This window comes from Pseudomonas sp. UBA6699, assembly GCF_002454615.1.
GTDB classification, from domain to species: domain Bacteria; phylum Pseudomonadota; class Gammaproteobacteria; order Pseudomonadales; family Pseudomonadaceae; genus Aquipseudomonas; species Aquipseudomonas juntendi.
Genome location: NZ_DKJF01000058.1, coordinates 1 through 98,268, shown reverse-complemented (window position 1 = coordinate 98,268; position 98,268 = coordinate 1). Strand labels below are relative to the sequence as shown.

Annotated in this window: 98 protein-coding genes, 2 tRNA genes, 1 other RNA gene and 4 pseudogenes; 31 read left to right on the top strand and 74 right to left on the bottom strand. The window is 60.1% G+C overall.

What is annotated here, in order from left to right; translation table 11 throughout:
- From B3361_RS11675 to rlmE, 15 genes and pseudogenes are all read right to left on the bottom strand, one after another.
- Nucleotides 1–319, bottom strand: a pseudogene (locus B3361_RS11675) (polynucleotide phosphorylase/polyadenylase); the annotation flags it as partial.
- 250 nt (nucleotides 320–569) lie between these two features.
- Nucleotides 570–839 carry a 30S ribosomal protein S15 gene (gene rpsO / locus B3361_RS11670; RefSeq protein WP_009685353.1) on the bottom strand — a complete coding sequence of 90 codons (270 nt, stop codon included), beginning with the start codon at nucleotides 837–839 and terminating at the stop codon, nucleotides 570–572.
- 147 nt (nucleotides 840–986) lie between these two features.
- The gene (truB, locus tag B3361_RS11665) at nucleotides 987–1,904 is read right to left on the bottom strand and encodes a tRNA pseudouridine(55) synthase TruB (RefSeq protein WP_009685352.1); all 918 of its coding nucleotides are present in this window, start codon (nucleotides 1,902–1,904) and stop codon (nucleotides 987–989) included.
- A gap of 3 nt (nucleotides 1,905–1,907) precedes the next feature.
- Nucleotides 1,908–2,306 (bottom strand): 30S ribosome-binding factor RbfA, encoded by a 399-nt coding sequence (rbfA, locus tag B3361_RS11660; RefSeq protein ID WP_009685351.1) that lies wholly within the window; start codon nucleotides 2,304–2,306, stop codon nucleotides 1,908–1,910.
- A 116-nt stretch (nucleotides 2,307–2,422) separates the two neighbouring features.
- Entirely contained in the window at nucleotides 2,423–4,951 is a 2,529-nt protein-coding gene (infB, locus tag B3361_RS11655; protein ID WP_286920228.1) for a translation initiation factor IF-2, read from the bottom strand.
- 27 nt (nucleotides 4,952–4,978) lie between these two features.
- The gene (gene nusA / locus B3361_RS11650) at nucleotides 4,979–6,460 is read right to left on the bottom strand and encodes a transcription termination factor NusA (RefSeq protein WP_009685349.1); all 1,482 of its coding nucleotides are present in this window, start codon (nucleotides 6,458–6,460) and stop codon (nucleotides 4,979–4,981) included.
- Between the two features lie 59 nt (nucleotides 6,461–6,519).
- On the bottom strand, nucleotides 6,520–6,978 hold the full coding sequence (gene rimP, locus B3361_RS11645) for a ribosome maturation factor RimP (RefSeq protein WP_009685348.1): 459 nt from the start codon (nucleotides 6,976–6,978) through the stop codon (nucleotides 6,520–6,522).
- A gap of 129 nt (nucleotides 6,979–7,107) precedes the next feature.
- Nucleotides 7,108–7,184: transfer RNA gene (locus tag B3361_RS11640), tRNA-Met, on the bottom strand.
- 100 nt (nucleotides 7,185–7,284) lie between these two features.
- Nucleotides 7,285–7,370, bottom strand: a tRNA-Leu gene (locus B3361_RS11635).
- A 21-nt stretch (nucleotides 7,371–7,391) separates the two neighbouring features.
- Nucleotides 7,392–7,793, bottom strand: a complete 402-nt coding sequence (gene secG, locus B3361_RS11630; protein WP_009685347.1) for a preprotein translocase subunit SecG — start codon at nucleotides 7,791–7,793, stop codon at nucleotides 7,392–7,394.
- 4 nt (nucleotides 7,794–7,797) lie between these two features.
- Nucleotides 7,798–8,553, bottom strand: a complete 756-nt coding sequence (gene tpiA / locus B3361_RS11625) for a triose-phosphate isomerase (RefSeq protein WP_054904423.1) — start codon at nucleotides 8,551–8,553, stop codon at nucleotides 7,798–7,800.
- 65 nt (nucleotides 8,554–8,618) lie between these two features.
- Complete coding sequence (glmM, locus tag B3361_RS11620; protein ID WP_009685345.1) at nucleotides 8,619–9,959, bottom strand: phosphoglucosamine mutase; 1,341 nt, start codon at nucleotides 9,957–9,959, stop codon at nucleotides 8,619–8,621.
- A gap of 16 nt (nucleotides 9,960–9,975) precedes the next feature.
- Nucleotides 9,976–10,827: a dihydropteroate synthase gene (gene folP, locus B3361_RS11615; protein WP_029885742.1), complete on the bottom strand. Its 852-nt coding sequence runs from the start codon at nucleotides 10,825–10,827 to the stop codon at nucleotides 9,976–9,978.
- 8 nt (nucleotides 10,828–10,835) lie between these two features.
- Nucleotides 10,836–12,740: an ATP-dependent zinc metalloprotease FtsH gene (ftsH, locus tag B3361_RS11610; protein ID WP_009685343.1), complete on the bottom strand. Its 1,905-nt coding sequence runs from the start codon at nucleotides 12,738–12,740 to the stop codon at nucleotides 10,836–10,838.
- A 203-nt stretch (nucleotides 12,741–12,943) separates the two neighbouring features.
- Nucleotides 12,944–13,570 carry a 23S rRNA (uridine(2552)-2'-O)-methyltransferase RlmE gene (gene rlmE, locus B3361_RS11605; RefSeq protein ID WP_009685342.1) on the bottom strand — a complete coding sequence of 209 codons (627 nt, stop codon included), beginning with the start codon at nucleotides 13,568–13,570 and terminating at the stop codon, nucleotides 12,944–12,946.
- A gap of 102 nt (nucleotides 13,571–13,672) precedes the next feature.
- On the opposite strand from rlmE, the gene yhbY reads away from it, so the two are divergent.
- Nucleotides 13,673–13,981: a ribosome assembly RNA-binding protein YhbY gene (yhbY, locus tag B3361_RS11600; RefSeq protein ID WP_009685341.1), complete on the top strand. Its 309-nt coding sequence runs from the start codon at nucleotides 13,673–13,675 to the stop codon at nucleotides 13,979–13,981.
- Between the two features lie 159 nt (nucleotides 13,982–14,140).
- Here yhbY and B3361_RS11595 read toward each other — a convergent pair whose 3' ends face one another.
- The 8 genes from B3361_RS11595 to grpE form a co-directional block, all read right to left on the bottom strand.
- Nucleotides 14,141–14,581: an MFS transporter gene (locus B3361_RS11595; protein ID WP_080709202.1), complete on the bottom strand. Its 441-nt coding sequence runs from the start codon at nucleotides 14,579–14,581 to the stop codon at nucleotides 14,141–14,143.
- A complete protein-coding gene (greA, locus tag B3361_RS11590; RefSeq protein WP_029885744.1) occupies nucleotides 14,559–15,041 on the bottom strand; it encodes a transcription elongation factor GreA in 483 nt (160 codons plus the stop codon). Before greA ends, B3361_RS11595 begins: the two co-directional genes overlap by 23 nt.
- Complete coding sequence (gene carB / locus B3361_RS11585) at nucleotides 15,038–18,259, bottom strand: carbamoyl-phosphate synthase large subunit (protein ID WP_029885745.1); 3,222 nt, start codon at nucleotides 18,257–18,259, stop codon at nucleotides 15,038–15,040. Before carB ends, greA begins: the two co-directional genes overlap by 4 nt.
- A 105-nt stretch (nucleotides 18,260–18,364) precedes the next feature.
- Entirely contained in the window at nucleotides 18,365–19,501 is a 1,137-nt protein-coding gene (gene carA / locus B3361_RS11580; protein WP_003249935.1) for a glutamine-hydrolyzing carbamoyl-phosphate synthase small subunit, read from the bottom strand.
- A gap of 265 nt (nucleotides 19,502–19,766) precedes the next feature.
- Nucleotides 19,767–20,570: a 4-hydroxy-tetrahydrodipicolinate reductase gene (gene dapB / locus B3361_RS11575; protein ID WP_009685336.1), complete on the bottom strand. Its 804-nt coding sequence runs from the start codon at nucleotides 20,568–20,570 to the stop codon at nucleotides 19,767–19,769.
- A 13-nt stretch (nucleotides 20,571–20,583) separates the two neighbouring features.
- A complete protein-coding gene (gene dnaJ, locus B3361_RS11570) occupies nucleotides 20,584–21,708 on the bottom strand; it encodes a molecular chaperone DnaJ (RefSeq protein ID WP_009685335.1) in 1,125 nt (374 codons plus the stop codon).
- A 196-nt stretch (nucleotides 21,709–21,904) separates the two neighbouring features.
- Complete coding sequence (gene dnaK, locus B3361_RS11565) at nucleotides 21,905–23,830, bottom strand: molecular chaperone DnaK (RefSeq protein WP_009685334.1); 1,926 nt, start codon at nucleotides 23,828–23,830, stop codon at nucleotides 21,905–21,907.
- 101 nt (nucleotides 23,831–23,931) lie between these two features.
- Nucleotides 23,932–24,489: a nucleotide exchange factor GrpE gene (gene grpE / locus B3361_RS11560; RefSeq protein ID WP_009685333.1), complete on the bottom strand. Its 558-nt coding sequence runs from the start codon at nucleotides 24,487–24,489 to the stop codon at nucleotides 23,932–23,934.
- Between the two features lie 193 nt (nucleotides 24,490–24,682).
- Between grpE and recN the strand changes: the two genes are divergently transcribed.
- Nucleotides 24,683–26,356 (top strand): DNA repair protein RecN, encoded by a 1,674-nt coding sequence (gene recN, locus B3361_RS11555; protein ID WP_029887492.1) that lies wholly within the window; start codon nucleotides 24,683–24,685, stop codon nucleotides 26,354–26,356.
- Between the two features lie 125 nt (nucleotides 26,357–26,481).
- Here the strand turns inward: recN and fur are convergent, their stop codons facing one another.
- Nucleotides 26,482–26,886, bottom strand: a complete 405-nt coding sequence (gene fur / locus B3361_RS11550; protein ID WP_009685331.1) for a ferric iron uptake transcriptional regulator — start codon at nucleotides 26,884–26,886, stop codon at nucleotides 26,482–26,484.
- 97 nt (nucleotides 26,887–26,983) lie between these two features.
- On the opposite strand from fur, the gene B3361_RS11545 reads away from it, so the two are divergent.
- A complete protein-coding gene (locus B3361_RS11545) occupies nucleotides 26,984–27,520 on the top strand; it encodes an outer membrane protein assembly factor BamE (protein WP_009685330.1) in 537 nt (178 codons plus the stop codon).
- Nucleotides 27,521–27,577: 57 nt separating this feature from the next.
- On the opposite strand, the gene B3361_RS11540 is transcribed toward B3361_RS11545, so the two are convergent.
- Entirely contained in the window at nucleotides 27,578–28,012 is a 435-nt protein-coding gene (locus B3361_RS11540; RefSeq protein ID WP_009685329.1) for a type II toxin-antitoxin system RatA family toxin, read from the bottom strand.
- Between the two features lie 163 nt (nucleotides 28,013–28,175).
- Here B3361_RS11540 and smpB point away from each other — a divergent pair, with 163 nt between their 5' ends.
- Nucleotides 28,176–28,658 carry an SsrA-binding protein SmpB gene (gene smpB / locus B3361_RS11535; RefSeq protein WP_029887491.1) on the top strand — a complete coding sequence of 161 codons (483 nt, stop codon included), beginning with the start codon at nucleotides 28,176–28,178 and terminating at the stop codon, nucleotides 28,656–28,658.
- 169 nt (nucleotides 28,659–28,827) lie between these two features.
- Here smpB and B3361_RS11530 read toward each other — a convergent pair whose 3' ends face one another.
- Nucleotides 28,828–29,595: a GntR family transcriptional regulator gene (locus B3361_RS11530; protein WP_054881451.1), complete on the bottom strand. Its 768-nt coding sequence runs from the start codon at nucleotides 29,593–29,595 to the stop codon at nucleotides 28,828–28,830.
- Between the two features lie 255 nt (nucleotides 29,596–29,850).
- On the opposite strand from B3361_RS11530, the gene B3361_RS11525 reads away from it, so the two are divergent.
- The 7 genes from B3361_RS11525 (at nucleotide 29,851) to B3361_RS11495 (ending at nucleotide 37,926) form a co-directional block, all read left to right on the top strand.
- Nucleotides 29,851–31,521, top strand: a complete 1,671-nt coding sequence (locus tag B3361_RS11525; protein WP_009685324.1) for a lactate permease LctP family transporter — start codon at nucleotides 29,851–29,853, stop codon at nucleotides 31,519–31,521.
- Nucleotides 31,522–31,584: 63 nt separating this feature from the next.
- Nucleotides 31,585–32,730 carry an FMN-dependent L-lactate dehydrogenase LldD gene (gene lldD, locus B3361_RS11520; RefSeq protein ID WP_054904421.1) on the top strand — a complete coding sequence of 382 codons (1,146 nt, stop codon included), beginning with the start codon at nucleotides 31,585–31,587 and terminating at the stop codon, nucleotides 32,728–32,730.
- A gap of 75 nt (nucleotides 32,731–32,805) precedes the next feature.
- The gene (locus B3361_RS11515; protein WP_286920227.1) at nucleotides 32,806–35,616 is read left to right on the top strand and encodes an FAD-binding and (Fe-S)-binding domain-containing protein; all 2,811 of its coding nucleotides are present in this window, start codon (nucleotides 32,806–32,808) and stop codon (nucleotides 35,614–35,616) included.
- A gap of 275 nt (nucleotides 35,617–35,891) precedes the next feature.
- On the top strand, nucleotides 35,892–36,182 hold the full coding sequence (locus B3361_RS11510) for a hypothetical protein (RefSeq protein ID WP_054904419.1): 291 nt from the start codon (nucleotides 35,892–35,894) through the stop codon (nucleotides 36,180–36,182).
- A 99-nt stretch (nucleotides 36,183–36,281) separates the two neighbouring features.
- Nucleotides 36,282–36,680: a transfer-messenger RNA gene (gene ssrA, locus B3361_RS11505) on the top strand.
- 290 nt (nucleotides 36,681–36,970) lie between these two features.
- On the top strand, nucleotides 36,971–37,456 hold the full coding sequence (locus B3361_RS11500; protein ID WP_009685319.1) for an ImmA/IrrE family metallo-endopeptidase: 486 nt from the start codon (nucleotides 36,971–36,973) through the stop codon (nucleotides 37,454–37,456).
- The gene (locus B3361_RS11495; protein WP_009685318.1) at nucleotides 37,453–37,926 is read left to right on the top strand and encodes a hypothetical protein; all 474 of its coding nucleotides are present in this window, start codon (nucleotides 37,453–37,455) and stop codon (nucleotides 37,924–37,926) included. The genes B3361_RS11500 and B3361_RS11495 overlap by 4 nt, the downstream gene beginning before the upstream one ends.
- 142 nt (nucleotides 37,927–38,068) lie before the next feature.
- Here B3361_RS11495 and B3361_RS11490 read toward each other — a convergent pair whose 3' ends face one another.
- The 28 genes from B3361_RS11490 to B3361_RS11360 all read right to left on the bottom strand — a co-directional run bounded on the left by B3361_RS11490 (nucleotide 38,069) and on the right by B3361_RS11360 (nucleotide 63,492).
- Complete coding sequence (locus B3361_RS11490; protein ID WP_009685317.1) at nucleotides 38,069–38,293, bottom strand: hypothetical protein; 225 nt, start codon at nucleotides 38,291–38,293, stop codon at nucleotides 38,069–38,071.
- 13 nt (nucleotides 38,294–38,306) lie between these two features.
- Nucleotides 38,307–38,801, bottom strand: a complete 495-nt coding sequence (locus B3361_RS11485; protein WP_084728174.1) for a DUF2514 domain-containing protein — start codon at nucleotides 38,799–38,801, stop codon at nucleotides 38,307–38,309.
- Nucleotides 38,798–39,244, bottom strand: a complete 447-nt coding sequence (locus tag B3361_RS11480; RefSeq protein WP_009685315.1) for a hypothetical protein — start codon at nucleotides 39,242–39,244, stop codon at nucleotides 38,798–38,800. Before B3361_RS11480 ends, B3361_RS11485 begins: the two co-directional genes overlap by 4 nt.
- A gap of 63 nt (nucleotides 39,245–39,307) precedes the next feature.
- On the bottom strand, nucleotides 39,308–39,532 hold the full coding sequence (locus B3361_RS11475) for a hypothetical protein (protein ID WP_009685314.1): 225 nt from the start codon (nucleotides 39,530–39,532) through the stop codon (nucleotides 39,308–39,310).
- A gap of 60 nt (nucleotides 39,533–39,592) precedes the next feature.
- Complete coding sequence (locus B3361_RS11470; RefSeq protein ID WP_009685313.1) at nucleotides 39,593–39,763, bottom strand: hypothetical protein; 171 nt, start codon at nucleotides 39,761–39,763, stop codon at nucleotides 39,593–39,595.
- A complete protein-coding gene (locus B3361_RS11465; RefSeq protein ID WP_009685312.1) occupies nucleotides 39,747–40,127 on the bottom strand; it encodes a hypothetical protein in 381 nt (126 codons plus the stop codon). The genes B3361_RS11470 and B3361_RS11465 overlap by 17 nt, the downstream gene beginning before the upstream one ends.
- Complete coding sequence (locus B3361_RS11460; protein WP_414708865.1) at nucleotides 40,124–48,703, bottom strand: phage tail tip fiber protein; 8,580 nt, start codon at nucleotides 48,701–48,703, stop codon at nucleotides 40,124–40,126. The genes B3361_RS11465 and B3361_RS11460 overlap by 4 nt, the downstream gene beginning before the upstream one ends.
- A 104-nt stretch (nucleotides 48,704–48,807) precedes the next feature.
- On the bottom strand, nucleotides 48,808–49,206 hold the full coding sequence (locus B3361_RS11455) for a DUF6950 family protein (RefSeq protein WP_009685309.1): 399 nt from the start codon (nucleotides 49,204–49,206) through the stop codon (nucleotides 48,808–48,810).
- Nucleotides 49,207–49,211: 5 nt separating this feature from the next.
- A complete protein-coding gene (locus B3361_RS11450; RefSeq protein ID WP_009685308.1) occupies nucleotides 49,212–49,808 on the bottom strand; it encodes a hypothetical protein in 597 nt (198 codons plus the stop codon).
- Nucleotides 49,808–50,392 (bottom strand): hypothetical protein, encoded by a 585-nt coding sequence (locus B3361_RS11445; RefSeq protein WP_009685307.1) that lies wholly within the window; start codon nucleotides 50,390–50,392, stop codon nucleotides 49,808–49,810. Before B3361_RS11445 ends, B3361_RS11450 begins: the two co-directional genes overlap by 1 nt.
- 9 nt (nucleotides 50,393–50,401) lie before the next feature.
- Complete coding sequence (locus B3361_RS11440; RefSeq protein ID WP_182336567.1) at nucleotides 50,402–53,065, bottom strand: phage tail tape measure C-terminal domain-containing protein; 2,664 nt, start codon at nucleotides 53,063–53,065, stop codon at nucleotides 50,402–50,404.
- A gap of 45 nt (nucleotides 53,066–53,110) precedes the next feature.
- Nucleotides 53,111–53,434, bottom strand: coding sequence for a superinfection immunity protein (locus B3361_RS11435; RefSeq protein WP_009685305.1), 324 nt, complete (start codon nucleotides 53,432–53,434; stop codon nucleotides 53,111–53,113).
- Nucleotides 53,435–53,494: 60 nt separating this feature from the next.
- The gene (locus B3361_RS24185) at nucleotides 53,495–53,722 is read right to left on the bottom strand and encodes a phage tail assembly protein T (RefSeq protein WP_419722511.1); all 228 of its coding nucleotides are present in this window, start codon (nucleotides 53,720–53,722) and stop codon (nucleotides 53,495–53,497) included.
- On the bottom strand, nucleotides 53,719–54,189 hold the full coding sequence (locus B3361_RS11430; protein WP_009685303.1) for a phage tail assembly chaperone family protein, TAC: 471 nt from the start codon (nucleotides 54,187–54,189) through the stop codon (nucleotides 53,719–53,721). Before B3361_RS11430 ends, B3361_RS24185 begins: the two co-directional genes overlap by 4 nt.
- The gene (locus B3361_RS11425) at nucleotides 54,186–54,686 is read right to left on the bottom strand and encodes a phage tail tube protein (protein ID WP_009685302.1); all 501 of its coding nucleotides are present in this window, start codon (nucleotides 54,684–54,686) and stop codon (nucleotides 54,186–54,188) included. Before B3361_RS11425 ends, B3361_RS11430 begins: the two co-directional genes overlap by 4 nt.
- A gap of 62 nt (nucleotides 54,687–54,748) precedes the next feature.
- A complete protein-coding gene (locus B3361_RS11420) occupies nucleotides 54,749–55,117 on the bottom strand; it encodes a DUF3168 domain-containing protein (protein WP_009685301.1) in 369 nt (122 codons plus the stop codon).
- Nucleotides 55,114–55,599, bottom strand: coding sequence for an HK97-gp10 family putative phage morphogenesis protein (locus B3361_RS11415; protein WP_009685300.1), 486 nt, complete (start codon nucleotides 55,597–55,599; stop codon nucleotides 55,114–55,116). Before B3361_RS11415 ends, B3361_RS11420 begins: the two co-directional genes overlap by 4 nt.
- Nucleotides 55,592–55,933, bottom strand: coding sequence for a phage head closure protein (locus B3361_RS11410; RefSeq protein WP_009685299.1), 342 nt, complete (start codon nucleotides 55,931–55,933; stop codon nucleotides 55,592–55,594). The genes B3361_RS11415 and B3361_RS11410 overlap by 8 nt, the downstream gene beginning before the upstream one ends.
- Nucleotides 55,933–56,409 (bottom strand): head-tail connector protein, encoded by a 477-nt coding sequence (locus B3361_RS11405; protein ID WP_009685298.1) that lies wholly within the window; start codon nucleotides 56,407–56,409, stop codon nucleotides 55,933–55,935. The genes B3361_RS11410 and B3361_RS11405 overlap by 1 nt, the downstream gene beginning before the upstream one ends.
- Before the next feature lie 3 nt (nucleotides 56,410–56,412).
- Nucleotides 56,413–56,802: a hypothetical protein gene (locus B3361_RS11400; RefSeq protein ID WP_009685297.1), complete on the bottom strand. Its 390-nt coding sequence runs from the start codon at nucleotides 56,800–56,802 to the stop codon at nucleotides 56,413–56,415.
- A 43-nt stretch (nucleotides 56,803–56,845) separates the two neighbouring features.
- The gene (locus B3361_RS11395; RefSeq protein WP_154211889.1) at nucleotides 56,846–58,060 is read right to left on the bottom strand and encodes a phage major capsid protein; all 1,215 of its coding nucleotides are present in this window, start codon (nucleotides 58,058–58,060) and stop codon (nucleotides 56,846–56,848) included.
- Between the two features lie 14 nt (nucleotides 58,061–58,074).
- Entirely contained in the window at nucleotides 58,075–58,950 is an 876-nt protein-coding gene (locus B3361_RS11390) for a head maturation protease, ClpP-related (RefSeq protein WP_154211888.1), read from the bottom strand.
- Nucleotides 58,951–58,963: 13 nt separating this feature from the next.
- Nucleotides 58,964–60,361 carry a phage portal protein gene (locus B3361_RS11385; protein ID WP_232961670.1) on the bottom strand — a complete coding sequence of 466 codons (1,398 nt, stop codon included), beginning with the start codon at nucleotides 60,359–60,361 and terminating at the stop codon, nucleotides 58,964–58,966.
- Nucleotides 60,361–62,058: a terminase large subunit gene (locus B3361_RS11380; RefSeq protein ID WP_009685293.1), complete on the bottom strand. Its 1,698-nt coding sequence runs from the start codon at nucleotides 62,056–62,058 to the stop codon at nucleotides 60,361–60,363. Before B3361_RS11380 ends, B3361_RS11385 begins: the two co-directional genes overlap by 1 nt.
- On the bottom strand, nucleotides 62,055–62,528 hold the full coding sequence (locus tag B3361_RS11375) for a terminase small subunit (protein WP_009685292.1): 474 nt from the start codon (nucleotides 62,526–62,528) through the stop codon (nucleotides 62,055–62,057). Before B3361_RS11375 ends, B3361_RS11380 begins: the two co-directional genes overlap by 4 nt.
- 148 nt (nucleotides 62,529–62,676) lie before the next feature.
- A complete protein-coding gene (locus tag B3361_RS11370) occupies nucleotides 62,677–63,015 on the bottom strand; it encodes an HNH endonuclease (RefSeq protein WP_009685291.1) in 339 nt (112 codons plus the stop codon).
- Entirely contained in the window at nucleotides 63,015–63,203 is a 189-nt protein-coding gene (locus B3361_RS11365) for a hypothetical protein (protein WP_009685290.1), read from the bottom strand. Before B3361_RS11365 ends, B3361_RS11370 begins: the two co-directional genes overlap by 1 nt.
- Nucleotides 63,204–63,267: 64 nt before the next feature.
- The gene (locus B3361_RS11360; protein ID WP_009685289.1) at nucleotides 63,268–63,492 is read right to left on the bottom strand and encodes a hypothetical protein; all 225 of its coding nucleotides are present in this window, start codon (nucleotides 63,490–63,492) and stop codon (nucleotides 63,268–63,270) included.
- Between the two features lie 102 nt (nucleotides 63,493–63,594).
- Here B3361_RS11360 and B3361_RS11355 point away from each other — a divergent pair, with 102 nt between their 5' ends.
- Nucleotides 63,595–63,825, top strand: a complete 231-nt coding sequence (locus tag B3361_RS11355) for a hypothetical protein (RefSeq protein ID WP_009685288.1) — start codon at nucleotides 63,595–63,597, stop codon at nucleotides 63,823–63,825.
- A 65-nt stretch (nucleotides 63,826–63,890) separates the two neighbouring features.
- Here B3361_RS11355 and B3361_RS11350 read toward each other — a convergent pair whose 3' ends face one another.
- Together B3361_RS11350 and B3361_RS11345 are read right to left on the bottom strand one after the other, a co-directional pair.
- Nucleotides 63,891–64,208: a hypothetical protein gene (locus B3361_RS11350; protein WP_009685287.1), complete on the bottom strand. Its 318-nt coding sequence runs from the start codon at nucleotides 64,206–64,208 to the stop codon at nucleotides 63,891–63,893.
- Nucleotides 64,208–64,579: a chemotaxis protein gene (locus B3361_RS11345; RefSeq protein WP_009685286.1), complete on the bottom strand. Its 372-nt coding sequence runs from the start codon at nucleotides 64,577–64,579 to the stop codon at nucleotides 64,208–64,210. The genes B3361_RS11350 and B3361_RS11345 overlap by 1 nt, the downstream gene beginning before the upstream one ends.
- Before the next feature lie 121 nt (nucleotides 64,580–64,700).
- Between B3361_RS11345 and B3361_RS11340 the strand changes: the two genes are divergently transcribed.
- Both B3361_RS11340 and B3361_RS11335 read left to right on the top strand, forming a co-directional pair.
- Nucleotides 64,701–64,934, top strand: coding sequence for a DUF6555 family protein (locus B3361_RS11340; RefSeq protein WP_009685285.1), 234 nt, complete (start codon nucleotides 64,701–64,703; stop codon nucleotides 64,932–64,934).
- Nucleotides 64,935–65,350: 416 nt separating this feature from the next.
- Entirely contained in the window at nucleotides 65,351–65,539 is a 189-nt protein-coding gene (locus B3361_RS11335) for an ECs_2282 family putative zinc-binding protein (protein ID WP_009685283.1), read from the top strand.
- A gap of 316 nt (nucleotides 65,540–65,855) precedes the next feature.
- Here the strand turns inward: B3361_RS11335 and B3361_RS11330 are convergent, their stop codons facing one another.
- The 13 genes from B3361_RS11330 to B3361_RS11270 all read right to left on the bottom strand — a co-directional run bounded on the left by B3361_RS11330 (nucleotide 65,856) and on the right by B3361_RS11270 (nucleotide 74,224).
- Complete coding sequence (locus B3361_RS11330; protein WP_009685282.1) at nucleotides 65,856–66,365, bottom strand: acyloxyacyl hydrolase; 510 nt, start codon at nucleotides 66,363–66,365, stop codon at nucleotides 65,856–65,858.
- 225 nt (nucleotides 66,366–66,590) lie between these two features.
- Entirely contained in the window at nucleotides 66,591–66,980 is a 390-nt protein-coding gene (locus B3361_RS11325; RefSeq protein WP_286920224.1) for an antiterminator Q family protein, read from the bottom strand.
- The gene (locus B3361_RS11320) at nucleotides 66,977–67,264 is read right to left on the bottom strand and encodes a hypothetical protein (RefSeq protein ID WP_009685280.1); all 288 of its coding nucleotides are present in this window, start codon (nucleotides 67,262–67,264) and stop codon (nucleotides 66,977–66,979) included. Before B3361_RS11320 ends, B3361_RS11325 begins: the two co-directional genes overlap by 4 nt.
- Nucleotides 67,257–68,591: a tyrosine-type recombinase/integrase gene (locus B3361_RS11315; RefSeq protein WP_009685279.1), complete on the bottom strand. Its 1,335-nt coding sequence runs from the start codon at nucleotides 68,589–68,591 to the stop codon at nucleotides 67,257–67,259. Before B3361_RS11315 ends, B3361_RS11320 begins: the two co-directional genes overlap by 8 nt.
- The gene (locus B3361_RS11310; RefSeq protein WP_009685278.1) at nucleotides 68,588–68,932 is read right to left on the bottom strand and encodes a Lar family restriction alleviation protein; all 345 of its coding nucleotides are present in this window, start codon (nucleotides 68,930–68,932) and stop codon (nucleotides 68,588–68,590) included. Before B3361_RS11310 ends, B3361_RS11315 begins: the two co-directional genes overlap by 4 nt.
- Complete coding sequence (locus B3361_RS11305) at nucleotides 68,929–70,311, bottom strand: replicative DNA helicase (protein WP_009685277.1); 1,383 nt, start codon at nucleotides 70,309–70,311, stop codon at nucleotides 68,929–68,931. Before B3361_RS11305 ends, B3361_RS11310 begins: the two co-directional genes overlap by 4 nt.
- Nucleotides 70,308–71,108: an ATP-binding protein gene (locus tag B3361_RS11300; protein WP_047149534.1), complete on the bottom strand. Its 801-nt coding sequence runs from the start codon at nucleotides 71,106–71,108 to the stop codon at nucleotides 70,308–70,310. Before B3361_RS11300 ends, B3361_RS11305 begins: the two co-directional genes overlap by 4 nt.
- Nucleotides 71,089–71,823 carry a helix-turn-helix domain-containing protein gene (locus tag B3361_RS11295; protein WP_009685274.1) on the bottom strand — a complete coding sequence of 245 codons (735 nt, stop codon included), beginning with the start codon at nucleotides 71,821–71,823 and terminating at the stop codon, nucleotides 71,089–71,091. The genes B3361_RS11300 and B3361_RS11295 overlap by 20 nt, the downstream gene beginning before the upstream one ends.
- 3 nt (nucleotides 71,824–71,826) lie before the next feature.
- The gene (locus B3361_RS11290; protein WP_286920223.1) at nucleotides 71,827–72,351 is read right to left on the bottom strand and encodes a hypothetical protein; all 525 of its coding nucleotides are present in this window, start codon (nucleotides 72,349–72,351) and stop codon (nucleotides 71,827–71,829) included.
- Nucleotides 72,348–73,097 carry a hypothetical protein gene (locus B3361_RS11285; protein WP_009685272.1) on the bottom strand — a complete coding sequence of 250 codons (750 nt, stop codon included), beginning with the start codon at nucleotides 73,095–73,097 and terminating at the stop codon, nucleotides 72,348–72,350. The genes B3361_RS11290 and B3361_RS11285 overlap by 4 nt, the downstream gene beginning before the upstream one ends.
- Nucleotides 73,094–73,390, bottom strand: coding sequence for a hypothetical protein (locus tag B3361_RS11280; protein WP_009685271.1), 297 nt, complete (start codon nucleotides 73,388–73,390; stop codon nucleotides 73,094–73,096). Before B3361_RS11280 ends, B3361_RS11285 begins: the two co-directional genes overlap by 4 nt.
- Nucleotides 73,384–73,986 carry a hypothetical protein gene (locus B3361_RS11275; RefSeq protein WP_157050325.1) on the bottom strand — a complete coding sequence of 201 codons (603 nt, stop codon included), beginning with the start codon at nucleotides 73,984–73,986 and terminating at the stop codon, nucleotides 73,384–73,386. The genes B3361_RS11280 and B3361_RS11275 overlap by 7 nt, the downstream gene beginning before the upstream one ends.
- Nucleotides 73,928–74,224: a Cro/CI family transcriptional regulator gene (locus tag B3361_RS11270; protein ID WP_084728172.1), complete on the bottom strand. Its 297-nt coding sequence runs from the start codon at nucleotides 74,222–74,224 to the stop codon at nucleotides 73,928–73,930. The genes B3361_RS11275 and B3361_RS11270 overlap by 59 nt, the downstream gene beginning before the upstream one ends.
- Before the next feature lie 106 nt (nucleotides 74,225–74,330).
- On the opposite strand from B3361_RS11270, the gene B3361_RS11265 reads away from it, so the two are divergent.
- From B3361_RS11265 to B3361_RS11220, 10 genes and pseudogenes are all read left to right on the top strand, one after another.
- Nucleotides 74,331–75,059 (top strand): LexA family protein, encoded by a 729-nt coding sequence (locus B3361_RS11265; protein WP_009685268.1) that lies wholly within the window; start codon nucleotides 74,331–74,333, stop codon nucleotides 75,057–75,059.
- A 138-nt stretch (nucleotides 75,060–75,197) separates the two neighbouring features.
- On the top strand, nucleotides 75,198–75,593 hold the full coding sequence (locus tag B3361_RS11260) for a LuxR C-terminal-related transcriptional regulator (RefSeq protein ID WP_033690898.1): 396 nt from the start codon (nucleotides 75,198–75,200) through the stop codon (nucleotides 75,591–75,593).
- A gap of 100 nt (nucleotides 75,594–75,693) precedes the next feature.
- Complete coding sequence (locus B3361_RS11255; RefSeq protein ID WP_009685266.1) at nucleotides 75,694–76,131, top strand: tellurite resistance TerB family protein; 438 nt, start codon at nucleotides 75,694–75,696, stop codon at nucleotides 76,129–76,131.
- A 246-nt stretch (nucleotides 76,132–76,377) separates the two neighbouring features.
- Nucleotides 76,378–76,557, top strand: a pseudogene (gene csrA, locus B3361_RS11250) (carbon storage regulator CsrA); the annotation flags it as partial.
- 181 nt (nucleotides 76,558–76,738) lie between these two features.
- Nucleotides 76,739–77,074, top strand: a complete 336-nt coding sequence (locus B3361_RS11245) for a hypothetical protein (RefSeq protein WP_009685264.1) — start codon at nucleotides 76,739–76,741, stop codon at nucleotides 77,072–77,074.
- Nucleotides 77,071–77,214 carry a hypothetical protein gene (locus tag B3361_RS11240; RefSeq protein ID WP_009685263.1) on the top strand — a complete coding sequence of 48 codons (144 nt, stop codon included), beginning with the start codon at nucleotides 77,071–77,073 and terminating at the stop codon, nucleotides 77,212–77,214. Before B3361_RS11245 ends, B3361_RS11240 begins: the two co-directional genes overlap by 4 nt.
- Complete coding sequence (locus tag B3361_RS11235; RefSeq protein ID WP_009685262.1) at nucleotides 77,211–77,987, top strand: hypothetical protein; 777 nt, start codon at nucleotides 77,211–77,213, stop codon at nucleotides 77,985–77,987. Before B3361_RS11240 ends, B3361_RS11235 begins: the two co-directional genes overlap by 4 nt.
- A 159-nt stretch (nucleotides 77,988–78,146) precedes the next feature.
- Nucleotides 78,147–79,340, top strand: coding sequence for an Arm DNA-binding domain-containing protein (locus B3361_RS11230; RefSeq protein ID WP_009685261.1), 1,194 nt, complete (start codon nucleotides 78,147–78,149; stop codon nucleotides 79,338–79,340).
- A complete protein-coding gene (locus tag B3361_RS11225) occupies nucleotides 79,315–79,956 on the top strand; it encodes a hypothetical protein (protein WP_009685260.1) in 642 nt (213 codons plus the stop codon). Before B3361_RS11230 ends, B3361_RS11225 begins: the two co-directional genes overlap by 26 nt.
- Before the next feature lie 263 nt (nucleotides 79,957–80,219).
- Nucleotides 80,220–81,476, top strand: a complete 1,257-nt coding sequence (locus B3361_RS11220) for an integrase domain-containing protein (protein ID WP_154211934.1) — start codon at nucleotides 80,220–80,222, stop codon at nucleotides 81,474–81,476.
- 156 nt (nucleotides 81,477–81,632) lie between these two features.
- Here B3361_RS11220 and B3361_RS11215 read toward each other — a convergent pair whose 3' ends face one another.
- The 5 genes from B3361_RS11215 to B3361_RS11195 all read right to left on the bottom strand — a co-directional run bounded on the left by B3361_RS11215 (nucleotide 81,633) and on the right by B3361_RS11195 (nucleotide 91,813).
- Nucleotides 81,633–86,138 (bottom strand): sacsin N-terminal ATP-binding-like domain-containing protein, encoded by a 4,506-nt coding sequence (locus B3361_RS11215; RefSeq protein ID WP_182408829.1) that lies wholly within the window; start codon nucleotides 86,136–86,138, stop codon nucleotides 81,633–81,635.
- Nucleotides 86,139–86,285: 147 nt separating this feature from the next.
- Nucleotides 86,286–89,390, bottom strand: coding sequence for a DEAD/DEAH box helicase (locus B3361_RS11210; protein ID WP_286920222.1), 3,105 nt, complete (start codon nucleotides 89,388–89,390; stop codon nucleotides 86,286–86,288).
- 3 nt (nucleotides 89,391–89,393) lie between these two features.
- Complete coding sequence (locus tag B3361_RS11205; RefSeq protein ID WP_058152405.1) at nucleotides 89,394–89,888, bottom strand: hypothetical protein; 495 nt, start codon at nucleotides 89,886–89,888, stop codon at nucleotides 89,394–89,396.
- A 14-nt stretch (nucleotides 89,889–89,902) separates the two neighbouring features.
- A complete protein-coding gene (locus B3361_RS11200; protein ID WP_286920221.1) occupies nucleotides 89,903–90,403 on the bottom strand; it encodes a hypothetical protein in 501 nt (166 codons plus the stop codon).
- Between the two features lie 12 nt (nucleotides 90,404–90,415).
- Nucleotides 90,416–91,813, bottom strand: coding sequence for a hypothetical protein (locus B3361_RS11195; RefSeq protein WP_286920220.1), 1,398 nt, complete (start codon nucleotides 91,811–91,813; stop codon nucleotides 90,416–90,418).
- A gap of 780 nt (nucleotides 91,814–92,593) precedes the next feature.
- Between B3361_RS11195 and B3361_RS11190 the strand changes: the two genes are divergently transcribed.
- The 7 genes and pseudogenes from B3361_RS11190 to B3361_RS11160 all read left to right on the top strand — a co-directional run bounded on the left by B3361_RS11190 (nucleotide 92,594) and on the right by B3361_RS11160 (nucleotide 97,128).
- Nucleotides 92,594–92,923 (top strand): hypothetical protein, encoded by a 330-nt coding sequence (locus B3361_RS11190; RefSeq protein WP_286920219.1) that lies wholly within the window; start codon nucleotides 92,594–92,596, stop codon nucleotides 92,921–92,923.
- A gap of 75 nt (nucleotides 92,924–92,998) precedes the next feature.
- On the top strand, nucleotides 92,999–93,967 hold the full coding sequence (locus B3361_RS11185; protein ID WP_286920218.1) for a DUF932 domain-containing protein: 969 nt from the start codon (nucleotides 92,999–93,001) through the stop codon (nucleotides 93,965–93,967).
- A 122-nt stretch (nucleotides 93,968–94,089) separates the two neighbouring features.
- Nucleotides 94,090–95,042, top strand: a pseudogene (locus B3361_RS11180) (YqaJ viral recombinase family protein).
- 81 nt (nucleotides 95,043–95,123) lie between these two features.
- Nucleotides 95,124–96,038, top strand: a pseudogene (locus B3361_RS11175) (hydrolase or metal-binding protein).
- 7 nt (nucleotides 96,039–96,045) lie between these two features.
- The gene (locus B3361_RS11170; protein WP_286920217.1) at nucleotides 96,046–96,540 is read left to right on the top strand and encodes a JAB domain-containing protein; all 495 of its coding nucleotides are present in this window, start codon (nucleotides 96,046–96,048) and stop codon (nucleotides 96,538–96,540) included.
- 12 nt (nucleotides 96,541–96,552) lie between these two features.
- A complete protein-coding gene (locus B3361_RS11165; RefSeq protein ID WP_286920216.1) occupies nucleotides 96,553–96,723 on the top strand; it encodes a hypothetical protein in 171 nt (56 codons plus the stop codon).
- Between the two features lie 141 nt (nucleotides 96,724–96,864).
- Complete coding sequence (locus B3361_RS11160; protein WP_414708864.1) at nucleotides 96,865–97,128, top strand: hypothetical protein; 264 nt, start codon at nucleotides 96,865–96,867, stop codon at nucleotides 97,126–97,128.
- Nucleotides 97,129–98,268: the final 1,140 nt, after the last annotated feature.

Sequence of the window (98,268 nt, the reverse complement as noted above, 5' to 3'; positions counted from 1 at the left end):
AGCCTTCCGGGAACAGCGGGCGGATCGGACGGTCGATCAGGCGCGAGGTCAGCGTCTCTTTCTCGGAAGGACGGCCTTCACGCTTGAAGAAGCCACCTGGGATCTTGCCGGCGGCGTAGGTCTTTTCCTGGTAGTGAACCGACAGCGGGAAGAAGCCCTTGCCTGGATCAGCCTGTTTGGCGCCTACCACAGTCACCAGCACGGTGACGTCGTTATCGACAGTAACCAGCACGGCGCCGGTTGCCTGACGGGCAATACGGCCCGTTTCGAGAGTGACGGTCGATTGACCGAACTGGAAAGTCTTGATTACCGGGTTCACGGTTTCCTACCTTTTTCAGTGGCTCTTGGGGGAACTGGTTTCTTGCGAATTCTTGGGCAGAACGGGGAATCGGCCCCATTGACCGTCCAGATACAACACGAGGCTGGGAGCCTGGCCGCTGCGCGGTAAACCGCTCAGCTGAACCAGGCTGCCAACCTCGGAGATACGCGTGGCGTGCCCGACGACCCTGCTGCGAAACAGCAAAGCCGAAGCCTGCGACACGCCATGCACACCACTGACCAGGCCGCTATTAGCGACGCAGGCCCAGGCGACCGATCAGGGCGCTGTAACGAGTGGTGTCTTTGCCCTTCAGGTAGTCCAGCAGCTTACGACGCTGGTTAACCATACGGATCAGACCACGACGGGAGTGGTGGTCTTTATCGTTGGCCTTGAAGTGGCCTTGCAGCTTGTTGATGTTGTGGGTCAGCAGAGCAACCTGCACTTCCGGGCTACCGGTATCGCCGGCGGCTTGCTGATATTCGGCAACGATCTTAGCTTTTTCTTCAACGCTGAGGGCCATTTGGCTTCTCCTGATAACGGATCCCGCACGCGGGGTCCAATAGGCCAGGGACAAATCCCTGTATTAATAAAAAAGGTGTGACCGTGCCTACTGACAGCCACCCTTGCTGCCGTGGGGTTCGGCAATTGCCTGGCCCCGCGGTTTCGGTCATTCCGACCGAATAAGCCGACGTGGCGCGATGCGCCCGTCTTCGCTCACTTCACCGATACCGATGAAGCGCGCATTATGATCCTGTACCCGGACCATGCCAAATTGTGGCGCGTCCGGCGCGCGTACCGCCTGCCCATGCAGCCAGTAGAACGCACTGTGTTCGGACAGGCTGACCATTGGCCAGTCCTGCAGGCCGCTGTCCGAGGGCATCAGGAAGCGGTCCAGCGCTTCGTTGCCGCCTTCGGCGTGAGCCTGTTCGAGCGCTTCGAGGGTCACCGTCTGTGCCAGCGCGAAGGGCCCGGCCTGGGTCCTGCGCAGCTCGGCAACATAGGCGCCGCAGCCCAGGGCCTCGCCAATATCCTCCACCAGGGTGCGGATATAGGTGCCTTTGCTGCAACCTACGCTCAACCGTGCACGGGTGCCTTCGCACTCGAGCAACTCCAAGCGGCCAATAGTAACAGAACGCGCCTCGCGCTCCACTACCTCTCCTGCACGTGCCAGCTTGTACAGCGGCTGGCCATCACGCTTGAGTGCCGAGTACATCGGCGGTATCTGGCTGATGGGGCCGCGAAAACGCGGCAGCACCGCCTCGATATCGGCGCGACCAACGGTCACCTCGCGGGTCTGCAGAACCTCACCTTCGGCGTCGCCGGTGTTGGTAGTCTGCCCCAGCTGCATGACCGTTTCGTAGCCCTTGTCGGAGTCGAGCAGGTACTGCGAAAACTTGGTCGCCTCGCCAAAGCACAACGGCAGCACGCCGGTTGCCAGCGGGTCGAGGCTACCGGTGTGGCCGGCCTTTTCCGCATTCAGCAGCCAGCGTACTTTCTGCAGGGCGGCATTGGAGGTGAAGCCCAGCGGCTTGTCCAGCAGGATGATGCCGCTGACGTTGCGGCGGATACGTTTGACCTGGGCCACCGCTTACTCCTTGGTGTCCGGCTCGTCGGCTTCCTTGTGCATGCGGTCTTCGGCCACTGCACGCTCGATCAGCGCCGACAGGTGCACACCGCGGCTGACACTTTCATCGAAGTGGAAGTGCAGTTGCGGCACGCTGCGCAGCTGCATCGAACGCCCCAGGTGCAGGCGCAGGAAGCTGGCGGCGCTGTTGAGTGCCTTGAGCGACTGCTGCACAGCGTCCGGGGTTTCTTCGCCCATGACGGTGATGAACACCTTGGCATGGCCCAGGTCGCGGCTCACGTCCACGGCGGTGATGGTCACCAGGCCGACACGCGGGTCTTTGACTTCGCGACGGATCAGCTCGGCCAGCTCGCGCTGCATCTGATCGCCAATACGTTGGGTACGGCTATATTCTTTGGCCATTCTTGCTACCTGTAACTTAAAGCGGCAAACGCCCGGGCAGACCTGAGCCTGACCGGGCGCTACCTGAAGAGGTACCGCAAGCCGCCCTGCAAGGGGCGCTTGCGGCTCGCTCGCCCTTAAAGGGTACGAGCCACCTGGACTTTCTCGAAGACTTCGATCTTGTCGCCGACCTTGACGTCGTTGTAGCTCTTGACGCCAATACCGCACTCCATGCCCGAACGCACTTCGGAGGCGTCGTCCTTGAAGCGACGCAGCGATTCCAGCTCGCCTTCGAAGATCACAACGTCGTCGCGCAGTACGCGGATCGGACGGTTGCGGTACACGGTACCCTCGATGACCATACAGCCAGCGATGGCGCCGAACTTCGGCGAACGGAACACGTCACGCACTTCGGCAACACCCAGGATGTTCTCGCGAACATCGCTGCCGAGCATGCCGGTCAGGGCCTTCTTGACGTCTTCGATGATGTCGTAGATCACGTTGTAGTAACGCATATCCAGACCTTCCTGCTCGACGATCTTGCGCGCACCGGCATCGGCACGCACGTTGAAGCCGAACAGTACAGCGTTCGAAGCCAGCGCCAGGTTGGCATCGCTCTCGGTGATACCACCGACGCCACCACCAATCACGCGCACTTGCACTTCGTCGTTGCCCAGGCCGCCAAGCGAACCCTGCAGCGCCTCGAGAGAACCACGCACATCGGTCTTGAGCACGATGTTGAGGGTTTTCTTCTCTTCCTGACCCATGGTCTCGAAGATGTTCTCCAGCTTGCCGGCGTGAGCGCGGGCCAGCTTGACCTCGCGGTACTTGCCTTGACGGAACATGGCAACTTCGCGGGCTTTCTTCTCGTCGGCAACCACGGACAGCTCGTCACCGGCTTCCGGGGTACCGTCCAGGCCAAGGATCTCGACCGGGATCGACGGGCCGGCTTCTTTCACAGGCTTGCCGTTCTCGTCGAGCATGGCACGCACGCGGCCATAGTTGGAACCGCACAGCACCATGTCGCCCTGACGCAGCGTACCGTCCTGAACCAGGATGGTCGCGACCGGGCCGCGGCCCTTGTCCAGGCGCGATTCGACGACCACGCCACGACCAGGTGCAGTCGGGGTAGCAGTCAGCTCGAGGATCTCGGCCTGCAGCAGCACGGCTTCGAGCAGCTCGTCGACACCGGTACCCATCTTCGCCGATACCTTGACGAATGGCGTGTCACCACCCCAGTCCTCGGAGGTAACGCCTTCGACGGCCAGTTCGTTACGGATACGATCGAGGTCAGCACCCGGCTTGTCGATCTTGTTCACTGCAACCACCAGCGGAACGCCAGCTGCCTTGGCATGCTGAACCGCTTCGCGGGTTTGCGGCATTACGCCGTCGTCCGCCGCCACCACCAGGATGACGATGTCGGTCGCCTTGGCACCACGGGCACGCATCTGGGTGAACGCAGCGTGGCCCGGGGTATCGAGGAAGGTGACCATGCCGCGGTCGGTTTCCACGTGGTAGGCACCGATGTGCTGGGTAATGCCACCGGCTTCGCCAGCAGCAACCTTGGCACGACGGATGTAGTCGAGCAGCGAGGTCTTGCCATGGTCAACGTGACCCATGACGGTAACCACCGGCGCGCGGGACTCGGCCTGGCCTTCGAACTTCAGCGATTCGGCCAGGGAATCTTCCAGCGCGGTGTCGCTGATCAGCGTGACCTTGTGGCCCAGCTCTTCAGCGATCAGCTGGGCAGTTTCCTGGTCGAGCACCTGGTTGATGGTGACCGGGGTACCCATCTTGAACATGAACTTGACCACTTCAGCGGCCTTGACCGACATCTGCTGGGCCAGTTCGGAGACGGTGATGGTCTCGCCGATGGTCACGTCACGGATGACTGGACCGGTCGGGTTCTGGAAGCCGTGCTGGTTACGCTTCTTCAGCTTGCTCTTGCCACCACGACCACGACGGGCGCCGTCGCTCTCTTCATCGGTGGTACGCGGAGCGGCACGTGGCGTTGGAGCCTTTTCCTTCTCCTTGACCTTGACCTTGATCGACACACGAGGGGCTTCGCCACGACGACGGTCGTCATCACGGGTACGGCTCTCGTTGCGACGGGTCTCGTCCTTCTTGCGCTCGGCAGCACGGGCTGCAGCGTCTTCGGAGGCTGGCGCGTCGGCGACGACCGGGGCCGGGGCCGCGGCAGGCGCCGGCTCTGGCTTGGCGGCAGGCGCCGGGGCTGCTGCTGCGGTATAGGCAGCCTGACGGCGTGCCTGTTCTTCGTTGCGCTGGCGAACTTCGGCCTCGACCTTGTCGCGCGCGGCGTTTTCGGCCGCACGGCGCTCTTCCAGCTCACGCTTCTGCTCAGCCTGGATTTCTTCCGGGCTGCGCTGCACGAAAACTTTCTTCTTGCGTACTTCTACGCTGATGCTCTTGCTACCGGCGACACGCAGGGTGCTGGTGGTTTTGCGCTGCAAGGTAATCTTGCGCGGCTCTTCCGCCTTGCTCTTGTGGCTGCTCTTCAAATGAGTCAGCAGGGTCTGCTTCTCATTGTCGGTCACTACCTGACCGGCGTCGGTGTGCGGCAGACCTGCCTCACGCATCTGCTGCAGCAGGCGCTCTACCGGTGCCTCGACCTCTTGGGCCAGTTCTTTCACCGTGACTTGCGTCATGCACTTCTCTCCTCAGGCCGCGCCTAATTACTCGAACCAGTGGGCTCGGGCGGCCATGATCAACTTGCCGGCACGCTCTTCGTCGATGCCGTCGATGTCGAGCAGATCGTCGATCGACTGCTCGGCCAGGTCTTCGCGGTTAACCACGCCGCGCACCGCCAGTTCAGCCGCCAGGTCCTTGTCCATGCCCTCAAGGGAGAGCAGGTCTTCGGCCGGGTGGGCGTCTGCCAGTTTTTCTTCGGTAGCGATGGCCTTGGTCAACAAACGGTCCTTGGCTCGAGCGCGGAGCTCATTGACGATATCTTCGTCAAAGCCATCGATGTTGAGCATTTCTTCCAACGGTACGTAGGCAATTTCTTCGAGGCTGGTGAAGCCTTCGTCGACCAGCACTTGGGCCAGCTCCTCGTCGACTTCCAGTTCATCGATGAAATTGCGCAGGATGTCACCGGTTTCGGCCTGTTGCTTGGCCTGGATGTCCTTCTCGGTCATCACGTTCAAGGTCCAGCCGGTCAACTGACTGGCAAGACGAACGTTCTGACCGCCACGGCCAATGGCCTGGGCCAGGTTGTCCTCGGCGACGGCGATGTCCATGGCATGGGCATCTTCATCAACGATGATCGCCGCGACTTCAGCCGGCGACATGGCGTTGATGACGAACTGCGCCGGGTTATCGTCCCACAGGACGATATCCACACGCTCACCACCCAGCTCCCCGGATACAGCCTGGACGCGCGAACCACGCATGCCGATACAGGCACCTTGCGGGTCGATACGCTTGTCCTTGGAGCGGACGGCGATCTTGGCTCGCGAACCCGGGTCACGGGAAGCAGCCATGACTTCGATCAGGCCCTCGGCGATTTCCGGCACTTCAATGCGGAAAAGCTCGATCAGCATCTGCGGCGCGGTGCGCGACAGGATCAGCTGAGGGCCACGGTTTTCAGTGCGAATTTCCTTCAGCAGCGCACGCAGGCGCACGCCAACACGGAAGGTTTCGCGGGGAATGATGTCTTCACGGGCCAACAGGGCCTCGGCGTTGTTGCCCAGGTCAACGATGACGTTGTCGCGGGTAACCTTTTTAACGGTACCGGAGATGATTTCGCCAACGCGTTCGCGGTAGGCATCGACCACCTGGGCACGCTCGGCCTCACGGACCTTCTGCACGATGACCTGCTTGGCGGTCTGGGCGGCGATGCGACCAAATTCGATGGACTCGATCTTCTCTTCGATCACGTCACCTACCTTGGCTTCAGGGTGGGTGTCCTTGATCTTGTCCAGCCAGGTCTCGATCGCCGGATCGTCCAGATCGGCTTCATCTACCACGGTCCAGCGACGGAAGGTCTCGTAGCTACCGGTGTGGCGGTTGATTTCCACACGCAGATCGACTTCGTCTTCAAAACGTTTTTTGGTTGCAGTGGCCAGGGCCACCTCCAGCGCTTCGAAAATGACGCCGGGCGGTACACCTTTTTCGTTGGATACCGATTCAACAACCAGCAGTACTTCTTTGCTCATCGTACGCCTCGCCTTGCGCAAGCCATTGGGCCCGGATAGTCCGCCGGGCCCGGCACGTCTCAGTCAAAACTGGGAATAATATTGGCCTTGTCGATCGAATCGATCGGCAGAAGGAATTCCTGGTTGTCCACCTGGACCACCACGTCCTGCTCCTCCACACCGCGGAGAAGGCCCTGGAAGTTACGACGACCCTCGAAGGGTGAGCGCAGCTTGATCTTCACTTGTTCGCCGGCATGCGAGGCAAACTGTTCCAGAGTGAACAGTGGGCGATCCATGCCTGGAGAAGACACCTCTAGGGTGTATTCACTGCTGATTGGATCTTCCACATCGAGGATTGCGCTGGCCTGACGGCTGACTGCTTCGCAATCGTCCACCAGAATACCGCCTTCCTTGTCGATGTAGATGCGCAATACCGAATGCTTACCCTGGGAAACGAACTCGATCCCCCAGCATTGATAGCCCAGACCCTCGACAACCGGGGCCAACAAGGCCTGCAACTGTTCTAGCTTGCTCGACACCTGAACCCCCTCGTGCATGCTGTGCAAATAAAAAATGGGCAAAGCGCCCATCCCTGAAAGCGCCGTTGGACAACGACGCCGAAACTGTTCGGTTAGCAAAAAGCCCCTGAAAAGGGGCTCCGCTGAAGCTGGTTGCGGGGGCTGGATTTGAACCAACGACCTTCGGGTTATGAGCCCGACGAGCTACCAAGCTGCTCCACCCCGCGACAAAGCTGGGGCGAAAGTATAAGACCGAACCCTGCTGAGGGTCAAATCCAAACCTTCACCTGCAAGAAAGCCCGCTAAAGCGGGCTCTCAAGCTTCAATTGGTACCGAGAAGGGGACTCGAACCCCTACACCCTATGGGCACAACCACCTCAAGGTTGCGTGTCTACCAATTCCACCACCTCGGCAATACTACTACTTGAAACCCGTTACTTCTGCTCTTCTGCCGGAGGAGGTACATCACCCGTATTAGGAGTGGCTTCGCTCTTCTGCTGCTGTTGGAGCACCGGTACATCATCATTGACTGCCGGTTTTTGCGGCTCTTTCACTTCCAGCACTGCTGGATCTGGAAGACCTGCTTGGCTAAGCTGGTGAGCTTGTTGCTTCGCGAAGTATCCTAACCCAAGTGCTGTCAAAAAGAAAGTGGCAGCGAGTATAGCAGTTAATTTACTTAGGAACGTTGCAGAGCCTTGGCTCCCGAACACGGTATTAGAAGCACCCGCGCCGAAAGATGCACCTGCTTCAGCACCTTTACCCTGTTGCAACAGTACCAGCACTACTAGCGAAAGCGCTGCCAACAGATGAAAAACAACGATGACTGTTTCCAGCATTTGTTCAGTTTCCTGCGGCGCGACAAATTGCACCGAATTCGTCTGCGTTCAGGGACGCCCCACCAATGAGCCCCCCATCGATATCCGGCATGCCGAACAGTTCGGCCGCATTGGCCGCCTTCACGCTGCCGCCGTAGAGCAACTGCACCTTCGCAGCCACTTCAGCATCTTCTGCCGCCAGCTGGCCGCGGATGGCGGCGTGCACATCCTGGGCCTGCTGTGGCGTGGCCGTAAGGCCAGTGCCGATGGCCCATACAGGCTCATAGGCAATTACTGCATTGGCAAAAGCCTTAACACCGAATGCTTCGATGATACTGCTTAGTTGACGCCCGACAACTTCGAGCGTTTTGCCTGCCTCGCGCTCTTCCAGGGTTTCCCCTATGCAAAGCACTGGCTTCAAACCTTTGGCCTGGGCCGCTGCAAACTTGCGATTCAGCACTTCTTCGGTTTCGCCAATGATCTGGCGACGCTCGGAATGGCCAATCAACACCAACTTGCAACCTGCTTCAACCAGCTGCTCGGGAGCAACTTCCCCGGTCAGCGCACCCTGTTCGGGTTGTACAGCAGAATTCTGTGCACCGACAGTAATTTCTTTACCCGCCAGGCCATCGATCACTTGATTGATGAACAAGGCCGGTGGAAATACTGCGACTTCCACTCCGCTCGGCAAGGCGAGATTGCTCAAGCCTTCGGTCAGCTCAGCGACGCTAGCGCGGGTACCGTGCATCTTCCAGTTACCAGCTACCATAGGGCGACGCATGCTTTACCTCGTCGGTCAAAGTGGGCGCAGATCTTACCCAACCAGATCTGCGCTGGCAAGCGCCTTCAGACACAAACTTCGCCAACCAGTTTGGCCAGGGCTTCGGCATGGCCACGCACCTGCGCTTCGTCCTCGCCTTCAACCATTACCCGCACCAGCGGCTCGGTACCGGACTTGCGCAACAGCACACGCCCGCGCCCCGCCAGCGCCTCGGTGACCTTGGCGCTGGCTTCCTGCACGGCCGGGTGCTGCAGCGGGTCGACCTTGCTGCCGCCAAAGCGCACATTGATCAGCACCTGCGGGCATTTGCGCAGGGCCTGGCGGGCCTGGGCCAGGCCCTCGCCGCGGCGCTTGAGCGCCATCAGCACCTGCAACGCGGCAATGATCGCATCACCGGTAGTGGTGTAGTTGCAGCACACCACGTGGCCCGAGTTTTCGCCGCCCACCAGCCACTCACGCTCAAGCAGCTCGGCCATCACATAACGGTCACCGACCTTGGCCCGCACGAAGGGGATATCCAGGTCCTTGAGCGCCAGCTCCAGGCCCAGGTTGCTCATCAGCGTACCCACTACCCCGCCCTGGAGCTTGCCCCGCTCCTGCAGGTCGCGGGCAATGATGAACAGCAACTCGTCGCCATCGACGATCGCGCCGGTGTGGTCAACCATCAGTACGCGGTCACCGTCACCGTCGAAGGCAATGCCGAGATCGGCATGCCCGACCAGCACCGCAGCCTGCAGCGATTCGATATGGGTCGAGCCGCAGTTTTCGTTGATGTTCAACCCGTCGGGCTGGGCATGCAGCACAGTGACATCGGCACCCAGCTCGCGGAACACGCTTGGCGCAACCTTGTAGGTGGCACCATGAGCGCAATCGACCACCAGCTTGAGGCCTGCGAAACTGGTGCTGCTCGGTACGCTGCTTTTGCAAAACTCGATATAGCGGCCAGCAGCATCGTTGATACGCGACACCTTGCCCAGCTTGCTCGACTCGACCACGGTCATCGGCTGATCGAGCAGTTCCTCGATCATCAGTTCGACGTCGTCCGGCAGTTTGGTGCCCTGGCCCGAGAAGAACTTGATGCCGTTGTCGTCATGCGGGTTGTGCGAGGCACTGATGACGATACCGGCTTCGGCGTGGAAGGTACGTGTAAGGTAGGCGATGGCCGGTGTCGGCATCGGCCCCAGCAGCATCACGTCGGCGCCTGCCGCCGACAGGCCGGCTTCGAGGGCAGACTCGAACATGTAGCCGGAGATACGCGTGTCCTTGCCCACCAGCACCCGGCAGTGGCCGAGCTTGCGGAAGGCCATGCCGGCCGCCCAACCCAGCTTCAGCATGAAGTCCGGGGTGATCGGGTATTCGCCGACGCGGCCACGAATGCCGTCGGTACCAAAGTATTTTCTGCTCATAGGGACTCCAATGTTCTTATTCGGCGCCTTGTACCGCAGCGATCATGCGCACCACATCGACCGTTTCGGCCACGTCGTGGACACGCAGGATGCTCGCACCCTTGGTCATGGCCAGGGCCGCCAGTGCGAGGCTGCCGTACAGGCGCTCGTCGACCGGACGTTCCAGCGTCAGGCCGATCATGCTCTTTCGCGAGACCCCCACCAGCAGTGGGCGCCCAAGACGATGGAGCGTTTCCATGTGTTTGAACAGGCTCAGGTTGTGCGCCAGCGTTTTGGCGAAACCAAAGCCCGGATCAAGGATGATGCGTTGTTCATCAATACCGGCCGATGCGCAGGCCGCCATGCGCTGCTGCAGATACCGGGCAACATCGGCAGTCACGTTCTCGTAGTGCGGGTCGTCCTGCATGTTGCCAGGCTCGCCACGCATGTGCATCAGGCACACCGGCAGGCCGGTGGCGGCAGCGGCATCCAGGGCGCCGTCGCGCTCCAGGCCACGCACGTCGTTGATCAACCCGGCGCCAAGGCGCGCAGACTCACGCATGACGGCCGGGGTTGAGGTATCGACGGAGATGACCACGTCCAGGCGACTGTTGATGGCCTCGACCATCGGCGCCACACGCTCGAGCTCCTCGGTGACCGAAACGGCGCGCGCCCCAGGCCGGGTGGACTCACCACCGATGTCGATCAGCGTGGCACCGGCAGCAACCATGGCTTCGGCATGGCGCAAGGCCTCGTCACGCTGGTTGAAGCGCCCGCCATCGGAGAAGGAATCGGGGGTGATATTGAGAATACCCATGACATGGGTACGTGACAAATCAAGAACCCGGTTGCCGCAAGGCAACCGGGTCGGGTACTGCACTGAGCTCATAGATGCCCTTAGTGTTGAGCTGCCGGGCCGCCAATCGGCGATTCCGGACGATCGTTCTGGGCAGCTGGCGTGCCCGAATCCGTATCATCGTCCCAGTCACGCGGCTCGCGCGGCGTACGCCCAGCCATGATGTCGTCGATCTGATCGGCATCAATGGTCTCATACTTCATCAGCGCTTCGGTCATTGCTTCGAGCTTGTCGCGGTTCTCGACCAGCAACTGCTTGGCCGTGGCGTAGCACTGGTCGATGATGCTGCGCACCTCGGAGTCGATCAGCTTGGCGGTTTCGCCGGAAACGCTGGCGTGCTGGCTGGCAGCGCTGCGGCCCAGGAACACCTCGCCGTCTTCTTCGGCATACATCAAAGGACCGAGTTTTTCGGACAGGCCCCACTTGGTCACCATGTTTCGTGCGATCTGGCTGGCACGCATGATGTCGTTGGAAGCGCCGGTGGTAACCCCGTCGAAGCCCAGGGTCATCTCTTCGGCAATACGACCGCCGTACAGCGAGCAGATCTGGCTGATCAAGGCACGCTTGGACAGACTGTAACGGTCCTCTTCCGGCAGGAACATGGTCACACCCAGGGCACGACCACGCGGGATGATCGAAACCTTGTAGACCGGGTCGTGCTCAGGCACCAGGCGGCCGACGATGGCGTGGCCCGCCTCGTGGTAGGCAGTGTTACGTTTTTCTTTCTCGGACATGACCATGGTCTTGCGCTCGGCGCCCATCATGATCTTGTCCTTGGCCAGCTCGAACTCCTTCATCTCCACCAGGCGCTTGTTGGAGCGGGCGGCAAACAGGGAAGCTTCGTTGACCAGGTTGGCAAGGTCGGCACCGGAGAAGCCCGGCGTACCCCGCGCGATAACGGCCGGGTTGACGTTCTCGCTGACCGGCACCTTGCGCATGTGCACCTTCAGGATCTGCTCGCGGCCGCGGATGTCCGGCAGGCCGACCACCACCTGGCGGTCGAAACGGCCGGGGCGCAGCAGCGCCGGGTCGAGTACGTCCGGGCGGTTGGTGGCGGCGATGACGATGATGCCATCGTTCATCTCGAAGCCGTCCATTTCCACCAGCAGCTGGTTCAGGGTTTGCTCACGCTCGTCGTGACCACCGCCCATGCCGGCACCACGGTGGCGACCCACGGCGTCGATCTCGTCGATGAAGATGATGCACGGTGCATGCTTCTTGGCCTGTTCGAACATGTCGCGCACACGGCTGGCACCGACACCGACGAACATTTCAACGAAGTCCGAACCGGAAATGGTGAAGAACGGGACTTTTGCCTCACCGGCAATGGCCTTGGCCAGCAGGGTTTTACCGGTACCAGGCGGGCCTACCATCAGCACGCCACGCGGAATACGGCCGCCCAGGCGCTGGAACTTGCCCGGGTCACGCAGGAATTCGACCAGCTCGCCAACTTCTTCCTTGGCCTCGTCGCAACCGGCGACGTCGGCCAGGGTCGTCTTGACCTGGTCTTCGGACAGCAGGCGCGCCTTGCTCTTGCCAAAGCTCATGGGCCCGCCTTTACCGCCGGCACCGCCCTGCATCTGGCGCATGAAGAACATGAACACGGCGATGATCACCAGGATCGGGAAGCTTGCTACCAACAGCTGCGTCCAGATGCTCTGCTGCTCAGGCTGCTTGCCTTCGACCACTACGTGGTTGTCGACGAGGTCGCCGATCAGGCCGTTATCGGTGATGGCCGGGCGCACGGTCTTGAAGCTGTCGCCATCGGAGCGCTTGCCGGTAATGATGTAGCCGTCGACGGTCACACGCTCGACCTTGCCATCCTTGACCTGCTGGATGAAGTCGGAGTAGTTGAGGGTCTGCGGCTCGTTAGGGCTGGAGAAGTTGTTCATCACTGTCACCAGGACAGCTGCGATGATCAACCACAGGATCAGATTCTTTGCCATGTCGTTCAATTCGCTACCCTCTGAGGCCGGCGCACGACGCAGCCGTGCCTCGCATGATATTCATCGCCCTAACTTACTACATTACCTACGCAGCCGCAGGCACCGTCTGTAACCCTTTGTGAAAGCTAGACTACACGAAGTTCGGACGATCCTGACGCCGCGGCCGATTGGAAATAACTATCGGCCGCCGCGCTTCACGCCTTTCAAGCGCCTTTGAAACCTTTGCCCAACAGGTACTGTTCACGCGAGCGGTCCCGCGATGAAGAAGGCTTGCGCATCTGCACCTTGTCGAACTTGGTGCGCACGTCCTTCAGGTACATGTCGAAGCCTTCGCCCTGGAAAATCTTGATCAGGAAATCCCCGCCGGGCTTGAGCACGCGGGTTGCCAGGTCCAGGGCCAGCTCGCAGAGGAACATGGCACGTGGCATGTCCACTTCGGGCGTACCACTCATATTGGGGGCCATGTCGGAAATCACAAGGTCCACGTGCGAATCACCGACCGCGTCGAGGATTTGCTGGAGCACGGCGTCTTCGGTGAAATCGCCCTGGATGAAGGTAACGTCTGGGATCGAGTCCATTTCCAGGATATCCGAAGCGATGAGCCGGCCCTGGCCGCCAATCAGACGACTGGTCACCTGCGACCACCCGCCCGGGGCCGCACCCAGGTCGATTACGCTCATGCCGGGGCGGATCAGGCGGTCCTTTTCCTGGATCTCCAGCAGTTTGTAGCTCGCACGCGAGCGGTAGCCGTCCTTCTGTGCCTGTTTCACAAAAGGATCGTTGAAATGCTCTCGCAGCCAGTTTGCGCTGCTTTTGGAACGTTGTACCACGGGGCACCTCGATGATATGCGTCGTGATTGACTGGGCGGAGCCGGTGGCCCTCGGGTAAAATGCCGGTCAATTTTACAGAATCAGACGGAAAGGGTCAGATTATGCCGCTCAATAACGAGCAGAAGAAGCAATACAAGTCCATTGGTCATGACCTGAAGCCGGTCCTGATCGTTGCTGGCAACGGTTTGAATGAAGGCGTGGTCGCCGAGCTGGAACGCGCACTGGTCGATCATGAACTGATCAAGGTCGAGATTCGCTCGGAAGACCGCGAAGAACGCGCCGAGACCATCGCTGAGCTGTGCAAGGCCGGCCGCGCCGAACTGGTGCAGACCATCGGCAAGAAAGCCCTGATCTACCGCAAGAACCCACAACCGAACAAGCAGCTGTCCAACATTCACCGTTACAAGTAACGGAAAGGATAGCGCGCCGCCTGTGTAGGAGCGGCCTCGTGTCGCGATGGGCTGCGAAGCGGCCCCCTGCAATATCTGTGGTTAAGCTGATATCTGGGGGCTGCTTCGCAGCCCATCGCGACACAAGGCCGCTCCTACCAGGGACTGCAACCGCCTGGGCTAGCGCCGGGCTTTGACCGGCACCGGCTGGGCCACCAGCACGATGCCGGAGAAGCCCAGCACCAGGAAGCAGAACATCTGCCAGCGCTCGCCAACGGAAATGCCGTAACGCAGGGTGTAGTACCCCACACACGCACCGAAGCCGAGCAACAGCATCTGGCCGCGAAACTGCCGCCACCAGGCCGCCAGGCCTTCCACCCTTGCCAGCACAGCCAGCTGGGTCAACAAGCCAAGCAACGCCACGCCGATCAACCAGCGGTCGATCTGCCCGGCGATATCCTGCACCAGCAGCGGCGCCAGGCCGCTGACCTTGAGCGCAGGCACCAGCCCCACATGGAACACCCACAGGCCACCGACCCAGAACACCTGGGCCAGTTGCCAGAGAATCCCCTCGAGGGATGGCGCCCGCAGGCGCCGGTCAGATGTGTTTGACTTCGACAATCTCGTACTCGACCGTACCGTTAGGCGTCTTGACGACAACGGTATCCCCTTCTTCCTTGCCAATGATGGCACGGGCAATCGGGGCGCTGTTCGACAGCTTGCCTTTCTTCACATCGGCTTCATCTTCGCCAACGATCTGATAGGTCACTTCTTCATCGGTTTCGGTGTTGGCCAGCACCACGGTGGTGCCGAAAATCACCTTGCCGGTGTGAGCGATGGTGGTGACGTCGATCACCACCGAGTTCTGCAGGCGGCCTTCGATATCACGGATACGCGCCTCGACCATGCCCTGCTCTTCACGCGCGGCATGGTATTCGGCGTTTTCCTTGAGGTCGCCCAGCTCACGCGCTTCACCAATGGCTTGGCTCAGGCGCGGGCGCTCGGTCTTGCTCAGGAAGGTCAGCTCCTCTTCCAGGGCGCGAGCGCCCTGGACGGTCATCGGGTATTTGGTAATGCTCATGCTTTGAGTCCTGCATGCAGATCCTGCAGGCGACGAACAGTCTTCTCGGGACCGAATTTCAACGCCTCGCAGATGGCTTCACCAGCCGCAATGGTAGTGGTGCAGTAAATCTTGTGCTGCAGCGCATTGCGACGAATCGAGTAGGAGTCGGCGATCGACTGGCGGCCTTCGGTGGTGTTGATGATCAGCGACACTTCGTCGTTCTTGATCATGTCGACCACGTGCGGGCGGCCTTCGGTCACCTTGTTCACGCGGCGCACTTTCAGGCCAGCCGCCTCGATAACCTTGGCGGTGCCGGCAGTAGCAACCACTTCGAAGCCCAGGGCGATCAGGTCACGGGCAACGCCAGCCACTTGTGGCTTGTCGTCGTCACGCACGCTGATGAACGCGGTGCCGCCAGTAGGCAGCACTTCGCTGGCACCCATCTGGGCCTTGGCGAAGGCTTCACCGAAGCTGTCACCAACACCCATGACCTCACCGGTCGATTTCATCTCAGGGCCGAGGATCGGGTCAACCCCTGGGAACTTGGCGAACGGGAAGACGGCTTCCTTGACGCTGTAGAAGTTCGGGATGATTTCCTGGGTGAAGCCCAGCTCTTTCAGGGTTTTGCCAGCCATGACCCGGGCGGCGATCATGGCCAGGGAAGTGCCGATGCACTTGGACACGAACGGCACGGTACGCGATGCACGCGGGTTGACTTCGATCACGTAGATCTTGTCGCCCTGCAGGGCCAGCTGCACGTTCATCAGGCCGACCACGCCCAGCTCCAGGGCCATTTTCTTGACCTGTTCGCGCACTTCGTCCTGCACGCCCTTGCTCAGGGAGTAAGGTGGCAGCGAGCATGCCGAGTCACCGGAGTGAACGCCGGCCTGTTCGATGTGCTGCATGATCGCGCCGATGACCACGTCGGTACCGTCGCACACCGCATCCACGTCCATTTCGATGGCGCAGTTGAGGAAGTGGTCGAGCAGTACCGGGCTGTCGTTGGAAACCTGAACAGCCTCACGCAGGTAGCGCTTGAGCTCGTCCAGTTCGTAGACGATCTCCATGGCACGGCCACCCAGTACATAGGATGGGCGCACGACCAGCGGGTAGCCGATGCTGCCGGCGGCACGAATGGCCTCTTCTTCGCTGCGCACGGTCGCGTTTGGCGGCTGCAGCAGGTTCAGGCGCTGGACCATCTGCTGGAAGCGCTCGCGGTCTTCGGCGCGGTCGATGGCGTCCGGGCTGGTACCGATGATCGGCACACCGGCCTCTTCCAGGGCGCGCGCCAGTTTCAGCGGGGTCTGGCCGCCGTAGTGCACGATCACGCCTTTGGGCTTCTCGACGCGGCACACTTCCAGCACGTCTTCCAGGGTCAGCGGCTCGAAGTACAGGCGGTCGGAGGTGTCGTAGTCGGTGGAAACGGTTTCCGGGTTGCAGTTGACCATGATGGTCTCGTAACCGTCGTCACGCAGCGCCAGAGCGGCGTGTACGCAGCAGTAGTCGAACTCGATACCTTGGCCGATACGGTTCGGGCCACCACCCAGGATCATGATCTTGTCACGGGTCGACGGGTTGGCCTCGCACTCTTCCTCGTAGGTGGAGTACAGGTAGGCGGTGTCGGTGGCGAACTCGGCGGCGCAGGTGTCGACGCGCTTGTACACCGGGAACACTTCGAGCTTGTGGCGGTGGCGGCGCAGGTTCTTGTCGGTGATACCCAACAGCTTGGCCAGGCGCTGGTCAGAGAAGCCCTTGCGCTTGAGGCGCAGCATGTAGTCCTTGTCGATGGCCGACAGGGCCAGGGTCTTGACCTTCTCTTCTTCTTTGATCAGGTCTTCCATCTGCACCAGGAACCACATGTCGATGCCGGTCAGATTGAAGATTTCTTCGCAGGTCATGCCCGAACGCATGGCGTCGGCGACATACCAGATACGCTCGGCACCCGGCACGGTCAGCTCGCGCTTGAGGATGCTGGCAGCTTCCGGGCTGGCCAGGTCGACTTTCGGGTCGAGGCCGCAAGCGCCCACTTCCAAGCCACGCAGGGCTTTCTGCAGGGACTCCTGGAAGGTACGGCCGATGGCCATGACTTCACCCACGGACTTCATCTGGGTGGTCAGGCGGGCGTCGGCCTTGGGGAATTTCTCGAAGGCGAAGCGCGGCAGCTTGGTGACCACGTAGTCGATCGACGGCTCGAAGGAGGCCGGGGTACGGCCGCCGGTGATGTCGTTCTGCAGCTCGTCGAGGGTGTAGCCGATGGCCAGCTTGGCGGCGATCTTGGCGATCGGGAAGCCGGTAGCCTTGGAGGCCAGTGCCGAGGAACGCGAAACGCGCGGGTTCATCTCGATCACGACCATGCGGCCGGTGTTCGGGCAGATACCGAACTGCACGTTGGAACCGCCGGTTTCCACACCAATTTCACGCAGCACCGCCAGCGAGGCGTTGCGCATGATCTGGTATTCCTTGTCGGTCAGGGTCTGCGCCGGGGCAACCGTGATCGAGTCACCGGTGTGCACGCCCATCGGGTCGAAGTTCTCGATGGAGCAGACGATGATGCAGTTGTCCTTTTTGTCGCGGACCACTTCCATCTCGTACTCTTTCCAACCGATCAGCGATTCGTCGATCAGCAGTTCCTTGGTTGGCGACAGGTCCAGGCCACGGGTGCAGATTTCTTCGAATTCTTCACGGTTGTAGGCAATACCGCCGCCAGTGCCGCCCATGGTGAACGACGGGCGGATGATGCAAGGGAAGCCCAGCTTCTCCAGCACCGCATTGGCCTCTTCCATGCTGTGGGCGATACCCGAACGCGGGCACTCCAGGCCGATGTCCTTCATGGCCTTGTCGAAGCGCGAGCGGTCTTCGGCCTTGTCGATGGTGTCGGCGTTGGCACCGATCATCTCTACGCCGAACTTTTCCAGAACGCCGTGGCGCTCCAGGTCCAGGGCGCAGTTCAGTGCAGTCTGGCCACCCATGGTCGGCAGCACGGCGTCTGGGCGCTCTTTCTCGATGATCTTGGCCACCGACTGCCACTTGATCGGCTCGATGTAGGTGGCGTCGGCCATGGCCGGGTCGGTCATGATGGTGGCTGGGTTGGAGTTCACCAGGATGACGCGGAAACCTTCCTCGCGCAGGGCTTTGCAAGCCTGGGCGCCGGAGTAGTCGAATTCACAGGCCTGGCCGATCACGATCGGGCCAGCGCCGAGAATCAGGATGCTTTTGATGTCTGTACGTTTTGGCATGGTGGTCACTCAAATCCGGGGTCAGTCGGCAAGCCGCTTTGAACAATCTGGGTCAGGCGCTGCCGGGCGCGGCGTGTGCCGGCCCGGGGCCTTGAAGCAGGATGCTCAGCGGCGCTTGGCCATGGCATCGGTGAAACGATCGAACAGTGGCGCGACGTCGGTCGGGCCTGGGCTCGCTTCAGGGTGGCCCTGGAAGCTGAACGCGCTCTTGTCGGTACGCTCGATACCCTGCAGGGTGCCGTCGAACAGCGACTTGTGGATGGCGCGGACATTGCCCGGCAGGGTGGCTTCGTCAACGGCAAAGCCGTGGTTCTGGCTGGTGATCATGACCACGCCGGTGTCCAGGTCTTGCACCGGGTGGTTGGCACCGTGGTGGCCATGGCCCATTTTCACGGTCTTAGCACCGGAGGCCAGCGCCAGCAACTGGTGGCCCAGGCAGATGCCGAATACCGGAATCTCGGTTTCGAGGATTTCCTTGATGGCCTGGATGGCGTAGTCGCACGGCTCGGGGTCGCCAGGGCCGTTGGACAGGAACACGCCGTCCGGGTTGAGCGCCAGCACTTCGCTGGCCGGGGTCTGGGCCGGCACCACGGTCACGCGGCAGCCACGGGCAACCAGCATGCGCAGGATGTTCAGCTTGACGCCGTAGTCGAAGGCCACCACGTGGTAGGGCAGGTCGGCCGCGTCGATGGTCGGGTGGCTGTCGGTTTTCAGCTCCCACACGCTGGAGCGCCACTCGTAGCGTTCCTTGGTGGAAACCACCTTGGCCAGGTCCATGCCCTTGAGGCCCGGGAAGCCACGGGCAGCGGCGATGGCCGCCTCTTCGCTGATGTTGTCACCCGCCAGGATGCAGCCGTTCTGGGCGCCCTTCTCACGCAGGATGCGGGTGAGGCGACGGGTGTCGATGCCGGCGATGGCAACCACGTTGTTGGCCTTGAGGTACTCCGGCAGCGACTGGGTGTTGCGCCAGTTGCTGGCCAGCAGCGGCAGGTCACGGATGACCAGGCCGGCGGACCACACGCGGTTGGACTCGGCGTCTTCCGGGGTGGTACCGGTGTTGCCGATGTGCGGGTAGGTCAGGGTGACGATTTGCTGCGCGTAGGAAGGGTCTGTAAGGATTTCCTGGTAGCCGGTCATAGCGGTGTTGAATACCACCTCACCAACGGTCTGACCGTCGGCACCAATGGCTTCACCGCGAAAAATACTGCCGTCGGCAAGGGCGAGTATGGCTGGCTTTGTCAAGAAGACCTCCCGTAAATCAAGCATGAAAGGGCGATCGCAGGTTGCAAAAAAGCGGAGTGACGTATGGACACGTCACCCCGCTTTCATGTGCTGAATTCAATTCGCTGCGCGCTTTTAGTGGACACACTAAAGCTGTAGCTTACAGAAAAGTGCGTTTTCGGTCTACCGCATATGTGCCTCTAAAACACATCGATGCGACAGGCCGACTATTGTGTTGGGTTCTTCGCGGGCTTGCCCGCGAATGACCCAACACAGCCCTCACTGCTTAACGCAGATCAAGCACATCCTGCATGTCGTACAGGCCAGGCTCACGCCCGTCGAGCCACAGCGCCGCACGCACCGCGCCCTTGGCGAAGGTCATGCGGCTGGAGGCCTTGTGGGTGATCTCCAGGCGCTCGCCTTCTGCAGCGAACAGCACGGTGTGATCACCGACCACGTCGCCGGCACGTACGGTGGCAAAGCCGATCGTCTTGCGGTCGCGCGCGCCGGTCTGCCCTTCACGGCCATACACGGCCACTTCCTGCAGGTCGCGGCCCAGCGCGTTGGCAACCACTTCACCCATGCGCAACGCCGTACCCGAAGGGGCATCGACCTTGTGGCGGTGGTGCGCCTCGATGATTTCGATATCCACATCATCGCCCAGCACGCGTGCCGCCATGTCGAGCAACTTCAGGCTCAGGTTGACGCCAACGCTGAAGTTGGCAGCGAACACGATTGGAATGTCCTTGCCCGCCTCGGCCAGCAACTGCTTTTCTTCGACGGTGAAACCGGTGGTACCGATGACCATGGCCTTGCCGTGCTTGCGGCAGAACGCCAGGTTCTTCAGGGTGACCGACGGGTGGGTGAAATCGATCAGCACGTCGAACTCGTCCACCACCTTGGCCAGGTCGTCGGACAGCAGCACACCAATGCGCCCCAGGGCCGCCAGTTCACCGGCATCGGCGCCGACCAGCGAGCTGTCCGGGCGGTCGACCGCCGCCGTCAGCCCGGCGCCGGGTTGCTGCTGCACGGCCTCGATGAGGGTCTTGCCCATACGCCCTGCCGCGCCCATCACTGCAATACGTCGCATAGCCTTTTCCTTGTCAGAGATCGCCGAAGAAGCGCTTCACGCCATCGAACCAGCCACTGGCCTTGGGCGAGTGCGAGCTGTCGCCTTCCAGCGAATCACGCAGCTCTTCGAGCAGTTCGCGCTGACGGCGGCTGAGGTTGACCGGGGTTTCCACCGCCACACGGCACAGCAGGTCACCGGCACCACCACCGCGCACCGGCGCCACACCCTTGCCACGCAAGCGGAACTGCTTGCCGGTCTGGGTGCCTTCCGGAATACGCAGCTTCACGCGGCCATCGAGGGTCGGCACTTCCAGCTCGCCGCCCAGGGCAGCATCGGTGTAGCTGATCGGCACTTCGCAGTACAGGTGCTTGCCGTCACGCTGGAAGATCTCGTGCTCACGCACACTGATCACCACATACAGGTCGCCGGTCGGGCCACCATGGGTGCCGGCCTCGCCTTCACCCGACAGGCGGATGCGGTCACCGGTATCGACACCGGCCGGCACCTTGACCGACAGGGTCTTGTATTCCTCGACGCGGCCTTCGCCGTGGCACGAGGTGCAAGGGTCGGTGATGATCTTGCCCTGGCCATGGCAACGCGGGCAGGTTTGCTGCACCGAGAAGAAGCCCTGCTGCATGCGGACCTGGCCGATGCCACCACAGGTGGGGCAGGTCGACGGGGTGGAGCCCTTCTTGGCGCCGGAGCCATCGCACGGCTGGCAGTTGACCAGGGTCGGCACGCGGATGCTGACCGTAGTACCGCGCACCGCTTCTTCCAGGTTCAGTTCCAGGGTGTAACGCAGGTCGCTGCCACGCTGGGCGCCACCGCGTCCGCCACCGCGGCCGCCGCCGAAGAAGTCGCTGAACACATCGCCGAAGATGTCGGAGAAGTTGGCGCCACCGAAACCAGGGCCGCCGCCACCCATGCTCGGGTCGACACCGGCATGGCCATACTGGTCGAACGCCGCGCGCTTGCTGGCATCAGACAGCACTTCGTAGGCCTCGTTGGCCTCTTTGAACTTGTCTTCGGACTCTTTATCGCCCGGGTTGCGGTCCGGGTGGTATTTCATCGCCAGACGGCGATAAGCCTTTTTGAGGTCTGCCTCGGTGGCGCCGCGCTCGACACCCAGAACCTCATAATAATCACGCTTGGACATAGGTCATTTGCACCTTGTTGGGCGTGTGGCATCTGCGCCACGCCATCAGCACCTGCGCTCGCCCAGCGGGGCCGCTGACAGATGCTGTAAAAATTCTCGAATTCCAGATACGCCAACGCGGGAGCAAGCCCCCGCGCGGCGACATCCTACCAGTTCACCGACAAACCACGGTGAACTGGCCGACAACATGCAACGATTACTTCTTGTCGTCGCCTTTGACTTCTTCGAACTCGGCGTCAACCACGTCATCGTGCTTGGCTTCCGGCTCGGCCTGCTGCGCGCCACCCTGAGGCTGTTCGGCCGACTGCTCGGCGTACATCTTCTGGGCAACCGGGGCAGAGACCTTGGACAGCTCTTCGACCTTGGCGTCGATGGCGGCCTTGTCGTCGCCTTTGACAGCGGCTTCCAGGGCAACCACGGCAGCCTCGATGGCGGTTTTCTCTTCAGCGGTAACCTTGTCACCGGCGTCAGCGACCATCTTGCGGGTCGAGTGAACCAGCGCATCACCCTGGTTACGGGCAGCAGCCAGCTCTTCGAACTTGCGGTCTTCCTCGGCGTTGGCCTCGGCGTCACGCACCATGCGCTCGATTTCTTCGTCCGACAGGCCGGAGTTGGCCTTGATCACGATCGACTGCGACTTGCCGGTGGCCTTGTCTTTGGCGCTGACGTGCAGGATGCCGTTGGCGTCGATGTCGAAGGTCACTTCGATTTGCGGCACACCGCGTGGCGCTGGCGGAATGTCGGCCAGGTCGAACTTGCCCAGCGACTTGTTCTGCGCAGCCTGCTTACGCTCACCCTGCAGCACGTGAATGGTCACAGCGCCCTGGTTGTCGTCGGCAGTCGAGAACACCTGCGACTTCTTGGTCGGGATGGTGGTGTTCTTCTCGATCAGCGAAGTCATCACGCCGCCCATGGTTTCGATACCCAGGGTCAGCGGGCTGACGTCCAGCAGCAGCACGTCTTTCACGTCACCTGCCAGTACCGCGCCCTGAATGGCAGCACCCATGGCCACGGCTTCGTCCGGGTTGACGTCCTTGCGGGCTTCTTTGCCGAAGAAGTCAGCAACGGCCTTCTGCACCAGCGGCATACGGGTCTGGCCACCGACCAGGATCACGTCGTCGATCTTGCTGGCGTCGATGCCGGCGTCTTTCAGCGCTACGCGGCATGGCTCGATGGTACGGGTAACCAGGTCTTCGACCAGCGACTCCAGCTTGGCGCGGGAGATTTTCACGTTCAGGTGCTTCGGACCGGTGGCGTCTGCAGTGATGTACGGCAGATTGACGTCGGTCGACTGAGCGGACGACAGCTCGATCTTGGCTTTTTCAGCAGCTTCTTTCAGACGCTGCAGGGCCAGTGGATCGTTCTTCAGGTCCATGCCCGACTCTTTCTTGAACTCGTCGACGAGGTAGTCGATCAGGCGCATGTCGAAGTCTTCGCCACCCAGGAAGGTGTCGCCGTTGGTAGCCAGTACTTCGAACTGGTGCTCGCCGTCGACTTCGGCAATTTCAATGACCGACACGTCGAAGGTACCACCACCCAGGTCATAGACGATGACGGTGTGGTCGCCCTTGGCCTTGTCCATGCCGTAGGCCAGTGCAGCGGCAGTCGGCTCGTTGATGATACGTTTTACGTCCAGGCCCGCGATGCGGCCGGCGTCTTTGGTAGCCTGGCGCTGGCTGTCGTTGAAGTAGGCCGGCACGGTGATTACCGCTTCGGTCACGGCCTCGCCGAGGTAGTCTTCGGCGGTTTTCTTCATTTTCTTCAGCACTTCAGCGCTGATTTGCGGCGGTGCCATGTCTTTGCCGCCCGCTTGTACCCAAGCGTCGCCATTGCTGGCCTTGACGATTTTGTAGGGCACCAGCTTGATGTCTTTCTGCACGACGTCTTCTTCGAAGCGGCGGCCGATCAGGCGCTTCACGGCGAACAGGGTGTTGTGCGGGTTGGTGACGGCCTGGCGCTTGGCCGACTGGCCAACCAGGATTTCGCCATCGTTGGCGTAGGCCACGATCGAAGGGGTAGTACGCGCACCCTCGGCGTTTTCGATGACTTTGACGTTACCGTTTTCCAGAATAGAGACGCACGAGTTGGTGGTCCCCAGGTCGATACCGATGATCTTGCCCATGTTAACTCTCCCGAAACTTGAATTTGGTAGCAGCGACTAATTTGGCCAACTGCGGTAATACTTGAAGGCTTGACACCTAGATGGGGATGCCCCGACGGATTTCAAGCCTTTTCATTGATCGAGGGTTGCGCCGCGCTCGGCGCCTTGCTGACCACCACCATGGCGGGGCGCAGCAGGCGGCCGTTGAGCAGGTAGCCCTTCTGGAACACGTTCAACACGCTGTTAGGCTCTACGTCAGCGCTTTCCTGCATGGCCATGGCCTGGTGGTGCTCAGGGTTGAACGGCTGGCCATGCGGGTCGACCGCTTCGAGGTTGTAGCGCTTGAGGGTGTCCTGGAACATTTTCAGGGTCAGCTCCACGCCTTCGCGGATCTGCTTGACGTTTTCATCCTCGGCGCTGGAGTGGGCCAGGGCCAGTTCCAGGCTGTCGATCACCGGCAGCAGGTCGCTGGAGAATTTCTCCAGGGCGAACTTGTGGGCTTTCTCGACATCCTGCTCGGCGCGGCGGCGCACGTTCTGCAAGTCGGCCACGGCGCGCAGCGATTGGTCCTTGGCGGCGGCCAGCTGTTCCTCGAGTTCCAGAACACGGGCATCCGCAGTGGCTTGGGCACCGGTTTCTTCAACATTAAGGTCTTTTTCGTTCAGCTGTTCGTCAGCCATGGGGTCTCTCCTGCGCAATTTTGTGGACTGCGAGCCAGGCTCGCCTTGGTTGTCGGCTATATGGGGCCGGAAAAACCAGCTTCAAGGGGCAAGCGGGTTTTCAGGCACAAACAGAATCCGCCAAGAGGCATTGGCAGGCCTGAAAAAAGTACTGTATAAATAACCAGACCTGACTTTTCGGGAGCCGCCCCCCATGCTGGTGCACCTGTCCATTCACAACTACGCCATCGTCGAACACCTCGACCTCGAAATCGCCCGCGGCATGTCCGTCATCACGGGCGAGACCGGCGCTGGCAAATCGATCATGCTCGACGCCCTCGGCCTGGCCCTGGGCGACCGGGCCGACAGCGGCGTGGTGCGCCCTGGCACCGACAAGGCCGATATCCTGGCCACCTTCGACCTGGTGGACATCCCCGAGGCGCACACCTGGCTGGCCGAGCGCGACATGGACAGCGACGGCCTGTGCATTTTGCGCCGGGTCATCACCGCCGAAGGGCGCAGCCGGGGCTACATCAACGGCACCCCGTGCCCACTCGGCGATCTCAAGGCCCTGGGCGAACTGCTGATCGACATCCACAGCCAGCATGAGCACCAGTCGCTACTGAAAACCGACACCCACCGCCGCCTGCTAGACGAGTACGCCGGCGCTGTCGACCTGGCCCGCCAGGTGCAACTGGCCGCCAAACGCTGGCAGCAAACCCGCCTGGAACTGGAGCGCCTGTCCAACTCCGGTGACGAGCAGCGCGCCCGCCATCAACTGCTCAGCTACCAGCTGGAAGAGCTGGACAACCTTGCCCTCGGCGAGCACGAGCTGGAACAGCTGGAGCAGGAACACAAGAACCTGACCAGCGCCGAAGCCCTGTTCGGTATCTGCCGCCAGGTCATCGACCAGTGCAGCGAAAGCGATTCGGGCAACGTACTCAGCGCCCTCACCGCCAGCCTCAACCGCCTGGGCGCCGCCACCCAGTCGCCCAAGGCGCTGACCGAGGCGGCCAACCTGATCGCCAGCGCGCAGATCCAGGTTGAAGAAGCGGTGGGTGAGCTCAACCGCTTCCTGGACAACTTCGATGCCGACCCGATGCGCCTGCAGGCACTGGAGGAGCGCCTCGACACCATCTATACCCTGGCGCGCAAACACCGTGTGCACCCGACCGAGCTGCCCCACCTGCAGCAGCAACTGATGGAAGAGCTGGAAGGCCTGAACGCCAGCGATGAATCGATTGAACAGCTGGGCGAAGAGCTGGCTGCGTACGCCCAGCACTATAAAGAGCGGGCCAGCGAACTCAGCGCCCTGCGCCGGCAGGCCGCCCAGCAATTGGCGGTGGCGGTGGAACAGGAAATCCAGCGCCTGGGCATGCCTGGCGGGCGCTTCCGTATCGAGCTGACCCCGCACGAGGGTACGGAGCTCTCGCCGCATGGCCTGGAGCAGATCGAGCTGCTGGTCAGCGCCAACCCGGGGCAACCCCTCAAGGGCCTGGCCAAGGTTGCGTCGGGTGGCGAACTGTCGCGCATCAGCCTGGCGATCCAGGTGATCACGGCACAGACCTCGCGCATTCCCACGCTGGTATTCGACGAAGTGGATGTGGGTATCGGCGGGCCCACCGCGGAAATCGTCGGCCAGTTGCTGCGCCGGCTGGGTGAGCGCGGCCAGGTGCTGACCGTGACCCACCTGCCGCAGGTGGCAGCGCAGGGGCACCACCACCTGTTCGTGCACAAGGTGCGCAACAGCGACACCACCCACACCGCCGTGGCCAGCCTGGGCAAGCGCGAGCGCGTGGAAGAAGTCGCACGCATGCTGGGCGGCATCGACCTGACGAAGGAATCCCTGGCACATGCGCGCAAGATGGTGGTCACCAGCAAGGCCTGAAACCATTGGGTTGCCGGGGCCGCTTTGCGGCCCTGTCGCGACGCAATACCGCTCACAGACCTACAGCCCCTAAAAGCAAAAAGGCGACCCGAAGGTCGCCTTTGCTGTCCATAACGATTGAATCGTTACTTCTTCTTACGCACGTACAGGACCAGATTGTGGTCCACCAGCTCGAAACCGTGTTCCTCCACGATTTCACGCTGACGCTTCTCGATGGCGGCGTCCATGAACTCGATGACTTCACTGGTATCCACGTCGACCATATGGTCGTGGTGACCGCCATCGGCCAGTTCGAATACCGCATGACCGCCGTCGAAGTTGTGGCGAACCACCAGACCCGCCGCTTCGAACTGGGTCAGTACGCGGTACACGGTAGCCAGGCCAACGTCCTCGCCAGCCTCCATCAACGCCTTGTAGACATCCTCGGCGCTCATGTGACGCTGCTCGGCAGAGTCGAGCATCTGAAGGATCTTGACTCGAGGCAGGGTTACCTTGAGACCGGCTTTGCGTAATTCGCTATTTTCAACCATGGTCAGCTTTCTCGCCGATGCTGCTTCGCAGCTTCTCTTAATACGGGTATGATCGGGGTTTACGTTGTCCAGCCAAGATAGTGGAAGTCGCCCACCGATGCAAAACACCAAGCTCTTGCTAAACAGCCTCGCCCTCGCGGGACTGCTCGCACTCGCCGGTTGCTCGTTTCCCGGGGTTTACAAAATCGACATCCAGCAGGGCAATGTCGTCACGCAGGACATGATAGACCAATTGCGCCCGGGAATGACCCGACGGCAAGTGCGGTTTATCATGGGCAACCCGCTGATTCAGGACACTTTCAACACCAACCGTTGGGATTACCTGTACAGCCTGCAGCCTGGTGGCGGCCAACGCCAGCAGGAGCGCATGAGCATTTTCTTCAACGACAGCGACCAACTGGTCAGCCTGTCTGGCGACTTTATGCCAGGCGTTAGCCGCGACCAGGAAATTCTGGGTGGCAGCAGCGATACCACGGTCAGCCCCGGCACCGAGCCAGGCCAAACCGAGCAGCCAGCCACGCAACCGGCGGAGCAACCTGCCAAGCCTGGTTCGACCGAAGAGGCCATCCAGCGCGAAATCGATACCATCGAGACCACCCCGGTGCCTACGCCAGCACCGCTGGAAACCCGGTAATCGAAAGCAACAAAAAAGCCCGGACTTGTTCCGGGCTTTTTGTTGCTGCCTGCCTGATCAGCCGTTCAGTTGCTTGGCACGCTGGCAGAACGCATCGACCAGGGTATTCGCCGCCTGGTTGAACAGCGGCCCCAACGTGGCACGCACAATGGGCCCGGCATAATCGAACGACAGGTCCAGGCTGATTTTGCAGGCCTTCTCGCCCAAAGGCTTGAACACCCACACCCCATGCAATTGGGTAAAGGGGCCCTCCTCCAGGTTCATTTCGATGGACTGCCCGGGCACCAGCACGTTGCGCGTTACAAAGTGCTGGCTCATGCCCCCCTTGGCCACTTCGAGCTTGGCACGCATGTGCGTTTCGCTGCTGTCGATCACCGTCGCGGCCGAGCACCACGGCAGGAACTGCGGGTAGCTGGCCACGTCGTTGACCAGATCGTAGAGCGCCTGGGCGGGGTATGGCAGCAGGGCGGAGCGTTGAATATGGGTAGTCATCCAGGCGTCACTTCCAAGGCTGGGTGGCGGCGCTTCGCAGCGTGCCAAAAACAGATTCTGTCGGCAGGACAGGGCTTGTATTGTCCGGTATTCATTGCGGTGGCTCAAGCACACCGAAATCCCATAGCGAACGACGCACGGTCTTGCCTATAATGCCGGCCCTATGGCTAAACAAAAGAAACATCCGACCGGGACCATCGCGCAGAACAAAAAAGCGCGACACGATTACTTCATCGAACACAAGTTCGAGGCCGGGCTGGTCCTGTCCGGTTGGGAAGTAAAAAGCCTGCGAGCCGGCAAGGCGCACCTCGTGGACAGCTACGTGCTGCTCAAGGACGGTGAGGCCTGGCTGTTCGGCAGCCACATCACCCCGCTGACCACGGCCAGCACCCACGTGATCGCCGACCCGATGCGCACGCGCAAGCTGCTGCTGAACAAGCGCGAGCTCGAGCGCCTGGAAGCGGCGGTGGCGCAAAAGGGTTACACCTGCGTGGCGTTGTCGCTGTACTGGAGCAAGCACCTGATCAAGTGCGAAATTGCACTGGGCAAGGGCAAGAAGGAATTCGACAAGCGCGACACCGTGCGCGAACGCGATTCCAACCGCGAGCTGCAGCGGGCGGTGCGCAACAAGGGCAAGGAAGACTAAAACCTTCTTTGTCAGCAGCGCGGTCAGTGTAGGAGCGGCCTTGTGTCGCGATGGGCTGCGAAGCAGCCCCAGCAATCTCGGCTCATTGCCGAAGCCCAGGGGCCGCTTCGCAGCCCATCGCGACACAAGGCCGCTCCTACATTAACCGCACATGCATGAAGAGACCGAGTCAACGCCCGCTACGCCGCTCCGCCCGCGCCACCCGCTGCGCCTCCTCATGCGCCTCTTCCAGCACTTCCTGCACATACAGAATGTGCCGGCTGGACACCTCTCGCGCCTCCTCCGCCCTGCCCTCGACAATCGCCAGGTAAAGCTCGCGGTGCTGGCTGATCAGCATGTCGCGGGTCTCGGTCCGCTGCTGGTACATGCCACCGATGTTGGTCACCACGTTGCGCTTGAGCAGGTCGAACAGGCCACGAATGGTGTGCAACAGCACCGCGTTATGGCTGGCCTCGGCAATTGCCAGGTGGAAGCGCGCATCGGCCGCGCCCTCCTCGGCCCGGGTCACCTCATCGACCCTGGCGTAGCAGTCCTGCAGCGTGTCGAACGCCGCCTTCAGCCGCGCCCGGTCTGGCTCGGTAGCGCGCTGCGCCGCGTAATACGCACAGGACGCCTCCAGCGTATGGCGAAACTCGAGCAGGTCGCGCTGGGCCTCGGGGCTATGTTCCAGCAGCTGCAACAGCGGGTCACTGAACGTGGACCCCAGCGACTCGGCGACAAAGTTGCCGCCCCCCTGCCGGCTGACCAACAAGCCCTTGGCCACCAGCTTCTGGATCGCCTCACGCAGTGACGGGCGCGACACGCCGAACTGTTCGGCAAGCGCACGCTCGGCGGGCAGCCGCTGCCCCGACGTGAGGGTGCCCTCCAGAATCATCGCTTCCAACCGATCGACAATGTCGTCGGACAGGCGCCGTTGGCGAACCTGATCAAAAACCATCACATGCTCTCCACAAACCCCGGCACACACCCGGGGGTGCCTATTCTCGCCGATCCAGCGCGCGCGAACACCCACCAGGCCACGATTTTCCCGGCACATCAGCTGCCCGCTCATCGGCACGCGACCAAAGTTTTGCACGGGACAAATTGACACACCCACGACAGCGCTTTTAACCTAGCGACCAGCCATTGTAAATTGGTCTTACCAATTATCCAATGCCAGCGCCTGACCAACAACAATTAGGGGCCACCCCATATGCAAACCTGGCAACAACTCTATAGCCCGCTTGGTAGTCTTGGCCTGTCCGCACTGGCGGCGGTCATTCCCATCGTGTTCTTCTTCCTTGCCCTCGCCGTGTTCCGCCTGAAGGGCCACGTGGCGGGTAGCATCACCCTGGCCTTGTCGGTACTGGTGGCCATATTCGCCTTCCAGATGCCGGTCGACATGGCGCTGGCTGCCGCAGGTTACGGCTTCCTTTACGGCCTTTGGCCAATTGCTTGGATCATCGTTGCCGCGGTGTTCCTGTACAAACTCACGGTCAAGAGCGGCCAGTTCGAAGTGATCCGCAGCTCGGTGCTGTCGATCACCGACGACCAGCGCCTGCAGGTACTGCTGATCGGCTTCTGCTTCGGCGCGTTTCTGGAAGGTGCGGCAGGCTTCGGCGCGCCGGTGGCCATCACCGCCGCACTGCTGGTCGGCCTGGGCTTCAACCCACTGTACGCCGCCGGCCTGTGCCTGATCGCCAACACCGCACCGGTCGCCTTCGGCGCCCTGGGCATCCCGATCATCGTGGCCGGCCAGGTGACCGGTATCGACGCCTTCCACATCGGCGCCATGACCGGCCGCCAGCTGCCGCTGCTGTCGCTGTTCGTGCCGTTCTGGCTGGTGTTCATGATGGACGGCCTGCGCGGCGTGAAAGAAACCTGGCCTGCGGCCCTGGTGGCCGGCCTGAGCTTTGCCGTGACCCAGTACTTCACCTCGAACTTCATCGGCCCCGAGCTGCCAGACATCACCTCGGCCCTGGCCAGCCTGATCTGCCTCACCCTGTTCCTGAAAGTGTGGCAACCCAAGCGCGCGTTCGGCGAAGCCAAGGCCAGCGTGGGTGCCGCCGTGGTGCAGCCAAGCGGCAGCCAGCCAAGCCCTTACAGCTTTGGCGAAATTTTCAAGGCCTGGTCGCCGTTCCTGATCCTGACCGTGCTGGTCACCATCTGGACCCTGAAACCGTTCAAGGCCGCCTTCGCCCCGGGCGGCGCGATGTACAACTTCGTGTTCAACTTCGCCATCCCGCATCTTGACCAACTGGTGATCAAGACCGCACCGATCGTGGCCGCGCCAACCGCCATGCCCGCAGTGTTCAAGCTGGACCCGATCTCCGCCACCGGCACCGCGATCTTCCTCTCGGCGCTGATCTCGATGGCGGTGCTGAAAATCAATTTCAAAACTGGTCTTACCACTTTCAAGGAGACCTTCTGGGAGCTGCGCTGGCCCATCCTGTCGATCGGCATGGTGCTGGCCTTCGCCTTCGTCACCAACTACTCGGGCATGTCGTCGACCATGGCCCTGGTGCTGGCCGGCACGGGCGCGGCGTTCCCGTTCTTCTCGCCGTTCCTTGGCTGGCTGGGTGTGTTCCTGACCGGGTCGGACACCTCGTCCAACGCCCTGTTCAGCTCGCTGCAGGCCACCACCGCCCACCAGATCGGGGTCAACGACACCCTGCTGGTAGCGGCCAACACCAGCGGCGGCGTGACCGGCAAGATGATCTCGCCGCAATCGATCGCCGTGGCCTGCGCCGCCACCGGCCTGGTCGGCAAGGAATCCGACCTGTTCCGCTTCACCGTCAAGCACAGCCTGTTCTTTGCCACCATCGTCGGCCTGATCACCCTGATCCAGGCTTACTGGCTGACCGGCATGCTGGTTCATCACTAACGTGAAAGGGGCCGGGCGCCATCGGGCGCCTGGCATACCCCCCAAGCAACGCTGCGAGAATCCATGATCATTTCTGCCTCTACCGACTATCGCGCCGCGGCCCAACGCAAGCTGCCTCCTTTCCTGTTCCACTATGCCGACGGCGGTGCCTACGCCGAGCATACGCTGCGCCACAACGTCGCCGACCTGGCGAGCATTGCCTTGCGCCAGCGCGTGCTGAAGAACATGTCCGAGCTCAGCCTGCAGACCACACTGTTCGGCGAAACCCTGAGCATGCCCGTGGCCCTGGCCCCGGTCGGCCTCACCGGCATGTACGCCCGCCGTGGCGAAGTGCAGGCGGCGCGGGCGGCGGCGGCCCATGGCATCCCGTTCACCATGTCTACGGTGTCGGTGTGCCCGATCGAAGAAGTGGCGCCAGCCATCAACCGCCCCATGTGGTTCCAGCTGTACGTGCTCAAGGACCGCGGCTTCATGCGCAACGCCCTGGAGCGGGCCAAGGCGGCCGGGGTCAAGACCCTGGTGTTCACCGTGGACATGCCCGTGCCCGGCGCCCGCTACCGCGACGCCCACTCTGGCATGAGCGGCAAGCACGGCCCGCTGCGCCGCGTGCTGCAAGCCATGACCCACCCCGAGTGGGCCTGGGACGTGGGCGTGATGGGCCGCCCGCACGATTTGGGCAACATCTCCAAGTACCGGGGCAACCCCACCGGCCTGGCCGACTACATCGGCTGGCTGGGCAACAACTTCGACCCGTCCATTTCCTGGAAGGACCTGGAGTGGATCCGCGAGTTCTGGGATGGCCCGATGATCATCAAAGGCATCCTGGATGCCGATGACGCCCGCGACGCGGTCAAGTTCGGTGCCGACGGCATCGTCGTGTCCAACCACGGTGGCCGCCAGCTCGATGGCGTGCTGTCCAGCGCCCGCGCCCTGCCGGCCATTGCCGATGCGGTGAAAGGTGACTTGAAGATTCTCGCCGACTCCGGCATTCGCAGCGGCCTGGATGTGGTACGCATGATCGCCCTGGGTGCCGACACCGTGCTGATTGGCCGCGCCTTCCTCTATGCGCTGGCCGTGCATGGCCAGGCCGGGGTGAAAAACCTGCTGGAGCTGTTCGAGAAGGAAATGCGCGTAGCCATGGTGCTGACCGGCGCCAAGACCATCAGCGAAATCACCCGCGACTCGCTGGTACGCGAACTGGGCGCCTGAGCGCCTGCACCAACGACCGCCTGATAGACCCGGGGCATGTGGCGCGCAGAGGCCACAGCCCCGCGAGGAGACTGCATGAGCCTGCCCGCCGCGTTTCTGCGTGATGCCGAGCGCCTGATCCCCGCCGCACGCCGCTTCGACGACCCCACCTCGACCCTGGCCTTCGGCACCGACGCCAGCTTCTACCGGCTGATCCCCAAGCTGGTGGTGCGTGTCGAGTCCGAAGACGAAGTGGTCGGCCTGATCAAGCTGGCCCAACGCGACCGGGTGCCGGTCACCTTCCGCGCCGCCGGCATCAGCCTGTCTGGCCAGGCCATCAGCGACTCGGTGCTGATCGTGCTGGGCGATAACTGGAACGACCGCGAGATCCGTGGCCAAGGCGAACAGATCCGCCTGCAGCCCGGGGTGATCGGCGCCCAGGCCAACGCTTGGCTGGCCCCGTTCGGGCGCAAGATCGGCCCCGACCCGGCCTCGATCAACGCCTGCAAGATCGGCGGTATCGTCGCCAACAACGCCAGCGGCATGTGCTGCGGCACCGCCCAGAACACCTACCACACCCTGGCCGGCCTGCGCCTGGTGCTGGCAGACGGCACCCGCCTGGACAGCGAAGACCCGGCCAGCGTGGCGGCCTTTGAAGCCAGCCATGCCGAGCTGCTGCAAGCGCTGGCCCGCCTGGGCCGCGAAACCCGCGCCAACACGGCATTGGCCGATCGCATCCGGCACAAGTACCGGCTGAAGAACACCACCGGCCTGTCGCTGAACGCGCTGGTGGACTACGACCAGCCGCTGGACATTCTGCAGCACTTGCTGGTCGGCTCCGAAGGCACCCTGGGCTTTATCAGCGCTGTTACCTACAACACCGTGCCCGACCACCCGCACAAGGCCAGCGCCCTGCTGGTGTTCCCCAGCGTGGAAAGCTGCTGCCGCGCGGTGCCGGTACTCAAGCGCCAGCCGGTGTCGGCCGTGGAACTGCTCGACCGCCGCAGCCTGCGCTCGGTGCAGGACATGGCCGGCATGCCGCTGTGGGTAAAAGGCCTGTCGGCCAACGCCTGCGCCCTGCTGATCGAGTCACGCGCGGCCAGCCAGAGCTTGCTGCACGAGCAACTGGAGCAGGTAATGGCCTCGATCGCCGACTTCCCGCTGGAGCAGCGCGTGGACTTCAGTGAAGACCCGGCGGTGTACAACCAGCTGTGGAAAATCCGCAAAGACACCTTCCCCGCCGTCGGCGCCGTGCGCCAGACCGGCACGACCGTCATCATCGAAGACGTGACCTTCCCGGTCGAGCAACTGGCCGAGGGCGTGAACCGCCTGATTCAGCTGTTCGACAAGCACCGCTATGACGAAGCGATCATTTTCGGCCACGCCCTGGAAGGCAACCTGCACTTCGTTTTCACCCAAGGGTTCAACAGCGCCGAAGAGGTTGCCCGTTACCAGGCATTCATGGACGACGTGGCGCAACTGGTGGCCGTGGAGTTTGGCGGTTCGCTGAAAGCCGAGCACGGCACCGGGCGCAACATGGCGCCGTTCGTGGCGCTGGAGTGGGGCCACGACGCCTACCAACTGATGTGGCAGCTCAAGCGCCTGCTCGACCCCAACGGCATCCTCAACCCCGATGTGGTACTGAGTGACGACCCAGCCATTCACCTGAAAAACCTCAAGCCACTGCCCGCCGCCGACGAAATCGTCGACAAGTGCATCGAGTGCGGCTTCTGCGAACCCGTGTGCCCGTCCAAGGGCCTGACCCTCAGCCCACGCCAGCGTATCGTGATGTGGCGGGACATCCAGGCCAAGCAACGCGCCGGCGTCGACACCCGCGAGCTGATGCGCACCTACCAGTACCAAGGCATCGACACCTGCGCTGCCACCGGCCTGTGCGCCCAGCGCTGCCCGGTGGGCATCAACACCGGCGACCTGGTAAAAAAGCTGCGCAGCCAGGCTGCCGACCACGGCAACACCGCCAACTGGCTGGCCGAGCACTTCCCCACCGCACTGGGCGGCGCCCGCCTGACCCTGACCGCAGCCAACAGCGCGCGCAAGCTGCTCGGCGCCCCACGCCTGGGCCGCCTGAGTGCCACCCTGCGCAAAGCCAGCAACGGCCGCCTGCCGCAGTGGACGCCCGCCATGCCCCAACCGCTGCGCCCGGTCGCCTTCGGCCAGGCCAGCAACGACGCCCGCCCACGGGTGGTGTACCTGGCGGCTTGCGTGTCCAGGGTAATGGGCCCGGCCTATGCCGACCGCGAGCAAAGCCCGCTGCTGGACAAGACCCGCGCCCTGCTGGAAAAGGCCGGCTACCAGGTCGTGTTCCCCGACAACGCCGACAGCCTGTGCTGCGGCCAGCCGTTCGCGTCCAAGGGTTACCCCGAGCAGGCCGAACACAAGCGCCAGGAGCTGATCAACGCCCTGCTGCACGCCAGCCGCGGCGGCCTTGACCCGATCTACTGCGACACCAGCCCATGCACCCTGCGCCTGGTACAAGACCTGGGCGACACCCGGCTGGACCTGTACGACCCCGTGCGCTTCATTCGCACCCACCTGCTCGAACGCCTGGAGTTCACCCCCCAGGATGAGCCAGTGGCAGTGCACGTGACCTGCAGCACCCAGCACCTGGGCGAAAGCCAGGCCCTGATCGACCTGGCCCGGCGCTGCAGCAAGCAGGTAGTGATCCCGGAAGGCATTCATTGTTGCGGGTTCGCTGGCGACAAGGGCTTCACCACCCCCGAGCTCAACGCCCACTCGCTGCGCAGCCTGAAGGATGCGGTGCAGTACTGCAGCGAAGGCATTTCCACCAGCCGCACCTGCGAGATCGGCTTGAGCAGCCACAGCGGCATCGACTACCACGGCCTGGTCTACCTGGTGGACCGCGTCACCCGCCCCCGCAGCCTCTGAAGCCTGCGCGGTCCATTGTGGGAGATAACGCAGCCCAACGGGCTGCGCTGTCGCGAAGAGAACTCAATCCGCAAGCGCGACGCGCCCTGTGTGGGAGCGGGCGTGCCCGCGAAGAATCCAGCGCGGTAGCTGGCACCGGCTAAGCCGGTGTTCGCGGGCAAGCCCCCCTCTCGCAAACAACCCCACCCCCGGAGCACGAACAAGATTGAACCCTTACAAAACTGCCAAGGTCCATCCTTTAGGCCCACCTTCCCGAGGCCCCAGAGGAGACTCCCATGAAAGGTACCGCGCTTTCGGCCCTGTTCGCGGCCGCTACCCTGCTGGCTTCGCCGGTGTTCGCTGCTGACGACCTGTGCGCCATCAACCTGCAAAAAATCGACGACAGCATGGCCACCGCCGGCGCCACCTCCGAGGGCCTGGACAAAGCCTTGACCGAGCACGTCGACAAAGCCAAGGCTGCCCAGGCCTCGGGTGACACCAAGGAATGCATCGCCATCACCAGCAAAGTGCTGGAGCGCCTGGAAAAAACCGATAAAGGCAGCGGTACGGGCAGCGGCGGCGCCTAAGCCCTGCGCGGGCGACAGGACCAGCTGTCGACGTCGCCCGCACAATGGCGTATACTCCGGCTCACGTGCCGTAAGGTGCGTTAGCCAAGAGATAGTGTAGGGGCCGATTAGGATTCGACGCCGGTAGCGAAACTCTAGGTGCATGCCGAGTTGGTAACAGAACTCGTAAATCCACTGTTGCAACTTTTATAGTTGCCAATGACGAAACCTTCGGCGCGGAGTGCAAGCTGGCTGCGTAAGCAGTCCTCTTGACCCGTTGCTTCTGGTAGCTTCGGCTCCAGCAATCACTAGGGGATGCCTGTAAACCCGAACTGATTGTCATACAGAACAGGATCGTCGCGTAGCACGTTGTGGGCGAAGCGACTAAAACTTACACAACTCATCCAAAGCACCCTGCCCGTCGGGCGGCTGCGGATTAAATCAGTAGACACGGCTAAGCATGTAGTACCGACAGCGGAGTACTGGCGGACGGGGGTTCAAATCCCCCCGGCTCCACCAAATAATCCTTACAAATCAGGCACTTGGCGAATCGCGCAAGTGCCTTTTTTGTGTCTAGATGGGCCGTTTTGGCTGGGGAATGCCAGCTTTATGACAGCCCCACAACTGCTCGTAGAGTCATTTTTTGTGTGATGATGGGCATGACTGGTGTCGAGACCTCCAGGGGCTTGAGCGCGCACTCGAAGGCCTTGATGCATTGAAATCGAATAGATTGACAATCATAATTGGCGCCCTTTTCGTGGTTCATCCACAATTCGTCCACCGGTTATCCACAGCTAAGGGAGGGCGCGATGTCTACCTACACCGCTAGCAAAGCTCTCAACGAGCACTGGAACGGCTATTTGCCAGTTGATCCCGTCTACATTGCAAATCAGTACGGGATAGCCGTTTTTGCAGAAAAGGAACTGGATGACGTAGGTGCCAGTGGTGATTGCTACTACGACTCCAAAGGCCGACCTGTCATCCGGTACAACCCCTATGAGGCGCAAACCAGGCAGCGATTCACGATTGCCCATGAATTGGGTCATATCCTCTTGGGGCACATCAGGCCCGGCGAGCGGGCTCACCGAGACCCGAAGAGGAGCTATGACTCTTTTTACGAGCGTCCCATGGAGCGGCAAGCGAACGATTTTGCTGCACAGCTATTGATGCCTGAAACGGTCGTACGGATGGCCGCGAAACAAAACCCTAACCTTCGCGAACTGGCGTATGAATTCAACGTATCGATGGATGCGATCGGCTATAGAACACAAAACCTAGGAGTATCTATCTGGTGACCAATGGATCTGGTGAAAACGCAGCAGAAAAGGATGTTGATGAGTACGCTAAGGCGGGCCAACCTCAACAAATAAACGGCCAAGGTGGTGGCAAAGATGACCGGCCAGACGATAAGAATTGGCTTGCTATGGCGTCTTCGATCCAACACCTGAAGGAAGCGGTGGTGATCCTATCCGCTGCCGGTGTTTTGGTCTGGCTGCTGATAGTCCTTACGAGCCTCATGAACTCCATAATATCCTTGTTCCAAGAGGCTGTTCGGCTGCATTCAGCTCCCGTTACGGTAGTCAAGACAATGGATTGGCATGTTTTGGGGCTCGGGGTATCACTGATCATCGGGGTTTCCGCTATTTCCATTATCTTGCTGAAAAGTGTATTTGGCGGCGGAAAGCAAACACCGGATGGGCTAAAACTTTCGGATCTGCCTGTAGGTGAGTTCCTAGAGTCTTTGAAAAGCTGGTTCAAAAAATAGCATTATCTCCCAATGGTTTACCTCAGATAGAGCAATGCGTAATTCAATTCTATCTGAGGTCTTGAACAAGCCTGGCTGGTCACTCTGCGCTGGTTCTCACCATCACCTCCAGGCTGTCGGTCTTGCGCAGGCTGGCAGCGTCTTAGTGAAGCGGCGGCAAGGCCTTGCCACGAAGCTTGGAAATCGACCGCAATTGGTAGTCGGAAACCACCTGAAAGAGCGACTCCGCCAATAAGCGCAACCGCTCGACCTCTTCCGCCGGCGCGCCCCGGTCCTGGGCCAAGTGATACTCGCGCATGGCGTCAATGGCCTGCTGAATCAGCGGCTCGCCGGCCTCGACCATCCCTATGAAGGTGCGCTTGTCCACTGTCCTGCTCCGATCACTTGATCAGCACATTATAGGATGCTTCGCATGCGAGCCCCGCTATTCGGGCTTGGTCATAAGCTTTCGCCAATTCTCCCGCTCGAGCATCAGCCCGTGTGAGCAGGTCGGAGAGCACCATGGCGGCGCGGGTGGCTGCCTTGCCTCGGGCGATAGCACCGGTATCCGGGCCGGGGCAACTGACGGAGGCTGCGAGCTGGGCGGCGTCGTGCTGCAGCCGCTGGCCAGCAACATCGGCGCCAGCAGCCCCAGCGTCAGCCACCTGGTGTTGTTCGTGTGCATGGGCTCTCGCCTCCTCCTGCGCCTGGGCGCGTCGTTGTTCTTCCGCGCGGGCATCGCGCTGTCCCAACGCCTCGGCCAGCCGATCGCTGCTATCACGCTGCGCCGATGTGGCAAGCGCCTGACTGCGCTCCACCGACCGGCCATGCTGGTATATGCCCCAGTATGAAGCCAGCACCAGGGCCAATAGGCCCAGCCGCCCAGGCCAGGTCATACCAGCGCCCTTCGCACGCCCTCGTCAATGATCGCTTGGGGATACGGGTTGCCGCCGTTCTCATGGATGATGATGCTGAGCACCATCCCGCGCAGCGTGACCGGGTCCTTGATGCTGATCGGGTCGGTCGGCTTCACACCCAGGCGCCTGGCCACGGCCGAGGCGTAGGCCTGGGTGTCGTTCTCGTTGCTGGGCGCCCAGCGATTAATGGTTTCGAGCACCGTATCGATGCCCTTCCCGCCCACACCAGGCATGCCGTCTTTACCGCGGTAGTTAATCAGCAGCTTGCCCAGGGCGCGGATGCCATTTTCTGGATGGTCGAATCGCGCGAATCGCGGCTTGGCTACTCCCTCCTCCAGCCCTAGCTGGCCCTGCCATGCGTTGCGCGGGTTGTAATCGATGTTGCCGGGGTTCCGGTTGCGGACGCCGCGGGGTGTACTCATGGGTTTTCTCCAGACAAAAAGAAGCCCGCGCTGGGCGGGCTTGGTTGAAAAAATGGATGATCGTCAGGCGGTAGGCGCCTCAGGCTCCGGTGCTGGCTCTGCCGGATCCTTCGCGGTGACAGTTACCTTGGCGCTGTAGTCCTTGAGCACCTGGGCAGTGAATACCTGTGCAGTCGGAAAAAGGTTCAGGATCGCGCGGGCGCGGGTGTCCGCCTCGGCTTGGGTGGCGTAGCGTGTGTTGTTCTCGGCGTCGTAGGCGTTGCTGAGGTTGATGGCGATATAGGGCATGGTTTTCTCCAGACAAAAAGAAGCCCGCTCGATGGCGGGCATTGGTTAGTTGGCTTGGGTTCAAGCCTTGGGGTATTGCTGCTTGATCTGCTGCAGGGTCGAGAAAAACGGTTCTGCTTTGGGCATATGCCCTTGATTCATGGCATGCCACAGCATGTCCAGTTGTTCCTCCACCGGCGGATACTCGGCCGCACGGCGCTTGGCGTGGTCGCACTTATGCTGAATTTTCAAAGGTGAACTCCTGATCGCGGTAGGGCCAAAGGATGACCGTGACGTGGTAGGTGCCCGGCGCCGAGAACTCCAGCTCGATGTCACTGCCGTCAGCGATGTAGGTTTCGTTCTCGATGTTGACGGCGGCACCTTCGTGGACCCCCTTCAACCAGTGCCCTTGGAGTGCCGCCCCCATCCGGGGGCGCTCCTTGAGCATTTGCCCCATTACAAAGTGGTCAGCAATCCGTGCCGGGGTGGGCACTTGGATAAAGGGCCGGTCGGTGTTGAGCCTGATGATTTTCTTCCCGTGTTCGGGCGGACAGCTGACGGCAAACACGATCCGGCCATCAGTCTCATAGGCTGCATAGTGTTCAATGCTGCTCATCGCTTGGTTCCCATTGCATACAGGGTGTGGTTCTGAACGCCTACCCCCGAGTTCTCTCCCCACCACTTCACAGTGATGACGAAGTAACCCGGGCCCACGCCGATCGATCCCATCAGGTTAGGAAAACCATCCGCCCAGTCGCCGCCACCTTGAGCGATCACCAGGCCGTTGATATCCATTTGGAACATGTACTTGCGAATACCGCTGCCAAATCCTTGGTAGCCGCTGTATTGCGCAGTGATGAACCCTGCTTCATCCATTTGCACGCCGACGGCGATCAGGTTTTGCCACTGACCTACACCGACGCCGAGCACATTCCCGGGGCTATTAGCCGATACCGGCACCGTGACGGCGTTGCCACGGATGCGCAGCGTGTCAATTTCGGCCACCCCGATCTTGGCGGCCGTGATGGCACCGTCTGCGATCTTCGCGTTGCCAATACTGGCGCTCCGAATGTACGCGTCAGCAATAAATGTCTGACCACCCACGACAGAGAACGGTGACGAGAGCCCACCGCCATTCGCATTCAGCAAAATGAACTGGTCGGAATAGACAGCAAAAGCGGACTGAACAACGCCGTTTTGTTCGTTGATTCCGATGCCAAATCCTGCGAAATGATGAACACCGTACTGGTTATTAACCTGCACCCGCAGGGTGTACTGGGCGTTAAGCATTCCCTTCATGTTCGCCTGAGCCGTCGCAACCTGCTGCACAGCCGCATTGGTCGTGCCCAGCGACGCCTGGGTGGTCTGGATTTGCTTGCTCAGCGCCCCATCCCCATCAACCCGGGCTTTGGCTTCGTTCTGAATCGCCGCGTTGGCATCGCCTACGGCGGTGTACAACCCGTCGATACGCAATGTCTCTGCCGTCAGCTTGCTGCCCTGCTGTGTGACAGTGCTTTCAACTGACGACAGTGCACGGCTCGATGCGGCCGGGGCCACACGGCCCACGACAATCCAGTCAACGTCAAACACATCCCCGCTCACCGCCCCAAGATCCAGACGCAAGCGACTGATGGTGCTATCTACCCAGTCCGTGCCACCACTGTTCAGGTTTTCCATGTCCCATTCCACGATCGCCGAATCACCGATCGCCAAGCCTGGGTTAGGCAAGGTGGAATAGATGGTGGAGGAAAACCCGTGACCTGGGGTGGCGTAATAAAGCGTTCCACGCCAGCCGCTACCGCCCCTTCGGGTGATGCGCGCCCTGACCCTGGTGAACAGCGCGCCAGTAAGGCCAATAGCAGCCGCAGCGCTCTGCAGTTGAGGGTTGCTTGCAGTGGCTGTGACCTTCAAGAACCCGGTTCCAGCTACTGCAGTAGCGTTCGCGCCATACCATCCCTCAGCACCATTATCGAACTGCCAGGTGCACCCAGGCGCAGGGTCCAGGCCAACCGAGGCATCGGCCGCTTTCTGTACAGCAGCAACCGAGTTTCGCAAATCAAGGATGCTGCTCGACTGAGAAGCCAGGCCGCCTTCATTGCTAGTGACCCGCTGCGTCAGCGCATCGACCGACGAGGCGGAGGCCTTGGTCGCAACCTGAGTAAGCGCCGACTGTGCCGCCGCCGCCGCATCGGTAGCCGCTTTGTCGGTCACCGCCACCCAGGCGCTGCCGCTCCAGCGTTTGGGGGTGTTGGCGTTGCCGGTGGTGTCGATCCACAGGTTTTGGGGCAAACGGTCAGCCACGGCCGGGGCGGCCGCCTGGATGATCACCTTCCCTTTGCCACCTGCCAGCGTGTTCGCCGCATCAGCTGCCTGCTGCGCTGTGGTCACGTTGCCATTGGTCGTGGTGAGATTGTTTTCCAAACTGGTGGTCCGGCTCCCCACACTCGACAGCGTGCCAGCCTGCTGCGAGACCGCCGAACTGAGCGACTCAACAGCAGCGGAGGTCGCCGCTTGCTGGGCGCTGGCGACCTGACCGTTATCCCTCCAGCCCGTGACGCGGGTGCCCTCTTCGATCTGGTAGCGATCCGCCTCAATGTAGCCACCGCTGACTGATGCGCCGCCATACACCACAAATGCCGCGAACAGCTTGGTGGTGGTGGGGCCAGGGGTGAAGGTCACCGACAGACGCACCCAGGACTCACTTGCATCAGTCCTTGCCGCCCCCCAGCTCTCGGTCCCTGCTCCTGCCTCATTGGTCCCGTACACCCCGGGAAGAACCCGCAAGCCAGGGGTGCCCCGAAGGTACACGGATGCTGTGTAGGTCTTTCCGGGGACCGGCTTGAACCGTCCGGCCGACTTCACATAGGCCCGAGCCCAGGTTGCTGGGGACAGGCCTGACACATCCAGGCGCTGGGCCACACCAGAAGCCAAGGTAGATTGCACCAACGTAGGCGTGCGAATACCGCTCCCTGTCCCGTCGTGCCACCACCCGTCGGCCATCCCTGGGGTGCCGGGGTCCGCTCGCTCAAAGGACGGGTTGAAAACCAGATTCTCCCCGCCGACATCGCCTATGTTGTTATTCAGCTCAGTGAGCTGATTGGAAGCACTGGTCAGTCCCTGCTCGGTCTGGGTGATCCGCGTCCCTAACGCCGACGTCGCAGCGGCGCCGGCATCCAGCTGGGCCTGCTCGGTCACATCTTCAATGTCGAAGAAATCAAAGATGGCCTGCCCGCCCATGTTGTCGTAACCCGCGATGAGCATTGGCGAGAACCAGGCCGTGCCCTCCTTCAATCGCTTCGGGTCGGCCAGCGTACCCGCGCCGGCTCCGCCACCTTCGCTGCCGGTGGTATGGCCTTTGACATACACCTCGGCGATCAGCCACTCGCCTTGAGGAATCTTCCGGTTCGACAGCACCACATAGTGCGAGGAGCCCACGCTGTTCACGCCACTTGTTGCGATCCGGGTAACGCCGTCCTCGGCAAAGCAGTCAACGCCGGCATACGTACCTGGCGACCCGGCGCCCATCAGGACTTGCTGCACGCGAACGGTCAGCTTGTAGAGCCGCGAAGGGTCAAACCTGATCTTGCGCGTGGACGCGCCCCACCAAGCTCTGTTGGAGGCTCCGCCATTCAGGATCAAGGCAGCGCCCCGACTGATGCCGGCAGGTGCGCCGTACGAGGCAGTGGCACCGGCGCCGCTGTTGGTCGACACCCACTGGTCCATGGACATGTCCGAGAACACGCTTTGATAGACCTTGGTGGGCGAGTTGTCCAGAGCGCGGCCGATGGTGCTGCCCAGCGACACCACGTTGCTGCTGGTGGCAGTCAGGTCTCGTCCTTGCTGATCCACCTTGCTGTTCAGCGACTGCAGCGCACTGGCGTCGGCCTTCTTGGCCACCTCGGACAGGGCATTCGCCGCTGCGGCTGCGGCGTCGACGGCGACTTTATCGGTCACCGGCAGCCAACCCGACGTAGTCCAGCGTTTCGGGGTGTTGGCTCCGTTTGTTATGTCAATCCAAAGGTTCTGCGCAAGCTGGTCAGCGGCCGCTGGCGTCTCCCTTTGGACGATGACCTTACCCTTGCTGCCGGCCAGGTTGGACGCGGCCTGCGCCGCATTCTGCGCATTCGTCACGTTCTGATTGGTGGTGGTCAGGCTGTTTTCCAGCTGTACAGCTTGATTGCTGACCGAGGTTAGCCCTTGCTCGTTCTTCTCGACTCGAACGGCCAGCGCGTTGGTCGCCGTGGCGCCGGCATCGATCTGAGCCTGCTCGGTGACGTCTTCAATCAAGAAGTAGTCAACCGCCAACTCACCGCCGATGTTGTTGTAACCGGCAACCAGCATCGGTGAAATCCAGGCAATCCCAGTCTTCAACCGCTTGGGATCGGCAACGGTACCGGCACCTGCCCCACCCCCTTCACTGCCAACGGTGTAGCCTTTGACATGGGTGGTGAACTCCATCCATTCACCAATCGGGTGCGATCTGCCAGCAGTGATCACATAGTGCGAAGAGTCCTTGGTGTTGGCACCACTGGAGTTGATCCGGGTTACGCCGTCTTCGGCAAATCCGTCCACCCCGGCATAGGTGATTGGATTGCCCTTGCCGGCGGTTAACTGCTTGAACCGAATGGACAGCTTGTACAGCCGCGTCGGGTCAAACCTGATTTTGCGGGTCGAAGCGCCCCACCAGGTGGAATTGCCAGCGCCACCGCTGACCTTGATGGTTGCCCCGCTGGTGTTGCCTTCCTCATTGGAGAATACGGTGCTGGCCGTAGGGCCGCCGAACAGGTTCGCCCACTGGTCCACCGCCATGTCCGAGAACACGCTCTGATAGACCTTGGTCGGCGAATTGTCCTGGCTGGCCAGCAGCTTGGCATTGAGGTCGGTCAGCGACTTGCCCTGGGCCGATTGGGTCTGCCCCTGCTGCTTCACATCATTGCTCAAGGCCTGCACCGCAGCAGCTTCGGCCTTCTTGCTTACGGTGTCCGTGAGCGACACCAGCGCCTGGCTCTGCGACGACAGCTGCTGATCCTGCGCGGCGTCCTTCTGCTCGGTCGCTGTGACGCGGTTGGTCACCTGCTCCAAGGATTGAGAGCTGGCCTTGCCGTCGATGCTGGTCTGCATCCCGTCGAGGCGGGTCGCATGGGAAGACAGCTTGCCTTCTGCATCGCTGACGCGGGTAGTCAGGCCGCTCACAACACTCGCATCGGCCTTCTGCGCAACCTGATTGAGCGCCGACTGAGCGGCAGCCGCGGCATCGGTGGCCACCTTGTCGCTGACCGCCACCCAGGTGCTGCCGTTCCAGCGTTTGGGGGTGTTGGCGTTGCCAGTGGTGTCGATCCACAGGTTTTGGGGCAAACGGTCAGCCACGGCCGGGGCGGTCGACTGATACAGCACCTTGCCCTTGGCACCGGCCGCGTCGGACGCCGCTTGTGCCGCCTGCTGCGCCGTAGCGACGTTGCCGTTGGTAGTGGTCAGGCTGTTTTCCAGTGAGGTGGTCTTGCTCGACACGCTGGCCAGGTCGGCGCCCTGTTGGATCACCTTGGCGGACATCACATCGACAGCGGCCGCTGTGGCCGCTTGGTTACCGGCCTCGACCTGTCCATTGTCGCGCCAACCACTTGCTTGCGAACCCTCCTCCAGCTGGTACTGGTCCACTTCGATAAACCCGGCCGTGACGCCGGCCCCGCCATAGACAATCGCCGCTGGCCATACGTCGACGGTCTTATCGGTGGCGGTGAAGGTTACCGATACCCGCTGCCATGTCTCGGCCGCGTCGACTCGGTTGCCTGGCCATGAAACGCTGTTGGCCCCGGCCGCATCTCGGCTGTACACCTGCGCCAAAATCCGCAGCCCTGCAGTGCCCCGCATGTACACAGAAGCGGTGTAAACGGCGCCCGGCCGCACTTTGATCGCTTTGAGCGATGCGCGCAGGTAAACCCGGGCCCAACCGTTGGTGGGAATGTCGGTGACATCAAGGCGTTGCGCGACCCCTGCCGCAAGCGTCGAGGGAACCAAACTCGGGGTTCGGCTGCCGACGTTGCTTGAGCTGTCGTACCACCAGTACTGGGCCATCCCGTTGTTATCGGTTTGGCGCTCGAACGATGGGTTGTAGACCAGATTTTCCCCGCCCAGCGTCGGCAGCGCAGCATTGATGCTGACCAGTGCCTGGCCCTGCGCGGTGAGGTCTTGCCCCTGCTGGTTGACCAGGTTACTCAGGGTCTGCACGGTCGAGACTTCGGCCTTCTTGGCCACGCTGTCGGTGAGCGAGACGATGGCAGAACTCTGAGAGCTGATCTGCTGGTCTTGTGCGGCGTTCTTACCTTCGGTCGCGGTGACCCGGCTGGTGACCTGCTGCAGGGCGGCCGAGGTCGCCTTGCCGTCCAGGCTGGTCTGCATGCCATCCAGCCGCTGACCTTCGGCCACCAGCTTGCCCTCGGCATCCGAGACGCGCAGGGTCAGGTTGTTCACCACCGTGGCGTCAGCCTTGGTCTGGGCCAGCGCCAAAGCGCTCGCGGCCGCCGCCGCCGCATCCGTAGCAGCCTTGTCCGTGACCGCCACCCAGGCGCTGCCACTCCAGCGTTTCGGCGTGTTGGCGTTGCCCGTGGTATCGATCCAGAGATTCTGGGCCAGCCGATCGGCAGCGGCCGGGGCCGCCGCCTGGATGATCACCTTGCCCTTGCCACCTGCCAGCGTGTTTGCCGCTTCAGCTGCCTGCTGCGCGGTGGTCACGTTCTGGTTGGTGGAGGTCAGGCTGGCCTGCAGGCCGTTGAGCTGTGTGGCCTGCGCGGTCGTCTTGCCGTCCAGCGTGGTCACGTCGGTTTCGACCTTGGACACACGCGCAGCGGTACCGGCCGCCGTGACGATAGCCTGGCCAACATCCGTCCAGTAGGTAGCGTTCGGCGGCGGGTTGTTCTTCGGTACCGCCTTCAACGCCTGATACAGCTTGCCGTCGGCGCCCAGTGTGCCCTGGTTAATGCTGTAGGCCTTGTCCTTGTTGTACGGCAGCGAGCCGGCCAGAACAGACACGCTGTTGATCTGTTGCTGCAGGTCTGCCTTGGCGGCATCAACCTCCTGATCAACCGCGGCAATCTGTTGCTGGAGCGCGATTTTGGCGGCTTCGACATCCTGGTCTACCGCATTGATCTGCTGCTGCAACTCATCCCGCGCCACCGTCACCGACTCGTTGACCGACTGGATTGATGAATTGACCTCGGCAATCTGCTCGTTGAGCTCGTTGCGCACCTCACCAACGCGTTCATTAACCGAGCCGGGTCCATTCATGTCGACCAGGTCGATGCGTTCGGTCAGCTCCTTGCCCAACTCGCTCTCGGTGATCCTGCCCGCAATGACTTCCAGCATCTGGGTTGGATCACTGGATGTTGCAGCGGGCACAAATAGGAAATCACTCTTCCCGTACGCATTCGCCGACCGCACGTAGTAGAAGTACTCCTTGGCGAATGCCAGTCCAGTGTGGGTGAAGGTCAACCCTTGCCCCAAGTACACGGCGTCCGCGATCGGTGCCAAAGGGTTGGTGGTATAGAAGTATTCATAGGTACCGCCATTAAGGCTGCTCTGCCGGTTGGCTGGCACCAGCGTGATGGTGTCCACCGACGCGTAGAAGGCGCAGCTCTCGGGCACCGGCGGACCACCCACGTTGACATTGATGGTCGCCTCGCCCGAACGTGTGCCAGGGCCAAAGGCAATGACGCTCATGGTGTAGACACCCGACGTCAGGCCATTGATGTTGCAGCTGGCGGCTTCACCGCCGACCTTAAGGGACTGCACGACCTCAGTGCCCTTGCGGATCGTCACGGTGTAGCTCAGCACCGTCTGCAGCGGTGGCGTCCAGCTGAGTACGCCCTGAATGACCTCGGCCACGCCGCTCGGCGCCCAGGCCAAACCGGTGACAGCGGCCAGGCCGCCGACCGGCAGGTTGATAAACCCCAGCGGGTCGTAGGGCTGGCCCACAGCATCATCAAAGATGGCTTGCTCATACGGCTTGAGGGTCACCTTGCATGCATCAGCCGCCCCCATGGTCCATTCGGTGACCATGAACTCGCCAAGAATGTTCAGCGATGGCAGATCGACTTTGACTGCGCGCCCCGGACGGCAGTTGTAACCATTGAAGTTCAGCGGCACGGAGAGGGAGCCACCCGAGCGACGGCGGCGAAGGCTGATGTTTGCAAGCCGCTGCGCCAGGTAAGCATCTGTCACATAGGCAAACGACTGCGACTCAGCGAGCTCACCACCGTCTTTGGTGATCCAGTCCTGTATCGCGACCTCCGGGTAGTCGGTCTCTGCCCAGGCTTGGGCCGGGTCAACAAAAGTCCCGCGCATGGTGTTAATGGCATCGCTGTTGCTGACCTCGGTCGTACCCTCGACGGTACCGATCACCATGTCTTCGTTCACGGTGAAGTCGGCCGGCCCGTAGTAGGCGCCAACTTGGAGTGACCACCGGCCACCTACCCTGATCAGCGTCCCGGCACATGCCGACAGCAGGTTGTCCAGGACGGTGTTTCGCTTCTCATCGGCGCCAATGACCGCGCCAGCGAAGTAGCGAGGCGAAATTTTACCATCCGGGCCAAACACGGGCTCATCACAGACGTTGGCAGAGCTGGCGAAAGAATCGAATATGATTTCGTCGTCAGGAATCGCACAACGGTTGCGCAGATACCATAGGATCAGCAGCGCGGTGTTGGCCGAATAGCCCACTGCCCCGTTGCGTGGGTCATACACGTCGCTGCGCCCGCTCACCACGAAGCGCACATCAGGAATACCGGACGGGAACTTCTCTGCGTCATATTTGAACGACAGACGCACAAACGAAAGCCCGCGGCCGATCTGCTCCTGGCGCCAGTCTGGGCATTTGCTCAGCAGGAAAGCATTTACCTGGGCCGGATTGATGATGACTTCGGAGGTGGCATTCTCGCCCAGATCGGACAGCGGCCGCTCGTCCACGTAGATTTCGTCGACGCCTGCGATGGCGCCTTCGGAGAGGACGTAGACGATATGCAGCCACTCCCCACCGGTCTGGTCACCTGGTTCTTCCTGAACCCAAGCAAGCACACCGCCCGTGCTGGCCCGGCCGAGAATGAAGCGCACCGGTGCCTTGGACGAGCGTACGGTCTGGGAGCTGGGCTCAGAGCTGCTGGCACCTGAAGTCTTAGCAGCGCCGGTTAGGCCTGCAAAGATGCCCTGTACACCACCGAACACATCCTTGAACGCGCCCACTGGGTCGTAGAGCGCCTTGATGGGCGCAGTGACCAGCTTCACGACTGATTTGATTGAGCTTCCCACTATTCAACTCTCCAGGCCAACAACGGCTCACAGTCCACGGCAGCAGCACCGGCTTCAGTGGCCGCCCAATAGCGACCACTCCACAGAACCGCCACGCACTTCCCCGACTCGTTCTCGAAACTGACGATGTCGCCGCGCTGGGCGAATCGCACATCGACCCTTTCGAAGTAAGTGTCGAGCACTGCCTCGACTGAGCCATGCGTCGAAGCAATCACGCGCTTGGCGCCAATCTCGGTGGTGTACCGCCCCCGGTATTCCTGAGCCGGATCGACACCGCAAATCGCGGCCGCGCAGTCCGCGACAAACAGGCAGCAGTCAAATTCGCCCCACAAAAAAGGCCGCTCGATGGCGGCCTGGATGGTGTCGTGTAGCCTCGTGGGCCAGTCTCGATAGCGCATGACAGTTACTCGTAGGTGAAGGACGGTGCATCTTTCTTGGCACCCCAGAAAATCGGCCATTCGGCCATCTGCGCGACGGCGTAGAAAAAGCGGTCACCATCATGGCGTGCACGGTGGTTCTCATCGGTCCAGCGCTCTGTGCCAATCCGGTTCCACTCGGCCATCCGATCAATGATGGTGACCGTGATCGAGCTGTCGCCCGTCGAGCCGCCGTAGGAAAGCTTGGCGGCGTCCATTCGGCCACTGAAGAGAATGTCGGCGGCGTAGTTCCCGGCTTCGTCGTACACAACGAACATCAAGCGGGCGGACCGGCCTCGACACCCGGCAACCGATGTCTGGGAAAGGATGTAGCTGTCCAGGCCATTCAGCCTCAGATCGATCGAGAGGGAGGAGCCTGATTCAGCGCTTTCACTGGCTGCGCCCACCTCTCCAAAAGTGCCCACGCCGTCATAGGCGTAGCCGTTGATGATCAGTTGGCCGGTACCTGTGTGCGCCCTGACCATGCCGTCCGCGAAATCCAGCTCGCAAGCGAACACCGGCGTGAAGTTGCCGGCAGCAATGATGCTCAGCACTGACGGGGAAAATGGGAAAACGGCAGCCATTAGAAGGCCTCCCGACATTCGATGGAAAGTTCGGACACCACCGGCCGGACCGACAACGTGTAGCTGTCCTCGGTGAGTCGCATGATCGAGTACGGATTTTGATACTCAACAGCAGCGCCAGCAGGCACAGCCGAGCGCAGTCGCCGATTGAGTGGCAACACGGCCGTGCCGCCAGCGGTGGCAACCACATCCTCGACCACCTCATGCATCACCCCGGCGACGGTAATGAAATCCCCCTGGCTAAATACCCGTCGACCACCCTCCAAGCCGGTCAGCGTGATAGTGGACGCCATAGCAGCCCCAGTCTGTACGACCGGTGCCCCGACGTTATCGGTACGCCGGCGTGTAAACGCGGGCAATTTGAACGTGCCGAAGCGCCCCTGCAGGCGCCCCAAGAACGCGGTCACTACCCGCTCACGATCTCGTGTCAACTGGGGTAGCGACAATGAGCACTTCCAGTAAGACCCGGGATATCCCACGATTTGCTGGCTGTTGTTCAGTGAGGAGGTAAAATCGCGGTTGTTGTAGACCATGCCCCAGCTCATCTGCGCCGGGCACACCTCGGCGGGCCATTCGATCGCCATATTCACACCTTAAATTTTCTTGCGAATGGTCTGCATGATCTGGCCATTCCGATTAACGTCCTGGAGGATCGCGGTCATGGTCTGTCGCATACCTTGCTGAACCATGGCTACCGTCTGGGCGCTCACATCGCTACCAATGTTGAAGACCTGCTGAATGTTGGCGCTGCCACCGCCATCCGCCGAGCTGGAGGCAACTTGTGGCGGTAAGTCCCAGCTATCACCAGCAGAGCGCAGATCACCCATCGGCGTGGCCTTACCTTTACGTAGGGCCTCCACTGCAGACACCCCACCAAATCGCTTGATGTCGGCTTGGCTCCAAACAACCTCACCCTTGTGAACGACACCGGCCGGCTCATTGACTCCTCCTGCACCGGTGTACCCTCCCCCCGAAAAACCTTTAATCAGTGCAAAGGCCGCCAGCAACGCAGTACCGCCGACAATCGCGGCCGCACCGAACGAACCGACAGAAGCAACCAATGCCGCAGGAAGCCAAGCCGCCATGGTGGTGCCTGCCGCCGCTACCTGGGCCGATGCGACAGTAGCGGTTGCAGTGAGCGAAGAAGCTGTAGACGCCGCGTCAGTGGCCAGCTTTGCAGTGGTTTTAGTGGCCTCGCCGGCCACGGTAGCTGTGGTTTCGGCTGTAATACCTGCCATTTTCAACGCCTGCACTACAATCCACTTCGCAGCAATGTCGGTCAGCGCGCCAAGAACAGAATTGGCCATGGTTGCCGCCAGGTTGCCAAAGGCATCCCCGACGCTCTCCGTGCCCTTGATGATTCCTTGAAGACTGTCCGATATCGACGACGTGGCATCACCTAGTATCGACTCAGTGGCTGCCCCGGCCTGCTCGCTGAAGTCGGCGGCGATATCAACGTAGTTCTGCCATGCATCCGAAACACCTGCGAGCCAGTCGCCCTGCATCTCGTCCTGTTGCTCGTAGAAGTTGCGCTGATGCTCAAGCCGAAGCTTCAGGGCCTTATCGAGTGCGCCGGTCTCTTTCTGGTAGTTCACTTCCGCATCAGGGTCTTCTGCAAGAAGCGCCTCTTTGTACTCCTTGTACATTTCTCGGCGCTGCTTGTTGTAGTCCTGCTCGATGGCGAGCAACGCCCGGAACCGCTCCCGCGACTTGTCGCCCTGGCCAGCACCAGCAAGCTCCATGTCCAGACCTTCCTTGGCAGTTCGGTTGTCCTCATCGAGGTTGACCTGCAAGGCAGCGAGCTTCTTGGCATCCTGGTCGGCCTTGAGTAGCGCTTTCTTGGCGTCCAACTCAGTCGCCAGCCCCTCAAGCCTATTACCTTGCGCCTCCGAAAGCCCCTTGAGCTTTCCTTGCTCAAGCTCAAAGGCGAGCTTGTCGACCTCAGTGGCATTCTTGCGCTTGTCGGTCGAGGTGTTGATCAGGGCAATCTGGCGCTTGTAGCCTTCCTCGGCCGTGTCGAACTGGCTTTGGAGTTTCTTGGCGGCGGTTTCAGCTGCTTTGGCGGCTTGCTGTTGCGCGGGAGTGAGGGCAGTGAACGTGCCGTCCTGACCCTTTTGCATCTTCTCCCACAGATCAGCTAGTTCTTTAATTTGGTTGGTAGCCCCAGTGGGCTTCTCATTAAACGAGTCCATGAGGTTGCCATAGCCAATGGCAAGCCCGTCCATCTTAGCCGTTGCGCCACTGAGCGTCTTACCCATGGCATCAACGTTCTTGAAGGCGTTATAGATCCTGACCGGCGGCAAGAATCGCTCGTACCACTTGGCGTCCTCTCCGCCGACCATGGCGTTATCAAGATCGGAAAGGGTCTTCAGCCCAATACTCAATAGATGGATTCCCGCCACAGTTCCCACGGCAAACTTACCTAATGCGCGAAGGCTCGCTGCCAAATCGTCAGATACCTGCTTGGCTAAAACTCCATTTATGGTCGTATCACTAAGCCTGGTAGCAAAATTAGCAAGCGTCGGTAGCATCGCGCTTGTTATCTGATTTCCAAGCCCGCTAATAGATTGCTCAACCAACCAGTTGGCGGATTTTAACTCCTGAGCTGCGCGGATCGTCTTATCATCCATGATCGCGCCAGCCGCCTCAGCGGCATCACCAAAGCGCTTGAATCCTTCTGCGTTATTCCGCAAGAGAGGCAAGAGCACAGTAGCATCGTTGGCGATAGCCTCCATGTAGAACGTCATATCTGACTGACTGACCTTCGCCTTCTCCAGGCTGGACACGTAAAGCCCTAGAGCTTGGCTTCCGCTGAGGTTACGGAACTGATCGGCAGTGACGCCCACTTTGGGGGCTATCTGATCGAAGAAGTCCTTCATCGCGCCGCCGCCGGTGTTCAGAAAATCACCGACCTTGTCATTCACATCTTTCAGGATGTCCGCGAGTTTATCTTGCTCTACACCAACGGTCTTTGCTCCAGTCGCTAACTTTTGAAAGTCGGCAGTGCTCACGTTTGCTACCGAGGCTAGCTTGGCTACCTCTGTGGCTGAATTTATAGCTGACACCGTCATTGCGGTGATTGCAGTGATTCCGGTCGCCAGTCCGGCACCAATGGCTGTACCTACGGCCTTGGCACTTTTCTCTACCTGCTTTCTCCACTTCTCCGAGCTGCGTTCGGCTTTATCCATGCCTGCGATGAATCCGCCTACACGGGCAATAACATCAAGAGTCAAAGTACCGAGAGATCTTGACGCCATTATATTCTCCAGAAATTAAAAACCCGCCATCAGGCGGGTTTTGCTTCACTTTAGTATTCGAGACTTCTCTCTATCAAACTCTTCTGAGGTTAAAGCCCCACTGCTTCGCAGCGCTGAGATTCTTTCTAGCTCTTCGTACCTGGAAACTTTGCCCGGCGCATCACTCTGGGCAAGCGGGAGTGGCTTGCTTATGAATGCCCATACCAGACAGATAACCCATACAACTCCAGTCCATCCCAAGAGTAGATTCAACATGAAAATCGCAGTGTAATTCTCATGATGCCGATGAAAGGCAATCATCATGGGGATAAAGTACAAAACAAACGATACAGCCAGAATCAAGATGTAAGTGCCGGTAATAAATTCCATGGCCAGTCCCTTGGGAGAAAGCTGCCAATCTACCACCCTGCCGCCGAATAACGAAAAAAGCTACGTCCAGGAAGCTATCGCTTCCTGCAGAGAAATCGACCTGTCATCCTGGTCATGCGGCGTGAAGTCCTGGATTGTGTAGGGCTCTGGCCGCGTTTTCGGATCTCGCGTCCGGTTGGCCAACATCGTGGCCACCATGGCTACCGAGCGCTCAACCCGCATACCAAGATGCAGAGAGCCGCGGCGTTGCCTGAACTTCACCCAAGACCTGAATTCGCGGAGGCTCAGGTTTTCTTGCGCCTGCGCGATGGTGCAGCCGCCGATGCCGCAGAGGACGAGTTCGTGCCAGATTTCATCAAGCTCGTCGAGTTCGGCGTCTTTCCCAGATCGTTCACCTCATGGATCGCGCAAAGCAGTGCGACCGTTAAGGCGCCGTCGAGAGAGCCGAGGCGCTTGGTGCTTTCCGGGTCCGCTTCCAGCTCGACCGGATCAAGTGGGCCATGAGTGATGTCCATCGGGCTGCTGAACACGGGGTTCCCATGTTCATCGCAGATCGATGCGGCGATCTTTCCGGCAATGCTGTCCGTCTTGCCGCCGAACGCGAGTACATCACTGACCGCAGTCTGGTAACCCAGCGGGCGCACGAACACTGTAGCGGTGAGGTCAGTATCGTTCTGACGCCACTTGATCTCCTTTTCAACTGGGCGCCCAGTGAACGAACCGGCGCCCTTGAGCGCTTCAAGTGTCAGTTTCATGGATTCTCCTTGACTACCCAGTTGAGTTTGCCCGAACGCTGAATGGTGGCAGCGGTGCTCACCGAGGCGTTGCTGGCGAAGTCGAACGGGAAGTCCGCGACGTAGCCGGCGAACAAGCACCAAGTGCGAGTTTTCGGCAGTACGAAGTCATCCCCGTCAGCATCGGCGGTGGGCGCAATTCCCTTGCCGTCAGACCAACCGAGAGCCCACAGGATATCCTCGTCGCTATCGTCCTGGGACAGCTGGAACATGCGCACATGGCTGGCATTGCGCGGGTCAGCCAGGATGGTGGCAGTGGCCTGGCCAGGCGTACGCAGGCCCTTTTTGTACTTGCGATCGGTGTCGGACAGGCAGGTGTCATCGATCTGGTCGGCAGGGGCGCCGCCGGGGTTGAAGGCTGTGAGGCACTCCACTTCCATCACGGTCTTGGGGCCAGATCCGCCATTGGCAGGCGGCAGCAGCGCGTAGAGCTGGGCGCCCTGAGCGTTCATCGACATGGTTTTTCTCCAGTCAGGAATGAAAAAGCCCGCACTGGGCGGGCATCGGGTCTATCTAAATTTCAACGGGAAACCCACCAGTCAACGTCGAAACTGGCGCGGTAACTGGTCGTCTCGGTATCGCGCCCCTCGGCGCCCCAGCGGGTGATGTAGGCCTCCAGCTCAATGGCGTCACGGATCGAGTCACGGACCTTTCGCGCGATGTCACCGGTGGTCGCGTACACGTCGACCTGCAGCGTGACGCTGTCGGCATCCGGGCGGCCCGCCAGGTAGTTCTCAGGGTTGCCGCTGACGATCTGCCAGACGGCATAGGGCTTCGTCACACCCTGTGGCGCCTCACCAAACGAATAGAGCCGCATATCAGTGCCGGTGCCGAGCAGTGCCGTGACGGCAGAGCTCTGCAAGCAGGCCTGCGCAATCGGTGGTGTCATCGGGAAGCTGCCTTCTTCGCTGCGCGCTTGATAGCGCGGTCAATGGATTTTTCGTACTCGGTTACGAAGGTGTTGGTCACCTCGCTGATGCTGTTGGCCAGAGCCGGACGCATGAACGGGGCAGCGGCCATCTTCTCGGTACCGAACTCGAACAGGCGCCAGTGCGGCGTCGGGGCGTTCTGGCTGAGATCACCGCCATCCTTGAGCACGGCGCCGTGTAGCACACCTATCCGGAAGCCGAGGTCACCGGTCTGCTTAAAGAGGCGGCCATTCCAGCGCAACGCGATGTTGTCCGATATCGACCGGCCGGTCGCCTTGTCGTCAATCCGCTCGGCTCCCTCCTTGGCCTTTTGCACCACCACCTGGGCCGCCTTGCGTAGCGCAGCCCGGCCACCCTTGCGCCGAACGTCGTAGCTGACCGACTCCAGCTTCCCCAGCAGGGTATCCAAGCCGGTGATGCTGAACTCGACACCATCAGCCATCCTTCACCCCCTTATCGACCAAGATCGTCAGGTAGTCGAGACCAGACTTAGCGTCGGCTAGTGGCGGGCCAACGATGCTATACACCTCACCCCGGTAAAGGATGCGCATGGTGGGTAGGACGCCAGGCCGGTATCGGATAACCATCCGACTCGTGGCCTGTGCCTGGCCGGCCTGGGCGGCAACGAAGTCCCTGGCCGACAGGTCTTCGACTCTGGCTGGGCACTTCTCCCAGCGAGCGACCCATTCTGGCTCCCCAAACTCCAGGGTCACTGGGTCACGCACCGCTTTCAGCTCCTGAATGTCGATGCGGTGCCGGAGCTTGCCGGCCTGCATCACACACCCATCCGGATGCGGTACGGCATCAGCAGGTGCTGGGACGCGAGTGGCAGTTCTGTGGCGGTGGTCCCTGTGACCACCTCCTCGCGGTTGGCGAACAGGTGGCCCAGCTTGAGCAGGCAGGCTGCTTGAATCGCCGGGTTGAGCACCATGCCGTAGGCGATGGCGTCTGCCTGGTCGTATGCGTCGGCCAGCGCCTGGCGGGCGTGTTCGAGCAGGCGACAGCGCAGGGTGTGATCCTGCTCGGCCTCGGCGGCGGCGACCGCCTCAGCATTCGCCTCCTTGGCTTGCCGCATGGCCGCCTGAACGCCGGCGCGAGCTTCATCGAGCGCCACCTGGTCTAGGTAGAAGCGGCGGTTGAGGAACCCCATCGCCGCATCTTCCGCTGCACCAAGCTGCGCCTCGACCAGCACCTGATCTTCCGGCTCGGCCAGCAGGTGATGCATGGCCAGATCGATGGCGATCACGGGCATGGGTTACTCCTCGGCCTGCGCCGGCTCACCACCGGCGATCAGTCGCTCAGCTTCCGCATTGGCTTCTTCCTGGTTACCGGAGAACTCGCCAACCTGGTTGCCTTCAGCGTCCACCACGATGTACTTGCCAGCGCCCTTGTGCTTAGCCTTGAAGGCGGCGACTGGCGGAGAAATCGGCAAGGCTACCGCCCCCAGGCTGCTGGTGGTCAGCACGCCCGCGCCAGCTGCATCTTCCTGCGAAATGGTCACCACCACCTCGCTTTCCGAGTCGTCCAGCTCTGCATAGCCCTTCTGGATCAACTGGCGTCCGTGCTGCTCGATGGTTTCGAAGGCCGTGCCCTCCACCAGTGTTTGGCCACCCAGGTACAGAGGTTTCAGGGTTTTGAGCTTCATGAATGCCTCCAGGGGCCGCATCTTGTGCGGCCCTCACATTGGGTTACGGAGTGACCGGGGCGGCGAATTCACCGAAGATGAACGCTTCCGGACGCTTGACCGCCAGCGCAGCGCGCTCTTCACAGCGGATCGAGATCAGGTTCTTCTCGAAGTCGTCGGCGTTTTCGGTCGAGATCACCACGTTGGCGTCTTCACGATCGAACAGCTGAGCGCCAGTTTGGAATGCACCGGTCAGGAACTTGCCCAGGAAAGCAGCGACCTCGGTGGCCACCACCGGCAGCCCCCACAGCACAGGACCAGCCAGGCCCAGCGGGTTGGCGAGGATGTAGCGACCCAGCGTGTCCTTGGTCAGCTCGATCTTGGCCCAGTCCATGAAGTGCAGGACATGACCGGAAGCCGGCAAGCGCGCCAGCTGGGCCTGCAACATCGCCAGGCGGAGATCATCGATGCCCGACCGTTTCTCCACTTCGAATGCCGGGACGTATTTCGAGGCCTGAGGGACGATGCCGTGCAGGTGAACGCCAGTGCCGTCACCAAACAGGATCTCCTGCTCCTCGACGTACTTGAGGCCGTATCGCATTTCGACATCGATGGTCGAACCCAACTGGGCGAAATCGTCCAAGATCTGTTTGGAGGCCTTGAACATGTGGGCGATGGTCGAAACTGCAGTGAGTTTCGACGCGAATTCGATGTTGGAGTAGGGCTTGGCGGTGCCCTCGGCCACGACTTTGGCGGCGTTGGTGAAGCCGGTCTGCTGTACCCAGAAGATCGCCGGGGCAGTGGTTCGGCCCGGGGCGATCAGGTCACGGATGAACAGCCGCTGCTTCGGCGCGGTGTCGATACCGGGCAGGCGCTGAGGCTCGACGATGCCGGCCGGAACATCACTGGACAGCAGGGCTGCACTGACTGGAATGTTGACGCGCTTGCCACCCTCGATGCTGGCGGCGAACTGTTTCAGCGCTTCGCTTTTGATCACGACGCCGCCCAGGCTGTCCTGGGCTTGCGGGGCACCTGCGGAAGGCAGACGCGCGAACTCCTGTTCGAGTTCGCCAAGCTGGGCTTTCAGCTGCTTCTCGGCCTCGGTCAGGCTGTTGAACTTGGTCGCCAGTTCGTCGACTGCGTTTTTGGTTTGTTCGGACAGGCCGCCGGCCTTCTTGGCCTCGGCCAAGGCGTTTTCGGCCTGCTTGCTGAAATCGCTGGTTGCCTGCTTGAGCTCGGCGGATACCTGCTTCAGCAGGTCAGCGGTGTTATCTGCCATGGGATTTTCTCCGGTTACTTGAGGGCTGCTGCCGAGAACCGCGACATGGCGGCCTGTAGATCGGCAAAGTGGTTGGCCAGATCGGCCGGGGTTTCGGCAGCGCTGCGCGTACCGGAGGGGGCAGCGCCAGGCGTACCCCCTTTGAGTTCTTGAATCAGGGATCGGCGCTCGGAGCGGGGCATGCCCTGCTTCGCCAGAATCGCGTCCAGTCGGCGAGCTGCGATCTGGTGCGGCGCCTTGGCCTGTGGGTCTTCCTGCGCGGCGTCCGATGGGAGAAGGCCGTCAGCGAAGCCCGCTTCTACGGCCCCGCTCCCGCCCATCCACGTCTCGACATCCATGAGGGCGCGCATTGCGGCGACCTCATCGCCGGTTCTGACCGAGTAAATGTCGGCCAAGGTGCCGTCGATCTGGTCGAGGAAGTCAGCGACTTCGGTGAAGTCGTTTCGGTCGCCTGCGGCAATGGTCCACGCGTTGTGGATCATCATGAAGCCGGCGCGGGCGATCTGGATTTCATCGCCAGCCATGGCAATGAACGAGGCAGCCGAGGCAGCCAGGCCAAGCACTTGGACGGTCACCTTGCCCTTGTGCTCGCGCAGCAGGTTGTAGATCGCCAAGCCTTCGAAAACATCACCGCCAGGGCTGTTGATCTTCACGGTGATGTCTTTGTCGCCGATACTGCGAAGCGCGGCGCTCACGCGCTTGGCGGTGACGCCCTCGCCCGTCCACCAATCCATGCCGATCGGGTCGTACATGGTTATCGTGGTGGAGTCGTCACCGGCTGCCGCCTTGATTGCGGGATTCCAGCGCTCCATCGCCTTTGGCAGTAGATCGGATTCGACGCGCGCGTGTGGCCGCACCGCCGGCGCTGCCGGTAGTGTCTTGAGAGTCATGGGTTACTCCAGGTCAGGCCGCTTTGAGCAGCGGCATCGATATCAGCGCGTGGGCCATCATTGGGCCGTCCGGGTTTCCGGCTTCCAGAGCCTGGGACGCCAGCTCTACCGCCTTGTTGATGGCATCCCGGTCATCGTTGTTGCGCGCCGAGACCAGTCGAAGCATGAATGCCGAGGCCGCCGGCGATACGCCTGCGCTGGGCTTCCCGAGTTGATCCAGAGGCACCAACGCAGACTGGACCGTGTAGGTGTCACCGCCCGGGATTGGCGGCAGGTTCTCAAGCCGCCGCACCTCGTTGCGAGACATCCAGCCATTTTGCAGAGCCGTGTTGTACCAGGCCCCGCGGCCGGCGCTGTCCGCGCGCAGCAGACCTTCCACCGCGAACTCGGCGAAGTAGTCGTCGGCATCGGCGTCGCCGATCAGGCAACGAGTGATTTCCTGCTCGATGTTGACCAGTAGCGGCCGCAGGCTGTTGGTGAGGAAGTGAAGGTTTTGCGCCTCAACCGAAGCAGCCCAGCTGGACTGCTTGTCCATGTGACCGACCATGAAGGGCGGCACACGGAACCAACGGCACATTTCCTCGATCCCGAAAGACCTGGACTCCAGCATCTGGGCGGCCTCAGGGTTCATCGTGATGCCCTGGTACTTGAAGCCTGCCTCCGCCACCATGATCTTGCCGGCGTTCTTCGACCCCATGAACGCCTGCATGCTGGCCCGAAGCTGCTCGCGCTGCTGCGGTGTGATCTTGGCGTCGCTGCTCAGGATGCCGGACGCCTGCATGCCCTGTGCGAACACCTTCGCCGCGGCCTCCTCGATCGCCATCGCCGAGCCGAAGATCTCGCGCCCGGTGGTTACCGGAAGCATCCCGCACACCCCGTCCAGGCCAAAGCCGCGGATGTGCATCAGGTTCTTCTCGGGAATGTCGCGATCCACGCCATTCTCGTTGTAGGTGTACTTTAGGCGCCCGTTGTCCTGCCGCTTCACCCTCATGGACTGGGGCAGAAGCGGCACCAGGGCGATGATCCGGCTGCCGATCATCTTCTTCTCGACGAACGCATTGCCTCGAAGGCAGATGCTCGCCACCACCAGCAGCATGAAGCGCTGCGGGGTCATCTCGGCGTTCGGGATGCGGCAAAGCACGCGGAACAGCGGATGGTCTTTGGCGACCTCGCGTGATCCGTCGGGAAGGCGCCGAAAAAGCTTGAGCGGCAGCGTAGAGACGGACTCGGACAGCAGCCTTACGCATGCCCATACCGTGGACAACTGCATGGCCTTGTCTACCGATACGTGCTTTCCAGATGCAGAGCTGCCGAACCATTCTTGCCAAAATGCGCCGTCCTTCAGGCCTATCGGCACCCCGAGCCAGTTTTGCAGCGCAGCCTTCACCCGGCCCGGTTTCTTGTCGGCCATCAGATTCCTACCATGATCGGGTTGTCAAAGAAGCCCTGGAGATCACCAGAGCCTTCCGGGTTCAGCGCCATCAGCGAAACAGCATCGAATGTCGACATCAGCGGATCGATCTTTGCCGAGCCGCTGGCCTGCTTGGTAATCGTGATGGCATTGCCTTGCGGAACGACACGGGCATTACCGACACACCAGTTCATCAGCGCGCTGCCGCAGTGGACCAGTTCGCCCCCAGCCACTTTGCGCTCGGTCGTCTTGATCGCGCCGTTGAGCTTCCAGCCCTGCGAGATGGCCACGATCTGTTCCATGGTGATCCCGCGCTCTCGGGTGGTGAGCTCGTCGACGATGTCGCCGATACCGGCCGAGTCCACACCGATTGCCAGCTTCTCCGGCAGCAGGCCGCGATCCCTGATATCACAGATGATGTCGGCTACCTGCTGGACATCATCACCTGGTCGATCAACGACGGTCAGATCGCCCGCCTTCTCGAAATCCCTCAGCACACTGGCGATATCCATACGCCGCTCGAACACAATGTTGTGCGCCCAGGCGTGAGCCCAATGGAGCCATCGGCGAGTCAAGGGCTCGCGGCCCAGCACTGTCAGGCCGAGCAAGTCGTCAAGACCACCACCGTCGATACCAACCGTAACCACTTCGGAGCGCTGCAGCAGGCTCTCCAGGGTCATGACAGCCTCAGCAGCCGATTCCCAGTGGTCAGCGCCTGCCCAACGGTCTGACCGCAGGTCCAGGCCGATCTCGACGTTGAGGTGCTTCGCTAAGAAGCCGCGTATGGCCCCCTCGCCCTCTGCCTGCGCCTCCTGATACTTCTGCTCGATCACTTCCTGATCGACAGAAAGACCCCAGTTGGGATTGGTCACATGGGCGTTTGCCAGGTCGCGGTGCTCGTTCCGCTCAATCATCTCTTTCGGGAACTCGTAGATCACGGGCAGGAAGCGCCGGTCCTCGATCTCCCCGTCACGCACTTTGCGCGCATAGTCCAGCTTGGCCTTGAAGGCGCCGGCCGGCGGCTCGTCGGACTGAGTGGTGCAGTAGAAAACAAACCCCTCTGGGCGTGACGCCAGGCCGCCGGTGGCCTCGACCAACATCTTCGCCGACTTGGCCTGCTTGCCGAACTCCCAGAGTTCGTCAATGAACACACCAGTCGCTTTCTTGCCAGTGACAGTGGCCGAGTCGGCCGCCACCACCTTCAGGTTTGCCTTGTTCAGGTTGTCGGTGACGATCCGGTTGTATTCCTGCACGTGGAACCTGGCCTGCAGGTCCTCGTCCGCATCGATCATGTCCCGGATCGGCTTGAACGCGTTGTCAGCCGCTTCCTTCGTCGGCGCCAGGATCAGGAACTCGCCAGAGGGCCGGGTGTTCAAGATCAGGGCCGTGAGCATGATGCCCGCGGCGATCGTCGACTTGCCGTTCTTCTTGCTCACCATCAGGAAGTAGTTGGTGATCAGCCTGCGGCCGGCGTCGGCGTCATAAGCGCCGAAGAGCGCGGCCACAACATCAAGCACCCAGCTGCGACAGGTATCCCCCATCAGGGGGCTACCGTCGGCATCAACCATTCGAAGGTTGCAAAACACGTCGAGAGCATCTTCTGCCTGCTCGGGGAAGATGGGCTCCACCGGCACGAGTGCCTGGCCACGAACGATCCTGCTCTCCCAGTCGGGGCACGCGGTAGTCCATTTCTTCATTTGACGGCCTTCAAGTGGCGTTCGCGCAGCCCGAAGCGGTTGCCGCTGGCCCCCACCTTCGCCGCTTCTTCGAGCTTCTGTTCCTTTTTGCCCATGCCGGACTTCTTGCCGTGAAAGTACGGGAGCGCCGACTGGGCGGCGTTGCGCCGATCAAAGATCTTGGCCTGGGGATCGTTCATCAGCGCCAGTAACCAAACGAGCGGATCGTCGGTGTTGGGCAGGTCGACCAGGTCGCCCGACTCGTCACCCGGCGGGCCGTACTCGGCGGCCTCGCGCTCTGGCGCCGGCTTAACATTTCGGGGCGCCTTTAACTTTTCCAGAGCGGCAACAACGTCAGGGTCTTTGGCGAGCCGAGAACCTGCCGCCGAAGCGCTGCCCGCCGCGTAACCTGCGGCTTCCGCCGCTTCGCGATTCGAGGCACCAGCAGCCTTAGACTCGACAAAACGGCGCTTTTTCGATGTTAACGCCATTAACAAAAACCTCTGAAACAGGAAAAAATTTCACGCGTGCGGGGGCAGGTGGTCTGGAAGCGAAAAGCCATGAACTCTCCACCCACCCCTCCCCTAGAATCGGGGAAGTGACGTGCTACAACCAGATGAAGCACGCCATTGACGTGCATCAACCGATCTGGCCGGCGGCCTCCTCGGCTGCCTTCACCACATCGTGACAATGCCGGCACAGGGTCTGCCAGTTGCTTCGGCTCCAGAACAGCTTCATGTCGCCCCTGTGCGGGACGATGTGGTCGACGACAGTACCTGCGGTCACCCGCCCCTCACGCTGGCAGTACACGCACAGCGGGTTGGCCTGGAGCCATTCGGCCCGCGCCACTTGCCACTTGTACCCATAGCCACGCTGTGCAGCTGTACCCTTCGCCGTTCGCCATGACTCCGGGTTGACCGTCGCCAGCCTTGATGGCTGCGCCTGCATCGGTGGCTTGAGGGACGTGAGCCTGGCCATCAGCGGCCACCGTGAACGGGCGTGCCATCCAGGTAGGCCAATGGCACGGCGTCAGGATCTACATCGTCACCGTCAGCCAGCGCTTCGATCAGCGCCAGGTTCTGGGTCGCGATCTGTTCGAGCAGGCTTGTCTGCTTCTGCTGCTGGTCCAGGATCTGCTGGAGTAAAGAGATTGCTTGCTCGTTCACGGGCCACCTTCATCCACTTGTTGATCCATTCGCGCCGGGCGGCGCATCCACTACAGGCCATTGCTCACCTCCTGTACCAGGTCAGCTGGTAGCACCGCGCATCGGCGGGTATCTCGGCGATGGGCCAGCGCAAGCAGCCCATGTACTTTCGCTCTGGCCGGGTGCGGCTCACACGCAGCGTCTGCACCAAATAGGCAGATCCGGCAGCAGTGGTTATGAAATCACTGACTGCAATGCCGTCGGCACCGTCGACATACAGCCTGCATGGTGTATAGGGTTGCTTGGCCATGTTCGATAAGCTCTCTCGCGCAATGAAATCGGCGCATCCGCGGGGACGTCGGAACGACCTTCCGCCCGGATGGTCGTAGCGGAAAGATCTGGAGAAACCGTGATGAAAGAAATCGAAGAGCTTATAGACAGGTGCGTTTTGTTAACCGAGAAGCTTGAAGGCCTACTGGAGGAGCATCCCGTGGCGTCCGGATCAGTTGTTTATCAAACTGCCGTTCGTGTCCTCACCATGCAGGTTAATCAGCTTCAGCAAGATGTAATTACCAAGGCAGCGCGCGGAGTCATCCACGAAAGGGATCAGCTTCAACCGGTCTTCGGTCGAGTGCTTCACTAATCTGGCGGAACGCATGATCAGCGTGCTCGCGCCACGAAACGGCGCATGTCTGATTTGTGGCGCGGCTACTGCGATACCCGGTTCAGCGCCTCATCAGCCTTGTCGGCTGCCTGGGTCGCAGTAGTGGCTGCCTTCGACGCCTTGGTCGCGGCGCTCTCGGCCTTTCTGGTCAGCTCGTCCAGACGCTTGTCACATTCAGCCATTGCGGCGTCGTAGGCCTTCCGGATCTCGTCGACCTGGTGCGACTGAGTGCTGGCCATCGACCAATAAGCAGACTGCCAACCCAGAACTGCACCGCCTGCAATGAGCACCACAGCGATGACCCACACCTCTGCCCGTCGCCACCAGCGTCGAGCGATGAATTCCAAAGCGCATTTGTCCATCAGGCTGTACCTCCAAGCTGTGCACGCAGCCTGGAGATCTCTGCGCTCTGCGTGGTCACCTTCTCAGTGAGCTGGCCCACCTGACACGTGAGCGCTTCAATCTTTCCTTCCATCCGTCCAACTGCTGCTGCCAACTCGTTGCGCTCCTTGGCGAACTGATCGGCGCGGGCCTCGGCCAGCTTTCGGGCCTCTCGCTCGGAATCGAGCAGTTCATTAAGCCGGCGGACAGTGCCGATATCGGCATTGTCCATAGCGCGATCAGCAGCGTCCTTGGACAGGAAGCGGCGCACCCATAGCAATGCGCCCGTGACAACGATGCCACTACCGCCCAGCCAGGTGGCTGTGCCTGGGCCCAGGTCGGTCGGGTCCATTTGCTTGCTCCGTACGTGAGAATTGTGCTCCGGCGTTAAACCGGCCGGATGCTTGCCCCCGGAATCCCTAGGGGTTAAAAGGAATGTTGGCCGATCTGGCTTCGCTAGAAGGAACTAGTAAATGCCCGTCAGTAACATCTATGTGGTCGCTTATCACCTCCATGGAGAAGCTCGCGAATTCATCGTCCGCGCCGAGAGGATGGATAACGCTGAGGCCTGGCACTGGGCTGCCTGCGAAGCCGGCGTTGGAGTCATCCCTAAGTTCACTGCTTCGGATATCAGAAAAGTCTCTCGGCCTGCTGCTGAGCGCTTCGGCATAACTGACGTCCAATGGCGGAGGTCCGGCAACCTATGAAATACCGCATCGACTACAACCTCAAAGGCCATACCAGATTCTGGATATGCGATTGGTCTAGCACGCCGAACGAAGACAATGTGCTGACCGCTCTCCTCCGTCTGCATGCCCCCGCTGACCCCTTGTCTGAGGCGCGCGCGCCGTGCCGCTTATCACATGATGATCTCCGCATTGCGGTCGCAGATTTGGGTATCTCGGATGTACGCATTGAGGGGGATGATTAGCTATGCCGGGGCACCCAGGCCGACGCTGGCAAGTACGCCGGTCACTGCGAGGGCGCCGGTACTTGGCTCGGCCATAGGTGGTGCTCCAGAAACAAAATGACCCGTCGAACTGGCGAGCCCTTGGATACGTGAAAAGATGGCCCCGTGCTATCGTCGAGTTTCCACACAAGACGTTTCACGGAGCGAAAAACGATGAAGGTAACCCTCAAGTGCGCCAAGTGCGGCAGTGACAAGTTCGAGGTTCCGGCTAGGCCGAACAACAACTCGAAGGTCACCTGCGGCAAGTGCGGCGCTGTCGAGACTTACGGAAAGCTCATGAAGGCTGTGGGTGACAAGGTCACGAAAGACCTGGAGCGGCAGCTCGGGAAACTGTTCAAGTGACTTGAGCGTTTCGCCCAGAGGGCGCAGGAAGTCAGCGGCGCCCTCAACCTCAACGTCGAGCTGTAGCTTTTCCATACAGCCTCCAGATACGAAAAAGCCCCGGCAGATACCGAGGCTTGGAATGGGTGCGGAGGGCCGGTGCTTACCCGGCTTGGTGGCCTGGATCGCTGGGTCACATACCCCAGACTCTCATCGCGTAGCCGATCAGGGAGCGCACGGCTTTGATCGAGGCCACTACCGACTTAGCCCAGCTGCCTGAGCGTGTCATCCGCATAAAAAAGCCCGCACAGGGCGGGCAAAGAGGGATCGTGCTTTTTTAAATCTGGTGGCTGTAGAACAGCGAGTACGACTCGATACCGTCGTTGGGCTGCTTAATGCCAGCGTTGGAGTAGTGAATCGCTCGGATGCCAACCTTCTGCGTCTCGCCGATCTTCAAGCCCGCACCGATGCGGTCTTCGAAGTTGAAGGCCGAACCAAAGTCCTGGTCACCTGCGGAGGTACCAGAGAAGACCGCCAGGCCGATGCCAGCCTCAACGAATGGCTTCACGTTACCGTTGCCGAACTCGTAAACGAAAACTGGCGCAAAGGACAGCGAGTGAGCCCCACCTGAAGCATCGCCTGCTTCCCAGTAGGTGTAGCCAGCATCCCAATAACCGGTGAGACGGCCAGTACTGGATTCAAACCAGCTTTTGTCCCAGTTAAAGCCAATGCCGACGCGCGCTGTAAGACCACCTTGGCCTGTCGCGCCAAGCGCTCCGGATAACTCAGCCGCCCCGGCGGACGCAGCGAAAAGGGAAAGCGCCACAACGGCGAGAACGTTTTTCATACTCACGGTCTTCCATATTATTGAGTAGCAACCTATCAGAATCATAGCGCTATCAAATCGTTCCCTCATACAAGAAAAATGCTTTTTCTGGAGGGCTACCTGAATCGAAGCCCCTCAAAAACACAAAACCCCGACACGATGGCCGGGGTTTGTCTGTGTCGCGTAACGTTGCAAGCTGGACACGCTGCTATGAAAACACGTGTTTATCCGCCCGCATAGAACTTTTTATGCAGCCTCTCGAAATTCTTCAAGGGCGCAGTCGATCCATGCAACGCCAGCCTTGATGATCTCCCGGGCCTTGCGCTCAGACATGCCCGCCTCCCGGCCGACCCTCATTGCCGGATGCTTGTAACCGTAGTAGGCCCACACGAAGTCACCCATTTGCTGGATACGCTTCACCAACCTGGCCACGGCGCCGTCCACCACCAGGGCCAGATCGTCCGTTATCACATGCTGTCGTGCGCCGCCCACAGATGGGACGTTGTCCCGCATGAGCGCGTAGAGCGGCGACACATAGCGCGGCACTCCCATCTCACACATACGCCAGAACCCCCACTGCTCGAGCAAGTACTCGGTATCGCCCAGCGCCTTGTCCACGTAGGTTCGTTTCTTCATGCAGCCCTCCGGGGCGTTGGGTCGGTATCCAGGCCGAACAGCTCGCACAGGAGCTGGTGGGCCGCTTTGCTCTTCGCGCCGCCCTGGATGATCCAAGCCTTGGCATATTGCTCAAAGCCCTGCACGGCTCTCGATCCGTGCCAGTCAGCCACGATGTCCATCAGGGCGGCCGACCCCATGCGTCCATTGGGCTTGTCCAGCATCATGCGGTTGCCCTTCTTCAGGAACTCTCGCTCTACGGGGGTCAGATTCTTGCGCGGCATGACCGCGATAGCGTCACTCATGGCCAACTCCTGGGTTGAATTCTTGATCGTGCATCCTCCCTTGGGATGGATGCTGTGAGGTGCTGCAACCCGCGCCGGTAGTGGCGCCAACGGCTACAGGCCCGGTTTTCTGTCCCGGCAATGTCTCGGTGTGAATGGTGGCGAATCCCTGCCCGTCGAGGTGCTTGTGCCAGGCCTCCAGCGCTTGGCGTTTCAGCCCTTCGGCCGTGGTATGGATGTAGGTGGCGTCGAGGTCTTTCATGGCGTGGTTCAGCAGCAGCTCGCCCACCATGTAGTCCACCCCGAGGTCGGTCCATGCCGTGCGGGCCACCTTGCGCAGGTCGTGGCTCGACCACTCGCCCTTGGCCAGATCAGTGAACAAGGTGTTGGCCTTGCTCGGACTCAGCGGTGCCCCGTGGCTGCCCGGGAACAGCAGCAGGCCGGTGTAACCCTGGGCAGCCTGCAAGCGCTGGTACCGGCGCAGCAGTGCGCAGGCCTGGGTGGTCAGCGGCAGCGTGTGCTCGGCCTTGGTCTTGGTGTCCACAGCCGGGATGAACCAGCGCCCCGCCTCGAGGTTGACGTTGCGCCAGCGCGCCAGCCGGGTCTCACCCAGACGGGAGCCGTGGCACAGCATCATCAGGGCCAGCATGCAGCCCGCCGGCTCCACGTCGAAGCGCTCGGCCACCACAACCAGCAGGCCTGGCACGTCATCGCCACGCAGGCGCGCTGGCCGTGGCCTGATCCGCGTCCGCACGAAGTCGGTGAACTTCAGCGAGGCCATGGGGTTGGCTGGCAGCATGTCCAGGCGCAGGGCTTGGCGGAACGCCACCGACAGCACCCCATACACCGAACGCACGAAGGACAGTGCATAGCGCTCCTGCATCGGCCACATCAGGCGCTGGTCGATCGCCTGCTTGTTGGTCTCGGCCAGCGGCAGGTCACCCAGTCGCGGCACCAGGTGGCGATCAAGCGCCGACTTGGCGCTGGCCTTGCGCTTGGCCGACAGGCCCCGGTCACGGTTCATCCGGTCGCGGTACCAGGCCAGCACATCGCCCACCGTAGCCCAGTTGGTGGTCGTCGACTTGGCGTCGGCATCGGCAGCCCGGCGCGCCAGGATGGCCGGCAGCGTGGCCAGCATGGTCTTGGTGTTGATCCCCGGGTAATCGCCAGCCTTGCCCCAGCGCCCGCGCACCACGACGTGCCAAGCACCACGGGAGCGGTCCACGGTCGAGAACCGAAAGCGCAGTTCCCGGTGACGGGTATCGCGCAGCTGGAAGACTTCGCCGGCGGCGTGCCGGCGGATCTCCGCGTCACTGAGGGTCACGGTGAGGGTCTTGGTGTCACTCATGCCTCCCTCCTCGGCCACAGGTTCAGCCCTTTCTGATCGCCGGCGTCGTAGCAGGCACGGGCCTTGGCGTGGCGGTTATTCCAGCTCTCCACGGCAATCCGCATCACATCCACCACCTGCAGGTCATACAGATGCTCGAAGTTGCCCAGGGTCAGAGTGTCGATGTTCGGTCCTTGGGCGCCGCAGTCATGGCACCAGACGTGCGCCGAGATGATCGGGAACTCGTCGGCCGGGTCGAAGCGGTTATCCTGGGCAATCTCGGTACCGGCCTCGTCGCGGGCAGTGATGCACGGCGGGCCTTCGCAGAACGGACAGGGCACCATCTTGATTGGCTCGATCATTGGCCTCCCCCCTTGTAGCGCTGGGCATAGCTGCCGCGACCGGCCTCAACCTCGTCGTCGCTGGGCAGCGAGCCGGAGAAGTTGGCAAATCGCCCATACTGGCCTTCCTGCTGCACGATGCAGCTGCCCACACGCGCGTGACGGCACTTGGTCATCAGGATTTCGGTGAGGCCGTTCTGGCCCTCTTCCGTGTCCATGTCACGGTGCACCATCAGGATGCAGCTGGCGTCAGCCTCGATCTCGCCGGAGTCACGCAAGTCGCTGGACTGGGGCTTCTTGCCGGGGCGCTTGGTCGAGTCGCGGTTCAGCTGGGCCAGCTCAATAACCGGGATACCCATTTCCTTGGCCAGCTGGAGCAGGGCCTTGCTGATCTTGCCCACCTCCTCAGTGCGAGAACGGCCGCCGCGCTCAAGGCGAACCAGAGTCAGGTAATCGACAACGATCCCGGCCAGGCCATGCTCGCGCTGGCACTGCCGTGCTGTGGCGCGAATGGTGGCCGGGGTCTGCACTGGGTCGTCGCAGACAAAGAGAGGGGCATCCAGCGCCTGGGCCACCGCTCCGCCCATGCGCGCCCAATCGTCATCGCCCATCTTGGCGGGGTTATCCAGCTTATGCAGCGCAACCCCACCCAGCGAAGCGATGGCGCGAAGCCCCAGTTCTTCACCCGGCATTTCGATGGAGAACACCAACCACGGCTTCCGCACCTTGACGGCGTTGTGCTGGGCGATCTGCAGGGCCAGGGTGGTTTTGCCGCTACCCGGCAGCCCAGCGATCACGGTTACTTTCTTCGGGCGGATGCCCTGGACCAGCTCATCCAGATCTCCCAGGCCAGTGGCCGGCCAAGCCGGGGCATTGCCGTTCAGCTTGTCATCCACCATCTGGGCCGCGTCACCCATCCAAGCGTCCAGGCGCTTGTAGCCCTTGGTTTCGCCGTCGAGATCTCGAAGGTCAGCCATAGCCTGCTGGGCTGCAGCGATGACCTCGCCCGTGGGGACGCCAGCCTGCACCATCTCTTGTGCCCCGCCAGCCACGTCCAGAATGCGGCGGATCACGCCCCACTCCTTGACGTGCTTGGCGTAGGCCTTCCAGTTGGCCAGTGAAGGAACCTTGCTGGCCAGTTCAGCGGCATAGGCCATTACGTTGTCGCCACCCGGGAGCAGGCGCTGAACCGCACCCAAGGTCACCGGGTCGATGGGCATAGCTTGATCGCGGCACTCCAGCATGGCCTCGAACAAGGCCGCATTGTCGGCGTGGTAGAAGTCGGCCGAGGTCATCTGGCCAAGCATGTCCTCGACCAGGCCTGCGTCCTGCTGCAGCGAAGCATGAATGACCGCGCCAAGCACACCGTGCTCGGCCTCGTCGCTGTAGAGTGCCCTCATGCCGCCGCCCTCATCGACGACCAAGTGAAACCAACCTGCTGACCACCGTTCTGCCGCAAGCGGTCGAGGGCACGATCACCAATGTAGGACTTGAGGCCCTCGGCATTCAGGTTGCTGATCACCACGGTCGGCAGTACCGCCTGGTAACGGCGGTCGATGATGCTGTGCAGCAAGCCCAGCTCGTACTCGCTGCCCTTCTGGGCGCCGACCTCGTCGATCACCAGTAGATCCAGGCTGCCAAGGTGGACCGCTACATCGCGGTCGGTGTAGCCCGAGCCGGGCACCATCGAGGCGCGGGCGATACTCACGATGTCCCCGGCCGGGATGATCAGCGCACGGCATTGATCGGCCGCCACCGTGCGGACGATAGCGCTGGCCAGGTGAGTCTTACCGCAACCGACGTTGCCGGTCAGCAGCAGGGACCGGCCCGCCCGGAAGTTGGCCGGGAACTGCTCGGCATAAGCCTGGCACTTGGCCAGAGCCCTGTGCTGCGGCTCCGTCTCGGCGCGGTAGCTGTCGAAGGTGGCGCCAGCAAAGCGCGGGGTGATCCCGGCAGCGATCAGCGCTTCGCTGGCTTTCTCGACCTTGTGCTGGGCAGTGGCCAGGGCGCGTTCTGCCGAGTCGCGGGGGCTGGTATGCAAGGCCTCCCAAGCGCAGCGCTTGCAGCCACGCGCCAGCATCGAGCCGTCCAGCTGCTCGACTTCGCTCATATCGACGCGGCCATGCACCGGGCACTCGCCGGAGATGATGCGTTTGGCCGGGGCGCGGTGGAACAGATCAGAAATTTGGGCGGCCATCGTGGCTCTCCTGGTACATGTCATCGGTGTGATGCGGGAGGTTGTTGAAGGCACCACCTTGAGCAGTCGCGCCGGCGGGCTGCAGAACGTCGTGCCAGCGCTCGCCGTTGAGCCAGGTCGAGGCCATTGGGATGTACTGGCCGTTGTCCTTGGTCCAATCACGCGACACGCAGTGCTGGGCTAGAGCTGTGATCATCACGGCCTGAAGCTCAGCTTCCGGGCTGAGCTTGTTCCATGCCTTCAGTGCGTCTTTGCGGCTCTTCTTTTTCGGGTACAACTTCCAGAACTGCTCGAACCCGTCTGCCACCGAAGTGCACATAGGTTTAGGTTCCTTGACTGGTTCAGAAAGGTGACTGGTTCTGGGGGCAGCTGCCGCCCCACCCCCTGGGTTTTCTGCCGCCCCAGGTGGGTTTTCTGCCGCCCTACCCCATAGGGCATCTGCCGCCCCACCCCAAAGGTTCAAGTGGAAGACGTTGGACTGGTTCAACTCACCGTTGCGTCGGAACTCCCGGCGCACCAGGCCAGCTTTCTCCAGCTCGCGGATGTGTGTTTTCACGGTCGAGCGCGCGATCTCGCATTGATCGGCGATGTGCTGATACGACGGCCAGCACTCGCCTTGATCGCTGGCGTTGTCCGCCAGTTTGATCAGTACCAGCTTGCGCAGCGGGTTGCCGACCTTGGTCTTCATGGCCTTGACCATCAATTCCATGCTCATGGGTCAAATCTCCAACTCAGCGGTAATCCGCTGGACAAACTGGTCGTAGGGTTCAGCTATGGCGATTCCCTGCTCTTCCAAAGCGGCTCGATGTGCTTTGGCTGTGCTGTAAACCACCCACCGTTCGCGTTCAGTCAAATGTCGAGCCCCGGCGTAGCTGGGCCATGGACACATCACCACAGACTTGGCAGGGTCTGGCTCAGTCGCTGAGGCCAGCCCGTCCTGATCGATTGCGAGCCGTTCAAGGAACGCCTGATTCACCTGTTCCCGGAGCTCAAGGGCCGGGAATTCGGTTAGTCGCCGAACCAGAACCCGCAAAGCCCACTGAGCCATGAGCACTTCAAACTTGGCTTCGCGTAGGGAGTCTTCCTCTGCCTCATCCGAGAAGAAGATTTCCTCAGCCAAGTCGCAGTGGGTCCAGGCCCGGTACGCGAGCTGATCGTTGGTCAATGGTTCGAAGTACGCCTCATTGATCACCACCGGATCAGTTGGCTTCCGCCCAAACATCTGGATCACGTTGTCGGTCATTGCGGCAACCTCGGGTTGATCTTGAATCGCCCCTGCGGGATCTCCGGGTGGGTTGCACGCTCGGAAGTGACGTACGCGCATTGCTCTACGAACTGGTCAAATCGGCGCGTGATCGCCGGCTTGGGCCAGATCGCGAACGGCTGGCCCCCTTCTTCGGAATGACGACTGCGCACCATGGCAAACGGCAGCGGGGCCCCTGACACCTCACGCATCACCGCGTTGACCACCCAGGCTGGAAGGCCATGGCGATTGTTGATGCGTTCGCGAATCGTGGTGATGGTCTCGAAGCCGCTGGGCACGGAGTCGAGATAACGGACCTGCTCCAGCCGGCTGGTGCGGTCCTCCACCTGAGCCAGAGCCTGCTGCTGCTCCGCCTGCTTCCGCTCAATCGCCACCAGGTGGTTTGCACTGGCAGCGATCAGCTCGGCCTGGGTCATGGGCCGGGGCGCAGACCCTTCCATCTCTTTGAGTTTTTCAGTGACGCGACGCCGGACAGATTTTGACTCGCGCATTCCAACCAGAAGGCATTGGTCGCGAGTCAGGTCGTAACAGTCCATCAGCGCCCCGCTTTGGGGGTGTGCAATTTTTCTGCATACCCCCAGTTCACCTTCAAGCTCGTCCTCGATCTTGGCTATTAGCTGATCGTTGCGGATCTTCGGCTCGCCAGCCTGCTCACGAGCATCGTTGATCAGATCGCGCAGCTGCGTGCTGGGCATGGTGCTGTCAGTTGAGATGGACAGATTCATTCAGCACCTCCCACATGCTTTGCGTCATGGAAGGCGGCTGCGTTGCGGTGCGGGTACAGGAAATTTCGAGTGTCGAAGACGACACGCTCAAACAGACGCTCAAGCTCGCCAGTTACAGGATTATCGAAGCCCCCGAGTGAAGGCACGACATGCGCCCAGTACAGAGCTTTGATCAACTTGAATGACTCGCGGGCTTCGTTGAAGCGTGCGATTTCGGCGGCGGTGAGGGTTACGTCCTGGACGATCTCGCCGGCAACTGAGATCGGCATCAGTTGGGTGCGCACGGTTAGCATGCATCACCTCCCGCTCCACGGACTGGAGAGGTAGATTTCTGGGGCGCGCGCCCTTCGAGGTCGATAATCGACAACCCGGTACCACCGTAGTTGTTGAGGTGACCTTCAAAGCCGAGCAATTTGTGATTGGTAGCCTGGCAATCACCGACCCAACGGTCGTAATCCACATGGCGTCCGACCTCCTGATCCGCCACCCAGCCCGGCAACTGGCCGTGGAGGCGCATCTCTGAAAGGTAGGTCCACCAACGACTGGCATGGTTTCGCTCGGCAATCAGCAATCCGACGACGACTGCGCGCTGGTCTTGGGTGAAGATCGCGGCAAGACCGCCGTCAAGCTGGCAAACACCAGTTAAAGCTGGCGGATGTTGATTTGGAGTTTCGTCGGTGGTATTTTTTGGGTGCATGAAATCGTCTCCAAGTGACGAAGATTCAAGAAGGTCCCCTGCAAGGGACTGGTTAAAGGCCCGCCTGCGAAGCGGGCTTTTTGTTGCCTGGTAAAAAGTCAGCCAGACAGCAAAAACAGGGATGGGCAGACCCTCATCGCTGGACCGCCCGGATACTGGATGGTTGAACAGCCACTTCAGTTGACTCTGCAAGACCGAAGATCGAGGACATAATTAGCTCAAGGTCGGCACGCGGTCTGTCTACGGCGCCGCTGCAAGGGAACGACTTGAGCTCGAACGCCTCAAGGCGTCCGCCAGCTCGCGAACGAACTAGAATTTGTCGGCCACTCCTGATGGCTTTGCTGATAGCAGCTTGGCTAGTGCCAAGTTTCTTTGCGGCTTCTTCCTGGCCATGCTGACCAACGAAATCCGCCAACTGAACTGGTGTCATGGACTCACCTGAGAACGGCTTACTGCACAAAAGATAACCGCCGGTAGTAGAAATGTCCACACTTGTAGTTTTTGACCTGCATAACCATCGGTTCTAGGATGAACGCATGAAAAAACGAGCCCTTACCCCAGAACAAGCCGAAGAGTGCGCCAAGCTCAAAGAGACGTTTCTCTCTCGGAGAAACCGAAAGGTCACCCAGGGAGCAATAGCGACCGAGCTTGAGATCAGCCAAGCAGCGGTTAGCCATTACCTGAACGGATACAATCCTCTTAACGCTCGCACGGCCGCAGTCTTTGCAAAGATGCTTGAGGTGCCGGTATCCCATTTCAGCCCTCGCCTAGCGAAGGAAATTGCGTACACCACCGAGGCAGCTCGTATCGGTGAAGTCGCATCTGCGGAAGACAGCAATATCAAACTCACTGCTCAGCCATCCATGTCTTATCGTTACCCAGTAATCAGCTGGGTAGCAGCTGGCGACTGGGCCGAGGCCGTTGAACCTTTCCCGCCCGGCTTCGCAGACAGGTATGAGGTTTCGGATTACGAAGCCAAAGGCGCTGCGTTCTGGCTCGAGGTCAAAGGTGACTCAATGACTGCGCCGAGCGGTGTCAGCATTCCAGAGGGTATGATGATTCTGGTGGACACTGATGCTGACGCCAGCTCGGGGAAGCTCGTAGTTGCAAAGCTAACCGACAGCAATGAAGCGACTTTCAAGAAGCTGATCGAAGACGCCGGCCGCAGATTCCTGAAGCCTCTCAACCCCGATTACCCGATGCTCCAGGTGAATGGAAATTGCAAGATCATTGGCGTCGTGGTTCGAGCCATGCTGAGGCTCTGACAGCATTTCCCATAAGTAAATGGCCCGCAAAAGCGGGCTTTTTATTGGCCTCAGAAAAAATTATAACCATTGGTATTGACCAACAAATATAACCGCTAGTATCTTCTGCTCATTGCCACCACGCATGGAGCAGCCGACATGACTACGAACACCATCACCTTGTCTGGATTTACAGGATTACTAGGCTGCGGAGCAGCTCCGCGTGAGCTGGAGTGCCTGTTAGCCATCGCTGGCGGCGCTTCGGGCAAAGAAGCTGCTCGGGCATTGGGCATCAGCGAGGATGGCGTCAAGAAGCGCCTGATCGCCCTCGGCACGAAATGGGGTGTCACCCGTCGCGCCGCGCTGGTGGCTGAGGCATTCAAGCGTGGCGTCATCAGTCCGGCCGTAACCGCACTGGTGCTGATCATGGCCATCCACGGCATGATCGGAGACGACCAGGCAATGCGTGTTCGTCGTGGCGGCAACAGCGGCGAACGGAAGATAGAAACCCGTATAGCAACCCGGCGCGCTGAGTGCGCCTTGGCGGTGGCGTGACGCTACCCGCCTGACCCAACCCCGATTTTGCGAAAGCCAACAAACGCGGCAGGCCACCGGCTTGCCTGAAGAAAGCTCCACAACCCAAGAGGAAAGACCCATGTTCGGTATTGGAAAGAAACTGTTCGGCGCCAAGCGCGCAGTCAAGAAACTGGAAAGCCGTGACTTGATGCAAGCCATCGTCGGCGGCTGCCTACTGGTCGCGGCGGCTGACGGCGAGATCAGCAAGAACGAGGCGGCTCAGATCGACATTCAGATCCGGGCAAACAAGAACCTGGAGCACTTCGGCCAAGAGATCACCACCACCGTGAACCTCTTCACCGAACAACTGCAGGCCGGGTTCCGCCTGGGGCGCATGAACATCATGCGCGAGATCGCGGACATCAAGAACAACCCTCTCGATGCGGAGGAGGTGTTCGTGAACATGATCACCGTTGCCGAGGGCGACGGAAACATCAGCCCCGAAGAACTCAAGGTCCTGGCCGAAGTTGGTGTGCAGCTGGGCTTGCGCCCCAAAGACTTCGGTATCGAGGCTTGAAGCGCAAGCATATAGGTCTGGGCGCGGTTGTAGGACTTGCCCTGTGCGCGCTCGCAATCGCCGCTGTTGTGAACTAGGGGTCGTGCCAATGGTACGGCTACCAGACCGAACGGCACACCAAGTTCGCGCCCTACGTCGGCTGCATGGTGAAAACCACCGGCGGCTGGGTACCACGCAACGAGCTGCGCACAACGCAATGAATGGAGGGGCGGCAATCGTCGCCCTCCCCCACAAGGAGTTCTGATTATGTTGATCCTCACCCGCCGCGTAGGCGAAACCATCCGCATCAACAACGATATCGCTGTCACCATTCTCGGCGTAAAAGGTATGCAAACCCGCGTCGGGGTCGGAGCCCCGGCCGGTGTATCCGTGCATCGACAGGAAATCTTCGAGCGCATTCTCGCCCAGGGCGATCATCTCCCCTCCACCTCTCAAAGCTCAGAGGCTGCGCCGGTCGATCCTCGCGACCTGTTCATTGCCGCAAATCCGATCGGCGCCAGCGAGACCGAACTGGAAAAAGGTCCGGTGAGCGGCTTCGTCGACGACCGCACCCACGGTGACTATTTGATTTTCTTGGCCGGCTTCCGGGCCGCCACCGGAGGTGAGCATGTCGGCGCCTGAGCGTATCACCCTGGTGCTGCGCGCCAGCGAAGCGGCGCCACTCACGAGCATCCTGCCGTTCACCAAGCTGGGTGATCTGGTCTCAGCTGGCCGAGGGCTGGCGGTAATCGCCGGCGCAAGCGAGGGGGACCTGCAGGCCAAGCTGGAAGAGCGTGATACCCAGCTGCAGGAAGCCGACACACTGCTGCGGGAAGCAATCGCCTACATCAACGACGACCTAGTCAACGTCGAGTATCGCGACATGCTTCTCGCCCGGATCGACAAGCTCCTTGATCGTGACCAGGCGCAGCATACGGAAAAGCCACGGGAGCAGGATCCATGAGCCAGGCCGGCCTGCTCCTGCTGCTGTGGGATGCCCTGCAGCACCGTCAAACCACCTTTGGCCAAGTGCTCGACCTGTCCACCGCTTGTGGCCTGGACGGTCGCCGGGTGCTGGCCGACCATTTTCGGAGGCTGCCATGATCAAGCACCGAGCAATCAACCCGGCTGCCCTCCCCGCCATCGGCCAGCCTCTGGGCGGTGGCTTCTACGCCGGGCGCCTGTTCTTCGCCGGAGCCGAGCACGCGGTCATCGACTCCGGGCGCGGGTTCGAGAGCCAGGCACAGTGGCAGGACCAGTCAGGCCCAAGAATCACCGTTAAGGGCGCCCAGTGCCGCCACGACGGTTACGCCAACACCCTGGCCATGGCCGAATCCGGCAGCGCAATCGCCCGCAAGGTCCTGGGCATGACCATCCGTGGCCAGCGGGGCTGGCACCTGCCGAGCATCGAGCAACTGCAGGTCATGCGGGCCAACCTGCTGCAACTGGAAGACTGGGGCCGGTACTGGACCATGCAACGTGAAGGCGGGCCAACGCAGGCCTTTACTAAGGCGGAATACTGGTCCAGCACGCAGAACGCCTCCGGCAGCTCCTGGTGCCTGCACATGCTCCCTTGGTGCGTGCCGGCTACCAACTGGGCAACCAAGTGCAAGGGCATTCGCCCGGTGCGCACACTGCTGATCAGCCAGGATGCTTTTGTGCACGCGCCGTCGACAGACACGCCACTCACCGAGGCTGATCTGCGCGGCCTGGCCAACCAGCAGGCAGTAGCCACCGTGCTCGAGCGGTTCGTGAACGAGGACACCGGCAAATTCTACGGACGCACGGACGCATTGGTGGCTGAGCTGGCGGCACTGGCAACGGCTGTCGTGACAGATCGGCGTGACAACCAGAACCTGGCGCGTCAGGTGGAGTAGATCAATGCGCTACATGACCGTCAGAAAGTTTGCCAGCGAGTCTGGCTACACCGAGGACGCGATCCGCTCAAAGATCCGCGACGGGATCTGGCGGCTTGGTGAAATTTGGCTAAAGGCGCCGGATGGCCGGACGCTTATTGACATGGAAGGGTATGAATCATGGGTAGAGGCGGGAGCGGGGTCAGGGCAGTCTCAGACTCGAGCATCGAGATCACGTTCATGTTCCGGGGTGTTAGGTGCCGCGAGCGCGTCGCGCTCAAGCCCACCGCCACTAATCTGAAGAAGGCGCAGCAACACAAGGCGGCGATCGAGCACGCGATCGCCCAAGGGACGTTCGACTATGCCGTCACGTTCCCTGGATCTCCCCGGGGCGCCAAGTTTGCACCGGAAACCAGCCAGGAAACCGTGGGTGGGTTTCTTACCAGATGGCTGGCCGCCAAGCAGAAGCACATATCGAGTAGTACGTTCGAGGGCTACAGGAAGATCGTCGAGCTTCGACTGGTGCCCGCGCTCGGTCATCATCTGGTGCTGGACTTCAAACGGAAGCTGGTACGCGACTGGCTGGATGGCCTGCAGGTAGGCAACAAGACACTGAGCAATATCCAGAGTTGTCTCAGGTCGGCCTTGAATGACGCCGTAGATGAAGAGCTGCTAGACGTGAACCCGCTGGCAGGCTGGACTTACACTCGTAAAGAGGCGCCGCCCCGGGATGATGATGTGGACCCGTTCTCGCCCGAAGAGCAGCAGGCAATTCTGGCGGCCTTGACCGGTCAGGCGCGAAACATGATGCAGTTCGCACTGTGGACCGGCCTGCGCACCAGCGAACTGGTGGCGCTGGATTGGGGTGATGTGGACTGGGTGCGGGGGGAAGTGATGATCAGCCGGGCAATGACCCAGGCTGCTGGTGGGGTGGCTGAGGTGACGAAGACTGCTGCGGGCCGGCGGTCGGTAAAGCTGCTGGGCCCCGCTCTGGAAGCGCTGACGGCGCAGAAGGCACACACGTTCCTGGCTGATGCAGAGGTCTTCCAAAACCCGCGGACGCTTGAGCGCTGGGCAGGAGATCAACCGATCCGCAAGACGATGTGGCACCCAGCAATGAAGAAGGCCGGCGTTCGGTACCGGCGCCCCTACCAGACTCGGCACACCTACGCTTCGATGATGCTTTCGGCAGGAGAACACCCGATGTGGGTGGCGAAGCAAATGGGGCATACTGATTGGACCATGATTGCCCGCGTCTATGGTCGATGGATGCCATCGGCAGATGTGGATGCAGGTTTCAAAGCCGAGAAATTTTGGTCATCAGTTAAAGCGAACGAAGGGATTAAGCATGTTGGAGCAAAGCCTGGAGACTAAGGATATTTTCTATGCCATCTCCAATTTTTATCCGGAACTAAACGTATCCATTAGGTTTATTAGTAAACAATCATTCAGTAAGACACCAGAAGAAAACTTGCTAGAAGCTGGAATCGAATTTGATTCGATACTGCGCTTCAAAGACCAATCTATCCAGTCCCTGGAGGGCAACGGATATACAATGGTCAATGCCGGAGGGTTTGCCACCAACTATGTGAGGAACGGCACAGTAGGAACCGCCGTCTTTCTCGGCCAAGAACCAGCTGGTGTTACAGAAGCTGAAGCTCCTAATATTTACTGGGCTTTGCAAACTATTCTGCTTCATCACGAGCTGATGCATGCCAAAGACCTGTATTTACAAAAAAACTTTGACAGCTCAGATATGAGCGTAAACTTAGTTAAAGCTGAAATCTACGCAGATGTGGCGACTTTGCGATTTTTTGAAAAGCATAAGAAATCCGGCGGAGACACCTACAGAAACCTATATGCAGCAGGGATCGTGGGGCGAGAAGGCACTGGAATCTATAAGCAGATTTTCAAAGGAATCACCAAGAGCTTTCCCGAGGCTCAGTTGCGAGCCTGGGCGTCCATGAGCGTGATACCGCCCATCAAATGACAGCTTTATGGCAGCCTTAACGCTGAGGCATGCGTAAATACTAGGATAGACGGGGGTTCAAATCCCCCCGGCTCCACCAAATTTACATCTAAAGACGTCCACGGACGTCTTTTTTTGTGCCTGAAAGCCAGTAAATACGCGGATCTCTACGCCATCGGCGTCCACGGACGCCCATGAGCAGCAACACCTTTTGGCATTCCAAATGGCATTCCAAGCCCGTAGGTGCTGATTTTTGGAAGGCCAAAATCAAGTCTGGAATGCCAATGTGCGCACAAGCTACCCGCCTCTCTGAATTCAAAGTCAAATCTGCCAAGCCTGCTGAAAAGGACTACGTCCTATTTGATAGCGGCGGACTTCAAATGCGAGTGAGAAGCAATGGCTCCAAGCTGTGGAACTTCAACTACCGACACCCAGTGACGAAGAAGCGGATCAACATGGGACTGGGAACCTTCCCCGAAGTCTCGTTGGCCCAAGCACGCAAGGGTTCCGTTGAAGCGAGGGAAGCACTTGCCCACGGCATCGACCCTAAAGAGAAGCGGGATGCTGTGCTGCAAGCTAAACAAGCTGCGACTGAGCACACACTTCAGAATGTGGCGACGTCCTGGTATGAACTGAAGAAGGATGCTGTGACGCCGGCCTACGCTGAGGACATCTGGCGCTCGCTAACATTGCACATATTCCCGGACTTGGGCTCCACACCGATCTCAGCCATCAACGCACCGCAAGTCATCAATCTGCTCCGACCACTCGAAACCAAGGGCAGCCTTGAAACCGTGAAGCGGCTGACGCAGCGGCTCAACGAAATCATGACCTACGGGGTCAACTCGGGACTGATTCACGCGAACCCGCTCAGCGGTATCCGCTCCGTCTTCAAGAAACCGAAAAAGAAAAACATGGCGGCACTGCCCCACGATGAGCTGAAAGAGCTCATGGTGGCAATCGCCAATGCCAGCATAAAAAGAACAACCCGCTGCCTGATCGAGTGGCAGCTCCACACCATGACCCGGCCAGTGGAGGCAGCAACCACCCGCTGGGCAGATATCGACATCGAGAAGAAGATCTGGACGATCCCTGCGGAGCGTATGAAGAAGCGCCGCACGCACATTGTCCCGCTCACAGAGCAGGCTCTCGCGCTCCTGGAAGCGATCAAACCCTACAGCGGACATCGGGAGTATGTGCTCCCCGCAGACCGGAACCCCCGCACCCACTGCAACAGCCAGACTGCCAACATGGCGCTGAAGCGAATGGGCTTCGAGGGGCGTATGGTCAGCCACGGCATGCGCTCGATGGCCAGCACCATCCTCAACGAGCATGGCTGGGATCCCGAATTAATCGAGGTAGCACTTGCCCACGTCGATAAGGACGAGGTTCGCAGCGCCTACAACCGTGCGGACTACATCGAACGGAGACGCCCAATGATGGCCTGGTGGAGTGAGCACATCCAGGAATCAGCGACGGGCAATCTATCGGTATCAGCTATCCAGGAGAATCGGGACAGAAAAGTCGTTTTGATACGCTGACCATCAAACTGCCCCAAAGTAACCGGTCGCAACAGGCTACAAAAGGCCAGAAGCGGTCAATTTAGGGCGATTGGTTTCGGCTGTGAATCAGCCGATCAATGCAACTCACAAGCTAAACCTGACTGCCGGTGTCACATAGTTATCGATGAGCCTACCCTACTCCTCGCCGCTATTTTCTGATGTGAATCGATAAGTCAGCGCTTTAGCAGCGAGCACGCCCGCGAACTGAACAGATGCGGTTGGCCGCAATGCGAGCTTGTCCAAAGGATTTGTGATTATCCGCACCTCGGGATCGCCTACCCCTGCTTGAAGATTTCCAATCACAACGAGAAAGAAATTGGGAGTAGTCCGAGCCCTTTCTATCTGGCTGGGCTCAAGTCGAATCACGTCTGGGATGGCGCCCGCATACACCTTGTACTCATAGAGGTTGTTGAACATGTCGATAGCATCTGCTCCGACGTTATGTTGATTGCGAATGTCGACGATCTCGCTTTCGTCGAGCCCAAGAACCCAGCGGCAGATCTCTGCGCCAAGGCTCTCCTGCTCTTCTTGCGTATAGTTACGCGGGGACGCCCCAGCTCCTGCTTTTCGCTTCGCTTTAGGCCTGTTTCTATCGACTTCCTGCAGCAGAGGACTGTCCTTTCTCCGGTTGTCTGGGGGCACAGAGCCTTTCGAGTTAGATCCCTCAAGAATCTGCCCGGCGGAATTCTTCAGTTTCAGTTTCGAAAGATCTACCAGGGTCTTGGGAGACTTCTTCCGCGCGGTTTCTTCTTCCGCACTCTCGGTCTGCTTGCCTCCCAGCTTTGCACTCAACTTCTTCTGACGACGTCGCTCCCACTCCTCTGATAGCTTTAAAAGCCCGGCACCAGCAGATGCCTCTCGCTCGGCCCGAGCTTGCTTTTGCTCAGCCTCCAGACTCGCGGCTGTTTTGATCACCTCCGCTCGGTGCCCCGCTTTTGCGGCCGCCCAAGCAGCCAGCCAATCATGAGCCATCCTCCGCATATCGCTGGCAAAGACTGTAGCGATCGCGTACGCGCCGGAATCTGGATCGCCGAGATCGTCCGGATTGGAGATGTAAAACGTGGCTGCATCCGTGTCGATCCAAGCCTTCGGCGTGAAGGACAAGACCTTACCGGGTAGAAGATCGGCCAATTCAATGGTTAGGTCGTGCAGAACGCAGACATTGAATCGCGATAGCGCGTCCCATGACACTCGTATGCTGGCTTCACTGTAGGAGTCGCTCAACGCTAGGTCTCTACGCAGGTTGGAAACCGCATTAGAGAATAGGCGGGTGAGTTCGGGGTCGTACTCTGCATGCTCGGCTCCTTTGACCCACGCCTGGGAGGCGTCGATGCGCGTAAGCCCGTATGGTTCGACCAGCGCTTCTAGTTGCGCCAGCGCTCCGCCTGGGTTCCAGACCGGAATCTGGCCTGCCAAACCGCCAGCGATAAGCGGATTTTCAACCGCGAAGATGGGGCGTACCGACAACCAGCGATCGCCTACCCACACAGGGCTTCTAGCTAGTTTTCCTCGTTGATCGATCGGTGCTCCAGCAAGAATGCGCAATGCCTCGAGCATCACGAGGCGTTGGTCTTCGGTAAGAGTATTTCGCTTGGCTAACTTACGGAGCGTCTCCTTTGCGTCTGTTACATCCGGTGGGCGGATCTCCAGCGCTTTCCACAGCGGATCTGTACCATCGATGGCGGGAACGAACGGCTGCATTGGCCCAAACACGGCGCGCCCACTTCGGACGACTGACGGCCGCCGCCACCCGACGTTGGTTGCAATCAGCCCCTCACCCTTCCCGAACTCTGAACGCAGTGCGCTGAGGGTCAATTGGCCAGGTCGGCGGGATGTACCTCGACCGGAGAGCTGGGTTGCAAGCGCGCGATATAGAGGTGCTGCATGATCTGCAGCGGCGGTCGCATCATTAAAAAACTCGTCCCGAATCGCGCAGAGTTTATCGAGGAGTTGGTCAGGACGTGGATCACCCGCAACCCCCAGAGTGGCAAGCACTTCCTGATACGCGACATTATCAAGTTGGCCATTGAGGTATCCGGCAGGGTTACTTCCGAAAAAGGCCTCGGTAGCTGCCGTCCGGATCCGGAGATGGTCGGGTGCAACAGCGGCTCCGCTGGCAGAAGTGAGCCAAGGAATCGAAGCAGCCTTCGCCACCCACCACGCATCGACATGACCCCTATCCTGCCAGGAGCGGTAATCGCTGACTGCGCGCACTTTGGTATCTGAAACGAGACGATCCCAGGCTCGATTAAGACTGTTCAAGACTGCGCTTGCGCGGCGGACCCTGTCGGTGGTTTTCTTTTCATGTGCAATGTTCAAAAGCACTGCATCCAGGTGGGGTGACACTAGATCCGCCAGCGTATACGTTGCCCCGGCATCCTTCATCTGGAGATTTCGGCGTTGCGGTGAGCTAGTGCTGAGGCGAGGGACTCCCGGCTCGATATATGCAAAACGTTGAACGTGCGCTGAATGCTTGGTCAGCCGGGGAGCAGTCTCAGCCCCCATATAGCGAAACAGACGCTGAGCCCCGATCCCTTCACGGCCGGACTCGGCGCGAAACTTCTCCGCATATCGACTGTGAAGCCAGACCAGGCCGGGAGTTTTGCCCGCGGCCACTTTCCATGCGTTCGTCTCACGCTCGATGATGTAGGCCTCACTCGGTCTCGCGGCCATGAGTATTTTCTTTCCGGCCTCGTCGTAGGTGATAGCAGCGAATCGGACCGCCCGACCGATACCTTCTCCCAACGTTTGGCGATCGCCAATTGACAGTTGCTCAAACGCTTTTCGTAACCCGTCAGCCTGTTCGTCGGTTAATGGTGTATTGAGTTCAACGCCGTTGTTGCCGGCTTTCGCGAGCACACCCAATGCCACCTTATTGGTGGCCTCGATCAGAAGCCGATCACCTCTGTGGAGCCATTCCCGTACGCTCTTCCATCCCGGCCGCTCCCTGTATGCCGGATGAAGTCGTCGACCGATGTCGAGAATGTCCCACAAATTTTCGGCTTCTTCAGGCAGCAGCACGCCAAGTCCGATGACATCTATGGGGGTGACTCGGACGGAGTCATTCAGAACGAGGCAGGGACGATTTTCCAGTTCATTCGTGGAGTTTTTATCTACAGCGATAGCGACAAGGTCCGCCACGAATGCAGGAGAGCAATGGACGTCGTCGAGTAGTTGAAGGGCGTCGACCACCTCTACGAGTGTCGGCGCTTGCGCTCCGATGCCGCGGAGCTCTTCAAGGGCATCTCGCCAACGGTTGTCGCCTGATCTTACTGCCGCGATAACTGTTCCAGCGGTGCCGGCGACGGTCTTGACATTGTGAGGGGTCAGGACATGCTCAAGTTCAGGGACTTCGTACGATAGTTCATGAAGGTGATAGCGCTGCTGACCGTCCTGTAGAGTAATTTTCTTGGCAAATGTCGTTCTGGCATTTTCCATCAAATGACGGTCAATTTCGGCTCGCAGTAATCCAACTGTTTGTCCGTCGTCATCCAAATCGCTGTTCAGGGGAATCGCAGCCCATGCGGCAGCAGGATTGCGCTCAAAGTGTTCAAGCACAGCGTCAAGCCACAGGGCGCTCAGCGGCTCAACTAATGAGTGATTCCATGGATCGTCAGAGATGTCTCGGCGGCTGGTCAGTGGATCAAACTGGGCCATCATTCGAAATGGCAGGCCGATTGGACGTACCGGAAGGCCAACATGCAAATGTCCGGCGTCTAACCCGACGAGAGAAAACGCAATAGCGATTGGTGTGTAACGCGTCTGGGCCTTGCGTGCTCGAGCGTGGCCCGTGGGCACCCGGACTGATCGTGAATAGATGACCCACTCGCGAGAGTCGGAGGCCTTGGCAATACGCCGAGTCATCTCACCACCCGTGCTCTTTACAGTCTCAGGAGCGGTGCGATCTATGTGGAGTCTGGCTAGCACATCACCGGTAGCCCCTCGCAACGTCACAGTATTGAGAGAGGACAAGAAAACCAATCCGGCATCACTCCAATGCTTCAGCCACTGGGCCACGATCGCTGCGGTTGATGCGTCAGCCTCCAATGGGATCACGAACGTGGTCATGGCGTCCGTTGGCTCTTCGCCCGGCCACGTCACATCGCTTTTGGCAACCGACAGATCGTTTGCCTGGTAACGAACGCGAAAATGGCCCTGATGGACCTCAAGGATCTCTGACAGCGCATGAAGTGTTTTCAAGCCAATTCCAAATCGACCCAACTGGTTCGGATCGTCGAATTTGAGGCTTAGCCAGGGAATCGCGAGTGCCCACACGTCGTGAAGAGTAAGCCCGGCCCCGTTGTGCCGAAACATGAGGCGCGACCCGTTCACGTCAACTACAAACTCTGCAGATGTTGCACCGAGATCGTCGGAATTTTGAATGAGCTCAGCAAGCCCTTGCAGCCGATCATCGCTGATATGACCAGCACTCGATTCAGCATTGGCCAGAGCATTCCGAATGCTTGCAGGTAGCGTCTTGAGTTGGGTCGAAAGTGCTGCGACACCAGCGTCTGCAGCAAGTCCATCTAGAGGAACAAACGAAAAGGCACGACGCGTTGCGGGGTCGTGGTGAACGACTTCGCGGGCATGCCATTGTGAATCCTCAGCAGTAAAGATCCGCTGCTCCCGCTGTAGTGCCATTGCGTCACCTAGTTCGTGATTCTTCGTTTTCGCCAAACCAATCTGCAGGCACAACCCTTTCGCACGTCCCACAAGGTCGAACGAATTGACTGGAGCCTTTGCTGTTGCTGAAGCGGTGTGAGATCTCTTGGAAATGAAATAAGTCGCCTAAGCCGTTGCGCTCGGAAATACCGCCGGCACTAGGTCTTTGTGAAATTTTGCCTCAGCGGGCAGTGAAATGACTTTCAAGCTTTTCTTTGCTCGCCCCACCGCGACCAGCTCCGCAACTGGGCCTTGGCCATCGCCTGCCAGGCAATCCAGATGACCTAGGATAATGACTGAATCACGAGCCCTTGATAGCGCCACATTCAGGCGATGGCGATCCAGAAGAAACTGAGTGTCTCCGCTTGCGCGGGTCATCAGCAGAATCACCATGTCGGCTTCTCCGCCCTGTACGGCATCAACAGTCGCAACAGACAATTCGAATGCGTATTGCTTGCCTTCCGTATCTTGGGTGACGATTTCCAGCTGCCCTTTGTAAGGGCACACAATCAATAGCTTCAAGGGAGTTTTTGTCGCTCTCACCTTTTTGTGCAGCGCATTCAGCAGTTGGTAGAGCGCAGCGCGTTCGGTGGAGTTAACCAGCGATGAAGGAGAATCTCCTGTACCTGCCTTCTTGTGCCGATAGTTCTGCATCTTGGAAAAGTCTACAAATAATGCGCGGGCAGCCGTCAGCGCCCAGGTACCACCCTTGCGGTGCGATCGCAGTTGGTCTTCATAAAATAGCGCGCTGACCAAGTCACCGATATCTTCATGCATTCGGTACTGTACGGTCAGCATTCCCTTGGCCTGTGGTTCCAACCCTTCATACAATTCCTGGAAGAAATTTTTGCGCAGTAGGGTTTCCACCTCCGCCAGAGGCAATGTATAGCCAATGCGCTCATCCAACACATCGGTAGTCACCGTGGGTGGCAGCTGGTTGTGATCCCCAACAAGGACTATCCGCCGAGCAATGGCAGCCGGAATCATTAGCTCGGCAGCAAAGGCTTTGCCTGCTTCATCCACGATCACCCAATCGAAAGGTTCCTTAATCAAAGCAAAGTCAGTACGCGCCATCCCTGTGCAGGTGGCACCGTGAATCAACTTGTCGCGGAACGTCCAGCGACTTGCCGCTTCGCGCCCCTTGCGAGACTTCAGGAGGGACAACCAAGTATCGTGCAGCTGGGGATTGATTTGCGCATCTCCTGCGCTCAGTGCATCGATTTTGATTTGATGCCAGTTGGCTTCAAGCGCTTCACTGATCTTGTCCTCCTTACCGTAGCGAACGGTGACAGGCCTTAAGTACTCTGCGGCCTTGAGTAGATCTTCAATCAGTTTAGTTACCGCTACGTGAGTAGGGCCGGTGATCAGTATGCGTGGCCAGAGATGTGGTGCTTGTTCTGGAAACAGGGTTTTGAGCCACTGCACCAAGGTGGTGGTCTTCCCAGCCCCCGGGGGTCCCCAGACTGCCAGTACGGGCTCTTTTGACGCCAAGATTTGGAGTACTGCTTCCTGTCCCAGATTCGACGTCTCGACGGGCTCAGGGTCAAGTGTAAAGATCGCACTGTGCACCGAAGGCGCTACAAAATCGCCGGAAATCGCCTTTTCAAGTGCTTTGGAGAGCGTTTCCTTTTGACTGCCTTCCCTGACTAGTTCAAGCCTAAACAAATCGAAGGGGTTGATCTCAGCTTTATTCATCCGTTTATGCGTGGCCAGCGTAAATTCGCAAATACCAAGCTGGGGATCTAGAAGCTTGAACGATTGCAAAGACCATACTCGATTTTGTCCGACGGCCCGCAAACGAGGTGCGCCTTGCTCACTCAGTGCAGTTTTCAACCAGTTAGGAATGCCTTGCGAGCTCAGCAGGCCTGTCACTTTGCGTCCATTCTCCTCGACCTGGCCGGGAAGAAAACCACAGCTTGCGCTCTGCTCCAAGTAAAGTTGCTGCTCACGGTACACCAATGACAGCTTGCGTAAATGCAAGGCGACTTCTCGCTGACGGGCAGCGTTTCGCTGGCCAAGCCGCTCTTCATTCAAGGCACATACGAAAGACTGGAAGCGATTGCGTTTGGTCAATTCGTCATCCTCACTCCCTATCAAAATAGGAGAAAGGGCGACGTAGCTGCGTAAAACGTCTTCAGGCGACTCACTATCCTCTAGCACATGCAGCAATCGAAAACATCGCTGTTGAGCATCGGTTTCGGTGACCAAGGCATAGCGTCCCAGCTGAAAGACGAGACGGCCGTCATCGTTCTCATAAATATGCCAAGGCCTGTCCTGGATTGCCGGTGTCTGAAAATAGCCCCACATGTTTTGGATCAGCGCTATCTGATCATCTTTAACGCCAAGCGCGACCGGCCACCAGTACTCCTCGAGCCCTGATATGCGGGGGTGCAATCTCACAAGCAAATTTTGGGACTGCGAGTCGCCGAGTACGTCAGTGAGTGTCCAACCGTCAGCGAATACCTGCAGCTCCATGCCGGGTTTTATCCATTGCCCTTCCTGTCTGCCAAGTGGCAAACGCAGGATGACATCATCCATCTGCAGTTGGGCTTCATTATTATCCAGGCGCACGACGGTGCCTGTCAGCGTCTCGCCACCGCTTGCTGTCGCCGCGTCCAAGAGTTTCACCTTGTCGCTGCCAATGCGGGCGAAGCGTTTCTCATGGTCAACTGCGTAAAAGACCCCTCGGCCATCAAAGACTTCAGACTCGATGATGTAATTTTGAAGGCGTCCAGGTAAACCCTGTGGCAGCGAAACCACTGCGCCCTCACAGGGATAATCCGCCGGCATTTCGAGCCAGGCAACGGTCGGCAACTGCGCCGGCACCTCGCCATACAAGGTACGAATGTATTGTGCTGTGGATTGGAGATAGGCGCGCTCAGCAGTGATGCGGCCGCGGGCAAGCTCGATTTCAAGCATCATCCGACGAAAATTGGCGGACTCACGAGCGCCGAACTGATTTCTCAATATGTACCTTGCACGAGCGTGTGCCCGCTCCAGCTCGCTGGCGATTTCCACGCGCATCGCCAGCTCACTTTCAAACATCTTCACGAGTTGAATCAGGTACGGACGAATAAGGGCAGCACTTTTGCATTCATGCATCGCGTGAATGGCGGCCAGTCCAGCCTCCAACGCTTCAATCTCGGTGTTAACGTCGTCCAAGCGCTTCCCATTCCACCAACTTATGGCTGTGGAGGTTAAGGTGATGCCCGCCAGCAATAGCATGAACATTAATTAGCGTTTCCCTGGCTGGACCAAGTCGACCATACGACCGACCATGACCTCAATGCTTGCCCGAATCTGCCGTTGATGGTCGTCGTCGATCAACGAAGGATCCATGACCGCTTCGAGTTTCTCGAAGGCTTTCAGAACCGGCGTGAGGACACTGTCGACCTGGTTCAATCTCTGGAGCTCAGGCGCCGTTTGTGCTTTGACTTTTTCGAGGTCTGCCTGAGCTTTCTGCACTTCTTTTTCAGCTAACTTGACGCGTTGCTTCCACTCAGTAGACGTTTTTTTCAATTCGACAGCTGATTGCAGCACACCAACCAGGTCGCGAAGCAGCCCAATGCCTTCAGTCAGCACTTGGGCGCGATCTCCACTAAACGCGGTTTCACGCTTGATTTGCTCCTGCAATGTTTTTTCCTTGGCAAGGTCAAGGGCATCGCTCGACTTGCTGACCGCGCTGGGTTTGGCGAGGCTGGCCGGCAGTTTGAATCGCTCATTGGACATGGCTAAGACTCCGTTCAATTAACACTGGTATTGAAATATTCCACACTGCGACGCAGCCCTTGGTCTGCTTCCATCAAACGCTCAAACGCCGAGTCAAATGACCGAGCATCTGGCAAATCGCTGCTCCTTATCAACGACAACTCATCCAAACAATGACGTGTCAGTTGCACGCATTGAAGCGTCATCCGTCCCACCACCTGGCGAACCTTTGCTGCTTGTTCCATTTCTTTTCGAGCCAGGTCAATGTCTTGGGCCAGCGCTGAACGCTCAAGCTCGAGACGCTTTTCTTCTTGGGGAATCAAAGCTTTTAGACCGTCTCGGTGCGCACGGGCTTGGCGCAATTTCAAGTAAGAGTCGATAGCTCCCAATACTGCGGATGCTGCTTCGATGCTCATCAAAACCGGATTGGCACCGGCCGAGGCTTTTTTCAGGCCCTCTTTAATGCCATGTCGGCTGGCGGCGGAGATGAAGGTCTTTGTAAAGTAGAACGCATGCCTTGGTATCTGAGTGCTCATAATTTTTCCATTTCAAAGCTGTACCCAACACCATGTACCAGTGCCTGCCTTTGCCACACGCTGGGCGATGTCAGGAGACATGTGTTGAGTGAAGTCCTCCTCACACACGTCAGCCTCTTGGGCTTTGATGCGACCATCCCGTGGCGCCCATACGGTGCGGGTTGCGGGCTCCCAGAAGAGTGGTTGCCCTGCTTCCAGATAACGAACCATGAGCAACGCGTCGCACCCTTTCTCTCTGGGCGCAGGCCTGAACGGTGGTTTTCCAACTGGTTGAAAGTTTTTCCACAGGCCTGCAAGCACCCAATGCAACGGCACATCAAGTTCCAGGGCTCTCCAGTTTGGGGTTTGAGACAAGAACACGCGAACGTGGGGATTTCGGAGCATGGCAGTCAGTTGCTCGCCTTGCGCCTCGCTGATTTGAGCGCGCATCAGCAAATTATCCGGCAGTTCGCTGCCCCTTAAACGCATGAAGCGCTTCTGCTGTTTATGGCTGAATACGGGCGCTGGAAGATGGCGAGGGTATGTTAGAGCCACTGCATGATTTGGGTGAATTTGCTGATCAGCAGGTGCTGCGCTTGCAAACAATCCACCGACGCCAGCGTCATTGAGCAGTTTTGAGGTGGCCACGCCTGCCAACAATCGTTCGCCCGAGCGACTGATGATTTGTCCCTCTACCAGGTCTTCCTCGACAAGCAACTCAACGATGTCTTGGACTGAAATCAACGGCAAGCCAGTCAGCTCGGCAATTTCATTGACGTTCAATTGTTGACCCAGTGCTTCAAGGACAAAAAGCCCTACGGCATCACAACGTCGGGGCACCCGGGCAAATGTGCGCACCTGAAATTCCATCGCTTTAAAATACAACGTGATGCACGGTGACTCTGGTCGCAGCGAGCAAGCCTTGATGCTTGCGGTAACACGCCCCTTGCGGGCACGTTTGTCAGTGAGCCAATTCTCCTCAAGCAGAAGATTGCTGATCTGCACGTTGTGCTCTTGAGCGATATTCAGAGCTTCAGAAGGATGATCAATCCAGCTCCAACTGATCTCGGCCAATGGTACCCAGAGGCGCAGTTGCCCGGCCATCAGCCAGGCGCCTCGATCATCAAAACGCTCTACCTGCGCCTTCACGATAGTGCCTGGTTGCAGATTGCTCAAAGCATTGCGTAGCCGAGCCTCAGCTAGCGCATGGACACTCCCCTTCCAACCCTTTTCATCAAGGCTGGTTAATACGAACTCCAGGTGGTCGCCCACGCTAAATAGGCTTACTGGGTTTTCGACCTTGGCGTTTATGCTCAACAATTCATGCTGAGGAATCAAGACAGATGTGTCCTGATACTTTACGAGCACAGATTTTGGCAAAATTTTTACCACGCTGCCTGCGACAATCCTTCCGCAATTTTCTCGACCCATCGGCGCACTCGTTTCTCTCGCTGGACGAGAGGACGTAGCCGTCCGACTCGAGCGCTCCGACCGAGAATTACGTTCTGAAGGAGAAGGCTCAAGCACGCTCAGCAGGCGTGAAAGAAAATCAAGCAATCCAGCATCTCCATCCATTGATAGGCTGTTTAATAGCGCCGTTAACATCATATTTAGGACTGCCCATGAGTGTTTTGCACTCAGGCTTTTTGGGGCCCATGGCAATACCACCGGCCAAGATTGGGTTGTGCCTAGTGGGTTGCAGTAAAACGTAAAGACAGTCGCACACTACATGGAGCACCAATGGCTTGGCACGACGATAATCTTATCCCCCTCCTCCCTGCAGAATCCGCGAATTCGCTAAAGTCCTTACGATGGAGGATTTATGCCACGCCCAACCCCATTGGAAGGTAATACCTCAGGTGCCGAACGGCAAGAGGGTGGCTAGGCCGAGTACTCGCTATGAGCCGCAATGAAATAAACGTAAGGAAGTGGCGCGCCCGCCAGCAGCGTCGCCACCTCGCAGCCTCAAAAAATGCAGTACCTACCTAGCCACAAGAAGAAGCAAGTGCTCGGAATAGTCACCCGTATTGGTTGTTTGCAGCTCTTCGTGACAGGCAGCTATCGGCCAAGGCCCCCTAGATCAGACGTCCAGTTTTGGCCGACTGTTGCCCGTTATGCCATTGGTTTCGCTGCTGAAAAGCGGCCATTCGATTCGAGAAAATCTCAATCACACATTACCGCAATGACATCACCACCCAGGAGGTTCGTCCCATGTCATTGCAGTGCTCCAAATGTCACCCCCCAAAAGTCGCTTCCTTCCATCACGCCATGAAAGTCGGCGCGACCATCGGCACCGTGGGCGGTGTTTCGCGTGGCGTCAGCGCGGCTCTAGCTGGTGGCCAGACCGGCGCAGCCATCGGCGCTATCGCCGGACCGGTCGGCATTACCCTCGGCTCCGTATCGGGTGCCATCCTCAGCGGTCTGGCCGGCGGTGTCGGTGGCTGTGCACTCGGAGCTCAGCTCGGTGAATCACTCGACCGCCACGTCCTGGCCCATAACCTCTGCCTGCTCTGTGGTCATCGCTTCAACCTGCCGGCCTGATTGGCCCTCTCTCCTTCCATTTATTCGTCCGGTCACAGCGCTTTATGCCGGCCTGCACTCAAAGGAATCACTCACATGGCACATCTCATCGAAACCATGACCTACGCTGGCGCTACCCCGTGGCATGGCCTGGGCAATCAGCTCACTCAGAAGCAACCTATCGAAGTCTGGCAACGCGAAGCTGGTATGGACTGGCAGATTCAGGAAAGCCCCGTGCATTTCAAATCGGATGCCGTCGGCCACCTGGGCGCGATCCACTCCTTCCCCGAGCAAAAGGTGCTCTACCGCTCCGACAGCAAAGCGCCGCTGTCGGTGGTCTCTCAGCGCTACCACACGGTGCAGCCCCGAGAGGTACTCGAATTTTATCGTGACCTCACAGAGGTCTCCGGCTACGAATTGGAAACGGCCGGCGTACTCAAGGGCGGGCGCAAGTTCTGGGCGCTGGCGCGGACGGGGCAAGGCGCGGCGCTCAAGGGCAACGACCAGGTGAATGGCTATCTGCTGCTGGCGACCTCCTGCGACGGCACCCTGGCCACCACCGCCACGCCAACTACCGTGCGGGTGGTCTGCAACAACACCCTGACCATCGCCCTAAACGGCACCAGCCGAGCGATCAAGGTGCCGCACAACACCCGCTTCGACCCCAAGGCGGTAAAGAAGCAGCTCGGTATCGCCGCCTCGCAATGGGACGACTTCATGTACCGCATGCGCGCGCTGGCCGAGCGCAAAGTGCAGTGGCATGAGGCGCTGGGCTTCTTTATGAACGTGCTGTGCGAGACCAGCCCGACCGGCGCTCTGCCGGAGCAACTGCCCAACGAGCGTGCCCTGCGCAAGGTCCAGGAACTGTACGAAGGCCAGGGTCGCGGTAGCCAGCTGGATTCGGCACGCGGCACCGCCTGGGGCTTGCTCAATGCCGTGACCGAGTTTGTCGACCACGAACGCCGCGCGCGTAGCAACGAGTACCGCATGGACTCAGCCTGGTTCGGCCAGGGCGCGCAGATTAAGCAACGTGCCCTGGATGCCGCATTGCAGCTCGTCGCTTAACCCTCACTTACCTCACTCCTCGCGCCCGGTCAGCTTATGCTGGTCGGGCGTTTTTATGTCTGCAGATGAATAACAAGAAAACAACGCCATTGGACTGCAGCACCCGCAAGTAACGCCCTGCCCTGCGCCTGGTCAACACCAAGGAGCTGCCGCGCGAGGACTGGCTGCAGATCCGCAAGCAAGGTATCGGCAGTTCTGATGCCGCCGCCGTGGGGCTGAATCCCTACAAGTCGCAGCTAGAACTGTGGCTGGAGAAAACCGGTCGCGATGCTGGGCTACCGAAGGTTGATCCTCACGATGAGGAAAACCCGATGTACTGGGGCAATGTCCTGGAGCCCATCGTGGCTTGGCACTACAGAAAACGCACCAAGCACAGGGTCCGCCGCATCAACGCCGTGCTGCAGCATCCGGATCCGGAGTTGCCCTGGATGCTCGCGATATCGACCGCGAGGTGATCGGTGCCGACGATGTGCAGATCCTCGAATGTAAGACCGCCGGCATAAACGGGGCACGCCTCTGGAAAGAGGGCGTGCCAGAGTATGTTCAGCTTCAAGTGATGCACCAGCTCGCCGTCACCGGCAAGCAGGTGGCAGATGTCGCGGTGCTGCTCGGCGGCCAGACGCTGGAGGTCCATCGAATAGAGAAGGAGGAACAACTCATCGCGCGCCTGATCGAACTGGAGCGCACGTTCTGGCAGTACGTGGAGACCGATACGCCACCGCCAGCCGATGGTACCGCCTCTGCTGAATCCGCCCTGCGCTGCCTTTATCCGGAGGACAACGGCCAGGTCGTCGACTTCAGCAGTCATGCTGGGCTGACAGCGACCTACATCGAGCTCAAGGCCGTCCGCCAGTCGATTGCCGACAATGAAAAGCGCGAGGCCGAGCTCAAGCAGATGCTGCAGCAGGCCATGGGCGATGCCAGCCGGGCGGAGTTCACCAGCGGCTAAGTCAGTTGGCGCAAAGCCAAGGACAGTGTTGGCCTCGATGTCGCTCAGTTGCTCCAGGACAAGCCCTACCTGCAGGCCAGGTACCCACTGCTGAAGCCCGGTGCGCGGCGCTTCTTGGTCGGCTGATTTTCACTTCCCTCACTCCCTTAGCCAGTCCATGCAGTTCGCGCTGCGTGGCTGGCCTTTTTCATTTCTAGGAGAACCACCATGCTGAAAGGCTTAACCCTGACGCCCCCAGTGCTCGGGCGGATTTCCATCGGCAAGGTCATCGAGAAGAACGGCAAGCGCCTGCCGGAGAAGGATGACCAGTTCACCATCACCTCCTAGGTACAAGGCAAGGACGGCTGGCTGCTGCACCCGCTCAACGACGGGCTGCGTCAGGATAAGGACGACAAGCTGCGCAGCATCCCGGTGCGCCTGCCGTTCAACGAGCCGGAGCTGAACTTTCGTGCCGACTACACCCTGTTTGATCGGCAGTCCGGACGACCGCTGTGCGTGGGCAACGGTGAGACCTGCAAGCGCATCACCCAAGACGGTATGCAGTCGCTGCCCTGCCCTTCGCCGGATGCCTGCCCATTGGCCAAGGGTAATGCCTGCAGGCCCTACGGACGGCTGAACGTGGTCATTGGCGATGAGGATCCGCTCGGTAGCTTTGTGTTTCGCACCACCGGCTTCAACAGCATCCGCACCCTCGCCGCCCGGCTGCATTACTTCCAGGCCATCTCTGGCAACCGTCTGGCGTGCCTGCCGCTGGAACTGCGCCTGCGTGGCAAGTCCACTCGCCAGAGCCACGCCACGCCGATCTTCTACGTCGACCTGACAGTACGTGGCGGTATGGACATGGCCGAGGCGCTACAGGCCGCCAATGAGCTCGATGCGCAGCGGCAAGCAGCAGGCTTCGATCAAGCCGCTCTGGATGAGGCGGCGCAGCGTGGCTTCGCCAATGGTGCGTTCGAGGACAGCGCGGAAGACGCCGGCACCATCGTCGAGGAGTTCTACCCCGTCGAAGAAAGCCAAGCCCCTATCGCCAACACTCCCCAGCGATCCGTGAAAAACAGCCTGGCCGAGAAGCTGGAGGCGCAAGCCCAGCGCCATACCCCACCGACTGATCACCACCAATGAGCCGACCATGCGCCTGCACAAACTGAAAGCCAGTGACTCGACCGGCACCTACCTGGTGGAGTCGCCGGTCACCGAAACCGACATCCTGCTGATGGCCCGGCAGTTGGCGAACCTGCGTCTGCGTCGGGGACCAGCACTGACCTCACCGAAGGCGGTGTTCAACCACCTGCAGGTGCTGCTGAGCGATTACGAGCATGAAGTCTTTGCCCTCCTCCACCTTGATAGCCGCCATCGAGTCATTGCCTTCCAGGAAATGTTCCGAGGCACGCTCGACGGTGCCAGCGTCTATCCACGCGAGGTCGTCAAGGCAGCTTTGGAGCACAACTCTGCCGCCATGGTCCTGGTGCACACCCCCTCCGGGGACTCCGAACCCAGCCAGGCGGACCACAACCTAACCCACAAGCTGAAGGAGGCACTGAACTTGATTGGGGGGCGGACGCTGGACCACATCATCGTCGGTCGCGAAGGCTGCCTATCGCTGGCAGAACAGGGTCACCTGTGAGGAGAAAAGAAGATGACGCTACTACGGATCTTGGCTGCCGCGTTTATGTTCGTTGGCATTCTCGCCGGCTGTCTGGCGCTCCTGCTGTTGGTGATTCTGCTGGCGCGCTTTCCGCCACTGCTGATCGCCGTGGTACTGGCGTGCTGGATCCTCTGCCGACTGCTGAAACCGTTCCGGACGTGAGAGGCAGCACCGACAAAGCCGCCCACCTCCTTGCAGTGACCGTCCCCCGTAAGCAACCAGGTAAACCCTGGTTGCTCTAACCCTCCCCAGGAAGCATGAAGATGAACAGACAATGTGCCCTAGCAGGGAGCACCGAACAGCATGAACGTCATTACTGGACTGAACGAAGCGCGGATCGACAGCCTCGTGCGCAGCCGGGCGTCCTTCGAGATCATAGGCCTCGGGGGCAACTTCATGCCCGGTATCAAGCTGGTTGAAACCAAAATTGAAAAGTTGGGGATGAAGTGCGGGGTCAAGAGCGACGTGCAAAGCGCGATGGTGCAAGGCGAAACACTGGGCGCCGCATACAGCGTCATGTCTGCACCAGCAACGCTGACCGTGGCAACACTCGGTATCGCCTATTGATTTTGTACTAGATCGACAAGAGCAACGACGGCAAGCCCGTTGCTTATCGCTTGGACAGCGGGCCGGCCAAAGGACAAGATAGCCTCAGCTACGCCCGAGCTGGCAATCTGCTGCAGGGCTTCTGCGAAACAGCAGCCCCCCCTGAAAACACGCTCAAAGATCTGTTCCGCATGCTCTATATCGGAGGCTTTAAGCAGTATTCGGCCGATCCGAATGGAACTCACATCCAGGTAGCTAAGGGCGCTGTGGCTACCCAAGCGGAATGGCCGGAGGCCACCTCCGCATGGTGTAACCCCCGCACTGACGATGACTGCCATATCAACAATCGGAAGGAACCCGCCACCGAGCAGGGTAAGTGGGCGGGGACTGCAGGACTATCCTTTGCTTCGATAGCAAGGATCAGCCCTAGGTTACCTGCTGCAGTAACGATTCGGAACTCCACTAGACTGATCCACACCACTAGACCACCGCGGCTATCTCACCCACTTGCATCGACAGCCGTACTACCAATAGAGAAAGCCCAGATCTCCCTCTTTTTTGTCCTCAAAGGGTGCAGGGGACAGCGTTCCACTGACAGGGCTGGTCAGATGCGGACTTCGGTGAATGTGACCGAGCCTTACGCTAATAGCGTGACAGGTGCCTACACTCCGATTGCGAGGGTTCTGGATCATCACATCGATCAAGGTGCGGTTTGCACATCGGACTCCACCCATCTCACAACGACTTCTTCGCCTCGAAAAAGAGACCGATGGCAGTGATAGCCCTAAGCAGCTGCCTGCCTGAAAAAGTGTCCGGATGACCGTTAAATCTGTGCCCGGTTGTGCAAGGTAGGGGTCCAAATCGATGTGAAATTCGTAGCGGGCCAATCGAAACGGGTTCTCTCAGACGATCTGCACCAACAGAGGATACGTGCCTACGCTATCGCCGCAGTGCGCTCATGGCTGTATATTGATACAGTACCATCAACCATGAACGTGCAACTGGAGCTATTCACCAGTTCAGGGTAAGCTGCGAACCATGAAAAATACCTCCTCAAAAATCAGTCGGGTCGCGTCTGTTCACTTCTCAGGCCATGAGACGTTTCCACTGCGTCAAATGTGGCTCAAAAAAGCTTTCGACTGTCGGCGCTGATTGAAAATT

Bases quoted from the DNA above. Each gene is read 5' to 3' on its own strand.
- B3361_RS11190 (WP_286920219.1), top strand. From the start codon at position 92,594: ATGTCATTGCAGTGCTCCAAATGTCACCCCCCAAAAGTCGCTTCCTTC.
- B3361_RS11510 (WP_054904419.1), top strand. From the start codon at position 35,892: ATGAAAGGTACCGCGCTTTCGGCCCTGTTCGCGGCCGCTACCCTGCTG.
- B3361_RS11370 (WP_009685291.1), bottom strand. From the start codon at position 63,015: ATGGCCAGGCTCACGTCCCTCAAGCCACCGATGCAGGCGCAGCCATCA.
- fur (WP_009685331.1), bottom strand. From the start codon at position 26,886: ATGGTTGAAAATAGCGAATTACGCAAAGCCGGTCTCAAGGTAACCCTG.
- B3361_RS11310 (WP_009685278.1), bottom strand. From the start codon at position 68,932: ATGATCGAGCCAATCAAGATGGTGCCCTGTCCGTTCTGCGAAGGCCCG.
- B3361_RS11195 (WP_286920220.1), bottom strand. From the start codon at position 91,813: ATGGGTCGAGAAAATTGCGGAAGGATTGTCGCAGGCAGCGTGGTAAAA.
- B3361_RS11210 (WP_286920222.1), bottom strand. From the start codon at position 89,390: ATGTTCATGCTATTGCTGGCGGGCATCACCTTAACCTCCACAGCCATA.
- B3361_RS11185 (WP_286920218.1), top strand. From the start codon at position 92,999: ATGGCACATCTCATCGAAACCATGACCTACGCTGGCGCTACCCCGTGG.
- B3361_RS11220 (WP_154211934.1), top strand. From the start codon at position 80,220: ATGTGCGCACAAGCTACCCGCCTCTCTGAATTCAAAGTCAAATCTGCC.
- recN (WP_029887492.1), top strand. From the start codon at position 24,683: ATGCTGGTGCACCTGTCCATTCACAACTACGCCATCGTCGAACACCTC.
- B3361_RS11540 (WP_009685329.1), bottom strand. From the start codon at position 28,012: ATGACTACCCATATTCAACGCTCCGCCCTGCTGCCATACCCCGCCCAG.
- B3361_RS11215 (WP_182408829.1), bottom strand. From the start codon at position 86,138: ATGGCACTACAGCGGGAGCAGCGGATCTTTACTGCTGAGGATTCACAA.
- tpiA (WP_054904423.1), bottom strand. From the start codon at position 8,553: ATGCGTCGCCCTATGGTAGCTGGTAACTGGAAGATGCACGGTACCCGC.
- B3361_RS11395 (WP_154211889.1), bottom strand. From the start codon at position 58,060: ATGGCAGATAACACCGCTGACCTGCTGAAGCAGGTATCCGCCGAGCTC.
- B3361_RS11440 (WP_182336567.1), bottom strand. From the start codon at position 53,065: ATGGCGTCAAGATCTCTCGGTACTTTGACTCTTGATGTTATTGCCCGT.
- B3361_RS11350 (WP_009685287.1), bottom strand. From the start codon at position 64,208: ATGGACAAATGCGCTTTGGAATTCATCGCTCGACGCTGGTGGCGACGG.
- folP (WP_029885742.1), bottom strand. From the start codon at position 10,827: ATGAGCTCAGTGCAGTACCCGACCCGGTTGCCTTGCGGCAACCGGGTT.
- B3361_RS11385 (WP_232961670.1), bottom strand. From the start codon at position 60,361: ATGGCCGACAAGAAACCGGGCCGGGTGAAGGCTGCGCTGCAAAACTGG.
- grpE (WP_009685333.1), bottom strand. From the start codon at position 24,489: ATGGCTGACGAACAGCTGAACGAAAAAGACCTTAATGTTGAAGAAACC.
- B3361_RS11285 (WP_009685272.1), bottom strand. From the start codon at position 73,097: ATGAATCTGTCCATCTCAACTGACAGCACCATGCCCAGCACGCAGCTG.
- B3361_RS11200 (WP_286920221.1), bottom strand. From the start codon at position 90,403: ATGAGCACTCAGATACCAAGGCATGCGTTCTACTTTACAAAGACCTTC.
- yhbY (WP_009685341.1), top strand. From the start codon at position 13,673: ATGCCGCTCAATAACGAGCAGAAGAAGCAATACAAGTCCATTGGTCAT.
- B3361_RS11355 (WP_009685288.1), top strand. From the start codon at position 63,595: ATGAAAGAAATCGAAGAGCTTATAGACAGGTGCGTTTTGTTAACCGAG.
- rbfA (WP_009685351.1), bottom strand. From the start codon at position 2,306: ATGGCCAAAGAATATAGCCGTACCCAACGTATTGGCGATCAGATGCAG.
- B3361_RS11480 (WP_009685315.1), bottom strand. From the start codon at position 39,244: ATGAGTACACCCCGCGGCGTCCGCAACCGGAACCCCGGCAACATCGAT.
- B3361_RS11330 (WP_009685282.1), bottom strand. From the start codon at position 66,365: ATGAAAAACGTTCTCGCCGTTGTGGCGCTTTCCCTTTTCGCTGCGTCC.
- B3361_RS11290 (WP_286920223.1), bottom strand. From the start codon at position 72,351: ATGACCGACAACGTGATCCAGATGTTTGGGCGGAAGCCAACTGATCCG.
- B3361_RS11255 (WP_009685266.1), top strand. From the start codon at position 75,694: ATGTTCGGTATTGGAAAGAAACTGTTCGGCGCCAAGCGCGCAGTCAAG.
- B3361_RS11230 (WP_009685261.1), top strand. From the start codon at position 78,147: ATGGGTAGAGGCGGGAGCGGGGTCAGGGCAGTCTCAGACTCGAGCATC.
- B3361_RS11360 (WP_009685289.1), bottom strand. From the start codon at position 63,492: ATGGCCAAGCAACCCTATACACCATGCAGGCTGTATGTCGACGGTGCC.
- B3361_RS11525 (WP_009685324.1), top strand. From the start codon at position 29,851: ATGCAAACCTGGCAACAACTCTATAGCCCGCTTGGTAGTCTTGGCCTG.
- B3361_RS11160 (WP_414708864.1), top strand. From the start codon at position 96,865: ATGAACGTCATTACTGGACTGAACGAAGCGCGGATCGACAGCCTCGTG.
- B3361_RS11235 (WP_009685262.1), top strand. From the start codon at position 77,211: ATGATCAAGCACCGAGCAATCAACCCGGCTGCCCTCCCCGCCATCGGC.
- B3361_RS11165 (WP_286920216.1), top strand. From the start codon at position 96,553: ATGACGCTACTACGGATCTTGGCTGCCGCGTTTATGTTCGTTGGCATT.
- greA (WP_029885744.1), bottom strand. From the start codon at position 15,041: ATGAGCATTACCAAATACCCGATGACCGTCCAGGGCGCTCGCGCCCTG.
- B3361_RS11245 (WP_009685264.1), top strand. From the start codon at position 76,739: ATGTCGGCGCCTGAGCGTATCACCCTGGTGCTGCGCGCCAGCGAAGCG.
- B3361_RS11265 (WP_009685268.1), top strand. From the start codon at position 74,331: ATGAAAAAACGAGCCCTTACCCCAGAACAAGCCGAAGAGTGCGCCAAG.
- dnaK (WP_009685334.1), bottom strand. From the start codon at position 23,830: ATGGGCAAGATCATCGGTATCGACCTGGGGACCACCAACTCGTGCGTC.
- secG (WP_009685347.1), bottom strand. From the start codon at position 7,793: ATGCTGGAAACAGTCATCGTTGTTTTTCATCTGTTGGCAGCGCTTTCG.
- nusA (WP_009685349.1), bottom strand. From the start codon at position 6,460: ATGAGCAAAGAAGTACTGCTGGTTGTTGAATCGGTATCCAACGAAAAA.
- B3361_RS11300 (WP_047149534.1), bottom strand. From the start codon at position 71,108: ATGGCCGCCCAAATTTCTGATCTGTTCCACCGCGCCCCGGCCAAACGC.
- B3361_RS11400 (WP_009685297.1), bottom strand. From the start codon at position 56,802: ATGAAGCTCAAAACCCTGAAACCTCTGTACCTGGGTGGCCAAACACTG.
- B3361_RS11475 (WP_009685314.1), bottom strand. From the start codon at position 39,532: ATGCCCTATATCGCCATCAACCTCAGCAACGCCTACGACGCCGAGAAC.
- B3361_RS11170 (WP_286920217.1), top strand. From the start codon at position 96,046: ATGCGCCTGCACAAACTGAAAGCCAGTGACTCGACCGGCACCTACCTG.
- B3361_RS11280 (WP_009685271.1), bottom strand. From the start codon at position 73,390: ATGCTAACCGTGCGCACCCAACTGATGCCGATCTCAGTTGCCGGCGAG.
- smpB (WP_029887491.1), top strand. From the start codon at position 28,176: ATGGCTAAACAAAAGAAACATCCGACCGGGACCATCGCGCAGAACAAA.
- ftsH (WP_009685343.1), bottom strand. From the start codon at position 12,740: ATGGCAAAGAATCTGATCCTGTGGTTGATCATCGCAGCTGTCCTGGTG.
- dapB (WP_009685336.1), bottom strand. From the start codon at position 20,570: ATGCGACGTATTGCAGTGATGGGCGCGGCAGGGCGTATGGGCAAGACC.
- B3361_RS11425 (WP_009685302.1), bottom strand. From the start codon at position 54,686: ATGTCGATGAACGCTCAGGGCGCCCAGCTCTACGCGCTGCTGCCGCCT.
- B3361_RS11435 (WP_009685305.1), bottom strand. From the start codon at position 53,434: ATGGAATTTATTACCGGCACTTACATCTTGATTCTGGCTGTATCGTTT.
- dnaJ (WP_009685335.1), bottom strand. From the start codon at position 21,708: ATGTCCAAGCGTGATTATTATGAGGTTCTGGGTGTCGAGCGCGGCGCC.
- B3361_RS11340 (WP_009685285.1), top strand. From the start codon at position 64,701: ATGCCCGTCAGTAACATCTATGTGGTCGCTTATCACCTCCATGGAGAA.
- carB (WP_029885745.1), bottom strand. From the start codon at position 18,259: ATGCCAAAACGTACAGACATCAAAAGCATCCTGATTCTCGGCGCTGGC.
- glmM (WP_009685345.1), bottom strand. From the start codon at position 9,959: ATGAGCAGAAAATACTTTGGTACCGACGGCATTCGTGGCCGCGTCGGC.
- B3361_RS11260 (WP_033690898.1), top strand. From the start codon at position 75,198: ATGACTACGAACACCATCACCTTGTCTGGATTTACAGGATTACTAGGC.
- B3361_RS11390 (WP_154211888.1), bottom strand. From the start codon at position 58,950: ATGACTCTCAAGACACTACCGGCAGCGCCGGCGGTGCGGCCACACGCG.
- B3361_RS11420 (WP_009685301.1), bottom strand. From the start codon at position 55,117: ATGACACCACCGATTGCGCAGGCCTGCTTGCAGAGCTCTGCCGTCACG.
- B3361_RS11405 (WP_009685298.1), bottom strand. From the start codon at position 56,409: ATGCCCGTGATCGCCATCGATCTGGCCATGCATCACCTGCTGGCCGAG.
- B3361_RS11270 (WP_084728172.1), bottom strand. From the start codon at position 74,224: ATGACACCAGTTCAGTTGGCGGATTTCGTTGGTCAGCATGGCCAGGAA.
- B3361_RS11240 (WP_009685263.1), top strand. From the start codon at position 77,071: ATGAGCCAGGCCGGCCTGCTCCTGCTGCTGTGGGATGCCCTGCAGCAC.
- B3361_RS11345 (WP_009685286.1), bottom strand. From the start codon at position 64,579: ATGGACCCGACCGACCTGGGCCCAGGCACAGCCACCTGGCTGGGCGGT.
- B3361_RS11295 (WP_009685274.1), bottom strand. From the start codon at position 71,823: ATGAGCATGGAATTGATGGTCAAGGCCATGAAGACCAAGGTCGGCAAC.
- rpsO (WP_009685353.1), bottom strand. From the start codon at position 839: ATGGCCCTCAGCGTTGAAGAAAAAGCTAAGATCGTTGCCGAATATCAG.
- B3361_RS11320 (WP_009685280.1), bottom strand. From the start codon at position 67,264: ATGAGTGACGCTATCGCGGTCATGCCGCGCAAGAATCTGACCCCCGTA.
- B3361_RS11335 (WP_009685283.1), top strand. From the start codon at position 65,351: ATGAAGGTAACCCTCAAGTGCGCCAAGTGCGGCAGTGACAAGTTCGAG.
- B3361_RS11500 (WP_009685319.1), top strand. From the start codon at position 36,971: ATGTCTACCTACACCGCTAGCAAAGCTCTCAACGAGCACTGGAACGGC.
- B3361_RS11485 (WP_084728174.1), bottom strand. From the start codon at position 38,801: ATGACCTGGCCTGGGCGGCTGGGCCTATTGGCCCTGGTGCTGGCTTCA.
- B3361_RS11545 (WP_009685330.1), top strand. From the start codon at position 26,984: ATGCAAAACACCAAGCTCTTGCTAAACAGCCTCGCCCTCGCGGGACTG.
- B3361_RS11225 (WP_009685260.1), top strand. From the start codon at position 79,315: ATGTTGGAGCAAAGCCTGGAGACTAAGGATATTTTCTATGCCATCTCC.
- B3361_RS11375 (WP_009685292.1), bottom strand. From the start codon at position 62,528: ATGGCGTTAACATCGAAAAAGCGCCGTTTTGTCGAGTCTAAGGCTGCT.
- B3361_RS11450 (WP_009685308.1), bottom strand. From the start codon at position 49,808: ATGGCTGCCGTTTTCCCATTTTCCCCGTCAGTGCTGAGCATCATTGCT.
- B3361_RS11515 (WP_286920227.1), top strand. From the start codon at position 32,806: ATGAGCCTGCCCGCCGCGTTTCTGCGTGATGCCGAGCGCCTGATCCCC.
- B3361_RS11455 (WP_009685309.1), bottom strand. From the start codon at position 49,206: ATGCGCTATCGAGACTGGCCCACGAGGCTACACGACACCATCCAGGCC.
- B3361_RS11410 (WP_009685299.1), bottom strand. From the start codon at position 55,933: ATGCAGGCCGGCAAGCTCCGGCACCGCATCGACATTCAGGAGCTGAAA.
- B3361_RS11380 (WP_009685293.1), bottom strand. From the start codon at position 62,058: ATGAAGAAATGGACTACCGCGTGCCCCGACTGGGAGAGCAGGATCGTT.
- B3361_RS11325 (WP_286920224.1), bottom strand. From the start codon at position 66,980: ATGAAGAAACGAACCTACGTGGACAAGGCGCTGGGCGATACCGAGTAC.
- B3361_RS11415 (WP_009685300.1), bottom strand. From the start codon at position 55,599: ATGGCTGATGGTGTCGAGTTCAGCATCACCGGCTTGGATACCCTGCTG.
- B3361_RS11465 (WP_009685312.1), bottom strand. From the start codon at position 40,127: ATGAGCAGCATTGAACACTATGCAGCCTATGAGACTGATGGCCGGATC.
- B3361_RS11530 (WP_054881451.1), bottom strand. From the start codon at position 29,595: ATGGTTTTTGATCAGGTTCGCCAACGGCGCCTGTCCGACGACATTGTC.
- infB (WP_286920228.1), bottom strand. From the start codon at position 4,951: ATGACGCAAGTCACGGTGAAAGAACTGGCCCAAGAGGTCGAGGCACCG.
- lldD (WP_054904421.1), top strand. From the start codon at position 31,585: ATGATCATTTCTGCCTCTACCGACTATCGCGCCGCGGCCCAACGCAAG.
- B3361_RS11205 (WP_058152405.1), bottom strand. From the start codon at position 89,888: ATGTCCAATGAGCGATTCAAACTGCCGGCCAGCCTCGCCAAACCCAGC.
- B3361_RS11430 (WP_009685303.1), bottom strand. From the start codon at position 54,189: ATGAAACTGACACTTGAAGCGCTCAAGGGCGCCGGTTCGTTCACTGGG.
- B3361_RS11305 (WP_009685277.1), bottom strand. From the start codon at position 70,311: ATGAGGGCACTCTACAGCGACGAGGCCGAGCACGGTGTGCTTGGCGCG.
- B3361_RS11315 (WP_009685279.1), bottom strand. From the start codon at position 68,591: ATGAGTGACACCAAGACCCTCACCGTGACCCTCAGTGACGCGGAGATC.
- B3361_RS11445 (WP_009685307.1), bottom strand. From the start codon at position 50,392: ATGGCGATCGAATGGCCCGCCGAGGTGTGCCCGGCGCAGATGAGCTGG.